Source organism: Terriglobia bacterium (genome assembly GCA_020072815.1).
Taxonomy (GTDB): Bacteria; Acidobacteriota; Terriglobia; order Terriglobales; family Acidobacteriaceae; genus Angelobacter.
In genome coordinates this window covers 1-114,894 of record JAIQGE010000012.1, presented here as the reverse complement: position 1 = coordinate 114,894, position 114,894 = coordinate 1, and the positions used below count along the sequence as shown (strand labels likewise).

Genomic DNA, 114,894 nt, shown 5'->3' with positions numbered 1-114,894 from the left:
GTACTTTACCCACATCTTTGCCGATCCCAAGTCGCCCGACACGGTATACGCCCTGAACACGGGACTGTTTCGTTCCACTGACGGCGGCAAGACGTTCACCCTGTTGCCCGCGCCGCACGGTGATCATCACGGCCTGTGGATTGATCCTGACAATCCGCAGCGCTTGATCAACGGTAACGACGGCGGAGCAACGGTCTCCACCGACGGCGGCGCCACCTGGAGCACGCAATACAACCAGCCCACCGCGCAGTTTTACCACGTGATTACCGACAAGCGCTGGCCGTATTACATCTATGGCGCGCAGCAGGACAACTCCACCATCGCCATCAAGAGTTATGACGATGACGGCGTCATCGGGCGGCAAGACTGGTTCGCCGTCGGCGGCGGTGAAAGCGGATACATCGCGCCCTACCCGCCGGATCCCAGCATCACTTTCGCCGGAGCTGAGGCTTTCATCTCGCGCTTTGACAAGCGCACCGAGCAACTGGTGGACATTTCCGTGATGCCGCTCGACGTTTCCGGCAACGGCGCTGAAAGCCTGCCGCTGCGCTTCAACTGGACTTCACCGCTGCTGATTTCGCCGCACGATCCCAACACCCTTTACTGGGCGGGCGAGAAACTTTTCAAGTCCACCAATGCAGGGCAAAGCTGGGACGCCATCAGTCCGGACCTGACACGCAATGACAAATCCAAGCAGAAGCCGTCCGGAGGGCCCATCACGCTGGACATTACGAGCGTGGAGTATTTTGACACCATCTTTGCCGTGGCCGAATCGCCGGTAAAGAAAGACACCATCTGGGCGGGCACCGACGATGGCCTGGTCCAATTGAGCGCGGACGGCGGCCAGCACTGGAGCAACGTTACGCCCAAAGACATGCCGGAATGGAGCTTGATCAGCATCATTGAGGCATCGCATTACGATGCGGGCACGGCCTACGTCGCCGTGGACCGCCATAAGCTGGACGACTTCCGCCCGCTGATCTTCCGCACTCGCGATTCCGGCAAAACGTGGATCCTCACCGCTGGCGGCATTCCAGAAGGTTCGTACGTGCGTTCCGTGCGGGAAGATCCCAAGCGCAAAGGCCTGCTCTTTGCCGGCACGGAGACCGGCGTCTATTTCTCCACCGACGACGGCGGCCACTGGCAGGCCCTGAAGCTCAACTTGCCCGTAGTCCCCATTCACGACCTGGAAATCCATGATGACGATCTGATTGCCGCCACCCACGGCCGCTCGTTCTGGGTGCTGGATGACATCACCCCTCTGCGTCAGGTGGAACCAGGCATGGCTGTCGCCGAGATGACGCTCTATAAGCCGCAGATCGCACTGCGCCTGCACTTGCCCACGGACATTGAGCGCCGTGGTCCGGTAGGCGACAACCCGCCGCCCGGCGCCATCATTAATTACTACTTCAAGACCGCGCCCAAGGACGAGGCGACGCTGGAGATCTTTGACAGCGGCGGCAAGCTGGTGCGCCGGCTTTCCAGCAAAGAGAAGAAAGAATTTGAGCAGCCGCAGGAATGGCCCGACCAGGTGAAAGAAGTCACCACCATTCCCGCCGCGGCCGGCATGAATCGATATGCCTGGAACCTGCGCTGGGAGCAGCCGGTAAAAATTCCCGGAGCCTTTTACAGCGGACAAGGCCCCCAGGGGCCTATCGCCATGCCAGGGCAATACACGGTGAAGCTCACCGCGGGCGGCCAAAGCCAGACACAAACGCTGGAACTGGCGCTTGATCCGCGCACGAAAGACATGAAGCTGGACGACCTGCAGAAACAATTTGACCTGGCCATGCAGGTGCGCGACGCCAACACCGATCTGCACCGCGGCGTAAACCAGATTCGCGCCCTGCGTGCTGAACTCAAAGCCCTGCATCAGCGGCTGGAGAGCGATGCCGCCATGAAGCCGCTGCTCTCCCAGGCGGACGCCCTCGACAAAAAGATGACTCCGGTGGAAGAACGGCTGATTCAGGTGAACATGAAGGGATCGGAGGGCAACCTGGCGTTCCCCAACATGTTCAACGAGCAGTTGGACACCTTCAGCACCATCGTCCAGTTCGGCGACGGCGCACCAACCAGACAGCAGTATGAAGTCTTCAAAATGCTGCGCGGCCAGGTGGACGAACAACTGGCAGCATGGAAGCAGATCATGTTCACCGACGTCCCGGCATTCAACGAACTGGTGAAGACCAGCAACGTGCCGGCGTTGTACCTGCGGCCGGGAGAGTAGCGCTGGAAGCGCTTTACCACAGAGGGCACAGAGGGCACGGAGGCAAAGCTCAACTTGGCCCTTTCGCCCCTTCTAGCGGTGCGAAGCGAAAATAGCGATCTTTCTTCTGTGTGCGGTGAGCTACTCACATGACTCGTACGGTCGCGGTGTGAGGTCGCGGTTCACTTTGCCCACTCCGTGTTCCTCTGTGCCCTCTGTGGTAAATCGCCTTTTGTTAGACTTCACCAGTGCGCCGCCTGATCATCAACGCTGACGATTTTGGCCTGACCCAGGGCGTAAACCGCGCCATTAGGGAGGCCAGCCGTTCCGGCGTGGTGACCTCGGCCACCATCATGGCCAACTCGCGAGCGTTTGATGAAGCAGTAGCGTCGGCGAAGGCTTTGCCCGGACTCAAAACCGGTTGCCACGTCGTGCTGATTGACGGTGAGCCTGTTTCTTCCGGCTTGGCGTCTCTTACCAACGGTGGAACGCGATTTCGCTCCAGCCTGAAGCAATTTGCGCTGGCGGCAGTACGCAAGAAGATCTCCGCCGACGAAATCGAGCGTGAAGCCGCGGCGCAGATTCGCAAGATCCAAGCCGCCGGCATCGCGCTCACCCACGTAGACACCCACAAACACACGCACATGTTCCCGCATGTGTTGCGTCCGGTGTTGCGCGCGGCGAGAGCTTGCGGGCTGCGCGCGGTGCGCAATCCCTTTGAGCCGCGGCGCAGTTGGCCCGTAGGAAAAGTTCTGGGCGCGCCGGCGCTGTGGGTGCGAGCTGCCGAAGTTTTCATGCTGCGTACGTTTGTAGCCGAATTTCACAAGGCTGTTCGCGAAGCCAACATGCTCACCACCGACGGCACGGTGGGCATTGCCGCCACCGGGGTGCTTGATCAGAAAATGCTGGCGGCGATTCTCAAAGGGTTGCCGGAAGGCATCTGGGAACTGGTTTGCCATCCCGGATACGCGGACGCCGATCTGCAGTCAGCGGGCACGAGGTTGCTGGGGTCACGCGAAGCCGAGTTGCAGGCGCTTACGTCGGCGGAGACCAAGAGTCTAATCTCACGCTGCGGGATTGAGTTGATTTCGTATGCGGACCTGTCGTGAGACAGCCCAACAATTGTGAATCCGCGCGCACTTCCCGGAATCAAACCATGGCGCACGTCATGTGTCTGAGGAGTTAGACCAAGGCCCAATCGAATCTGCCCGCAGGGCCGGCTTGCGCGCCGAGCGGGCTGTCGGAAGTGCGGAAGAAGCCAGGGGCTTCACTCGTCACTATAGCGGTGTGGAGCGGAGCGACATAGACAATGAAAATCGGTATTACCTGCTATCCCACCTACGGCGGCAGCGGCGTGGTCGGCACCGAGCTGGGCATTGAGCTGGCGGCGCGCGGCCATGAAGTTCACTTCATCGCCTACCAGCAGCCTATTCGTCTGACTAACGCGCACCCCCAGATTTTCTTTCACGAAGTTACGGTGTCGCAATACCCGCTGTTTGAGTATCCTCCGTATGATCTGGCGCTGGCCACGCGCATGGCGGAAGTGGCGGAGATCTACGAGCTGGATATTCTCCACGTGCATTACGCCATTCCGCATTCGGTGAGCGCGCTGCTGGCGCGGCAAATGCTCGCGGCGCAGGAAGGTAGCAAGGCGCGCAAACTGCCGTTTGTGACCACGCTGCACGGCACGGACATTACGATCGTTGGCGCGGACCGCTCCTATCTTCCGGTGACGCGCTATGCCATCGAACAGAGCGACGGTGTTACCGCCATTTCCAATTACCTGAAGAAGGTCACGCTGCAAGAGTTTGCGATCCGGCGTCCCATTGAAGTGATTTACAACTTCGTCAACTGTGATACCTACATGCGTGATCCCAAGGCGGCCGAAAAGCGCGCGGAATTTGCCGACAAAGACGAGCGGATCCTGGTACACGTTTCCAATTTCCGTCCCGTCAAGCGCATCTGTGACGTGATTGAAATCTTTGACCGCGTGCACAAGAAAATGCCTTCGCGGCTGCTGCTGATGGGCGATGGCCCGGATCGCTCGCGCGCCGAATGGCTGGTGAGCCAAAAGGGGCTGCGCGACAAGGTGGAATTTCTGGGCAAAGTGGACCGCGTGAATGAAAAGCTGGCATTCGCGGATCTGATGCTGGTGCCCAGCGAGATGGAATCATTCGGCCTGGCGGCCCTGGAAGCCATGGCGAGCGAGGTGCCGACGGTAGGAACCTCGGTCGGCGGCGTGCCGGAAGTGATTGAGCACGAACGCACCGGCTTTCTCGCCCCGGTGGGCGACGTGGAAACCATGGCCGGTTACGCGATTGATATTTTGTCCGACGAGAAGCGCCTGCGCGAAATGGGCAAGCTGGCGCGATGGGAAGCGCAATCGCGCTTCTGCACCACGAGGATCATTCCGGAATACGAGGAGTTTTACAAGCGCGTGCTGGAGCGCGCGGCGTAGATCGCGGCGGACGCGCTTTCCCCCAGCATCTCCTGCTGGAGCACCGGCACTTCCAGCATCACCAGCGTGCCTTGGCCGTCGCGGCTTTGGACCGTCATCTTGCCGGCGTCGCCAAAGAGCACGTGCAGGCGCTCCGCTACATTCATCATGCCAATGCCGCGTCCTGAGCCTTTGGTCTGTGCGGCCACAGCCGGCGGAGAACTCATGCCCACGCCGTCGTCCTCCACCTGAATCATCAGCTTGCCGTCCTGCAACCGGCTGCGGATGGTGATGCTGCCGCCATCCACTTTGGGCGCCAGACCGTGCTTGATGCTGTTTTCCACCAGCGGCTGCAGAATGATGGCGGGCACCACAATGTCCAGCGTGTCAGGGTCCAGATGTTTGTACACGCGCAGCTTGTCGCGGCCAAAGCGGACCACTTCAATGTCCAGGTAGTCGTCCACGAATTCTATTTCTTCGCGGAGTTGCACGAACTCATCGTGCCGGCCCAGCAGCCGGCGGAGAATCTTGGAAAGCTTGACGATCAGTTCGCGCGCGCGGTCGGGATCAAAGCGCACCAGCGACGAAATAGAGTTTAGCGTGTTGAACAAAAAATGCGGATTGATCTGGCTTTGCAGCGCGTCCAGGCGCGCTTCCAGCAGAAGCTTTTCCTGCTCTTCCAGCTTCATTTCAATGCGCGTGAGGTTCCATATCTTGATCGGCGTGGCGATGGTGGCCACAGTAAAGGCGAACACCGCCAGCAAGGCCCACGGCGATTGCAAGGACAAAACCCAAAGCGCATGCGGAGCTACGTAATGAAGCTCCAGCCGCGCAGCCTGTAGGGCAATAATGATGAGAAAAAACGCCGTCTGCCAGTCAATGCGCGGATGGCGCAGATTACGCTTGAACCAGCGATAGATACTGAGATCCACAAATGGCGAAAACGTCCATATTTCTTCTTCGTTGCGGCAGAAGTGGCGCAGCGATCCGGCCAGCATTCCGGCCAGCACGTTGACCGGAAGCGTGAGGTACTCGCCGTAAAATACCGCGGGCAGCGCGGTGATGGCCCCGGCCAGCGTTCCGGCCACGCGGCCGCCCATCACGCCGATCAGGATAGAGGCCTCAAATCCCATGTCCGCGGCCATGAACGTCTTGACCCGGCAACGGATGTAAACGCCCAGCGCGAAGGGAATGGAAGTGAACAGGACGAAAAGGATGTTCTTCTGCCGCGAACGGCGCTCGGTGAAGAGCAGCTTCTTGAATTCGCGTGCGCGTCCCAGTGTACTGGAAACGGCCGTAGCCGCAGCCAGCTTGACCAAAAGCTGGATCATCAGTAATTCAAGATTCACACCGCTATTTTTTCACGGATTCGCGGCAGGGAGGAGTTTTGTTTTGAGAGCATTCTCCGCCTTATTGGTCTTTGCCCGCGAAGCGCAGCGGCGAAAACGCTGAGATGTCCGTCCCCGGAGGCTTGCCCATCACCAGATTGGCCATGATTTGCGCGGTCAAAGGCGCCAGCAGGATGCCGTTGCGGAAGTGTCCGCTGGCCACAAAGACGCCCGGTGTCTCGGTTTCGCCCATAAGCGGCAGATCGTCGGGCGAACCGGGGCGTAGCCCGGTCCAGGTGGCGGTCACCGGGGCCGAGGCCAGTTCAGGAAAGTAGCGCGCAGCGGCCGCGTGGAGCTTCTGGATGGTGGCAGGCACTACGCTCTTGTCGAACCCGGCATCTTCCACCGTGGTGCCGAGAAGAACCTTGCCGTTGCTGCGCGGGACCATGTAGGAATCCGGTGCGCGCACCACGTGTTGCATCAATCCGGCGCGCTGCGGCTGCACGTAAAGCATCTGGCCCTTGCGTGGTGCGACCGGCGCACCCGACCACGATCCGCAACAGTTCACCGTTGCCTTGGCGACGAGCGGCCCAGCGTTGGTAACCACTTCGATCAGACCTCCCGTACTTCGCCCCGGAACCGCGCGCATCTCCCGCATGGCGACGCCTCTTCTGATTTCTATTCCCCTCAACTCGGCGGTTCGCACAAGGGCCTGCATCAGCAAATCAGGATCAACGCAGTCTTCCTGGACAAAAAACGCCTTCAGATTACGCGACTGGAGAGCAGGTTCCAGATCGCTCAACTCGGCGAGAGACAGCGCGCGGAATTCTTCAGGCAGCGCAGCATCACCGTCTTCCGGATCCAGCGCAATCGTTCCCTGGCGGCGATGGTCCACGCGAATTCCCGAAGCGCCCTCCACCTTCGCCACAAAGCCCGGATAAACCCGCGCGCATTCGCGGGCCATGTCCCTCAAGCGCAAGGGCGTCTCCGGATCAACCCCGCACAGCATGCCGGCCGCGGCGGACGAAGCTTCGCGGCCCGGCTCACCGCGGTCCAGCAGCAGCACTTCAGCGCCGCGCTCGCGCAGCTCCAGCGCCGTGGCCACGCCAATGATGCCCGCGCCGGCGATAATCGCGTCCCAGCATTTCACGTGGATATTCTAACAACGCGTCACCGCGCTCCCTTCATCACCAGCTCCCCTCGTCACATTGACACAAAGCAAATTCTCTTGAACAATGTCTCAAGTCCTCCCCAAAACCTGTTTTCGAATGGAGAATCTATGTCCGATATGCCTCAGGGCGACGGCGGCAGTCCTATGGTCCGCAACATTTTGATGGTAGTAGCAGGCATCTTTATGGTGGGGACTGTCATTTTTATGGTCCAGGCCCACAACCGTCTCAACGATATAGAGGAAAACCAGAAAAAGACCCTGAAAGAGATCGCCAAGAGGCTGGAGGACACCACCGGCCGGACGCAGGCCCAGGTGAACGTGCTGGCCGACAAAGTCGGCATGACCCACAAAGAGTTGAGCAAGAAGGCCACCGACCTGCAGGCACAGGAACAGGCCACGCAGGCGCGGCTCAAGGCCGACGAAGAATCCACCAAGCAGCAATTCGGGCAGGTGGCGGGCGAAGTCAGCGGCGTGAAGGGCGAAGTCAGCAAGGTGAGCGCCGACGTCACCGACACCAAGGCTGACCTGGCCACCACCAAGGGCAAGCTGGAACACGCCATCGGCGACTTGAACAAGCACAGCGAACTGATCGCCACTTCGCATGACGAACTGGAGTTCCTCAAGCATCGCGGCGACCGCGACTACTTTGAATTCACGCTGCACAAAGGCAAAGCGCCCACGCACGTCTCCATCATCAGCCTGGAATTGAAGAAGACTGATCCCAAGAAGAGCAAGTTCACGCTGAACGTGCTGGCCGAGGACAAGAAGATCGAAAAGAAAGACCGCAACATCAACGAGCCTTTGCAGTTCTATACCGGACGCGAGCGCGCGCTATTTGAAGTGGTGATCAACACCGTGACCAAGGACCAGGTCATCGGGTATCTCTCCACCCCCAAGAACGTGGCCACCACGCAGCTGCCCAGCCACCCGGCGACTCCGCAGTAGGGAAGCGGGCGTCACGGATAAAGACCGCACTCTTGCCAGAAGACGTGGCACTGCCACGTCTCCGATGCGACGCCCTTGGCGGTGTTCTTCCCGATTACGGCGATCACGTGCGATCTCGGCGATTGCCTACCCCAGCCCCCTCTGCCTTCAACTAGGATTCTAAAGGGCTTACACGACTTGACCCCAGGTGATCCCGGTTTACTAGAACGTTAATTACCGCTTGGACAATCCACCGCCCACCCCTCCCCATAGCCCTCTGCTGCAAACAAAGGGGTTGCGCTATTCGACCCAACGGTCACCCAACTGTTTACCACAGAGCAGGATTATTCACTTGACCAAGGGGACAACTGTGCCTATTATCCAAGGAGACGGCAAGAAAGACCGCTGCCTTGGAGGACTCCCGTGACGATAGCCGCAGGGTTCATTTTTAAAGATGGAATTCTGTTATGTGCCGACAAAAAGCATTCAGCGCAGATGAAACTATCAGCCTCCAAGATATTCCATGAAACTTATAGCGATGGTTCCAAGTCTGTAATCGTTATTGCTGGCGATGTGATGTATGCACGAATGGGTATGCAGGCGATTGAATCTGGCATTAAGGCTATTCCAGCGGCAAAACGTACTACGCTGGGGATGGCCAAGATTGTAAGAGATACTGTGAGAACTTTGCATCATGGATATCTCTTTCCCCATCCCGACAAGCCGGAAGTCCAATACCTAATTGGCCTCTGGTCTCCATCAGGCGGCTTAAAATTACTTACTACTCAAGACACTGCCGTTAATGAATTACGCGGTTACGATTGTGTAGGGGCTGGTGCATATTTAGCACACTATCTCATTCGCTCCCTTTACCAAGAGTCAGACAAAGATTTTGATGAAGTTTTGACGATTGCCATAAACGCTCTCCAAAGAATCAAGAGTTATGACGATGCTTGTGGTGGAGATAGTGAGTTTGTAAAACTGATGGCAACCGGCGAAATGAGCAGCGTAGAAACCTATCAAATCACTATTGCCGAGCAGCAATCCGCAGACATTGATGAAGCTGTATCGGATTTATTATTGGCTATATCTCGGCCTAGTGCTACATCTGAATCCGCCGAATCTGCACTAAAAACATTTGATTCCTCAATGCAAATTCTAATTCAACGCATGAAGGTATCTGAGACTATCCAATCATTTTCAAAGAAGCTGGAATCGCCCGGTCCAGCGTTCACAGATCAAGTCAATAAAGTGTTTAAGAAAATGCAACAACGGCGGGAACGTAAAAAACTCTCTGAAACAAAAACCCGAGATGCGAAACGAGGTCTCCCCTAAATGAACTTACAGATTATACGTTGGCTGAATCCTAGAAGACGGACTATTGAACAGGCCCTTTGTAGGCTCGCAGAAATGATTCAAAGTCTGCCTCCTCCTTGGAGCTACGCAGCTTCTCCAAAGTTTCTCGAAGCTTCTGAAAATCGGGAAGAGCCTCAAGTCGGCCCTTCTCCGCCAGAAAAGCCCGCTCTGTGAATGCATGGTGATCTATGCACATGTTGAACATGGCAGCAAAGCCTACCTGCAAGTCGTAGAGTTTGTCGCCGAACATCTGAAATATGGCTCGAAGAGTTTCATTATCCATGCACAGGTTCCTCTTTAGACGCAGCAGTTAAATTTTCAAAAGTTAACGGATTGGCTGTAATCATATGACGCAAGGTATCAACAAACAAATCGGAGCGCTTCCGGCGGTTAAATCGGAATTCCATTTCCTCAAGGTATGCGGCGAGATGCTTCGCGCTGATTTTATGCCACGTACCAATAATGCCGCGCTTCAAGAGAGAGAATGCGGATTCCACCGTGTTCGTGTGAATGTCTCCGCGAACATATTCCTTGGCTGTGTGATTGACGGTTTCATGTTTGGCTTTTCCAACGGCTTTCTGATATGCAGGGAGATCGTCAGTCACGATCACGTCCACATCTGTGCTGATATTTTCTTTGATGTACTTGGCCAGGGTTCCGGTTTTGGCGTCTTCTGCATGGAAAAATCGCACGTCTCCGCTGCGCTGTCTGATTCCAATGACTACTTGCTTTGTTTTGCGTGTGCGCCATCCGTGCCCAAGGCCGCGTTGCTTTCCACCCACATAGGTTTCGTCCATTTCAATCGTTCCGTCCAGCATGGGCTTGTGCGCTCCGGCCATAGCTTTCCGGATGCGGTGACACAGATACCACGCGGTTTTGTAGCCCATGCCAATTGTGCGTTGCAACTGTTTCGCGCTGATTCCCTTACGGGCTTCAACCAGAAGCAGGACGGCAAGAAACCACTTTGTAAGGGGCAAGTGAGAGTCATGGAAAATAGTTCCGCTGGTAACCGTGAACTGGTACTCACATCCAACACACTCAAACCGGCCATAGTCCTGAAGCACAGAAACTCGCGTGTCTTTGCAGCGCGGACACATAACACCTTCCGGCCAGCGCAGACGTTGAAGCAACGCACGGCAACGTGCATCTGTAGGAAAAAGAATATTGATTTCAGGGATGGTCATTATGCAGCCTCGTAAGCAGAAGAAACCCAAGTCGCCTTTGGAGCGAGTACCGACCCGTAAACTGGTCGCAGGGATAAAGCGCGACCTTCGCAGAATGCTACGCGAGTCAGAAACCGATAAGCCAAAGAAAGGAAATGGGTAACGTCCATGATTAAAAACGTTACCAAAGACGGCACCCTTTGTCAAGTGAATAATCATCCCACAGAGTAAATTTAATCGCTTAACCATTTGGTTCTTTGCGTAGTTAGCGTCTTTTGCGGTAAACCAGCGGGTTTGCAGTTTTCCAACTCCTAAGTGCTTTCCTATTCAGTTGTCAAAGATCGCTCCAGCCAGTCCGCTGGTGGCCGATTTGGCCTTTGCCCATATTAACGTGTTTTGTTCGCCATGTCAAGCGCGAAATGGTTCATCGCCCGGATTCGTGCGCGCCCGCAGCCCGCCCTCGCCGTCCATTACACTGTTACTTCATGACCCGCGCTGACCAGCCATCGTTTCCCCGCAGCCACTTGGTGGGCTATGTTGCGCTTTGCCTGATCTGGGGAAGCACCTGGCTGGCCATCCGCATCGCGGTGCAGGACATTCCTCCACTGGAAGCCGCGGCCATCCGCTTTTTTGCCGCAGCTGCTCTGCTCACGGCGCTGGCCGCAGCGCAAAGGAAACGCTGGCCGCGTGATCCCGGCCAATGGATCGCGTTGCTGGTCTTGAGCGTGACCATGATTGCCATCCCCTACGGGCTGCTGTTTTGGGCCGAACAGTACGTCACGTCTTCGATGACCGCCGTCCTCTATTCGGCCATGCCCCTGGCTGTGGCCCTGTTCACGCCGATGATGACCCATCGCACCGTCCCGCGACGCGCGGTGTTCGCCATGGTGGTTGCCTTTGGCGGTCTGCTCACCGTTTTCATTGACGGTCTGAGCTACAGCGGGCGGGCCATGATGGGCGGAGCCGCGGTGCTGCTGGCCATGCTGATGAGTTCCTGGTCCGCGATATACGCCAAAGCTCGCTTGCACGACGTGGACTCCGTGGTGGCCACGGCGCTGCAACTGTTGTTCGGCGGCGTGATGCTGGCGTGGGCCACCTGGGCGCTGGAAGCCCATCGCCACGCGGTGTGGACCCATCCGGCGCTGTGGGCCATGGTCTTCCTCACCTTGTTTGGCTCGTGCGCCGCCTTCGTCATTTATTATTGGTTGCTGAAAAAAATGCAGCCCTATCAACTCTCCACCATCAGCCTGATCGTCCCCGTGATTGCCGTCCTGGAAGGCGCGTTGATCCGGCAGGAGCCGGTACCGCTCTTGGTTGCGCTGGCAATCATCGTAATTCTGGGCGCGGTGGGCGCCGTGCTTTTGGCGCGCAATCAAAACGAACAACCGAAAGACGCAAGCGGCAGGGTCTTGATAAGCCAGGAAGAAGCGGCAGCAAGCCAAGAACCAGCAGTTCAAAGGCCAGCCGTTCAAAGGAACTCCGAATGAGTCTGGGAATCTTGCTGGCCCTGGTGGCCATCGGCTTCTTTGCCGGCGGTTTTGGCGCCGTTGCCGGCGTCGGCGGAGGCGTGATCATCACGCCGCTCCTGGCCATCTATTTTGGATTGCCGTTGCAGCAAGCCATCGGTGTGACGCTGGTGGCGGTGATCGCCACGTCCACCGCGACCTCGTCTCTTTTTGTGGAGCGCCATGTAACCGACATTCGCCTGGGCATGACCTTGGAGATTGCCACCACCGTCGGTGCGATGATCGCCGCCCTGCTGGCGCCCAGCATCAATCGCCGGACCCTGGCGCTGTTGTTTGCCAGCTTCCTGACGTACACGGCGCTGTCCCTGGTGAAGAAGGCCTGGGGCACGCGCAAAGAGAAGGTTCCGGAGACGCCCGGCGACTACACCGTCCACAACTATCCGCTGGGATTGGGCGCGTCGTTTGTTGCCGGAGGACTTTCCGGGCTGCTGGGCATTGGCGGCGGGCCAATCAAAGTCCCGGTGATGTACCTGTTTATGAAAGTTCCGCTGCGCGTGGCCGCGGCCACCAGCAACTTCATGATCGGCGTTACCGCCGCCACCAGCGCGCTGATCTACTGGGGACGCGGCGACGTGAACACCGCCGTGGCCACGCCGCTGGTGGCGGGCGTCTTCGCGGGATCGCTGCTGGGCGCGCGCTTGGCGCCCAAAGTCCGTCCGGCGTACGTCCTGATGCTGCTGGTGGTCCTGCTGGGCTGGCTGGGCGTGCAGATGTTCTACCGCATCATGACCGGAGGCGTGCATTGAACTCGACGCCCCAGTCGCCGCAAACGCCGCCGCCAATACTGCCGCCGCACCGCACCGATCCCGCCGCTGATCGCGTGGTAGCGTTGACCCTGAAGATTGGGGCCTACACCGCGTTTGTGCTGATTGTCACCGGGTTGGTTTTATTGCCATTTGTTCCCGGCTCAGCAAAAATTGCCGCGGCCGGATTACTGGTGCTGCTGGCGACGCCGGTGGTGCGCATTGTGGTTGCGGGCGCGCAATTCGTCCATGAGCGCGATTGGAAATACGCGCTGGTCTCCCTGGTGGTGCTGGGAATCATGGTGCTGGCCTACGCCCTGGGCATCAAAGTGTGACAAACTAGTTGCCCCAAGATGCTCCAGCGCCGTAGGCGCGAAATGAGTTAGCCCAGGCCGGGAGGCCTGAGTAGACTTTACCACGTGCCGGCGGACTCTGACGACGATGCATGCAACACGATGCTCCAGCGCCGTAGGCGCGAAATGAGTTAGCCCAGGCCGGGAGGCCTGGGTAGACGAGAAAAGAGATTGAGCCCCGTAGGGGCGGCACCAAGAAACTAGACCCAGCGCGAAATAGGAAACACCAACATGAAAACTCGTTTTGTCATTCTCTTTTGCTTATTGAGCGTTTCAACTTTCGCTTTCCCTCAAACTCTCCCCACGGTCTCCACCTTCTCCATCGTGGCCATTGACCCGCAAAACGGAGACCTGGGAATCGCCGTGGCGTCGCGCTATTTCTCCGTGGGCTCGGTGGTGCCGTGGGCCATGGCGGACGTGGGCGCGGTCGCCACGCAGGCCAACGTCAACGTCGGCTACGGGCAGCAGGCGATTGACCTTCTTCGCAACGGAATGTCCGCCCCGGAAGTCCTCAAGAAGATTCTGGCTGACGACAAATTCGAAGGCAAAGACGGACGCCAGGTAGCAATCGTGGACGCCAAAGGTAACGTGGCCGCTTACACCGGGCCAAACGCGCCCAAGTGGGCAGGCGACCGCCAGGGCAAAACCTGGTCGGCGCAGGGAAATATATTGGTCGGGCCGCAGGTGCCGGAGGCCATGGGCAAAGCGTTTGAATCCACGTCCGGCGAGCTGGCGGAAAAACTCTTCGCCGCGCTCAAAGCCGGAGACGCCGCCGGTGGCGACGCACGCGGCCGCCAGTCGGCTTCCATTTTGGTCGTCCGCAAGCGCGGCGGGCGCAACATCAACAATGACCGCTACGTTTACATCAACGTGGACGACAGCACGGACCCCTTCGCCGAACTGCGCCGCTTGCTCGACCTGAACCTTGCTTACATTTGCGTTGATCAAATGTACAAAGCGCTGCCGGAGTCGGGCGCGATGGATGCCAAGAAAGCCCAGGCCGCCGGGGTGAAAGCCGCGTCGTACGCGCCGAACAATTACGGCATTCACATGAACGTTGCGTTTGTTCATTACCTGGCGGGCGACAAGCAGGCGGCGCTGGATGAGTTCGCCAAGGCCCGCGCGCTGAATCCGACGGCCTTCAACAAAGATTGGAAGGAAGAAGCCGACTACGCTCCCTTCAAGCCGATGGTCGCCGACAAAGAGTTTTTGCAGAAGCTGTTCCCCAACGGAGTGCCTGAATAACGTCGCTGAGTCAGAGAGTGATGAACGCATCCATCAACGTTCCGCAAAACGCAAGGTCGCTCGCCGCAGAAGCCCCGCCGCCTCCACCGAGCCTGCGTGCGCGCATCCTCACGGCGATCGTCCGGCGCGTGCTGAAGGGCTGGCCGCGCCGCGGCCCGCAGGACGCCCTGCGCTGGGCGCGACGGTTTTTCAATAGTCCCGGGTTCATGAGTTTTCTCCATTTGCACGGCCTTGAAGTCACCAGCGTGAGCGAGGGCGGAGTTCGCGGCGAGTGGCTCGTCCCCAAATCAGGCGCGCCACAAAGAAAAGTTCTTCTCTATTTGCACGGCGGCGGTTACGTGAGTTGTTCTCCGCGCTCGCACCGGCCTATCACGGCGAACCTGGCGCGCCTGCTGGGGCAGCGCGTCTTTTCTCTGGAATATCGTCTGGCGCCGGAGCATCCGTTCCCTGCCGCCGTGGACGACGCGTCGGCGGCCTATCGCTGGCTTTTAAGCCAGGGCTTTGCGCCGCGCAACATCGCCATTGCGGGCGACTCCGCCGGCGGCGGCCTGACTGTCGCCACGTTGCTTCGGCTGCGCCGGGAAAAGCAGCCTCTGCCGGCGTGTGCGGCGTGTCTTTCTCCCTGGGTGGATTTGACCGGAAAGTTTGCGTATCGCAACGCCGAGTCATGCGCCATGTTCCGGCCCAGCGACATCGCCAACTTTGCGTCGCTCTACCTGAACGGCGCGCCCGCGGAGGCGGAAGAAGCTTCGCCCTTGTTTGCCGACCTTGGCGGCCTGCCTCCTTTATTCATTCTGGCGAGCGCCAGCGAGATGCTTCTCGACGATGCCGCTCGTCTGCACGAAAAGGCCCTGAGCTGCGGCGTCCCGAGCAAGCTGCGTGCTTATCCCGGCCTGCCGCATGATTGGCCCCTGGCCGTGGGGCTGATTCCGGAGGCCATGCTGGCCCTGCGGGAAGTGGCGGGCTTTGTGGCCGCCGGGCTAAAAGAAGGATGAAAATCGGGCGAAAGTGGGTTTGTGGGTCAGTTTCGACTGAGCCACTACCCGTATCAGCGTCTAGCGATTCGCTTGCGAATTGCGGGCCTTTAGGCAGACGTCATCGCGATAGCGATGAAGGCCAGAGGAAAGTGGTGAAAAACCTAGACTAACCCGCCACCCGAAAGTGTGGTATGATGTAATTGCGTTAGAAATTGAATGGTTGATCTTCTGCAATCGCGACAACCCTCGCTCTGCCGAACACTTCGATATTTAATTCCAGCGTCAAATCAAACAATAGGATAAAAAGAAACAAATGGAACAAGGAACAGTAAAGTGGTTCAACGCCGCAAAAGGTTTTGGTTTTATTTCACGCCAGAGCGGAGAAGATGTCTTCGTGCATTTTTCCGCCATCCAGAGCGGCGGATACCGCAGCCTGGAAGAAGGACAGGCTGTTGAATTCACTGTAACCAAAGGTCAAAAGGGCTGGCAGGCAGAGAACGTTCGCGTCCTCTAACTCTCGCGCAACCGCGCTGCAGACGGAAGCAATGAAGATCGGCTCCGTCAGTTCGTTCAGCTCGCAATGAAACACCGCCGCCTGGTTCTTCAGCCAGGCGGCAATCTAAAAAGCGGCCATGTGCCGCTTTTTGTCGTTCAGGACGATTTTCCGCCGTCGTCGCAAGGCAAGTTCGCTGCAGGATCTCTTCTGGTTGATGGATACTCGGCGTCAGGCAGCTTTGGCCGGCGCTCCATCCAGCAACGCGCGGATTGGCTTGGCGTACTCGGCGCTTTCTTTGTCGCCGGTGACCAACTCAATCTGCTTGGGGCTGCCCACGCCAATGCCCAGCTGCACGGCGCGCGCAATCTGCTCCTGATCAAAGATGGCGCCCTGGCTCACTTCCGGCGTGGTGCCAAAGTAGCGCAGCAAGGCCACGCCCACGGCGTCAATGGCCACGCGGTCTGTCCCTGCCAGGATTACGTTGGCGCTCACCAGCTTGCCCTGGTCCGGACCGCCGTTCACGAATGCCTGCACGCCATCCAGGACGATCAGGTCTGGCTTGTACCCGGCGTTGATCTCGGCGATCATCCGCCGCTGGTTCGATGACGAGTGCAGTTCGCGCATAAAATTGTAGCTGTCGCCTGGAACCAGCTTGGCCGCCAGTCCCACGGAATTCTTCAGCGACAAAGTAAAATGCCCGCCGTAGCGATGCGTCTTCAGGCAGCAGGTTTGCACCACGCCGCCGGCTTTGCGCACCACGCGCGGCAGGGCGAAGCCTTGTTGCCAGTGGCTGTCAGGATGCTTCAGCAGCTCCCAGTCGCCGGCGCCGAGTTCGTCGAACACCACCACTTTGGCGTCCAGCTCTTTGCCCATCACGAAGGCGTGTTTCTTCTCCATGACCTCGCGCGTGTTGCCCATGCCGCTGCGGTCGCCGATGGTCAGCGGCCCGGCGCCCAGGGCTTTCAACTTGCGCACCACCGCGGCCAAGGTGTCTTCATGTGTGGAGCCGGGGGTCACGTCCGCGCTGTTGAAGTTGGGCTTGATGAAAAGGTCTTTGCCGTGAAACTTGTCCTTGGCCAGCAGGTCAATGGCCCGGCTCACGCCCGCCGCGCGATCCGTAGTTTTCACAAAAGCCACGCGTGCTACCGTGCCCGGCGCGGGAGCGAATTCCAACGCCTTCAGGAGCGAGGGCGCCAGCAACGCCGCGCCTCCCAGGGTTGTTGCGTCTTGGAGAAATCGTCTGCGATTCATGGAGCCACCTCAAGCCAACTGTTGACCGGCGCGTTTTGCAGAAACCCACTCAATATTGACGTCCGCACGCTCCATCCGTTATCCGAACGCGAGCCGGATGCAAACGTCAAACTACTGCTATTGTGCTCCCATTTTGCGTTGCTTGCCAGCGCCGAAATGCCAAGAGCGAAGATGCGGATTGGGCAACGCCGGTGAGCTTGCCGTATCCTAAATACACATGTGCGGACGCTACCGACTCACGGCCAAAGAGCGCTACCTGCGCGACCACTTCGGCATTGAAGACGAGCTGGAGTGGGCGCCGCGTTACAACATTGCACCCAGCCAGCCGGTGCTCGCGGTCCGCCAGAATCCGTCCGAACCCAAGCGCAGCTTCAGCCTGCTGCGCTGGGGCTTGATTCCGTATTGGGCCAAGGACCCCGCGATTGGTTTCAAGACCGTCAACGCCATGTCGGAAACTGCCGCGGAAAAACCTGCGTTTCGTGAAGCCATGCGCAAGAGCCGGTGCCTGCTTCCCGCGGACGGCTTCTATGAATGGCAGAAGCTGGCCAAGAGCAAGCAGCCCTACAACATCGGCATGGCGGATGGCTCCGTCTTCGCCTTTGCCGGACTGTGGGACCGCTGGCGCAGCCCCGCGGGCGACCTGCTGGAAACCTGTACCGTTCTCACCACTGACAGCAACGCGCTGGTGCGCGAAATCCACGATCGCATGCCGGTCATCCTGCGCCCCGGCGACTACGACCTATGGCTCGACCCCGGAGTGACTGATCCAGCGCGCGTCGCCCGCCTGCTCCAGCCGTTCGATGCCCGCTTGATGAAAAAGTATCCGGTCAGCACGCGCGTGAACAACGTGAAGTATGATGATCCGGAGTGCGCGGCGGAGATTGTCTTGGCGCCTGCGCAACGAATGACCCTCTTCGACTAACGCGAAAGGCAACCACGGCATGAGCGACAAAGCCACTGAGCAATCCTTGCAGCGCATCCGCAAGTTCGTTGAAAAATACTGCGAGAAATCCGGCACCACCACCCACCCTGACCCGGAAGTATTGGAATGCGTGGTCGTCGGGCTGGCCAAGCATCTTGACACGCTGGGCAAGCCGCTCTGTCCCTGCCGTTTCTATCCCGACAAGAAAGAAGAGATCACCCATCGCACATGGATTTGCGCCTGCGATGACATGCAGATCTACAAGTACTGCCACTGTCTGTTGTTCGTGAACAAAGATGGCCTGCCCATCACCGAATACCTCCCTGAAGACCACGACGGACGCAAAGCCTACGGCCTGGTGCCTGATCCCACTCCGGACAAAGGCCGCGCCCTGCGCGATAAAGCCGCCGAACGCGAGAAGGAGCGGAAAGAAAGGCCTTCGTGACTCTCTCTCGACATGGGTACCAACAACTGCCCGTGAACGGCACCCCTATCGGGGACGCTCGATGAGCGACAAAGCCGATGCCGCGAAGCATCAGCCACAGGCAAGCAGAGTAAAGGATGGCAGGAACCCACAGAATAACGCACTGACCGATGAGTGCTTCCAACCATCGCGGGTGAACGCTTCCGAACCAGCTGCGGTCTAGAAGCCAAGCCCAAGGTGCGCCAAATAGAAAGCCATATCCGGCGATGTGTTCATGTCGCCAGTGAAATCGGTCAGCTACATTTATGAGTATGGTTAAAACAGCAGCAACCATAAAAGGCGATGCTACGATAAGTCTTTTAATCCAAATCACAGTTGCTCCTCCAGAACCTGCTGCGAGAGGCTAACATTTACAGACACGCAAGTGCGCCTATCTCTTATCGGGCAGACTGCTAGAGCCATCCTCATTATGACAGATACACCTACGCAGCGAAGTGTCCACTTGATTCGATCGCGCTCACTGTATGCGCCCATGCTCTCTTTGATCGCCCTGGCGCTGCTGGTCTGTTGTACCAAGAACGCGTCGTCGCCGCCGGATCATCCCCGCCTCACTCCCGGCGTGATAATGCGCGATGTCACGTTCCACAACGCCGCTCTCAATCGCGACATGCCATACCGCGTCATATTGCCTGCCAAGATTTCCTCGGGCCAGAAGCTGCCTGTGGTTTATTTGCTCCATGGTGGGGGCGAAGGTTTTCGCAGTTGGTCGAACGACTCCGACGTTGCGCGTTTCGCCGAGCCTCACTTTGCCGAACGGGGCTTGATCCTGGTGATGCCGGAAGGCCATTCTTCTTACTACACCAATTCCGCCGATCATCAGCAGGAACGATACGAAGACTACATTGTTCATGATCTGATCGCTGATGTTGAGAGCAAATTTCCCGCGGCTCCCGGCCGCGCCAGCCGCGCCATCATCGGTGTCTCGATGGGCGGATTCGGCGCAGTGAACATGGCGTTGAAACATCCTGACTTGTTCTTCTTTGCTGCTGGCGTCAGCCCGGCCATTGACGTTCCCAGCCGTCCGTTTTCCATCAAGCGCGTTGACCAGTGGCGCCATCACAGTTCCATCTTTGGCCCGTGGGGAAGCCAGACGCGACGGGACAACGATCCCTTCGTCCTGGCCCGGTCCGCCGAGCCAGCCAAGGTCCCATACCTGTATCTCTCATGCGGCGACAAAGAAGGTCTGTTGCCGGCAAACCGCAAGTTCGCGCTGCTGCTGGATCCGCGCCATTTGCGCTACGAGTTTCACGTCAATCCCGGCGGGCACGACTGGAACCAGTGGAACGCCCATTTAGATCGCATCTTCGCAAGCCTGGTTGAGCATATGGCCAAAGCGAACTGAAGCCTCTTCGGCCATCTCTTGGAACAGCGAACGGGCTTTTGCTGCAAGCGGGCTTTTCATTTCCACGCCGCCCCGGCCTTCTGATAAAGTGAGTCTGGCAAACAAGACTCTTTCTTCATGTGGCTGAAACGACATTTTGGAGCGCGCTCCGCCGCCGTGGACCAACTGGGAAAGCTGGAGTCGGAGGTCATGGAGCGCATCTGGGCGCGCGGCGAGATCAGCGTCCGCGATCTCCATCAGGAATTCTCTGGCCGCCTGGCCTACACCACGGTGATGACCACCTTGGATCGTCTCTACAAGAAGGGCCTGTTGCAGCGGCGCAAAGTGGGCAAAGCCTATTTCTATGTCCCCGCGTTCACGGAGAAGGAATACCAGGAGCGCGTGGCGCAGCATCTGTTCGGGATGGTGTTGCATGAAGGCGTTAACAGCCAGGCGGTCCTTTCCAGTTTTGTGGACGCCGTGAGTGAGCGCGACCAGCGGATGCTCGACCGTCTGGAGCAACTGGTGAAAGCCAAGCGGCGCGCGCTGCGCCGTCCGGAGTAGCCCCATGTTTTACGCGCTGGCGATTGCGCTCTGCCTGGCGGTCCTGTTCATCGTGCTGGCCGCCGCCTCTATACTTTGCCTGCCTGCGGTGAAACTTTTCCGCCAGCGGGCAGGGGCCATCGCGCCGGCGCACAGCGCCAATCTGCTGTTTGCCATCCGCATGCTGCCCTTGGCCTTGGCCTCACTGGTGACGGTGGGATTTGTCTTGCCGGCCTTTGTGGAGTTTGAACCGGCATCCACCGGTGAAGGCATGAGTCTGCGGCTGGCGGCCCTGGCGACGGCTGGCGCTCTGGTGCTGATCGTCATGCTGGTCCGCGGCTTGCGTATTCTTCGCGCCACGCGCCTGGCGCAGGATCAGTGGCTGGCGAACAGCGAGCCTCTGCACCTCCCCGGCATGACATTTCCCATCTACCGGGTTGCAGGCTGCGCTTCACTCCTGGCGGTTACAGGGTTTCTGCGTCCCCGGGTATTTATTGCTAAAGAAATCTTGGAAACGCTCTCCGCCGAGGAGTTGTCTGCGGCGCTGGCCCATGAGATGGCCCACGTAAAATCTTTTGATAACCTGCGCCGGCTGCTGCTGGGAATCACCCGGCTGCCGGAGCAAATCACAATGGTCCGCGCCGTGGACACCGCGTGGACCCAAGCGTCAGAAGTCGCCGCCGATCAAGCTGCTTTGACCGCGGGCGCTTCGGCGCTGGACCTGTCATCGGCCCTGGTCAAGGTTGGGCGACTCAGCCGGCCTCCGTTGCCCATGGGTCCTCTGGCAGCTTCCCATCTGCTTCCATGCGGAAGCTCACTGGAAGCCCGCGTCATGCACTTGCAGGAACTCCTGGAAGAAGGCGGCGGCAATCTGGCCAGGCCCGCGCAACGTGGACCCCTGAGCGCCCGGCTTCTTCTTTTCGCTACCCTGGCTGTGCTCGGCTATGCCATCGCTGTTCCGGTTGTTCTGCCGGCGATCCACGACATTCTGGAATTTCTCGTTCGCTGAGCTCCTCCGCTCGGCTAGCTGACCTGTTGCGTGTGCAATATACTTGCCCTGACCGTGCCTAGACTTCTTGCATTCCTGATATTGGCCTCAGTGATCTGGTCCGCAGGACTGCCAGCCCCTGCGGCGCAGGATGCTTCGTCCGATATCAAAGCCCAGATCGAAAAGGCCAAGTCTTTGCGCGTCGCAAACTCCCCGGACGAAGCGCAGAAAGTGTTCCAGTCCCTTCTGCCGCAGCTTCGTTCCCGCGGGCCCAGCCAGGACCTTGCTACCGTTCTGAACAATCTGAGTGACATCGCTAATTCCGCCGGCGATTACGACCAGGCGGTGGCCCTGGCGCGCGAGAGCACGAGAGTTTGCCAGAAATTGCAGGACAAGAATTGCGAAGCCGAAGCCCGCAATGATGCCGGTTTCGCCTTCTTGAACGCCGGAAAATATCCTGAGGCCGCTGAAGAGCTGGAACTGGCCTTGAAGCTGGCCGGCGAGGGCAGCGACCCGCAAACCGCTGTGCTCATCCTCAACAATCTGGGCAACGTGCAGTATTACGAAGCCAAATACTCTGAGGCGCTGCGCACGTATGAATCGGCCATGCAGTATGTGGAGAAAGGCGCGGGCCAGCCGTGGACCGCGTTCTGGCGCCAGATCACGCAGGCCAATCTGGCTACGTTGTATCAGCGCATCGGAAATAACCGCCGGGCCATCGCCATTTACCAGGACATCCTCGAATCCGGGAAGGCCCAGGGGCTTTCGCCGCGCGACGTGGCGCAAATGCACATCAACCTGGGTGTGGCGTTTCGACGCTTGGAAGACATCCACAGCACGCTGGTCAATTACCAGCAGGCGGAACTTGCTTACGCTCGCGAAAAAGATGCTGACGGCGAAATCGGCGTTCTTAAGAACCGAGGCATTGTCGAGGTCATGGACCTGCGCAAGCCGCAGGAGGCCCTCAAGACGTTTGATCGCGCGCGGGCGCGGGCGGAGAAGACGGGGAACCGGCGTGAAGTCATGCAAACCACGCTCTATCGCGGAGAAGCGCTGCGCCAGTTGCAACGGTTCCCGGAGGCGTCCAAGGAGTTGGAAGCTGCGCTGGCTGCTGCTGAGCAACTGAACACGGTGGAAGAACAATGGAAGGCCCTCTACGCCCTGGGACAGATCGCGCAAAGCCAGGGCCGCGCGGACGTGGCCGAGCAGAAGTTTCGTGACGCCATCAAGCGCATTGAAAGTTTGCGTTTCAAACTGCAGTTATCGCGTTTGCGGACTGATTTTCTCGCCGACAAGCGCGAGGTTTATGACGCGCTCATCCAGTTGCTGCTGGACCGCAATGACTCTGGCGCTGCGTTTGAGTTCATGGAACGCAGCCGCGCGCGCGTCTTTCAGGACCGCTTCTTCACCGGCACGGTAGCGCCATCTTTGCTCACGGTGGCGTCAATCCAGGGCCGCTTGCCGGCTGGCACGGCGCTGGTTGAATTCTGGCAAGGCAAAGATGCGGTGGCGGCTGTCTGGGTGACTCGCGACTCCACCGGGATCGCGCTGAAAAAGTTCGCGCCAGGCGAAGTTGACCAGCTCGCCCAGTTGGTTTCCAGCATGCCGGAAAATCTTGGATCGGACTGGAAGAATGATTTTCAGAAGATCAGCGCGCTGCTGCCCAGCGGAATCGCCCCGCTGTCTGACGTCCGCTACCCCCATCTCCTGATCGTGCCGGACGGCTTCCTCAGCATGGTTCCGTTCGAACTCCTGCCGATCTCGCAAGGGAGCGCCGTGCTGGAGAGTCACGACGTAACGTATTTGCCCAGCGCGATCTTGCTTTTGCGCGGAGCCTTGCAGAAGTCGGCAGGCCTGGGATATCCATGGCAGAGACAACTGGTGGCCTTCGGTGATCCCTCGGTAGTCGGCAGCGGAGAGAGCTCGCTGGTGGGCGCCTCGCGCGGCGAGCTTGGCCGCCTTCCCAGTTCGGCAGATGAGATTCGCGCCATTGCCGGTATGAGCGCCGGTCGCGCCAAGCTGTTCCTTGGTCCGGAGGACGTTAAGCCGAGTTTTTTTGATTCCACCCGTTCGCGCGCCGCACTGCTGCACGTGAGCACGCACGCCGTGGCTGACATGGACAACCCGGAGCGCTCGCGACTGCTTTTTTCGCCCGACCAGCCGGGTGAGCCCAACAACTATCTCTTCCTGAAAGAACTGTATGACCTGGACCTGCGCGGCGTGGACCTGGCAACGCTCTCGGCGTGCGATACGGAACGCGGGCGTCTGGTGCCGGGCGAAGGCGTGCAGGCTTTCAGCCGCGCGCTGCTGGCCGCGGGATCACGCTCCGCGCTGACCACGCTGTGGCGCGTGCCGGACGGCCCCACTGCCGAGTTCATGAAGCAGTTTTATTATTTCCTGCTGAAGAAGCATAAATCCAAGGCGGAAGCCTTGCGCCTCACCAAGCTGGAGTTCCTGCGATCGGGGACGGAATTGAGCCATCCCAAATACTGGGCGGCGTTCGTCCTGAATGGCGACGGCATGGATCCCGTGCCCAGATTCATTCCCTGGCAAATGCTGTTGCTTCCCCTGCTGGTTGTGCTGGCCGCTGTGCTTGTGTTGTTTCAGGTTCGCGCCAAGCGCAGATCAGCAGAGACCGTCCAGGGGACTGTGAACAGGTCCTAGAAGGAGTTGCGGCATTTGCTGTTCTGCGCTCAGCTCGCTTTACTACTTCGCTGTGACTTCAAATCTCTGCGCGCCCGACGCGGCAATCTCTTTGCCTGCGGCGTCGTATGCCGTCACTTTCCACTCCAGGGGCTTGTGGGGAATCGCGGCCAGGGTCTTCACTTCAGATGCGGCGGCCAGAGAAGTCTGAGACGTTTGTCCAGTCCAATCTACGTGGCCATCCACTTCCATGACTTCCACGGTGTAGCTGGCGGCGCCGGCAACGGCTTCCCATTGCAACTGCTGCGGAACTTGAGGCACGTTGCCAATCGGACCGACCAGATGAATGCTTCCCGATCTCATGTTTCCCGTGCCCACCTGTCCATTGATCGGCCCCGGGCCGGAACGGTCATACAGCGATACTCCCAGAGTGATGGCGATGATCAATGCTGCCGCGGCCGCCATGTAAGGGACTTTGAATAAACTGCGCCACGCCAGCACCCTCCCTTTGGGTTGAACAGCAGGATTCTGGTTGCGCTGCAACTGGGCGGTGATCCAGGCCACGGCGGCGCCTTCGTCGGCAGAAGGAGTCGCTGCTTCAAAGCTTCTCAGCATGGCCAATTCGGTCTGGCAGTGCGCACAGCCGGCCACATGCTGGGCCTTGGGATCGGCGGAGCCCAGCTCCACGTTCTCCAGCATTTCAATTGGAGGACAATCTTTGGTGGCGGATACTGCTTCCTGCCAGATTTTCGTGTTGTTCGCGTTGTCGGCCATGTTACTTCTCCTGAGGACCCGGGTTACTGACTTGCCTTCCATCTCTTTGTGGCTCGTTCCAGCTTTCTCTTGGCGCTTACCAGGTAAGCCTTGGCTCCGCTGGCGTTGTCCAATTTCAACATGCGGGTAATCACATCCAGGGGGACCTCTTCTGCATAATGAAGCGTGAAGACCGTCTTTTCGGTTTCTTCCAGCGTTTCATTGATCAGTTGGCGCGCAAGTCCCGCCAGTTGGTTGCGTTCCACTGTTTTCAGGGGATTGTCGCTGACCAGGTCGGGCAGGGTTTCCATGACCGTCTCGTCAGTTTCCATCACCGGAGCGTTGGCTCGCGACCGCACACTATTAAGACAGTGGTTCCGGGCCACGGAGAACAACCAAGTTGAAAATTTTGAATCTCCTTTGAACAAGGAGAGTTTTTGGTAGGCTTTGGCGCAGATTTCCTGGGCCAGGTCGGCCGCCGATTCTCGGTCCGGCGCGAATGACAAGCACCAGCGGGCCACCTTCACGTGGTGGCGTCGAAACAGTTCGTTTACATACTGTTCCGCGGTCTGCTTGTCGGCTTCCTCGCGGTATTTTGCGATTAGGGCCTCGTCTGCAAGCTCTTCCCAGGCCATCGCCGGGATTATAGCAACCCCGCCCCTTCTGCGGGCCTCCAGTGAAGCGGCGTTGCCACGTGCCGGTGACAACGCCAGTTCACCAGTGTGGTGACTAGCCGTAGCGCCTCCCGCCCGCTCCAGCGAGCAGTCCTGGCAAGGTTCTGCCCGCAAGGAGCCGATTGAAGGTGCCATGGTAGTCTGCGCAGCCACGCCGTAAATTCCTCCCAACATGATTAAGACCCATCACCAATCCGTGCGGAACAGCTTTTTGGTGCTTTTGGGCCTCTTTGTTGAGGATGGTTCAGGGGCTGTTTGTGGCGACCATAAGCAGCCTCTCAATCCCTCCAAATCATTGATTTAACAAAGGATCGTGCCTAGTGGTAATGTATTGGGGTCTATTGGAGCCATTGCCATGCCGCCCAGTTCTCTTACGGCGCAAGACCGCGAAATGCTGATCGCCGCCGCCCGCAAGGCGCTGGAACGCGCTTACGCCCGTTATTCCAACTTCCGCGTGGGAGCCGCTGTGCTCACCGACCAAGGTGAAGTCTTCACCGGAGTCAACGTGGAAAATGCCTCTTACGGGCTTACCAATTGTGCTGAACGTTCAGCCATCTTCACCGCCGTCCAGCTGACCAAAGCGGCCAAGCTCTCCATCCGCGCCGTGGCAGTCGTCACCGGCGACGACGTTCCATGTTCGCCCTGCGGTGCCTGCCGCCAGGTGATTTTTGAGTTCGGCGACCATGCCGTGGTCATCTTCAAGGGGCAGCAGGGGTATCTAGAGATGTCCATTGAGGATTTACTGCCGCACAGCTTCCGTTTATCCTGACCTTCAGATGCACGTCACTGACCTGATCCGGCGCAAGCGCGATGGCGGCGAACTCCAGCGCGAAGAAATCGAATTCCTGATCAACGGCTACACCCGCGACGCCATCCCTGACTACCAGATGTCCGCGTGGCTGATGGCGGTTGTCATTCGCGGGATGACCCGCGCCGAGCTGGCCGCGCTCACCGAATCCATGCTGAACTCCGGCCAGGTGCTGGACCTCTCCGACCTTCCCGCGCCCAAAGTGGACAAGCACTCCACCGGCGGCGTGGGCGATAAGACTTCACTCGTCCTGGCCCCTGTGGCTGCCGCCGGAGGTCTGTACGTGCCCATGATCAGCGGACGAGGCCTGGGCCACACCGGAGGCACGCTCGACAAACTGGAGTCCATCCCCGGCTTCAACGTGAATCTCTCCGTCACCGAATTTCGCCGCGTCTTGGCGCAGTGCGGCGCGGGGATGATCGGCCAGACGGCGGAGATTGCTCCCGCGGACAAGCGCATTTACGCGCTGCGCGATGTGACCGGCACGGTAGAAAGCCCATACCTGATCTGCGCGTCCATCATGAGCAAGAAACTGGCGGAAGGCATTGACGCGCTGGTGCTCGATGTGAAGACCGGCAGCGGAGCGTTCATGAAGTCAGAGAAAGACGCCGCGTTCCTCGCAGAGTTGATGGTCGAAACCGGCCAGCGACTGGGCAAGCGCATCGTGGCCCTGATTACCGACATGGACCAGCCGCTGGGCCGGGCCGTGGGCAACGCCAATGAAGTCGCCGAGTGCATTGACGTCCTCAACGGCAAAGGCCCTGACGATCTGCGCGAACTTTGCCTGGCGCTCAGCGCCTGGATGTTCCTGCTGGGCAAACGCGTGGCCACGGTGGACGAAGGTAGAAAGCTGGCAGAAGAGCTTATCGCCGGCGGAAAAGCGCGCGAGAAATTCCGCGAGATGATCCGCCTCCAGGGCGGCAACCCGGCGGTGATGGACAATCCCGCTCTGCTGCCGCAAGCCAAGCAGCAAGCTGACATCGCCAGCCCGGGACCAGGCTACGTTACCAGCATCATGTGCGAGCAAATCGGCACGGCCTGCGTGCTTCTCGGCGGCGGAAGAGAAAAGAAGGAAGATTCTGTGGACCCCGCAGTCGGAATCATCGTGCATAAAAAGCTCGGCGACAAGGTGTCCGCCGGAGAGCCGCTATGCACCGTCTACTACAATTCGCAGGAACGGCTTGAGCAAGCGCGGCCACTTATTCTGCAAAGCTACAAGATTGACGCGACGCCGCCTACGCAGACCAGGCAACTGGTGAAACGCATTATTGGGGACCAGAGCAGCTAAGCATTCGATACATCCTGCGCAATCCGCGGCACCACTTCGCGCAATAAGGCCTTGAACTGCCCGGATATCTTTTGCCCGGTCTCCAGCACTTCCTGGTGACTGATCTGCTGGTCCAGGATTCCCGCGGCCATGTTGGTCACGCAGGAAATGGCCAGGACTTTGATGCCCAACTGACGCGCGGCAATCACTTCCGCCACCGTGGACATCCCGACCAGATCGGCGCCGATGGCGCGCAAGAAACGAATCTCCGCCGGAGTCTCATAGCTGGGGCCGAGCATCCCGGCATACACGCCCTGGCCCAGTTCAATGGCCAGTCGCTTGCCGGCTTCCAGCGCGATCTGGCGATAGCTCTTTGAATAAGCTTCCGTCATATCAATGAACCGCGCGCCAAGCCGTGGATCTTCCGCGCCAACCAACGGGTTCTGGCCCTGCAGATTGATGTGGTCGGTGACCACCACCAGCCGTCCTTGTCCGTACTCGAGCTTGATGCCGCCGGCGGCGTTGGTAAGCACGGCGGCGCGGACGCCCATGCGCGCAAAGACTCGCATAGGGAAGACGACGGTTTCAGCCGGATAGCCTTCATACAGATGGAACCGGCCTTGCATCACCACCGCCGGGCTGCCGGCAATGTTGCCGATCACCAACTGGCCGGCGTGGCCGATCGCAGTGGAACGCGCGAAGTGAGGTATCTCCTGATAAGGGACGCGGACCGCGTCTGCCATCTCGTCGGCGAATCCTCCCAGCCCCGATCCCAGCACCACCGCCACGCTGGGACGCAACGGCGTGCGTGACAAAACGAATTTGGCTGCTTCTTCCGCTTGACTGAATTGGTCGCTCACTCTGCTCGCTGACCTGCCTATGGCTGCCCCGGCCTGTAAAGGCCGCGGCTGTATTTTAGAAATCAAATTGTAAATGCTATAGTTCCGTCCATGTCAGAACTTCGTTCCGTATGCCGCCGTGTTGTCGTCCTGCTGCTATTGCTTTCCGCCATCCCGGCCTGGCCGCAGGCCATCAAAATCCAGAAAACACCTGCCGGTCCTGAACAAAAAACAGCACGCTATTTTGAGTCGGTGCGCAATCAGCCGTCACTGCTGATGGATTTCCTCAAACAAATGCCCAAGGGCGCGGACCTGCACAATCATTTGTCGGGCGCCGTGTATGCGGAAAGCTTTGTGAAGTGGGCCGTACAGGACGGCCTGTGCATTGACCGCCCCACGTCTTCCATTTCGCCGCCACCTTGCGATGCCACCAAAGACCGTCCTCCGGCCGGCGCCGCATATCAAGACCAGGGGCTTTACAACCAGCTTTTGGACGCATTCTCCATGCGCGGCTGGCTCCCGGCGCGAGAGTCCGGGCATGACCACTTCTTTGCCACCTTCGGCAAGTTTGGCGCCGCCGGCAATGGCCACACCGCGGACATGCTGGCGGAAGTGCGCTCCCGCGCGGCCGCTGAGCACCTGCAATACATGGAGCTGATGTTTACGCCGGACGGCGGAGCAGCATCCGGACTCGGGCGCCAACTGGGCTGGAATGACGATTTCGTCAAGATGCGCGATGGGCTGCTCGCCGGCGGGCTCGACAAAGTATTCGCCGACACCAGCAAGAACCTGGACCAGATTGAAGCGGCCGAAAAGCAAATCATGCATTGCGATCAGCCGCAAGCTGACGCCGGTTGTGCCGTGCAGGCCCGCTATCTCTACCAGGTGGCGCGCGGTATCCCGAAGGAAATGGTCTTTGCCCAGTTGCTCACCGGATTTGAGATGGCAACGCGCGATCCGCGCGTCGTCGGCCTGAATATGGTGATGGCCGAAGACTGGTACGTCCCCGTCCATGACTTCAACCTGCACATGGACATGCTGGACTTCCTCCACAAGCTCTACCCCAAGGTGCACATCACGCTCCATGCCGGCGAGCTGACGCCGGAGATCGCCGCGCCGGAGGAACTGTTCCACATTCGCGCTTCCATCGAGAAAGGCCAGGCTGAGCGCATCGGACACGGCGTGGACGTGATGCGCGAACCCAATCCCACTGAACTGCTCAAGAAGATGGCGCGCGAGCGAATCCTGGTGGAAGTCTGCCTGACCAGCAACGATGTGATTCTGGGCGTGACGGGCGCACGGCACCCGCTGCCGGTGTATCTCAAGTTTGGTGTCCCCGTGGCGCTGGCCACTGACGATGAAGGCGTTGCCCGCTCGAACATGACCCAGGAATACCAGCGCGCCGCGGAAACCTATCATCTCAGTTACGCCGACTTGAAGAAGATGGCGCGAGCCAGCCTCGCGTTCAGTTTTCTTCCCGATCAAGAGAAGACCAAAGCCAAGGAAACGCTGGAAAAGGCTTTCGCCGAGTTTGAGCGCAAATTCTAGGTCTTTCGACTTCGCGCTTGGCGGCGCTACGCGCTCAGATTTCGGCAGCGGGCTCCCGCTACCCACCCCAACACGCCAAAACCGGGCGCGCCGGGGTCCCCGGTTAACGCTCACGTTCGCTAGCGCCTCAGCTTGACACTCCGGCTACAATGATCGGGAATTTCTGAGCCAGGAATGAAATCCGCTGGCGTGCGCCGGCCCGAAAAGGATTGCCATGTCACGATTCGCAGGCCTGCTGGGCATCATTGTTCTGTTGTCGTTTGCCTATCTGTTTTCCACCAACCGGCGCTCCATCCGCCTGAAAACCATTCTGTGGGGGCTGGGCCTGCAGTTCCTGTTTGCGTTTGCGGTGCTCCACTTCAGTTGGGGCCAGCGCGCGCTGGGTGTGGCCGGCCAAGCGGTGAACAAACTGCTTTCCTACGCCTTTGCCGGATCGTCGTTTGTCTTCGGCAACCTGGGCTTCCCAGCCAATCCCAATGCCGCGTTGCCGTTCCTCCCCCCGGGTTTCTCGAAGACGGGTTTTATCTTTGCGTTTCAGGTGCTCCCCACCATCATTTTTATTTCAGCGTTTTTTGCCGTGCTTTATCACCTGGGCGTGATGCAGATGATCATCAAAGCCATGGCCTGGGTGATGAACCGGTTCATGGGCGTGAGCGGGGCTGAATCTCTGGACGTTGCCGCGTCCATCTTCATGGGCCAGACGGAAGCTCCGCTGAGCATTCGCCCGCTGCTGCCGGACTGCACCAAGTCCGAGCTGATGACCATCATGACCGCGGGTATGGCACACGTTTCTGGCGGGATCATGGCGGCTTACATCCAATATGGAATCAAGGCCGAAAACCTGCTGGCCGCGGTGATTATGACCGCGCCCGGCACCATCCTGATGGCCAAAATGCTGGTGCCGGAGACCGAGCAGCCCAAAACTGCCGGGACTGTGGAAATCGCCGAAGAGGAAATGCACCGCGACTCCAACCTGCTGGCGGCCATTGCCCGCGGCACCATTGACGGCGGCAAGCTGGCGTTTAACGTGGGGATCATGTTGATCTCTTTTATCGCGCTGATCGCTTTGCTCAACGGCATCATGGGCGGCATTCACAGCCACTTCAGCTTTTTTCCGGAGAGCATTGAGCATGTGCTGGGCGTGATCTTCGCGCCGGTCGCCTGGGTGATCGGAGTGCCCTGGAAAGACTGCACGGCCATCGGTAACCTGCTGGGCTCGCGCATGGTGATCAACGAACTCTACGCCTATACGCTTCTGGGCGGACAACAAGCGTCATTGGATCCGCGTTCATTCACCATAGCGACTTACGCCCTGTGTGGTTTTGCCAACTTCAGTTCGATTGGCATTCAGATCGGCGGAATCGGCGCGCTGGCGCCGAACAAACGGGAGCAACTGGCCAAGCTGGGGTTCCGTGCCATGCTGGCCGGCACGATGGCCAATCTGATGTCGGCGGCGATCGTCGGCCTTTTGATGAAGAGCTGATTTCCGCGCTGCGCGCCGGCGTGATACGGCGGGTTAGTGGCCTGACCCGCGAAAAACTTCCGGAACCGTCTTCAAAAGAATCTTCAAATCCAGGAAGAGGTTCCAATTGTTGATGTATTCCAGGTCAAGCATCACGTTGGTCTCGAAGGAGGGATCGCGGCGGGCGCTGACTTGCCACAAGCCGGTGACGCCGGGTAAAACGTCCAGGCGGCGAAGGTCTTCCAGCCGGTACTGGTCGTAGTCGTCAACCGGGTGCGGGCGCGGCCCCACCATGCTCATGTCGCCCTTCATCACATTGAGCAGTTGCGGCAGTTCGTCAATGCTGAATTTGCGAAGAGCGCGGCCCACTCGGGTAATGCGCGGGTCGTTGGTGATCTTAAAGGTCGCGCCGTTGCGCTCGTTGAGGTGGCGAAGCTCGTCTTTGCGGTCATCGGCGTCGGCAATCATGGTGCGGAACTTGTAGCAACGGAACCTGCGTCCTTTGCGTCCCACGCGCCAGGCGGAATAGAAGACCGGGCCGGGCGAATCCAGCTTGATGGCCAGAGCGGCCAGCAGCATCACCGGGGCGGAGATCAGTGCCAGCACGCTGGCGACCATGAAGTCAATGACTCGCTTGATGAGCAACCCGCCGGCCGGAATGGGCTGGCGGTTCAGTTCCAGCACGGGAATATCGCCGATGCAGGTCAAACGCGCGCCCAAAGCCAGTCCGCCATAGAGGTCGGGGACAACTTTCACGCTGATGCGTTCCTCGCGCGCCTGCATGGCCACGTTGATGACCACATCGCGGCTGGCGCCGGGCGTGAAATAGATTTCGTCAATGAAGTGCTCTTTTACCAGACGAGGCAAATCGGCGGTGGTGCCCAGCCACAAGGACGAAGTCCGCGGCGTGTCATCCACGAAACCGCAGACTTTCTTGCCCAGGTAGCGATGGGTCCGCAGGTAGCGGTGGAAGGCGCGCCCGATAGTGCCGGCGCCCACAATGAGCACGTGGCGCGTACCTTCACCGCGCGCGATGCGCTTGACGTTGCGGATCTGCACCCCATAACGCAGCACCACCAGGCCAGCCAGACTGAAAGTGGCGGTGGTGACAAAGATCAGGCGCGGGACTGCTTTTTCTCCGGCGACAAACATCACCATGACCGCCAGCAGGGAAGAGAGCAAAAAAGCTTTGGCGAGTTTGCGCGCGGCGTCCGCCGAGTGGATCACGCCTTCCGAGTAGAGGTCTTGCGCCATATTGCAGACAATGGTGAGACAGGCGTAAATGACCAGCAAAACCAGCAAGCGGACGTGATGCGCGTCACCGGCGCCCAGCGGCGCGGTCCCCAGCCAGCCTCCAACGGATTGGCTAAGGCCGAACGCGAGCAACCCGGACCCGATCACCACCAGGCCGTCCGCCGCGGCAAAAAGTCCGCCCCGCCCGGTCTTGGTGCTGGGAATAGCACCGGTCAGGGTTTCGCTTTCTGCAAAGCCGGCGAGTCCAGCGAGCCGTTCTTGCTCTCTCGCTATGCCTGTCGCACTCGACACGTTAGGGCCTCCTATCTGAATATGTTGGCAGTTCGTTCAAATCTTCCAGGCGATCGAGCAAGACAGCGCCATCCGGGACGGGGGATGAATGCAGTTTCTCGCGAAAGCTTTTCGAAACGGCAAGGAGCGCGATGGCGTAATGAAAATTCATGCAACCGAAATGTCTGCCCGATTCAACTCGGTGTGCTCTGGCAAGCGGCGGGTTGTTCAAAATACTCTCCAATGAAAAATTGCAATTTCCCCTTCCCAAACACGCAAGCACAAAAAGAGTTGCTTGCCGTTACAACCGGGTCCCGCTAAGAAACCGGCGGCAATCGTCGCCGCATACGAAGCCGCAACTCAGGAACCTAAGACCAGGGATTCCGTCGCGGCCGCGCAGCAAAACGCATGGCGTTCCGATTATAAACCTCCCCAGTAACCAGCACCATGGCAGGTTTATTCCCTATAAATATCGTTAATCTCCCGTAGTCAGCGGACAACCAGGACTGAAAACGGAAACCATCGCCCAGAAACCGGTGCATTCAGGCGAACGCCTTAGGATCATGGAAGCTTGAGCCGGACAACGGCTCTGGACTTGGTTGGTTGAACGCTGGGCGCACAACTTGGGTGCAAGTCAAGGCCTGCGTTCACTCTGTTTCCCACGGCCCGCAAGTTGTTTCTTGTTGCTATACGCAGCATAAGAAAGAATTGACGCATTGTCACGCGTCCATTTTCAAAATCACTGAACTTTGGTGACTGCACTTCAGCGGCTATCCGGGACTTGGCGTGGCAAGCCGGAGTGGGAGTCGCAGAGCTTAGGGCGACGGCGAGAAATCAATCTGTCCGAACCAAAGTCCGGCTGCTGCTGGCTGCGCGTCACACCCAATGGTTCATGTCCTCAACGTTCTAGTTTTCAAAGATGGAAACTTCGCAGGTGGATCTTGGTGTGCAGCTCTGAGATTGCGGCAGCGAACTTGTTGGAGAATGCACGCGCGCGTTGCATTCAAGAGTGCATGTACTTCAAGAGTTCAATCTAGCTGTTTTCGCCGGACGAAAATGCATTCTCCGCTGCAATTGAAGTGAGAATTTTGCGCTGCTGCCGATCAAAGTTGCCTCCAGGACCGCGCCTTCCTCGGCGCCACCATTGCGCATCGCTTCGTTTCGCGAGACGCTGTTTGCCCTTCAAAACACAGGAGATCCGGGTTTCGCGGCTGCCGTCACGCTCAGCCGTGTGAGAGACTTTTTGCTCCGCGCAAGAGCTGGGCATCGCATGGCGCGGACGCAAGCATCAAACGCTTTTGTCCGCGTTTCTTTCGCATTCTGCTCCGGCTGATTTGCTGTTGTCGAAGAAGGTTTCCCACAGAGTCCACTCGCAAAGATTGGTTGACGCCGTTATGCGAGGTGTAGATACTGGCAACTATAAACTCTAGTTGTGCAGAACTTGGCTTTGATTAGGTGACAAATTCATGCGACTGACTGTCGTTGGTTCGGGTTATGTAGGTCTGGTAGCTGCGACCTGTCTGGCAGAGTTAGGGCATCACGTAATTTGCGTTGATAACGACGTTGAAAAGATCGCCACCCTGGAAGCGGGTGGCACGCTCATCCATGAGCTTTACCTGCAAGAACTGCTCTCGCGCCACCGGGGAGCCCGGCTCAAATTCTCCACTTCGATTGAAGCAGCGGTCAGAGATTCGCTGGTCATCTTTATTGCCGTCGGCACGCCCTCGGCCGTCAATGGCGCGGCGGACCTCTCGTTTGTGGAGTCGGTTACGCGGGCCATTGCCCAGTGCGCGCAGGGGCACAAAGTAATCGTCGAGAAGAGCACCGTGCCGGTCTATACCAGTGAATGGATCCAGCGCGCCATGCTGCTGGACGGCCGCGACCGCAACGAATTCGATGTGGTATCGAACCCTGAATTCCTGCGCGAAGGCTCCGCGGTCACTGATTTCCTTTATCCCGACCGGATCATTGTGGGCGCCAAGACCGACCGGGCCGCCCGGGTGATGCGTGATGTTTACGCGCCCATCCTGGATGGCTCGTACGCGCAGCAGTCAGGCGCCGTGCCCAAACCGGAGAAGGCGCGCCCTGAGCCCATCTATCTGGAAACATCGCCGCAAAGCGCTGAACTGATCAAACATGCTTCGAACGCCTTCCTGGCGATGAAGATCTCTTTCATCAATGAAGTGGCCAATGTTTGCGAAGCCGCCGGAGCTGATATCGAAGAGGTCCGCAAGGGAATTGGCAGCGACCGCCGCATCGGCAGCGATTTCCTGCACGCAGGCCTGGGCTACGGCGGGTCGTGCTTCCCCAAAGACGTTGCCGCGTTTCGTTGCGTCGCCCGCGAATTGGGCGTTGAATTCGGATTGCTGGATGAAGTCCGCAGGATCAACGATGAGCAGCGAGTCCGTTTTGTGCGCAAGGTCCGCGCCGCGCTTTGGACCCTGAAGGGGAAACGTCTGGCCGTGCTGGGACTGGCGTACAAATGCGGAACCGACGACGTCCGCGATTCAGCAGCCATTGAAGTCATCAAGAGTCTTCTGGAAGAAGGCGCCCATATCACTGCTTACGATCCCGCTGCCGCAGAACGGGCCAAGCTGATCCTGGGTGACTCCATCCACTACGCGCCGGACGCGTATTCCGCCGCGGAAGGCGCTGATGCGCTCCTGATCCTGACCGAATGGCGGGAGTTTCTGCACCTTGACTTGAAACGGATGAAGAAACTCTTGCGCTATCCAATCGTCCTGGACGGCCGCAACCTCTATACCGCGAAGCAAATGGGCAGCGCCGGCCTCTCCTATTACAGCGTAGGACGTCAGCCGGCGGAAGTGGCAAATGGCCTCTCCCGAGTTTCGCCGCGCACCAGGTAAAAGATCGGGACACTTTTCGCCGGCAGCTACCCATCTCGCGGGAATTCCGCGCGCCATCAATGTGCGCCTACCAAACTGGTGCGCGCCAGATCCGCGCGACATCTTGCTTGGTTCTTTGAGCGAATGGCATGTTCATCAAGCTCCGCAAATTTGACCGTGCGTAATTGCACTGTTAGTATCAAGTTGCGGGGTGGAGCAGCCTGGTAGCTCGTTGGGCTCATAACCCAAAGGTCGGTGGTTCAAATCCACCCCCCGCAACCAACCTTTTCAATCACTTACATCGAATGGTCAGATTTGCGAGGGAACGGATTTCGTTCCCCTGTTCTATTTCCCGTTGTAATCTGCCTCTGCGCGCTGCAGATCAAGCGTGACCCGTTCTCCGTTGATCAGGACGATGCTGCGGTTGATGAGTTCCTGTCCCGTGCAATCGTACTTTTCGTAACACACCAGCGCCGCAAACGGGACCACATACTCAACCGACAAACTCGCCGGCTGCGCCGCTTGATGGACCGTGGTGCTGAAGTTAATTCCATCAAAGCGCGCGCCTTCGTGAAAATACTTGGAAACCGCGCGCAGCAGATGGGCAATGTGATTATCAAACGCCAGCGCGGCGATGCGATATTGCGACGAGCCGGCCGGCTGCTCCAGGTCCGTGTTCATGCTGAGCTGCAGATACGCGCCGTCATGGAACGCGACGAACGCCGGAGGAGCATAGTCCACAAAATGCGCCTGGGCATTGAGGTCGGCAACCAGTTTGCGTACGCTGGCCTCATGCATGGTCTGCAATTTCTCCAACTCCACAGATGAAACATCGTGCGGCGCGTTCTTGCTGTCACGGACTTTGCTCAACAGGTCTGACTGAGGAAGCAGGTGGGGGCTGACCAGCGTTCCCGGTTCGGCAGGCTCAGCCGCAGCCAGCGTTGCAGGCTTTTTGTCGCGGCTGTGACGAGCCAGGTAGCGGTCGCGGACGTCAGCGGGCGCGTCGTCGCCGGTAAGCCAAAGCGTGAGAGGTTCGCCGTTGACGTACGCCTCACCGTCGAGAAGCGCCGCCTGTTGCCCTTCTACGTCCTTCGCCTGGGCCAGGCGGTCCGCCACCGGACGGGGAAGGAACAACATCAGGTTTTCCGGACCTTCAGTCCCCACCTTGAGGACTTTCGAGCGCACATGGTGGGAAACTTCAAAAGCATAAGACTCGAAAGGCATGGCGCGTCCCGACCGGGCGACCGCGGCTTTCAGGATGGGCAGGACCACGTCCTGGAACGTCCGGTGTGCCCGCGCGTTCTTGGTGAGCGCCTCAGCAGAATACGAAATGTAATAGTTGCCGGTGATGGCCAGGGCGATTTGTCCGTTCACGCGCTCAAAGTGGATGGACCCTTGCGGCAATTGCTTCTGCCGGACTTCGTCAATATCCAGCGTCTGGCTGAAATAGAAGGGAAACGGAAAGTGGATGGCGGAGGCGTCCCCGGCGATTTGCTGCAACTGGTCAGCATACTGCTGTTGCAGGTTGCGGCACTCAGGATCAGTGACCTTGCCCAAAGAAAGGATTTGCGCCGAACAAGAGATTCCGGTGAGGAGAACAACCGCCAGCACGCGGAACACGGGCTTACTTGGCATATTTCGCTCCGGGGGATGGGTAAGGCGGATCGGCGACCGCGCGAATGTACGCCACAACTGCTTTCAGTTCTGCCGGCGTCAACGTGGAACTGTACGCGGGCATTTGCGGCGATTTCCCCATCGCTGCTCCGCCGCGGGAAGTGATGCTGATCAAGTCCGCGTCTGACATGCGGTTCAGAGTGGCGCCGTCAGTAAAGAAGTGCGGCGCAGGAGAAAGATTGTCAAAGTTGGAAACGCGCTCCGGCGTGGATTCATTGTTGTGGCAGCGAATGCAGTATTTGTCATTCACGGCCTGGCCCAGCGTTTGTTCGTAGCCCAGAGCCGTCTCGTGCAAAGTGAGCGTATCACTGCCGCCGCCGGGTTTGGGTGTCTCCGCAACGATCTGGTAGTCGCCGGCGCTGAAGCCCAACTGCACTGCCGCCGTAACCTGGCCGCTGGGATCGCTGAGCGCTTGTGACGGAGTGAACTGCACGCCTTCACCGTGAAAGGTGACCAGAGCGCCGGCCACGGGATTGCCGTCCGCTCCGTTCACCTGGACGACGACCGGCTGCGGCAGTGCTGACCCGACTTGCGCCAACTGTTTGCTGCCGCTGACTTCCGTGATTTTCACGCCGTATTTCGCAGGCTGCAACACGGGTGATGTTGACCGCTTGCATCCTGCCAGGAAGATTGCCATGGCAGCTACTGTAATGCCCAGGACCTTCATTTGCCACCTCCCTGCGTGGCCTTCAATGTCATGAGAAACGCCGTGAGATCGCGGGCCTCGTTGTCCTGCAAAGCAAAGTTAGGCATCAGCGTTCCGGGACGGAGGCCGCCAGGGTCTTTCAACCATTTATATGTCCAAATCGGCGTCAGGCGTTTGCCAACGCTGACCAGCGCCGGTCCAACGTAGCCTTTGTCATTCTTGTAGTCGGCGATGTGGCAGGAGTTGCATCCGTATTTGGAATAAAACAACTGTTTGCCGCGCGCGGCTGCGTCGGCGTTCAAAGTGCGTTGGTCCAGGGCTGATGAATCGAAGCCTGGGGGCTGATACGCGACCTGGATGTAGTCCGAAAGCGTTTTGATCTCCGCCGGCGTGAGATTGAACTTAGGCATGCGACGGATGAGTGCCGGACGCAACGTGTTGGGGTTCTTGAGGAATTCTTCCAGCCAGGCGCGCTGTACGGCCCCGCCTTCGCGCGTAAGGTCCGGCGCCATGTCGCCACCGTTGCCGTTGATGGCATGGCAGCTCAGGCAGCGCAGGTCTTCCATCAGGCGGCCCGCTTCGCCGCCGGCGTGATAGTTGGTCCCGCGCTCAGCGGAGGTGATCAACTCGCGCGGTAGTCCGGCAGCGCGGTCGGTTTGCGCGAGAAGCGCTGTGGTGAGAGCGTCCATTTGTTCGCCGGTGAGGGTGAACTTGGGCATTTTCAGGGCAGCGCCGAAGGAACGAGGATCTCGAATCTTGGCAGCGATGTAGTCCGGCAGTGTATGCTTCATGCCCTTCGCAAAGACCACTTGCGCGAGCGCGCGGCTGCCCACGCGTTCCAGCGACGGCGCAAAGTTCTGCGGCGGGTTTACCCCGTTGATCTGATGGCACGCCGCGCATCCGCTTTCCGTGACCAGCTTCTTGCCGCGGGCGATGCTGTTGGCGTCGGCCGGCGGTAAGGCCGTCTTGGAAATGAAGTCGTCGTCTTTCTTGGCCAGCAGGAAGCTGGAGAGCAGCGCAATTTGCTTGTCGTCAAAGCGGTAGTGCGGCATGAGCGTGCCCGGATCGTAGTCATGCGGGTTGTTGAGCCAGCGGCGGAGCCACTCAGCGTTTACTTTGCTGCCGACGCGCGTCAGCTCCGGCCCCAGGGTCCCGCCAACCAGATTGCCCGCGGCGTTCTGTACGGCATGGCACGAAGAACAGAAGGAAGCGCCGTAAAGCGACGCGGCCTCGGTAGCAGCTTCCGGACTCACGCTCGGCAGAGCCTTCTGCGCGCCGGCTCCGGGCAAGGGCTTGCTCTGCGCGATCAGGAAAGCAGAAATGTCAGTCGCGTCTGAGTCGCTGAGCTGGAAGTTAGGCATGGTGGCCTGGGCTGCGTAGGCTTGCGGGTTCTTGATCCAGGCGTAAATCCATTCGCGGCTCGTCTTGTCAGCCACGTTCGCCAGCGATGGAGGATCGTCATCCGCTTTCAGGATATTGCCGTCCGGCTGGGTTACGTTGTGGCAGTGCACGCAACCCATGGTGGAAAGCAGCTTGCGTCCTTCGTTCAGGCGAGGCGTCCCTTCCAGATTGCCCAGGTGACATTGTCCGCATCCAGATTCCAGGTAGCGAGCGGGAAGTAAAGGCTGCTCCCAGGCCTCCGTCGCATAGTGGGCCTCTTCTACCGAAGTTGCCGCGCCCTGTCCACGATGACAAAGAGTGCAGCCAAATTCGGTGAGATCGTGCGGCACGGCGGGATGCTTGTGGAACGGCTGCCCCAAAGGCCCAACCAGCGCGCCGTTCAGGTTTACATGGCAGGTTTCACAGCGGTCCACCACGCCCAGTTTGGCGATCCACGTCTGGCGGATTCCGCTCTGGAAGCTGCGCACCAGCGTGCCGCTTTGTTTTTCCCCGGCGATCTTCAAGTAGGAATGCTGATAACCGCGCCAGTCACTGAAATAATTCTTGCTGGGCGCAATGGCCAGCGAGATCAGCAGCAGCGCGCTGACCACGCCAAAGGCCATGAGTTCACGCAGTAGAGGCCGGCTGCGCAGCGGAGCGGGCTTGTTGTCATCGTTCACAGGGGCTTCTCCATCCTCTTTCTTGGTACGCCTTCATGCTGCATCGCAAATTTCCTCTTCATAATTGCCAGGGCCATACCCAGGACCATCCCGGACCACGGAAAAACGTTCCCACGGCGGTGAGCACGATCAACTCCACTAGGAACCAGGTCATGATCCAGAAGTAGAGCGGGCGGCCAAACAACCAGCGTTGCAACGGTTTGGGCGATTCCGCGGAGTACGTTGACGAAAGCAGCAGCGCGCCTCCGACCAACACGGTGGGGACCATGGGGACGATCATGTCCAGCAGGCGGTCCACCATGGGTACGGCTTCTGAGGGGTAAAGGATCTGCTTCAGGTCAAACAATAGGAAGATGAGCGCGGCAAATCCCAGCACGCCGCCGATGATGCGTGCGCGCTGGCTGCGATTGGTCCAGATGCTCTGGCCTTCAATGTTGATGTTGAAATACGGGATCACGATCAGCGCGCCCACCACCATGCCGGGAATCAACACGCCGGCGACAAAAGGCGGAAAGTAATGCAGCAACTCCTGCAACCCCAGAAAATACCATGGCGCTTTCGCTGGGTTCGGCGTGTGCATGGGGTCGGCGATGCCTTCGAGCGGTGCGTTCCAGACCAGTGACACCCATACCAGCGCCAGAAATGCAACTTCCAGCGCCACCAGGAAACGGACCAGCGCCGTGGGGTGGGTCATCACGCGGTCATCGTCCTGCGCGCGGACGTGCGGTGAGGTACGCCGCAGAATGAAGGCCACGCGGCGCGGGTTTTTGCGCACGTCAGACTGAACTTCAGCTTGCAGCTTGGGCGTGTCGCTCATGATTTTGTCTCCGGAACGTACAGTCCGCCGTCCTTGCGGATGCGCCAGAAGTGCACAGCCACCAGCAGAAGCGCCGCCAGCGGCAGGATCACGCAGTGCAACACGTAAAAGCGCAGCAGCGCGTTGGCGTTGACTTCATTGCCGCCCAGCATCAGGAACCGAATGTGTTTTCCCATCACCGGCACGGCCTTGGCGATGTTCGATCCCACGGTGACCGCCCAGTATGCCAACTGGTCCCAGGGCAGCAGGTAACCGGTGTAGCTGAGAAGCAACGTGGCCAACAGCAGGAAGATGCCGATCACCCAGTTGAACTGCCGCGGCGGACGGTACGCTCCGCGGTAGAAAACTTTGAACATGTGGGCGAAGACCAGAAAGACCATGGCGTGCGCGGCCCAGCGATGCAGGTTGCGCAGAAAAACGCCGGAAGCCACCACGAACTGCAGGTCCTTCATGTCGTTGTAAGCCTGCGGAACTGAAGGGTGGTAGTAAAACATCAGCAGTATGCCAGTGGCGATCAGCACCAGGAATGTGCTCAGCGTCAGCGCGCCCAGGTACCAGGTGGGGCTGAACTCCAGCGCGCGCGAGCGGATCTTGACCGAGAAGAGATGCAGGAACACGTTCTGCTGAACGGCCTGCGAGCGGTGCAGGTTGCTGGAGCCGGCGCCACTGCGGAAAATGGTGCGCCAGACTTCAGAGTTCCTGATGCGTTCAAATTCATCTTTGATCAATGTGGCCATGGCTATGCTTTTACGAACTCCTCGGCTTTCAGGGTGGTGGAGCGGTCAACCATGAGGTAGCCGTCTTCGGCCAGCCAGACTTTCAGGCGGGGCAGCGGCTGCGGCGCGGGTCCGGCGACCTTGATGCCGTCACGATTGAAGCGGCTGCCGTGGCAAGGACACGCGATCAATCCGTCCGTGCCGAGCTCCGGCTTCCACGCGGTGAGGCAACCCAGGTGCGTGCAGACGGCGCCCAGAGCGTAAAAGCCCTTGGCGCTGTTGATGAGATAAATGCCGCTGGCCGGATCGAGCGTAACGCTGCCAGCAGGGAACTGGTCAGGTTTGCCGGCCTTGACGATGGGCGGTGCTTCAAACAGCACGTTGGGCGAGAAGTATTCGTAGGTGAACAAGCCGGTGCCGGCTCCGGCGACCAGCAGGGATCCAACACCCAGCTTGGTGAGGAAGTCGCGGCGGCTGGCGTCTTTCGCGTCTTCAGCCGCTGGGGCGCCGTGGGGCGCGACGCCAGGAGTTTGGTCTTTGGGGTCGCTCATGATTTGCTCCTCAAATCGAAAGACTGAATGGGAATCAGGCCAGTGCTTTCGGCGGACTTGAAATGGAAAGCTTCCATGGTGATTTCCTTTACCGGACAGCGCATGGCGCACAAGCCGCAGCGGATGCAGCGCGTCTCGTCTTTCACCATCACGGCGCCGACCATCGGCCCTTCGGATAATTCCTGCGGCGTAACGCCGCGCAGTTCAACTCCGTAGGCTGCTTCGTTTTGGCCCAAGTAGGCTAAAACGGGCTCGGGAATTTCCAATTGCTCCAGCGGGACGAGCTGGAGGCACTGTTCCGGGCAAACGTCCACGCAGCCGCCGCAGAGAATGCACTCCGAGCCGTCAACCTCCGTGCCCTCAAAGACGGTATTGATCCAGCAGCGCAGGCAGCGCTGGGCTTCTTCGACGGCGGTGGCTTCATCAAATCCGACTTCCACTTCCGTGACGCCGGTGCGCCGCTCCAGCGGCACCATGGGGACCGAGTGCCGCGCAATCTCCATGTAGTTGGTGATCATCTGGTGCATGTCCAGGACTTCAACTTCCAGCACCGGGTCAGCGTGTTTTTGTCCGCGAAGAAACTCGTCAATGCCTACGGCGGCACGCTTGCCGTCGGCAACGCTGTCAATGATCAGGCGCGGGCCAAAGACGCAGTCGCCGCCGGCGAAGATGCCGGGGACAGAAGTCATCAGGTTCTCGCGGTCCACAGAAATCAAACCGCGAGGAGAGATGGCGACTTTGGAGTCCGTACCGAGGAAGTCCAGGTTGGGAGACTGGCCGATGGCCAGAATGACCGTGTCGCATTCCACCAGGGACTCGCTGCCGGGTTCAAACTGAGGATTGAATCGGCCGTTTTCGTCGAACACGCGCGCCGTGCGGACGGTTTCAAGCGCTGTCACGCGGCCGTTTTGGCCGATCACTCGGCTGGGGCCTTGCCCGGCATGAATGATGACGCCTTCGGTTTCAGCTTCCTCAATTTCTTCCAGAGCTGCCGGCATCTCGTTGCGACGCTCAATGCAAACGATGTTGACTTCACTGGCGCCCAAGCGCAGCGCGGAAAGCGAGATATCCACCATTTCGTTGGTGGCTACCGTGGTGACGTTTTTCTCCCAGTCTTCACTGGGTGTCTCAGGGCCTACGTTCCGGGCGCCGGGACTCTGCGCTTCATGCTGGCGGACAACTTCACGCGCCGCCGAGCGTGCCACGTCCATGGCCACGTTGCCGCCGCCGATCACCACAACTTTCTTGCCGATGGTGAACTTGTAGCCCAGGTTCACGTTGAGCAGAAAATCAATGCCTTTGTAGACGCCGTCGAGGTCAACGCCGGGGATGGAAAGATCGCGGCTGCGGTGCGCGCCCACCGCGATGAGCACGGCGTCGAAGCCCTGCGACCGAAGTTCTTCGATGGAAAAATCTTTGCCGGCGCGCTGATTCAGCTTCAGAGTGACGTCACCGGTCTCAAGAATCTCGCGGACTTGCGCTTCCACCACGTCGCGCGGCAGGCGATATTCCGGGATTCCGAGATACAACATGCCACCGGGGACCGCGGCCGCTTCAAAGATGGTGACCGAGTAGCCCATCAGCGCCAGGTCGTGGGCGGCAGAAAGCCCGACGGGACCTGCCCCAATGACTGCGACCTTTAATCCAAGCTTGGGAAGCGGTTCAACGGAAGACGCTTTGAAGTTTCTGGATTCCGGCCCATGGCGTTCGGTAAGAAAGCGCTTGAGTGCGCGAATCTGGATGGGCCGGTCAATTTCACCGCGGCGGCAAGCCGTCTCGCAAGGGTGCGCGCACACGCGGCCGCAAATGCTGGCCAGGGGATTGGGATCGCGCGCGAAGCGATAAGCTTCTTCAAAGCGGCCTTCGGCAATCAGGGCGACGTAGCGCCCGGCGTTGGTGTGCGCCGGACATGCCATCATGCAGGGGAAATTGGTATTCAGCCAATCCCGGTCCACCGCCTTGTTTTCAAATCTTTTGCTCATGAGATCGGGCTCTCAATTCTAGGGCAAGGGGTTGGAGCAGGAAAGCGCAGGCCTTCCTGCTCCATGCAGCTATTGCAGAGTGAAATCGGCGGTGGCGGCGCCGCTGACGGTGACTGGCTTGGATTGGACTTTTTTGCCTTCATGCCATGCGGTCACATTGTATTGGCCGTCTGGAATATTGGCGATCGTGTAGGTGCCGTCCGCCGCGGTTTCAGCGAAGTACGGTGTGGGAGAAACAATAATGTAGCCGGACATTTCAGGATGCACGTTGCACAGCAGCGTAACCACGCCCGGGTCCGTAAACTTGAATGGACGCTTCTGTCCCTGCGGCCAGGTGCCCATGTTGTGGGTCTTCTTCTTGTCGCCGGAGATGTGCGGCCAGAAAACGTTGTGCTGCACCTTGTCGCTGTTCAGGAACTCCACCGTGGTTCCCACCTGGATCACTGCAACGTGGGGCTGGAACAGTAGTCCCTTTTGGTCAATAACAACGGTTTTGTCCACCATCACCGGCGTGCCTTCAACATAGACGACTGATTTGCCCGGTGTTACTTTGCCTTTGATGGAGCCCGCCATGCATATCTGGGAACCTACAAGAACGATTGCCATCAGTACGAACACGAATTGCTTTTTCATGATTCCTCTCTAATTTGACAACACTCGTTAGAACACCCATTCCAGCGCGGTTACTGCAGTATTTGTGCGGAATTGATTGACCGCCGTCGGCAATCCGGTGATGGGATTGGTCACCACGGTCACAAACTGCTGCGGCCGGAACTGGTATTCGAATGACGCTTTGATGTTAGCGTGGATCAGGAACTGGACGCCAGGTGTGATCCGGTTGCGGGTCTGGCGGAAGGGCAGCACAAACGGCGAATCGGTGCTCCCAGCCAGACCGTTGAGTTTGTCCGGCCCGGAGTTGACCGCGTCCCACCGCATAATGGCGATCAGCCAGGGATGGATGAGATAGTCGGCTTGCACAAACCCGCCGGCAAAGGTCGCTGGCGTCCCGCGGATGAATCCCACGGTCGGAGAAGGCGCACCCGCGATCGGCAACGGAACCAGCGCGCCTACGCCATCCACAGGCAGCAGGTTGTGGTCGTGCCCGTACATGAACAAGCCGTAGACGTTGAGATTGCGGTAGTTGACGCTGAAGTCGCCGCCTGTGCGGTAGAACGGCTCGCGTGCCGTGAGCACCACCGGATCGCCAAGCAGGTTCTCGCCGCTGAAGCGCTGCACCGAGCGTCCGTAGAACCAGAAGGTACCCAAGTTGACGTAAGTGTGATCGCGCGGTCCGCTTGCACCCGCAGCCTGGACTGCGTTTCTGCTGGCAGGATCGCGTTCCAGATTGAAGCGGTAGGAGAATCGCGCGTAGATGTCCTTGAAGTTGGAATCCGAAGCAAAGCCCGCCGGCGAAGGAACAAATGCGCTGTCGTTGCCTGCCTGGCTTAGTCCGCTGGTGTTCTGGTCAATGAAGGCGATGGAATAATGATAGCCGCCGTACTGGTGGCCGCCGCTGAACTCTATGCCATTCATCGCGTCCGCCATGGTGAGTTGGTTGTTTACATTGTGCTGCGCTGTAAATGCCGGGTTCACGGCGCCAAGATTGTTCTGATCAAAGATGTCCCAGCCGCTGATGTTATGGCTGCGCGCCGGGCTGAAAGGCAGATCGAGTTCGAAGCGGCCCACGCGGAAGCTGAGCGAGTCCTTGGGCAGCTTCATGATGCGGCCGATGTTCACAAACTTCAGGTAGCCGTCGCCCAGGCCGCCGGACGCGTTGTCGCCGGCCACGCTGATGTCTTCATCCACCCAGAAGGCGATATCGCTGCCAAAGTTGCCGGCCATGAAGATGCTGAACAGGCCGGTGCTGAAATCGGTCTTGGGGATGAAAGGCGCAGGCGTTCCGGCCGGGACGAGCGAATCAAAGTTGCCGCGATTCCCGCTGGTCTTCTGGAAGAAGGTGTTCATCCGCAGACCGATGGGCGGCAAACCAGGAATGGTTCCCGGCCACACAGCTTTGGGAAAGAGGTCTTTCTGCGCAGGCGCGCCCAACATGACCGGTGGGACCTTCAGGAAAGTCTCATCGTCAGCGGGAAACTTGAAGCCGGCATCCTTAAAGGCTTTGCCAAAATCGTTGAGCTTGGGAAAATCTGAGTGGCAAGTGGTGCATGATGTCTGATACTGCCGCGCAAATGCCGGGATGGCCTGGCTCGCGGTGGGGATTAAGACAAATACCAAACAGCCAATGCTCCACATCGCGATTTGCGGCAAGATGGACTGCTTCTTCATAAGTGCTCCTTTTTGCTAGATTTGGAACACCGGCTCAGCTTGGTACCGGCATTCAGCTTCTTACAGCCAAATCACTTGTAAATTGTGATTAATGAAAGTTCTCAGAGCGAGATGTTAGGCAATCCCATCAAGCTAGGATGTGACGAATGTCACAGGTGATTGAATCTAAAGAAACTGAGGATGCCCGGCCGAACCCGGGGACTGAGAGATGCAAGAGTCGTGCAACCTGCCGGGTCGAAGGGGAGTCGAAGGGTCTCAAGCAGTCGCCGCGCTAGTCTGCTTGCCCGATTAGCGGGGAGCAGCGCAGTCACGGACGCTGACAGAATGGCCTGCGACGACAATTCACAAGCGGTTTTGGAGCGAATCGACAGGAACTTTGGCTCCGAGTTGGGGCCTCGACCCGTTTGCCCGCGCGCAAGAGCCCAACGTAATTCCCTTAGGGATTCTCAGCGGAAAGCCACCTTTCGATGGGGAATCACATGTTCGGCGCGTCAATCTTTATGGGCTGGTTCCAGTCAGAGTAAGTGGTAATCGAGCCACCACTGCCCATGGTCACTGACACCGGCAGGTGCTGCCGGGGATCAATGCATAACGTATAGCGCAGGCCGTTGTTGCCGTGGCCGTGCGCAGTGCCGCCCGGCATCTGCAGGCTCACCAGCCATTGCTGGCATGCGCCGTCCCTGGTAGAGATAAAGTTCCCGCGGGAGATGTCCGCGTTGCTTGAGATTTTCGCCAGGACCGCCGTTGGGTCGCGGCCTTCATTCATCACGGCCCAGGGCGCAGGCTCTCCCGGATTGTCACCGCAGGGCGACCAGCCCACAGGCTGCGTTTCCTGCGTTGTCCACGAGCCATCTTGCTGTTCGACGTACGCTTTGCTGCCGATGCGCACGGCGTGGAACGCACGGTCCCCAATCGTGGTGGTGAAGCGCTCGCGGTCCGGGCAAGAGACTTCAATCACGGTTTCCAGGGGATGGCCGGGGTGCAACTGCAATACGGTCTTCATGCGGAAACTCTTGATTTCTTTCTTGGCGTCAAAGGAGCGCTGGAGTTCCGCCTTGCCGTTGGTGAAGCGGGCTTTCAACCCGGCTTCCAGGCGGGCGGTAAACGCGGGCTGTGGCGCGCCGGCAACCACTGTGGCGGGCGCAGCAATACCGATCAGGCCTACGGCCACGGCGGCCAGCAGGACTATGACGACGGCGACGAGTATGACCTTTTTCATGATTGCCTCTTTATTTCTCAAAACCGTTTCAAGATTCCGTTCTTCAGCAAAACCTTCCTCAATAAGCCCGATTGTTGTGATTCGCGTTGTGGCAGCGCAGCGCACAGCTGCCGTGTCCCGGGCTGGTGCGGGTGAACTGCAACCCACCCTGGTTGCTGGCGGCGACCACGCTGCGGTCAAAATTGACCAGCATGGGCGACGACGAGGAATGTGGATCATGGCACGTGGAGCAAGCCGCGCCCTGCCCGCTAACGTGCAGGTTGTGGTAGCGGAAGCTCTTGTCCGCCATCACGCTGTTGGCCACGTCATGGCACTTATCGCACAGCGCATAGTTGGACAACGCGAAAGCGGTCCCGCTGCCGCGTCCCGGCGTGGCGGGCGCAGGTTCCAGTACGTTCGCGCGCTCCAGCAGGTGCGGCAGGTTCGATCCATGCGGGCCGCTGGGTCCGATACTGGAAACACCAAGATTGCGTCCACTGTCATTGTTGTGGCAGTCCGTGCAATAAATCATGCTGCCGCTGGAAAGCGGCCTGCTGGTAACGGCGGCGCCGCTGGAACTGAGCACGTTGGACCGCAAACTGGGTACTTCCACCGTGGAAAGATTTCGCGGCTGGGTGACCGGGTGATACGACATCCCTTGGGTGAACTCTACGCGCGTGTTAAAAGCGTTGAGGCTCCCGGCGTTGTACTGGCGCTGTGGATTGCGTCCGTACCCGATGCCCACCGTGCTCGCGTCCAGAGACTGCGGTTTGTTGGCGCTGTCCGCATGGCACTTGAAGCAGACTTCGTATTCGTTGGCAACGGAAGGCAGGAAGCCGTTGGAGGACGATTGTCCTTTCGCGCCGGCCAGAGCGCCGCTGGCCAGGGGCGGCAGCGCGGATGCGGCGGTGGACTGGTGCGAATTGTGGCAATCCATGCATTCGGCGTGGCGCGGAGCGCCGCTGGCGGTCTCCGGCAGGGGATGGGCCGCGGAATTGGGGTTTTCCGCGGCATCATGCGAAGAAGGCGTGAGCAGCACCGGATGCTTGTACGTCTTGCTCATGAATTCGGACTTGATATTGCGGTTGGTTACAGTGCCGTCATGGCACTGGAAGCAGACGTTTTCTTCCGTGCTCTTCACCAGGCGCTGTGCCACCTGCGGTGCGTGCGGACGATGACAGCTCTCACAACCGTTGTTCCTGACGCCGGTGTATCCCGTGTGCGCGCCCTGGTTCTGCGTGTAACGCAGGTCTTCGGCTGAATCCGGCGGAAGGCTGTGCGCGGACCCGTCCCAGCCAATTTTCTGGTGGCACGTCAGGCACAGACCTGACGCCTGATTGCTCTTCACCAGAAACTTGCGTGTCGTCGCGTCAGCATCTTCTTTATGCGGGTCATGGCAAGTGGTGCACTGCAATTTGCCGGCCCTGTCCAGGCGGACCGGATCAAGCGCAGGAGGATTCATCGTCTCCGGGCCCACGCGCGGCACGAACCCAAAGGGATGATCGTTGGCGAACGTCTGGTCGCCCGCAAGATTGGACGCGGAATCCGCCGGCAAGGTGTAATTGTTGCCTTGGACAAAGGCAATGGCGCCGTCATTCACCGTGTCGCCCAGCGCGATGGTCCCGTCATGGCAGCTCAAGCACAGTTTGGAAACGTCTTGCGGTTGGATGGCGGTCACCGTCGCCTGCATCGTGCTGCTGCTGTAGGCGGGAAAGTCACGCGACGAAAGCGTGTGGTTCCACAGATAGCTTCCGGGTGAGGAGTTGTGCGGCGTGTGGCAGAAGACACATGCATCGTTGCCGGCAGACGAACGCAGTTGCGTCGAGGAAGCCGCGCGAAAGTCATGCTTGCTGTTGATGATGGAAGACTTGTTGTTGACCTGAGGGAAGGTGAGCGTGGCGGCGCCGGCGGCCAGCAACAGCAGCGTGATGGCGGCGGCGCGGCGCACTCAGCGGCCTCCTTCAAGGCCGGCATTTAAGCGAAAGATTTCCACACGTCCGTTTTGCCCATCAGCCACATAGATCTTGCCGTCGGTGTCCAGGGCGATTCCGGTGGGAAGAAAGAATTGTCCTGGCCCATTTCCGGTAACGCCGAAGGAGAAGGCCATTTGCCCGTCGCCGTTATAGGCTTGGACGCGGTCAAATCTTCCTTCCACCACGAGCACGCGCCCCTGGCCGTCCACCACGATGCCTTTGGGCTTATCGAATTCGCCGGGGCGGTCTCCTTGTCCGCCGAAGGCCGATAGGAATTTGCCGGAAGCATCCAGGTGCTGAACGCGGAAGTTGAGCGAGTCAACCACCCACAGAGTGCCGTCCGCAGCCAGTGCGATGTGCGTGGGATAGTTGAACTCGGCTGGTCCGTCACCGCGTTTGCCGAAGCGATCTAGCACTTTGCCGTCCGTGGTGAGTACCACGATGCGGTGGGCGATGGTATCCACCACGTAGAGCACGTCACGCTTGCGGTCAATGGCCAGGCCGGTGCACCGCTTGAAAATGCTTTCATTCTTTCCCAGCGCGCCGAGCGTATGAAGAAACTTGCCGTCGGGACGAAAGACGAAAATGCGCGAGCGTCCGGAATCAGTCACGTAGATGCGCCCCTGGCTGTCCAACGCGATGGCGATAGGGGAGAGGAAGGGATCGGAGTCGGGCGGATGCAGCTGCTTGTACTTGCGTCCCGCCGCGTCAAACATGTGGACCACCTGGCCCTTGGTGTCCGCCACCAGAACGCGCCCGCTGCCATCCACGGCCACTCCGTGCGGCAGTGCCATGCCACGATGGTCCGCGTCCAATCCGAGAATCTTGTTGACCACGCGCTTAAAACCGGAGGGCTTGCCTTTCACGTCGGCGGGAGTACGCAGAGCACCCAGGTAGTCCACAACGCCGGCGGAAACCGGCGTGGTGGGCGCGGGTGGAGTCGTCCGCGAATAGGCGCTCACAGCCAGCCCCAGCAGAAGCACGGCGGCAACGATGATCGTCAGCGTCAGTCGGGACTGAAGCTTCATGGGAGTGCCTCGTTCCATGGCCCTTTCAAAAGACCCTGAAATCCCGCCCAATGCGGAAGTACCAGAGTGCCAAACGAGTGCCGGAAGGGCCTGTGACAACTGTCACGTCATTTATGTTGCGGGAGTAGCCGCCTTCCAGCGAAAACTTGCCCAGACGGTAACGGGCGTCCGCCTGCAAGATGTTGAAAGTCTGCTCCGAATTGACCAAGCGCGTGTCTTCCTTGCGCCACGCCACGGCCACATCCAGCCGGCGGCGCGGCCGGCCGATCAGACTCACGGTCTGCGTGTGGGTGGTGCGGTTGAGCAAAGGAGTGGCCAGCAGGGCGTTGATGGGCAGCGGAACCACCAGGAACGTGCGGTCAATCAGGCCGTCAGGGAAGAGTGCACCAGCGCCGTCCATGAAGGATTTGTTGAAGGCCACGGTGAAGCGCCGCTGGTCCGCTTGCAGGGAGAATGACGTCATCTTGGTGCGCGTATTGCCGCTGATGTTCAGCAGCTCCACGTTGGAATATTCCGCGCTGCTGCGCAGCCGGAAGAACTTGATGCGATGGGTTTCCACTTCCATGCCAAGGCGTTTTTCGTCGGTAAATCCGCCGATCTGTTCCACCAGATTGAGATGCGTGTCCTGGGCGGCCGCGGTCAAACGGACATAGCGGGCGTCGCCCCAGCCCACGCGTCCGTTGAAACTGTTGGACCATGAATCGGGCGCATGGTCCAACGTGGTGCCGGAAAGCTGAAAGCGGCCGGTATAGGCGCCGCTCAGTTCCAGGCTGCGCCAGCGATGGTTGGCAGCGATGGAGGACGCCATCTCGGTAAAGGACGTCCGGCTTTCCGCCACGCCTGCTGCCGGCGTGAAAAGCGCGGTACGAACTTCTTCCGTGAAGCGCAGCCAGTCCAGAGGATGGTAGTCCACGCGTCCGTTGACAGAGTTGGAGGTGCTGGACGCGAAAGAAACCACCTGCACCGTCCCGCCGCCGGGAACCAGCACGTTGCCGAAGCCGTCACCCTGAAAATCCAGTTGCGAAAAACCATAACCGGCGTCCACGGATACATGCTGGGTGACCTGCAGGTTAAAGTTCGCGTTGTTGGTGAGTTCACTGCTCTTGCTGGTGCCGTCGCCTCCCAGATGGTCGCGGCGCCATACCTCGCGGTTTTCAAAAGACAGGCGCGCTTTGTTGTCCCAGAAACCGCGGCTCAGGTGAAAAGCGCCGGCGCGGGTGGAATTATCGAACGGGCTGTTCAGGCTGATTTGCGAGACGCCTGTGGAGTTCCCACTGCCTATGGAAAAGTTTCCCGCCCAGCGCCACTCCTTCCAGGAATCGGACAGCCCGGTGTTGAAGGCCATGTCGTTACTGCTGCGGTCGGCGAAGGACGAAGGCACGTGAACCGTGTTGCTGTACTTCTGAAAGGACACATTGAGCTGCGGCAGCCTGGGGAAGAGCATGCTCCACTGCAGGTCCAGCCGGGAATTGTCGTCATTCTGGTCCAGTCCCAGCCCGGTCACGCCGTGGTTGGTCTTGGTGTAGCTGGCGCGAAACGGCACGTGGCTCCTGGGCAGAAAGATGCTGCTGACCGCAATGTTGGTGCCGCCTGTTCCCAGGTCCCCCCGCTCTGAAGTGTTGGCGCCCTTCTGGTAGTCGAACGCCGCGTTGAGATGCAGAAACTTGGGATCAAGAAGAAAGCCGTCGCTGTTCAGCCGCAGGTCTCCGAGAGGAAAGAGCTGGCTGGTTTCGGTAGCGGAGGGCGTGGTGCTTTGCGTGGTGTGGGTAATATCGAAACCGCCAAATCCGTTGAGGTGCCAGCGCGGGGCCTCATAGCCTGGATATTGGTATTGCGCGCCGGCCACAGTGCCGCAGACAAACACCAGCGCGGTGGTAAGCAGCCAATGCCGAATTTGAAGGTCGTTCCTCATCAGCCCAAGCCAAAAAAAATACGGAGGGGGCTTTTGGTTTGCGAGGCCCGTTGGCCCCCTCCGTGTGTGCTTCTTACAGGTGGCAATATACGCAGAATGACCCCGTCAGGGTCTGCGCTGGTGTGCTGGGGAACGTCCGGAAGAACAAGCTGACTCCGGCGCTGGGGCCTGCATGAGGATCATGGCAGGTGGCACACTGCATTCTTCCCTGGAAGAGAGGCACATTGCCGTTGCCGTCAATCGAGAACTGGTCGGCGGCGGGCTGAATGCCGATGGCGGCAGCCGTGGTGGCATCCGGATACGGGAAATTGATCGGGTGCTGCTTGGTCAAATCCCTTACCGTCATGTCATCGGGCATGAAGAGCGTGCCCTGCGGCAGCGGTTGGAAGTTCTTGGCAAGTTGGCCTTCATACCAGGAGTTAATGGCCACGGTGCCGTCATGGCAGCTCAGGCACAGATTGCTTACCACCATCTGGCCGCCAAGGTCAGAGGGAGTGGAGCGCATGCTGTCACTGGTGTAAACGCCATAGCTGGCCGTGCTGGACAGGGTGTGGTTCCACAGCAAATAGCCGGGACCGGTTGGCGCGCTGCCGAATTTATGGGCAACGTGGCAGAAGTTGCAAAGCGTGTAGCTGGCGCCTCCCAATTGCGTCTTGAAATCATGGGCGGAACCGAAGACAGCCGATTTGGGGGCCCGGGCGGCATTCGCCGTGAGGCTGATGCACACCACTAAAGCCAGCAGACCGACCCTAGCTCTCAATTTCATAATGACCTCCTAAAGATCAATTACTGCGTACCCCTTGTTCTAGATCTGTCGCAACCGAGCCCGGCTGCCACAGTTCCGTCGACGGACAGTTCGAACAGAAACTTATTAGCTCCCTCCGAGGAACTGGAAAATCTGCACGCGATGGTTCAACTGGTCACTCACGTAGACTTTCTGGCTCTTGTCTATGTAGATCCCCATTGGAAGATTGAAGGCCCCAGGCACGTTGCCGAACTGGCCGACCCACATCAGCAAGTCGCCTTTGGGACTGAAAATTTGAAAATTATTGAAGGCCGCGTCCACCACCCAGTAGTTGCCTTCGCTATCAATGGCCACGCCTTTGGGCCGGATGAACTCGCCGGGACGGTCGCCCTGCTTGCCAAAGCGCCGCACAAATTTGAATTCGGGAGTGAAGATCTGGACGGAACAGCTTCCAGTGTCGGTCACAGCGAAGCTGCCGTTGGCCGCCACAGCAATGCCCACGGGAAAGTTGAACTCGCCGTTCTTCTCGCCGCGCTTGCCTACCGTGTGTTTCAGTTTCAAAGTGTCCAGATCGAACACCAGCACCTGGTGCAGGTGGGAATCCACCACATACAGGCGGCGACGACCTTCATCAATCGCCATGAAAGTTGGGTTCTTCACGCCTTCCTGGCCGGCGATGGTCGCGACCAGATGTCCGTTGGGATCAAACTTGAGGACCATGTGCTGGAAGGGGTCGGAAACGAACAGGTTGTCCTGCGCGTCAATGGCCACGCCGAGCGGCGTCTGCAGCATGATGCCCCGGTCCCCTTGCAGCCGGGTGATTTTCTTTTGCGCTTGGTCAATGATAAAAACCGTGGAACGCTGCGTGGAGGCAAAGATAACGCGCCCATGCGAGTCCGTGACAATACCCGCCGGCTTTTCAAAGTACTCGCTAACGTTGGGGTCGCCGTTGCCGACCACCTTGTCCACCCAGGACTTCTTCTTTCTTGTCTCGATATCGAAGTTGTTGCTCAGCTCCTGGAGAAATTTCACGCGCGGCTTTTCCGGAGGCAGGGGCCAGATGAGCTGGGCGGGGGCAGGGGGCGCGGCCTGCGGCTTAGGTTTGTCGGCCGCGGCCAGCAAACCGGCCAGCGCGAGAACCACAACGGTCAACTGCACGAGTCGGGCGGATTTTGTTCTTAGTTTCATAGGCTCATCTCAAGGTTTCTTGCTCCCCGGCTGAATGGATTTTTGCGGCATGGCAATGGGCTGCTTGGAAAGCGACTTTTGTTCTTTCTGGCGTTGCGCCTCCTGCTCGTCGGTTCGCTTCTGGGCTACCGCCATGCTCGCCTCATCGTTGGCTGAGTGACAGGCGTCGCAAACGTCCATCTTCTTGCCTTTGAATTCGGTGGTACGGACCAGCTTCTCCCGGTCCGAAGCATGGTTCTCATGGCAGGTGAGGCAGGAGATCTTCGCGCCGGGGTGAAGCGGATCAGGGGCGTCGGCGACTTTGTGCGTTCCCATGGGGTGACCGAACTTCAAAGTCGGATCCAGGCCGATCTTAGGAATCTCCTGAAATTCGCTTTCCGGTAATTCATGCGCGGTCTTGAACAAGGCGAGCGTGCCGGTGATGCGACGGTCCTGGTGACACTCGAGACAAAGCTTGTTACCCTCGGCGCGCAGCTGTTTGTCAAAGTCGCTCACGTGGGGATCATGACAGTACACGCAGCCACCTTTTTCATAGGGCCCGTGGAGGGTGGGGTTCTTGGCTTTTTCGTGGCAGGTGAAGCAGAGTTCTTCTTTGGGCGCGATCAGATCAACGTTGGTGGTGTCTTTGTCCACCACTTTGACTTCGTGACAGGTGGTACAGCCGGTGGAGATGGCGCTGTGAACGTGCGGTCCTTTGGTCTTGTCTTCGTGACATTCCAGACACTTGGCGGCATCTACGTTCTTCTCGAGGGGCACGGGATGTTCGCCCGCCTGGGCACGGACCGCGCCGGCCAGCATCAGAACCAGCGTAAGCAGCAACGGCCTGTAGGACCGCATCACAGCTTTTCCCCCAAGGCAGCGGGTCAACAATCCAAGCGGGAAAAACTCAGCCCTAGTAAGGAGGACATTTATAAGAATTGCGTTCAATAAATCATTGCTTAACTGGTTTTCCCCAAACCATCATTGTCTTCAGCACTCGCTGCCACCGCCGTCAATCTGGCACGGCAATTAACTTGTGATTGTTAACCTTTCTTTACCAACGTAACTGTGACTCCGGTCACGGTTGGCTGTGATGCCAGTCAACCATTCAGGGCGGCAGTCGGTGCGTGTTCTGGCGGTTGGAAGATGCAGATTTCCTCCCCGGGGTGTAACGTACAAGTGTCAATGACAACGTCGGACGAAGGAGTACTCCAATGGCCACTTCAAACCTTCAACCAATACGTGAGATTCCCGGAGATGCAACGAAACAACCACGCCCGGGAATGGCTCTTTGTCTCTCAGGTGGCGGATACAGAGCCATGGTCTTCCATTTGGGATCGCTATGGCGGCTGAATGAAGCAGGTTTGCTGAAAAAACTGAGCCGCATTTCCAGCGTCTCCGGCGGATCCATCACGGCCGGCATGCTGGGACTGCAATGGAAAAAACTCAGCTTCGATGGCCAAGCCACAGCGACGAACCTGCTCGACCTGGTGATCAACCCGGTGTTGGACCTGGCCGGCCAGACACTGGACGTGGCTTCCGTTCTGGGAGGCATTCTTAATCCCTTCAAGAGCATTTCTGACGAAATTGCCGACGCGTATCGCAGCCACTTGTATGGGCACGCCACGCTGCAGGACCTGCCTTCGGACAATGAAGGTCCTCGATTTGTCATCAACGCCACCAACGTGCAAACCAAAGTATTGTGGCGCTTCAGCAAGCCGTATATGGGCGACTACCGCGTGGGTCTCATCAAGAATCCCACAGTGCAACTGGCGGTGGCTGTGGGCGCGTCGTCCGCCTTTCCGCCCGTGCTGTCTCCGGTGGAACTGAAAGTTCATCCTCAGGACTTTGACCCTGCAACGGCCGGCGATCTGCAGAAGCCGCCCTTCAATACTGACGTGATCCTGAGCGATGGCGGGGTGTATGACAACCTTGGCCTGGAAACGGCCTGGAAGGAGTACCAAACCATTCTGGTGTCTGACGGCGGCGGAGCAACAGCGGACGACGCGAACCCGCATAAAGACTGGGTGCAACATGCGGTCCGAATTCTGGAACTGCTGGACAACCAGGTGGGCAGCCTTCGCAAACGGTGGGTTGTCGGGTCGTTCGAAAGCAAACAGCGTGATGGCACTTACTGGGGCATCAGGACGGACATTGCGGACTACGAGTTAGCTGACGCGATGAACTGCCCGCTCGACCGCACGACGGAACTGGCCAACACTCCCACACGTTTGAAGGCCATCGGTCAAATCCTGAAACAGCGTCTGGTGAACTGGGGCTATGCAGTTTGCGATGCAGCATTGCGGAAGCACCTGGACTCGAAGATACCTGCGCCGAAAGGCTTCCCCTACCCAGCAGCAGGCATTTAGAACGAGCCGGGGCATGGAGGGACAAGCTATGGTCAAGAGAAACACCCCGAGAACACAACCTGGAGTCCTGCCACAGGCGGTATTGCTTAGGTGACAGCGGAATCATTCACCCTCCGCAACCAAATTGGGAGCGGACTTCATCGCACGCTGATGCCGATTCCAATGAGAGCGTCAATGGCCACCGGCTGGCCGGCATTGAGCGCGGGATGGAAGCGCCAGGTGCGAACGGCTTCGAGCACGGTTTGGCTGTACGGGGAGACACCTTCCACCACGCGCGCGTTCTGAACATGTCCGGTGGCGTCGAGCAGACAAGAAAGCACAATGCCTGGGCCGCGTGTGGCCGTAGGAACGTCCGTGCTCAGCGGATCAGGCGGGGTGAGCTCGCCCCTGTACCTGGCTGAAGAATCGTGTTCGGCAAATTGGAAAGTCGCCATGCCTGCCGCTGTCTGGAAGTAGATGGTGTAGACCATCTGGTTTTTGAAGGTTCCATAGGAGTTCAGGCCGCCGCCGGAACGCCCGGTAGCAACCACTACGATCGGTGCGGGTTTTCGTGGCGGATCAGCCGGGTTGCGCCGTTCAGCGGGCGGCGGAAGCTTGGGGCCGAAGCTGTCGAGGGAAACCACGCCTGCTTGCGGAGAAGGTGTCTCTCCGCCAAACCTGTCCAGCGAGACCACGCCGCCGTGCACGGTCACTCCAGGGCTGAGATTGGGAGCGCCGGTGGCGGCGCCTCCTGGGCTGCCTGCGCCGGACGTTGCGTCTGATCCGGGTTCCCCATGGGGTTTGGCCGCGCCATGGCTGCTGCCAGCTGCGCCAGGACTAGGAGCAGCGCTGCGCGTCGTGACGCCATTGTCTCCCGCCAGTCCCGGATGTTGACGGCCCTGGGGAGACATGGCCAGCGAACCCGGAGTTCCATCGGCGGGCACGGCGATAACGTTGCCAGGCTGCGTTGAGATAACCACAGTCGGAAGCCCACTTGTACCGGCTGTGTTTCTCAGTTGTGATAGATCAGCTGCCGGCTGTGCTTCAGTCGCCTTCGCCGGCCGGGCGATTTTCGACTGCACCTTTTGTAACTCAACGGGCTGCGCCTGCAACTGAGGCAGGGAAGGATAAGCTGCGGGAATACGGGGCAACGAGTTGGATGTATTTCCCAACTGCGACAGTTCAGCCCCCGATTGTCGTTCAACCCTTTTCGCTGGTAGCGCAATCTTCGACTGCACGTTTTGCAGCTCAACGGGCTGCGCCTGCAACTGAGGCAGGGAAGATGACTGAGCTGTGGGAATGCGGGGCAAAGAGTTGGCTGCATTTCCCAACTGCGACAGTTCAGCCACCGGTTGTGGCTCAGCCCGCTTCGCCGGCCGCGCAATCTTCGACTGCACGTTTTGCAACTCCACGGGCTGGGGCTGCGCCTGTAGTTGGGGCATACCAGACAACGGCGCCTGAATGATTGAGAGAAGATTGGCCGTAGGTCCCTTTACGCGCGCCAGGGCGGGGTCGGGCGCGTCAACCACCTTGTTTTTGATTACTGACCCGCGAGAAATCCGGATGGTCTGCGTGGGATGAAAAAACTCTTGGCTGTTCGACGACGCGGTCGAAGGCGCGCTTCCGCGGCTGTCTTCCATCTGCGGCAGTGAAGGCGCTTGATAGTAAATTGCAGTGTAGTTGCTGGGGTGTTCGTCCAATACCACGGGCCAATCCAGCGGGAGCCGGGGGAGGGCCCACACCAAGATCGCAATAATAAGGACATGAACAGAAGCGGAGGCCGAGAGCCAGCGCGGCGATATCTGGCCAATCTTGCGCTCAATCTTCAGCGGAGCGCGTCGCGGTTGCAACGCCGCGCGCAAGTTGCCGGGAAATTCCTTCCACCGGGAAGGCAGGCACACGAGCAAGGTGACTGCCGGTATCGGCGTCGCTCGCTTAGCGGCTCTAGGCGGAACGAAGGCGGGGCTCGCCATGGGCGTCCTTTGCGGTGGACTTGATCTCGATCACGTCTCCAACTTTGGTTCCCGTGTTCCATGCGGTATGTGCCGGCAACTCAAGCACGGTTGCGGATTCTATGATGACGGGCGCTACCCGCCAGGGACGCACGTTGTCCTCCACGCGAATCACCCGGCTCTCCCGATCCAGGTACAAAACGTCAATCGGAAAACGCATAAACATGGTATGGACGCCGTGGCATGGTCTGATCCAAAGCCCGAGTCCACTGTGGAAAGTTGAGCCGGCGGTTCCCATGAGCCCAAGCAATCGCTGAAAGTGCGTGTCGGCAACGCGCAAGTCGGTAGCCAGGAACGCCTGGCGCGTCACATTGAATGCGTAACCTGTTTTGTCAGTGGCCAAGGAATCTCCTCTCAGGTTCTTTCTCGCAGGCCGTACGCAGCGATGACAATCGCGATGATCACGAGCAAAATAACGAGTTGGGTCAGGTTGATCATTACTTGTTCAGCTCCGGCAGCACGGTTCGGATCAGTTGAATGACGGCTGGTCCGAGGGTGACGAAGAATATCGGTGGAAACACAAAGAACACCAGGATGGGCACCATTTTGATGGTGGTCTTGGCGGCGGCCTCTTCGGCGCGCTGACGGCGCTCCACGCGTAAAGCGTCAGAATGCACGCGCAACGCCTGTGCGATGCTGGTGCCGAAACGGTCGGTCTGCAGCAGGACGGCCACCAGAGCGCGCACGTCGTCAATGTTCACGCGCGCGGCGAAGTTCCGAAGCGCCTCGGCCCGCGTTTTCCCGGCCTGGACCTCCAGAGTGATGTACTGGAACTCATCGCTAAGCTCGGGATGCACGAGTCTTAATTCCTCACCAATTCTTTGCAGCGAATGGTCCAGGCTGAGCCCCGCTTCAACGCAGATCACCGCCAGGTCAAGAGCATCCGGCAGGCCCAGTTCAATGGCCCGCTGGCGCGCCCGGATTCGGCGTTTGAGCAGGAAACGGGGCAGGAAGTAGCCGAAGATGCCCGCACACAGCACCAGCAGCAACCGGTCAGAGCGGAATCGAGTCAGGCCTCCCGCAATGGCGATGCCGCCAAGTAGCCCGAGGAAGCGCAACCCGTAATACATGGTGAGGTAGCGAGGATCACGCATTCCCGCTTGGATGAGCCAGCTACGGGTCCGCGATGTGTCCGCTGCGGAGCGCGGTAGCATCCGGCTCAGAGGCTCCAGGGCCTGTTCTGCCCGCTGTTGAACGTCCGCTCGCGGAGAGCGCCGGAGGTGCCGGCCCAGCAGGACCTGCAACCGCTCCCGTACGCCGTTGGCTGGGACCACGGCCGCCGATGCCAGAGTAAAGATGGCCACGGTCAGCGACAAGAAGAACGCGATGAGAAGCACAGAGGTAATCATGATTACACCTTGATCTCGATGATCCGGCGGATGAACAGAAAGCCGATCACCTGCAAGCTGATCCCGAGAGCGATCAGGATGTGTCCTAGTGGGTCATAGAGCAGGGGCTTCATGAACCCTGGGTTCACCAGCGCCATGAGGGTCACGATTCCTGGCGGAAGGATCATCAGCACAATCATTGTCATCCTTCCCTGAGCGGTAAATACCCGCACCTGGCGCAGGATGCGGAAGCGCTCGCGTATCACGTAAGACAGCTTGTCCAGGATTTCCGCCAGGTTGCCGCCGGTTTCGCGCTGCAGCAACAGCGCGGTGACCAGAAACTTCACGTCAATCAGGGGCATGCGTTCCGAAAGGTTGAACAACGCGTCCCGCAGCGGCAAACCGAACTTCTGCTCGTCGAATATCCTGCGGAACTCGCCGGCAACCGGCTCGGGCAACTCGGTCCCGATCATCTCCAGCGCCGTGGTAAAAGGATGGCCGGCGCGCGATGACCTGACCAACAACTCGATGGCCTGAGGGAACATCACTTCGAACTTTCTGAAGCGCCGGTGGCGAAGGAACAGGACCCACACGAAGGGAATGGTGACTCCCGCGATGAGGCCGCCCGCGGCAAAGAGCACCGAATCGGTGGCAAAATGGGTGACGCTGAAACCGAAGCCGCCGGCGCAAGCGCACACCAGCAGGAACTTTCCCGCCCGCAGCTTCAGGTCGGCCTGCTCCAGCAGCAACTGCAGCCGCGTGCTGAAAGACCAGTTGCTCAGCATTTTGTTGAGCGCGGGAATGCCGCTCAGCAGTTCGTCGCGCAAGATCTCCAGTTCAGCTGTAGGGGTCCGGCGGGATGCGGCCTCGACGGCTTTGAGCCGGTCCCGCAGGACCTGGACCTGACTGCTGCCGCGGTCCATGGCTGCGCCAATCGCCAGCACGGCGATCATCACGGCGAAAAATAAAATGGCGAGCAGTGCAAACATAACGCCTCCTAGACTGCGATCTCCGAATCGAATAGGACCGGGGGCAGTCGCAACCCTGCGGCTATCAGGCGCTCGGAAAATCTCGGACGAATGCCCGTGGTCTTGAACACGCCTTTTACTTTTCCCGTTTCCGTTACGCCGCGGCGCTCAAACAGGAAGATGTCCTGCATGCAAACCACGTCGCCTTCCATGCCGGTGATTTCGGAAATGTTGGTGATCTTCCGGGTGCCGTCGGCCAGGCGAGACATCTGCACCACGGCTTGAATGGCGGAAGCAATCTGCTGGCGGACCGCGCGCTCGGGAATGTTGAGGTTGGCCATGGAAACCATGGTCTCAACGCGGCTGAGCGCGTCCCGCGGCGAGTTGGCATGGACGGTGGTGAGAGAGCCGTCATGACCGGTATTCATGGCTTGCAGCATGTCCAGGGCTTCATCGCCGCGGACCTCGCCGATGATGATCCGGTCCGGCCTCATGCGCAGGCTGTTGATGAGCAATTGCCGCTGCCGCACCGCGCCCTTTCCTTCGATGTTAGGAGGACGCGTCTCCATGCGCACCACGTGCTCCTGCTTCAATTGCAGTTCCGCCGCGTCTTCAATGGTGATGACGCGCTCAGTCACTGGAATGTAGCTGGAAAGGATGTTGAGCAGAGTCGTCTTTCCTGTGCCAGTGCCGCCGGAAATGATGATGTTAAGCCGTCCTTTCACCATGTTCTTCAACAGTTCGAGCATGGGCAGGGTCAGCGAGAGGTTATCAAGCAGGTTCTGGCCGGTAAGCCGTTCACGGCCAAAACGCCGTATGGACAAGACCGGTCCATCGAGCGCCAGGGGCGGAATAATGGCGTTGACACGGGAACCGTCAGGAAGGCGAGCGTCTACCATGGGCGATGATTCATCCACGCGGCGGCCGACCTGCGAGACAATCCGGTCAATGATCTGCATCAGGTGCTGGTCGTCCTTGAACTTCAATTGTGTTTTCTCCAGCTTTCCCGCGCGCTCTATATACACCTGGTCATGGCGGTTCACCAGAATGTCAGAGATGCTGGGGTCTTTCATCAGCCCCTCGAGCGGGCCATAGCCAAAAATCTCGTCCAAAATCTCGCGCGACAGGCGCTCGCGTTCGTTGAAGCTCAAGGGAACGGCTTCCGCGGCGATGGCATTGCGGATGACCACCATCACTTCGGCGCGGACAGCCTCATTCGCGTTTTTCCCCAGTTTGGCCAGGTCCAGCCGGTCGAGGATCTTTCTGTGCAGGTCAGACTTGACCTGATGGAAATCGGTTGTTTCGAGCATGATTGTCTCAGCCATTGGATTCGTTCCTCATAATGATGAAGCTGTCCGAAGCAGCCAGCCCCTGACTTGCGGCTCCTGTCCGTCCGCGGCAAGCAGGCCGCCCAGTTCGAAGTAGCATCGGGCAAGATCGTTGCGTTTTTGCAGTACCACGGGAACACCGTGTTCGATGGAGCCGGCAACCAGGGCGTACTGGTTGGGGATTTTCAGCAGAATCTTGGTTTGCGTGGTTTCCTCAATGTCAGAATCGCTGAAGGGCTTCTTCTTATAACGATTCAGCACCAGCTTGGTCTTTTGTTCCGCAGGACTGCCGGCAAGAAACTCATGTATTCGGGCCGCGCTCCACAGGCAGGCCAGATCGGGATTGGCCACCAGCAGCACGCTGTCAGAGAGGTCGCACAAGGCGCGGACGGCCGGATCCAGGCGCGTGGAAGCATCAATCACCACATAGCGATATTGGTTGACCACCACGTCAAAGAGGCGGGCAAAGTCGGTTGGTCCGCATTCCGTGGCATTGACCCCAGGATGCCCGGCCAGGAGGTGGAGGCCGCTAGCATGGCGGGTCATGAAGCCGTCCAGCAGCGCCCCATCCAGGCGGTGCAGATTCTGCAGCGCGTCCAGCATGGTGAACGCTGGTTTTACGTTGAGGTGGAGTGACACGTTGCCCAGCGGCGCCATGTCCAGCAGGGCGGTGCTGGCGTGTTTTGCTGCCAGGGCCAGCGCCAGGTTCACGGCCACGGTGGTGGCTCCGCTGCCGCCTTTGGCGCTCAACACCACAAAGACGCGGCCCCGCACTCCGGGAAACCGGACCTTGCGTTGCGAAGAAACCAGGCGGTGAAACGCATCCAACAGATGCTCAATGGTGGTGGGACGCGGCAGGAATTCTTGCGCGCCCGCGCGCATGGCATTGACGATGAGCTGCGATTGGCTCATCTCGCCCACGGCGAAAATCGCAGACTTGGGGCAGGTCGCGTGAAGCATTTCGATGGTGCGCAGCGCCGCGGGCGTATCGTGAGGCACCAGATCCACGATCACCACGTCAGACCCCAATTCCTGGATACGGCGCGCCACGGGATCTTCGCTGCTTTGCGGATAGGCGCCGAATGAATGACTCATCCTCGCGATTGCGGTGCCATCCGCAAGCACCTGCAGGAGGGCTTTTTGGTCTTCATCCGTAGTAAGTACGACAACCGAAAGTTCTGGCATGACTATCCTCAGTGTTTGATCAATTGCACAGGCACGGCAGACGGACCCGTGCCGGTTCCACCCGAACCGCCGCCGGAACCTCCTCCACCGCCGCCCGATCCCGACCCGCAGGGTGTGGCGTTCACCACGTGGACCTCAACAAAGTCTTTTTTACCGCCACCCTTGCCCCCGGTGCAGACATTGGCGTTGCCCATGCCGTCCACGAACATTTCCACGTACCCGATCACTCTCGCGGTTTGTCCGGCGGTTCCCGAGCCGATCGGGTGGTTGCAGTTGTCCCAAACCGGCACGGTTGACAATGCCCGGCTGGTGTCAACGATGGTCCCTGCAGGTGTTTCATACTGGCCGACATCAACCCAGGTATCCGGGGGATCGCCGATCAAATCGCCCACACCCTGGTTGGTAGGGCCAACCATGTCACCGGTTTTTACCGGGTAGTCATGCCCGCAAGCGATGACGCTTTGGTCCGCTCCGCACGAGACGTCATTCAGGCATGAAGACCACACGCAACGGTAGGTGCTGCCGCCGCTGCCGAAATCCAGGGAGAAGAACTGGCCGGGAGAAAAATCGCCCTTCTTTACGTCAGCAGGGTTGGTGGGCCGTATGGTGGCACACGTGCCGCTGTACTTGAAATTGCCCAAGGTGTCCTGCGCCCAAGAGGAGAAGTGGCCGGGGTTGGCGGGATCAAAGAGGATTTCGCCGGCGGCGCAGGCAGCCGCAGTGGTCGCCTGCGTACTCAGCACGGTATTGGGGATGTAGATCGGCTTGACGCAGCGGCTGCCGCCGGCCGTCTTGGAGGCTTGCGCGGTGGCCTGCGTTTGCACCGATACGTTTGCCACCCCGAAGCCCCGGGCAAAGAAAGTGCCAATGCCGTTGTCACCCAGCCGCGAAACCGTGACCGTGACCCGGCGATTCGCAGTGTCCACCACCACGTCACTGGGGGCGATGGTCACGCTTTGGTTCAGGATTTTGTTCGTCGCCGCGATGGCGATGGCCGCTTGCTGGGCCGCGGCCGGCTGGGCCGCGGTAGGGGAGTTCACAAAAGTGTACGCTCCCGCCAGCGCAGCTGCGTCAGCCGCATGCTGTGCGCTGGTCCGGGCGGTAAAGAACACCCCCAGATCAATGCACAGCGCGGCGACCACCAGCAGGCCGATCAGCAACAGGGCCACCACCACCAGCGTCATGCCGCGTTGCGCCCGTCGCTTGGCATACGTCATGGCTTTCCGCCTCCTCCATGCGGGGCATCGAACTTCGGTTGGTCAAGGAAAGGTTTCGGCATGGGCGGACCTGGAGGCATCTGGGTTGAAGGCGCGACCCGGTGCGCGGTCACCATCACCATGAGTTCGGTCTTATTCTTGGTGATTTCCTTGCTGCGGAACAGGTAGCCCAGAATGGGAATGTCCCCGATTCCTGGCATCTTCGATAGGTTGGTAGTCAGGCGATTGTCCAGCAGTCCGGCAATCACAAAGCTCTGCCCGTCCTGGAGTTCCAGTTCCGTGGAAGCTCGGCGCGTGGTGAGAGCAGGGATGCGGAAGCCCCCCGAGATGATTCCATTGGCAAAGTCCAGCGAGCTGACTTCGGGCTTCACCGTCAGGTGAATGTTGCCGTTAGGCATGATGACCGGCGTAAAGTTCAGCCGCACACCAAACTCTTTGTACTGCACGGTAATGGCCCCAACCGTAGCGCCGGCCTGGGGGACGGGGACCGGAAACTCGCCGCCGGCCAGAAAGCTGGCCTCTTTGCCGTTGACGGCGATCAGATTGGGCTCAGCCAGGATCTGCAGCAGGTTTTTCTGTTGCAGCAGTTTCAACGTGACTCCCAGGTTCAGATCGGGCCGGAAGAGGAACATGTTCAGCGGATCAAGCCCGGTAATCTTTGACACAAACCCGGACAACGGACACCCGATACAATTCGTGATGTCCGTGGAGCTGCCTACGTTTCCAAATTGCCCGGTGGTGGTGCTGCCGATGTTCCCGCTGGCGCCTGTAGAAAGGATGTTGGCGCCCAATTGGAAGACGGCCGCGCGATCAACCTCTGCAAAGCGGACTTCCAGAAGCACTTCTTGTGCGCCCACGGGGCCAAAGGTCAGCACGTTGATCACGCTTTTCGAATAGGCGCCGGCAATCGCGCCGGCCCGGTCCGCCGTTTCCTTATCTACCACGCTGCCGGAAAGAATCAGCGCGTTGCGCGAAGCCGACACGTTGATTTTCTCGCCTGGCATCAGCACCCGAATCTGGTCCGCGGCGGCCGTGATATCCACGTCAACCCGAAGATCGAAGCTGCGGGAACGTTCTTGATCGTCCCAGACCACCAGTGTCACTTCTCCCGGAGCGCGGCCATGAATCATCAGTTGCGATGGCGTGACCACCACCGCGTCCGCCACCAAAGGGTCGGTGATGGAAACGCGTTTGAGGCGGTCGGTGGTGTTGATGATGATTGACTTGCCCACCATGACACGCAGTGGGGCCGGGGATTCCACGACCGACTGCTGTGTCGGGCCTCCGGAGACCGCCACCGGCTCTTGCGACGCCTGCGGGCCAGCCGACTGGCCTGCAAGCCGCAAACCTGGAGCGGCGATCAGAAGGGAGAGAATGAATGCAATATTTCTGTTCTTCAATTTCATGAGCGTGCCTCGCTTACTGTTCGAATTTCGTAATTTCGCGCTTGTCGCCGCGGATGACCTCAACCGTATGAGCGGCAGCCGTAGGTTCCTTCAGCTTGACCACCTTGACGCCCTTGCCCACCTTTGCCGACGGAGCGGGAGCAACCGCCCCGTAAAGCGCCTGTTTGTGCGACGTTGCGGTGACCTTTCTGTCAAGGTCGGTAGGGTTGCGCAGTGCCAGTTGAATTTTTCCCTCAGCGCTTGCCAGGGTCAGCAGCTGGGCGTCCGCCGGCGAAACCAGCAGCGTCATCACGGGGACGTCCTGTGGTTTGCCATCCGCGTCCCGCTGCAGCTTCTTGCCCGCCGCCAGCACGGGAACGTCTTGCAGCACGGTAGTGGTCGCTGGTTCTGATCCGTTGGCCGGAGTGCTGGTGACAATCACATCAACGTGAGTGCCCGGACCGACAAACCCGGCAACCGATACCACTTCATTGACCTTGACGGACACCGCGCGCATGCCCGCCGGAATCATCGAGGGCAGACCGGCGCCCGCGTCATCTCCCGCCACTTTGTTGCCAAGCACGAGTTCATTGGCCTCTATGGGAACAATCACTCCATGGCCGACCACGCTGCTTATGTCATGGAACGCGCCGTTCGGGAGAGCAGCTGTGCCCGGTATCGCCACTAGGCGGAGATCGGGAGCGGTGATTTTCTGCCCCACGTTGAGGTCATGAGCGGCAACTACCACCTGGGTAGTAGCTACCGCAGCCGAAGCTGTGGAGTGCCGCACCATGTCCAGAATTTTCCAACTGACCAGGCCTGCGACCAGTAGCGCGACAAGGCCGACCAACAGAAACTTTTTGCGATTCATACCTTCCCTCCACATCTTCAAGAATTGAAATTTCTGAATTGTGCCGAACCCTGCAGCGTGTACGTACTGGGCACTCCCAGCCACGTAAAAACCGCCAGGTAATTCAGCGTGTATGTGCAATTGACCGTTACCTGCGAGGCGGTCATTGCGGCATAGCCTGCCGGCATGGCGACCGTGACCGACTGGTTGATGACAACGTTGGTGTCCGGATTACTGATGGTGACATTGTTCTGGGCGGCGTAAGCAACCACTGCGGCCCTGATGTCCGCTATCTTTGAGCTTCCCTGGTTCTCCGGCATCACCGAAAGCCTTGCGCCCTCGCGCGCGGCATTGTTCAGCACCACGTGGGTCCGCACCAGTTGCGAGCCTTCCAGGACCAGCATGAGAATCAGAATAAGGAAGGGGAGCAGTAGCGCCAGTTCCAACATCATGGTCCCGCGCTGCTTCGCCGCGCTGCTAGTTAGTTTCATTGCGCATCTCCGAATAAGCGGTGATGTTCACGGGGCTGAACGGAACGAAGTAGAAGGTATAAGGCGACACCACAGTTACCTGGGTGTAGGTGACGGTCACGTTATTGACCACCTGGGTAGCAACGGGGTTGACTTGCACACAGGGAAGCGTTTTATCCCGTCCGCTGTCGGCACAATCGGACGCGGGTCCCTTGAGGCTGGCGGCATCCAGGAAGACTGTGACGTGCGCCAGCACTTCGGCGCTCGAAGGCAGCGTGCCGGTCGTCGGGTCGGGGGCAACGGCGTAGCGGGCGCCTTCGCGCGCCGCATTGGTAACGCTCTGGTAAATACTGAAGATGCGGCCAAACTCCACGGTGCCCAAGAGCAGCGTAAACAAGGCCACTGCGGTAATGGCCGCTTCCGCGATCGTGGCGCCGCGCTGACCTTGTTTTTTCACCGCAGCACCACCACGCAGATGATTCCCAGCGCCGCTGCCACGCCGAAGGGAATGCCCAGCAGGGCCTTGTTGTTGATTTGGATGTCCGGATGAGGACGAAGGCCGTTGCTGGCGAAGTGCTTGAGCAAGTGCCCGATGTTGCGAAAGGTTTGCAGGAACATGCGCCGCCGGATGATGCCCACCAGCGCCATGATCCCGGCTACCGTGATGGCAACCTCAACCGCCAGGACCCAGTTTGCAAACCCCAGTATGGCGCCCATGGCCGCGATCAGCTTTACGTCACCCCCGCCGATGGCCCGCAATTCGTAAAGTCCCAGACCCAGCCCGAAGCCCAGAGCAGCCGTGGCCAGCGCTGACCAGAACCCGCCGTAAAATCCGTGGTAGACCAACCCGGCCGCCAGGCCAGACATGGTGAGAACGCGCGGAATTTTCCGCCATATCACATCATCCACTGCGGCCGTAATCGCGAATGCCAATACAAATGCCTGCCACATACCAACCTTCCCAGAACCTAAGACCCCAACACACTGGTTGCTCTGCTGAACGCGGCCACGATCTGGTCTTTGAAGAGACCGATCCCGGTGACGATGGCGATGCTGACGAGAAGCAGCAGGAGCCCGTATTCGGCCAGGTCTTCCCCGTCGTCGTCCGACCACAGCAAGCGAATCTCTTTGTTCATACATTCCTCGCGGAAACACCCAGATGCATTTCACTAACCCAGAGGTATCTGCAATCTGAGTGCCGAACTGCATCCGTCACGTTCTTTGTGTAACACGAGAGTCAGGAGGAGACAGCAGTCTTATGAGGTTCAAATGGAATTGGTTTTTGCGGGGAAATTCAGGAGGAAAGCCGGACAGAAGAAACCGGGTGCGTTCAGCCAAAAGCCAAGCGCGCCCGGAATTTGTGGAAAACTCAGGAGGCCAGTGCGCTGGTCGCTGCGCTAAAGGCCGCTATGATCTGATCTTTGAACAGGCCGATGCCAATCACCAGGGCGACCGCAATTAATGCCAAGAGAAGGCCATATTCAGCCAGATCCTGGCCGTCATCTTGGTGCCACAGTTTACGAAGGGTCTTCATCTTCAATTCTCCAATCTGCGCTGAAGCGCTTCTCGGATCAACCGCAATTCGTGGGCCACTGCTTTAGTGCTTAAGACGTCATCCGTGGATCTCAGTGGCATACCACGATCTGGGCGGCTTCGGGCCGCCCAGACTTGGTGGATCTTAGGAAGCCAGTGCGCTGGTCGCTCTGCTGAACGCCGCTACGATCTGATCTTTGAACAGGCCGATTCCAATCACCAGAGCGACTGCAATCAATGCCAAAAGAAGTCCATATTCAGCCAGGTCTTGGCCGTCATCTTCCTGCCACAGTTTGCGAAGCATTTTCATCTCAATTCTCCATGTGCGCTGAAGCGCCGCTTTGAAGAACTGCAATTAACAGGCCATATGAAATTGCCCTTGAACTCAAGAGTGCATGACCTGTATCACTTGCGATGTGTCTCGAAAATCGGACACCTATGCTGTTTCCATTTCCAAATCTAGGACACCACGGTTCCACGTTCCCGAGAACTCCGAGAACGTGCAATGGGGTATTTTGGCACTCAGAGTGCAGTTGTCCACTGCTATGCAACTTGAGAGAATTACCGAATCTCACCGTGATCGCCGCAGCGACTGGGCTGGCTTTGCGTTTTTTGCCGGCTGGACGGCCGTCAACTTCATTCTGGCCGCTGGCGTGTTTCGCCGCACGCCGGCAGTGGCCATCCTGCTGGTGCCAACGTTCGTGCATGACGCGGTCATCGCACTGGCGTTCCTGTTTCGCAAACCGTTGCGGAAACAAGCAGAAGGATGGGCGCCCCGCGCGGCCGCCTACGGGGCCACGCTGCTGGTGCCGGTTTTCTGCTTCGTCGGCGGACGCTGGTTCCCGGCATGGATGGCGCCTTCATCGCCATCACTTTTCACCACGGGGATCGTCCTTTGGATGCTGGGCGCGTACCTGGGGCTTTGGAGTGTGATTCGTCTGCGCCAGGCTTTCAGCATTGTTCCCCAGGCGCGCACCCTGGTGACGACTGGACCGTACCGCCTGGCCCGTCATCCGGTGTATGCCAGCTACCTGCTGCAGTATGCCGGCGTGGTGCTGTCACATCTGACACCGGCGCTGGTGCTGGTGTACGTCGCATGGCTGGGAGTGGTGACAGTGCGCATGTCCTATGAGGAGTCCGTGCTCTCGGCCGTTTTTCCCGAGTACGAAGATTATCGGCGGCGCGTGGGGCGGTTCATGCCGCGACTGACTTGGGCACGCAAGTCCAAGCCGAAGGGAGCGCCCGCGCAGGTTGTTGAACTTGCTCCAGCCGCCAAGCGGTCGGCATGAATGTGAGTTCCAACGCGGCCGCGGTTACACCGAAAGGGACCTCGGCCGGCGCCAGCATGGTTTCTGCTGCTTCGCGTCCTCTGCCGCTCTGGGCCCGGCTGTTCATGCCGTCCATCGCCGATATTGTTTTTGTGGCGCTGCTGTGCGCGATCTTCGGCTTCCTGGGAACGCAACTCCTGGGCGACGCGGACATTGGCTGGCACATCCGCAATGGCCAGCACATCCTGTCAACCCACTCAGTCCCCATGACCGATTACTTCTCTTACACCATGGCGGGACAGCCGTGGTACGCGTGGGAGTGGCTGTATGACGTGCTCGTCGCCGGTATTCACTCGGTTGCCGGACTCAGCGGCGTGGTGCTTCTCAGCGCCTTGATCGGCGCCATGACCTTTGCGCTGCTGTTCCGCGACGCGATGCGCTCCAGCGGCAATCTGCTGGTGGCCGGCGGCCTTACCGCGCTGGCCGCGGTGGCGGCGTCCATTCACTTGCTGGCGCGGCCGCACATGGTCACCTGGCTGTTTACCCTGATCTGGTTTCAACAGTTGGACTCTTTTCAACGCGGCGAACGCAAGAGCCTGTTTCTTCTGCCCGCGCTCATGCTGCTGTGGGTGAACCTGCACGGCGGGTTCCTGATGGGAATTGCTGTCACGGCGCTGTTTCTGGCCGGCAACGCGATGACGTGGATCATCACTTCCAACTCGGAGAGCCGCAGCCAGGCTCAGGGACGCATGCGCCATCTCGGCCTGACACTGCTTCTCACGCTCGGCGTCACATTCATCACTCCTTATGGATTCCGCTTGCATGCCCACCTCTATGAGTACCTGGGCAGCAAATTCATGATGAACAACATCCAGGAATTCCTGTCACCGGACTTCCACCTGTTCCAGGTGAAGGCTTTCGCTCTGTTGCTGATCCTGGCAATGCTGGCCTTGGTCTTGCAAAGCAGAAAAGTGAGCGTGATTGATTTCCTGGTGATTGCCTTCAGCGCCTGGATCGGCCTATACGCGGTGCGGAATATTCCCATTGCGGCCATGCTGCTCACTCTCACCGTGGCGCCGATGCTGGGAGAAGCGTTCCGCAACGGCGGGCAGAACATCGGCATCGCGCCCTGGCTGCGCAACCTGGCGACGAAGATTGACCGCTTTTCCGCGCGCATGCAGGTGATGGACCAGCGCTTCAGAGGACATGTGCTCTCCGTTGTCGTGGCATTGCTGCTGGTCGCCGGCGCGGCGACGCGCGGGGCGTCCGCGCTGAATGCCCAAGCGCTGCATTTCGATGACAAGCACATGCCGGTGCAGGCCGCTGAATTCATGGCTGCCCACAATATCCGCGACCACTTCTTCGCCCCCGACAACTGGAGCGGCTACTTGATTTACCGCCTGTATCCGGACGTGCGCGTAATGATGGACGACCGGCACGACTTCTACGGCGAGAAGTTCGTCCGCGAGTACCTGAAGGTGGCGCAAGCCGCTTATGGCTGGCGCGACGTGCTGAACTCCCACCAGGTGAACTGGGTGCTGGTCCCGCCGGATTCTCCGCTGGCCAGCACGCTGAAGGAAACTACGGATTGGAAGGTTGTCCACGATGATGGGACGGCCATACTTTTCGAACGGACAGCGCCGCCCGCGGTTCCAGGAACTGTCCAGCGGCAACGGTGAACGGCGCATGGTAATGCTGCGGCGAGTGCTCTGTTAGTTGCTGTTGGGCATGGATTGCAATTAGGTCTCAAGATGCTCCGGAAAATTCTCGTACGGTTGGCGCTGGTGGGCATGACAGCAGTCTTGTTCATGCAGGGGCGGCAACTGGCCTTGCGCGTTGAACCGGTGGATTTTACCGCCTTCTGGACGGCTGCGCGGCTGGCTACCGAAAACCCATACTCACATGAAAAAGTGCTCAGCCTTGATCGCACCATCGGGTTCCAGCGCCCAACACCTTTTCTGATGTGCAACCCGCCGTGGACTTTGCCGCTGGTGCTGCCCTTGCGGTATTTTAGTTATTCCAACGCATTCGCCCTGTGGATGCTCACCAGCATTATCGTGGTAGCTGCCGGCACGCTCCTTCTTTGGCGCTTCTATGTTGGAAAGCTTTCGCCCGCTGCTCTGTTGCTGGCCATGACGTTTGCGCCGGTGCTTGCCATGTTGCGCGTTGGCCAACTCACCGCGTGGCCGTTCCTGGGCATTTGTCTTTTCCTTATCAACGTTGAACGTCGCCGCGATTGGATTGCAGGCGCATCGCTCTTGTTCGTCTTCTTCAAGCCACACTTGTTCCTGCCCTTCCTTGCGTGTCTTGGGTGCTGGATTTTGTGGAGCCGGCGTTATCGGGTCCTGGGCGGGATAGCGGCGGCACTCGCGGTGGCGTCAGGGCTCGCGATCGCGGTGAACCGCGACGTCTTTAGCTTCTATACTGAAGCGATGGCCGATTTCACCAAGGCGGGGCAGGCGCCGACGCTGAGCGTGCTTCTGCATGCTTTCAGCGGCAGCGTGCTTCTGGCAATGGTGCCCGTGGTTGGAGCCATCGCGTGGGCGACTTATCACTGGTGGAACCGGAGAGAGCGGTGGGAGTGGAGAACGCAGCTTCCAGTCCTGCTTCTGGTTTCATTGGTCAGCAGTTACTACATGCTTATTTACGATGAAGCGGTGCTGCTGGCAGCGTTGGTTCCCGTGGCCGTGATGGGTGGCCGGCGCTTCTGGATCCTGTTTGCCACCGCCAATGCCGCTTGCCTGACCTTTCTGCTGGGATCGCCGGAGTGGCTGCCCAGGGCGGCCATCTGGTCGTTGAGCTTCTGGAGCGCCAGCGGATGGTGCGCGGTCTATCTGCTGACGCGTCTTGCAATGCGCACCAGGCCGGCCAGTGGCTTGCAACCAGCGGTTGCGCCAGAATATCTCCGCCAACCGCCGGCGCCCGCAAGGAAGACTTGATGACAACGGACCGCAGCCAGATTGCCGTCATTACAGTATTGCTGCTGCTGGCGTCATTCACTAGTTGCTATTACTTTCTGGGAATCCTGGTCCCGGAGGGCCGGCGTGTCTCGTCATTCCAGATCACCGGCTACGGATCAGATCTGCAACGCTCATGGATTGCCAGCCGTGAGGCGCTGCTGCACCACGGCGACCCGTATTCGGACAAAGTCACGCGGGAAATTCAAGATGCAATGTACGGCCCGACTTTGACCAGCGCCGCGCGGGCCCAACAATACGATGAGCAGCGCTTCGCTTACCCGTTATTCACCAGCATCCTGCTCCTTCCGGTACTGGCGATTCCGTTTGCGGTGCTTCAACCGCTGGCGTCTGTTGTGCTGGCGGCCCTGATGGTTTGGAGCGTATTGCTCTGGTCGGACGCTCTGGGGATTTCGCTGAATTCTGGCAGTGATTTGCTGTGGGCCGGCCTGCTGATGGTCGGGATCCCCGTGGTGCAAGGCGTGTCCCTGCAGCAACTGGGCTTATTGGTTTGTTTTCTGCTGGCGGCCAGCATGTATCTGGTGGCGCGACACAGGCTGCTTCCAGCGGGTGTGTTGCTGGCGTTTGCCATGATGAAGCCGCATCTGGCGCTCCCCGTGGCGCTTTGGATGGCGATCTGGGTGATTGGAGACTGGCGGCGCCGCTACAAGTTTGCGATCGCGGGCGCGACCGCGATGGCCGTCCTGATGATTGCCGCTCAGGTGTTGCAGCCGGGATGGATCACCGAATGGCTGGGCGTGCTGCAACAGTATCGCCGGTACACCCAGGGCCGCTCGCCAATCGAGATGCTGGCCGGAAACCGTATTGGGGCGGTCATGATCACCCTGGGCATGTGGGCGGTGGTGGCATGGGTCTGTTTCACTCTCCGGAAGAGCTTGCCGCGCACGCCGGCCTTTGCCGCCGGGCTTTGTCTGGCGCTTGCCGCCGGCGTGGTCAGCGGTCCCAACTGGCTGTTTCACAACCAGGTGATCCTATTGCCGGTGGGCATGTGGCTGTTGGTATGGGGCAAGAAGTTCTTGTCCGGCGCGCAGCGGCTCTTGCCGTTCGCCTGCCAGTTCATTCTGATCTGGTATGCAGCTTCAGCCGCGGTGATTGTTTACGCTTACTTTGCCGGGCTCCGCAGTGAGAACCAGCTTCTGCTCGGCTTGCCATTTCTTTCCATCTTCCTGGCGCCGCCGTTTTTCTTTGGGGCCGCACTGCGGTCGGCCGTGTATATCAGCCGGCGCCAGAAATGATACCTAGAGGGAATTGAAAGCAGGACTTGGGGTTAAGCGGCATGCGGGCCACGGCCGGAAGTAATCGAAGCCACCTTTTCCAAGCGGTCTTCGCGATTGTCGCGCGCTGAGTCATCCGCCGGCTCTTCTTCGCACGGGATTTGTAATTCATCGATCAAACGGTGCAGAGAAGAGCGAGCGATTCCCAGCGTTCGGGCGGTCTGGACCTTATTGTGGCCAGCCTGGGCCAATGCCCGCTGAATCCACCGGCGCTTGAACTCGCGCACGGCATCGTCGAGCGAAGCCGGCACATCGGACACGGCAAAGTCGGCAAACTCGGGCGGAAGGTCGCGAACCTGGATTTCCGAACCGTCGCAAACCACCACCGCCCGCTCAATCACATTTTGCAGTTCTCGGATATTACCCGGCCAGGCATGCTCTTGCAGTGTTGCCAGCACTCCCGGGGAGAAACGCAGCGCTGGACGCTTGTGCCGGGCAGAGAACTTCTGCAGCAGACTATGCGCCAGCAGAAGAATGTCTTCGCGCCTCTGGCGCAGCGGCGGCAGCTCGACTTCCACGGTGCTGATGCGGTAATAGAGATCAGCCCGGAACGCGCCAGCCTTCACCAGGGCTTTGAGCGGGCGGTGCGTGGCGCAGATGACCCGGGCTTCCATGGTGCGCGACTCGTTGCTGCCCAGCCGCTCAAAGGTCCTCTCCTGCAGAACGCGCAGAAGCTTGACTTGCATGCTGGGGGGAAGGTCGCCGACCTCATCCAGAAAAATAGTGCCTTTGCCGGCGGCTTCAAAACGTCCATGGCGCGCAGCCACAGCGCCGGTGAAGGCGCCCTTTTCGTGGCCAAACAGCTCAGCTTCAATCAGGTGTTCCGGCAAGGACGCGCACGAGAGTGCGACGAAGGGCCTTCCGCTTTGCGGGCTGGCTTCATGGATGGCATTGGCCATCATGCCTTTTCCGGTGCCGCTCTCACCCGTGAGCAGGACCGTGGCCGACGTGGCCGCTACTTTGGACAGAAGCCGGCACACGGTTTCCATCTTGGCGTTGGACGTAAGAATGTGTTCGAAGCCGGCCGCGCGTCCTGCAACGTCGCGCAGGTGCTCGACTTCCCGCATCAGCTCATGGAAATGGATGGCGCGGCGCAGAATGATCCGGAGTTCTTCCAGGGAATCTGTCTCAACAAAGCAGTCATAGCCGCCTTCCGACAAAACACGCACAGCAAGGTCATGATCAGGGGCCGCCAACAGACCTATCACCGGTACTCCAGCGTGGTTCCTGGCTGCGCCGGCAACCGTGGCGAGCTGCGCGGCGAAGTCCGCATGCGCGGGCGGAGGCACTGCTACCATGATCACATCGCAGCAGTCCTTCCCGTTAGGGCAAACGCGCCCGGTGGAAAGCTCAAAATCGCTTCCTAGTTTTTCGGCCAGTATCGGGCCAAATTCAGCCCGGTAGTCGCTAAACAAGCATTTCATGAGGGTCTATGTCCTGCTAGTCCGTGCTGAATTCGGATGATTTTGTAAGTGGCACAAATTCTATCGTGCTTAACATTGCCCTCCACCATAACCCCGATGGCACTCTAATGTGCGTGATGAGCATCACTCTTTGCGGTGATGTTTTGATGAAAAACTTTGCGAACATTAAAGGAAATGAACACTTGATCTGACGCATCTCCCCAAAAAGTAGACTTCCGCCGACGAATCCGTGATTGTAGGGTTCACGGACAAAAGGGGCGGGCAGGTTAGACGAAGATTGCCGAGATTAAAGATCGCCGATACCGGGGTGATGAGAAGAATCTTAAACACACAGGACACAAAGGAACGAAGGCGATGGCAGCAAGCACATATTGGCTGAATCTTTTCTCCACCGCACTGCCGAGTGGCGTTGGCTTTTATCTGTGGCTGCTGCAAGTTAACGGGGTTTCTATTCCCATTATGGGAATAGATTTCTCATTTTGGGAATAGGTTAAGGTGAGCTTCCTCCAGTTTGTCTAGATAGTTTGCCGCAGAAAGTCGTTGATTCCAAACCAGGATAAGAGCAAAATAGCTCGGATTATCTTGGCTAGTTCTTATCTAAGCAGAATATATCAAGGCTTCCGAAGACAACGGCCTGCAGAATGTCCCTTGGAGCCGCATGAATTCACGCGGCGCTGAACAAGATGATGCGCTCCAGCCTGTAGAGAGTCAGGCACCGAATGAAGATCACTTTCATCCATCCCCCGCTTGATGACCCAACTATTCCGTATCACTCTACCGCCTACCTACGAGGGCATCTACTTCAAAATGGGTTTGAGAATATATCCACCCGTGACCTGAACGTAGAGTTCGTTAACTATTGTCTTGAAGATGACGTCATCCACGATTTGTCGGATGAGGTGGAGCACCGGCTGGACGCATTGTCATTGCAGGGCGGGTTGAGCTTTTCTGAACAGGAGGAGTTTTATTCCCTGTGGTCGGCGGAAAAGGGTGATCCGGGCGCGATACAGCAGGCGGCGGCCACCATGCGCAGCCGCGAAGCATTTACCAACTATGACGTCTATCGAGACTCCGTCAAGCATCTGCGCCGTCATTTCCGCACGGTAGGGGCCTTGTGCTATCCCTCAGAGATTCAAGACTTCAAGATGAAGAGCCGCGGCAGGTACTCCATTTACCACCTGAATGATCTTTTCAACCCTGATCTCTGCAGCAAAATATGTTACCCGATAGAGAAATTCTTCTTTGACAGATGTGCGAGCGACAAAGATTTGCTGTCTTCAGACTGCATCGGCATGAGCATCGTGTATGACCACCAGTTGCTGCCCGGGCTTCATCTATTGCGGCTGATGAAGAAACGCTGGCCGGAGAAGCTGTTTTTGCTCGGTGGCACTGCTACCAGCCAGGCCTATAAATATCTGAAAGATAAGTCGCTATTGAAGCGCTTCTTTGACGTCTGCGACGGAATCGTAGTGGGCGAAGGCGAAACTGCCATATGCGAAATCGCTGACGCCGGCGGCGATATCCAGGGGAATGAAAAGATCCCGAACCTGATTACTTACGATTCAAAGTCAGACACCCTTCGGCTTCCCAAGTCCATTCACTATGAGAATGTCGCCGCGTTGGGCTGTCCCGTGTACCAGCATTCATGGGACCTGTATCTCTCGCCTGAAAGGGGCATTAATTATTCGCCCACCCGCGGTTGTTACTGGAACCGCTGTACGTTCTGTGATTACGGCCTGAACACTGACAAGCCTACGTCGCCGTGGCGGGAGAAAACCGCCGACGCAGTAGTCGCGGACCTGAAGAAGATCTCCAAAGAAGAAAATGTCACGTACGTGTATTTTGCCGTGGATGTAATGGCCCCCGGATATCTCGAGCGACTGTCAGATGCCATCAGGGAATCGGACCTCAATATCCGCTGGGGCGCCGAGCTCCGCATGGAAAAGATATTTTCCAAGGACCGCTGCCGGAAAATGGCGGAGAGCGGCTGTGTTTCGGTTTCCTTCGGCATGGAGTCAGGGAACCAGCGGGTGCTCGACCTGATTGATAAGGGCACCAAGGTGCAGTATATGGGCGAGACCATGAATAACTTTGCCGATGCAGGCATTGCGGTGCAAATCATGGCCTTCAGCCATTTTCCCACCGAGACGGAAACGGAGAGAAAGGAGACCATGGGATTCGTCCAACTGCACAAAGACAGTTGGTCAACGGGAGGCATCGGTAAGTTCGTCCTGACCGGGACCGCGCTGGTGGCGAAAAACCCGGAGAAGTTTGGGATCAGCCTGACGGAAGCCCGGGACGCCGATATCGTCAGGTCACTGGGCTATCAATCAACTGTCGCAGGCGAACGGCAAATGCTCTCCGCCGAAGAGGGCGACGAATCGTTTGACGAAACCGGTGGCTTGTTCCCCCAGGTCCTTCCTCGTCCCTGGGCCGGAGGTACGGATTCCCTTCATTCCATGATCTACTACCAGAAATTCGGACGACAATTCTTCAAAGAACACCCGGTGGCGATGCCGGCGAGAAGCCGAAAGCCGCAAACCAGCGATGAAGTCCTTGATTGTGCCGTGACGGTAGAAGGAAGGCTGGCCACATCAGCCTTTGAGATCAGCAAGATATTCAAGGCCCGGGACCAGCTCCGGGAGCACGTCAAGAACATGAAAGACTCGGCGATTGAAGCCACCTACAAAGCCTACCTGGAGTGGCAGCAAGGTGTGGCGGCGATAGAGCGTGACGAGAAGAAGTCATTCTGGATTATCCAGAACGCAAAGCGTTTCAAGATCGCAGAACTGGTCTATTTGGTCCTGGTACATGCAACAGACCGAAGGGTAACGCTCAGGGAGCTTCTGGACGCCGTCAATCCCGTCCACAAGGAACCTCTGCGTGAAACGCTGATGTCATTGCACGGCAAGGGATATGTCAGTTTCTCTCCGGAACGGGTTGCTCATCAGGAGTACGAGACAGTGCTCTCTTAAGCGCCGAATAGCCAGGGCGCCGCGAGATGCGCCATAGCTATGCCGCTGCGCTCGTTTTGTCTGCCTGACTCTGCCCTTGCCTTGTCTGTGCCCTATTGCGCCCTGAAGACGTTCAGCGGATCCAGCTTTGACGCTTGACGTGCCGGCAGATACGACGCGATCAACGCCACAACGATGAAGATGACCGCCGCGCCGCCAAAGGTCAACGGATCAAGCGCGCTAATGCCGAAAACCAAGCTGGCGAGAGTGCGCGTAAGAGCGAAGGACCCGAGCAGGCCGATGGCCAGCCCGATATTGGTGATCAGCATCCCCCGGCCAATGATCATGTTCATGATCTGCCTGCGTTGCGCTCCCAGCGCCATGCGAATTCCAATCTCCTCGCGCTTGGTCGCCACCGTATAGCTCATCAGCCCGTAAATGCCGACCGAGGCCACCACGACAGCGAGTACGGCCAGGACCAGCATCATGGTCCGCACGTAAGAGAGGCCAATCATGGACTGGGAAATTACCTCGTCCCACGATTGCACTTCCGAGAGCGCCTGCTCCTGGTCAATTCCTCCAACGCGCTGGTTCAAGACGCGCACAAAGTTCTGGGGATCGCTTTGCGTCCGCAGCAACAGATACGCGCTGCGCTGCTGCGCTTGGGGAACCGGCCGGTAGACCACGTAGCCGGCGTCCGTGTCCAGCCAGTTGTAGCGAATATCATCAGCAACGCCGACTACTCGCAACCAAGGTGTCGGCGCCGTGATGCCACCGAGTTGAAGCTGCCGTCCGATGGGGTCCTGATGGGGCCAATAGCGCTGTGCCATTTGCTTGCTGACAATGACCACGGGAGCGGCATTCTCGTCGTCCGATGCCTGAAAGGTCCTGCCGGTCCGCACCGGGAGCGCCATGGTATGAAAGAAATCGGCACTCACGATCTGGACCATGACGGAGTTGCGCTCTCCCGCCTTGGTGGGAGGAGCGCCCTGCACCGTGACCGGCGCCGTACTGGCGTGTCCACCATAAGGGATGTTGGTGGCCACTGACGATGAAGACACACCAGGAATGGTGGCCAGCTGTTCCAGCAAACGCTGATAAAACTTCAGGGAGGCCGCGGGCTGGACATACTGCGGTCCAAGATGGAACCGCGCCGTAAGCACTTGCTCAGGCCGCATCTCCGCGAAGTTCTGCCGGATGGAAGTCGAGCCGCGCACCATCAGGCCGGTGCCAACCAGCAGCATCAAAGTGACGGCCACTTCGCTTACCAGCAGAATCGAACTCAGGCGCTGATGCGACCGGTCCGTGGTGGAACCCTTGCCTCCTTCTTTCAATTCCTTGTTGATGTCAGTGCGCGACGAATAGAGCGCGGGCAGCAGGCCCGAAGCAATTCCGCTGAAAACCGCGATTCCTACCGTAAAAAGCATGGCATGCTGGTTGAGGGCGATTTGATCAAAACCGGGAATGAACCTGGCAATGGAGGCCGGCATGTTGACGCGAATCAGACGCAGGCTGATGGTCGCCACCCAGATTGCCAGTCCGGCGCTGACCAAGGCCAGCGCAATGCTCTCCATGAGAAGGATCCGGATCACATGCCAGCGGTTCGCTCCCAACGCATACCGCAAGGACCATTCACGTTTTCTTACGATTCCGCGCACCAGTTGGAGGTTGGCGATATTCGAGCAGACAATCAGCAGCACAAACAACACAGCGCCCATCATCAACAGGGTGTAGCGCGCGGTAAGTCCGCCGCTGAAGAAATCGCCCAGAGGAAACACGTGCGCCCCCCAACCCTGGTTCGTGTCGGGGTAGGCTTTTCCGAGTTGGGCCGTGACTTCCTTCATTTCAGCCTGGGCCCTGGGGATGGCAGTTCCAGGCTTGAGCCGCCCGATTATTTGAAACCGATGCGTGCTGCGGTCCTGGACTTCGCGCGGCCCCAGGACCAGAGGCTTCCACAGGTCCGCGTTCACGGGGAAGCCGCTCCCTTTTTTCAGAATGCCGATGACCGTGTATTTGACCGAATCAATCGTCAATTCCTTGCCCAGAACGTCCGGCTTGGCGCCGAACTTGCGCTCCCAGAAGCCATAGCTCAAGACAACGCCGTTCTCCTGGTCTCCGGTCACCTCGCCGCCGGAGAAGAACCTTCCCTTAAGGGGCACGATGCCCAGGGTGGAGAAAAAGTTATTGGTGACGCTGGCTGCGGTGATTGCTTCCGGAACGCCGGAGTCGGTCAACCCGCTTTCCTCGGGAGAAAAAGCCGCCAGGGATTCAAAGGACGTGCTTTGCGCCTTCCAGTCGAGATAGTTGGCCGGCGTGACCCCAAAATTTCCGTCGGGGCGCAGAGGCGAGCTTTCCGTCATCAGCACCAGTCGGTCCATGTTTGCGAATGGCAAAGGCTGGCGTAGCAAGGCATCTGCCACGCTGAAGATCGCCGTATTCGCGCCAATGCCCAGGGCCAGCGGCAGCACAACCGCCAAGATAAAGAGCGGCTCATGGATCAACGCTCTCCACGCATATTGCAAGTCCTTCTTGTTGGGTAAAATCATAGGGTTCGTGGTTCCGGACCTTTAACGCAGGTCATTCGTTGGTTTTTGTCGTGGTTAATGTTTGGCGGAAATTGTTAATCCGCATCTGCCGTGACAATTCAAGCCGCTGGTTCTTGTCTCCAGAGGTGCAGCAAAACGCAAATTCTTCTCTGGCCCGTTGTAACGTTCCCGCATATTCCGGGACCAAAGCCGACTGGATCAGGCGCTTCAAACTTTGTGTTGCCGGCTGCGAGTTGGCGGAGAGCTCATCGGCCCGCCGGCGGGATTCTTCCATAAGTTGGTTCCGGGGAACAGCAAAATCCACCAGTCCGATCTCCAAGCCTCGGGAGACAGTTACCAGCCGGCCGCTATAAAGAATGTCCAAAGCACGGGAACGTCCGATGGTGGCCACCAGAGTGGAAGCGCCTCCCAGGGCCGGCACCAGTCCCAGTTTTACCTCGGGGAAGCCCATGAACGCGAGTTCATCTCCGGCGGAGTCTTTTAGATCATTGGCCGCGATTCGAATATCACATGCCAGGGCAACTTCCAGGCCGCCGCCCAGGCAGTAGCCGTTGATCGCCGCGATGGTGATCTTGTTCATGTTGTAGATCCTGGCCATCAACTGGTGCGGGAGGCGAAGAAAATCAGTGACGTCGGCCTCACTGTTCAAGTTGCTGACCTCGCGCACATCAGCGCCGGACATGAAAACATTCTTGCTGCCGGCAAAAATCACAGCTTTGATGTCCGGTTTGGTGTCCAGCCAATCCAGCGCTCCTGCCAGCGCGGCGACGAAACTGCGATGAAGCGACCCAGCGATAAAGGTCACCTCCGCAATCGAATCGCGGCTCGAGTATTCCAGAGGATCCAACGTATTCGCCTTTCCAATGCTACTTGCTGTCAAAGGGTGTGACGGAAGAGTGCTCATGAACAATGACCCATTTGGACCCGCGGCGCTGAAAAATGAACGTGCCGCGTCCGGTCCCGAACGCAGGGTCTGCGGGATGCTTCCATACCCAGCTTGTGGTTAGAACTGCCGTATCGCCGTAAAGATCAATGATGCGGTCATTGAAATCCAAATCCATTCCGTAGGGTGAGATTTCATGGAGGCGTTCAAAAATGTCTTTGAGGTTCTTGGAAATCTTGGGCCATCCCTCCAGAAGCCCGGGACGGGAGGGATCCGGCCAGTAGGCGGAGACCCTGGCGTCATTCGCATAAATCTTCGATAGCATTTCGACGTTGCCGGTTCTCCAGCCGGTTACGTAGTCATCGAAGGTCTTGTTGATTTCTTGTTTTGTGGACTCGTCTTTGTTGCCGGCAGATTTGTTGCCGGCAGATTTGTTACGCGTAGATGCGGTGGCAACCATGGCCACGGCGCAAATCAACAAGGTAAAGACTGCCACGACAGCTCGCATTTTGGGCTTTGATTGGGTCATGCAATCTCCTTTTACTGTGCAACGCGTCCTTTCGGCGCGCCTAGATGCCGAGGCCGCCATCCACGCTCAGCACCTGCCCGGTAATATAGCTGGCGGCGTCTGAAGCCAGGAAGCTAACGACCTTGGCGACTTCTTCCGGACAACCGAACCTCCGCATGGGCGTCTGCTGGGTCATTTTCGTCCGGTAAGCGGGTGTGAGCGGGTTCAGCATTTCCGTCTCAATAAATCCCGGTGCCACCGCGTTTACGGTGATGTTGAAAGGCGCGAACTCGCGCGCCAGAGATTTCGTCATCCCGATCATGCCCGCCTTGGCCGCCGAGTAGTTGCTCTGGCCGGCCACCCCCCGCGTTCCACTGATAGACGTCACATTAATGATGCGTCCGTACATCTGGCGCATGAACAACGGCGCTACCGCCTTGGTGGAGAGGAAAGCGCCGCGCAGGTTGGTGTCCATTACGTCGTCCCAATCCTGCTCTGTCATGGTCCGGATGGCCGTATCGCGAGTAATGCCTGCATTGTTGATCAGGATCTGCACGCCGCCGAACTTGTTGTGTGCAGCTTCCATCACCTGGGAGACAGAAGCGCTCTCCCGCACATCAGCCTGGATGGCCAGCACGCTATCCGCGTGCCCGTTCCGCGCCAGTTCTTCCTGGTTGTCGCGGGGACGCAGATACGTGAACACCACGCGCGCATCCAGCGCGAGCAGGCAGTCCACGATCGCCCGGCCGATCCCCCGGCTTCCACCGGTGACAATGGCCGTCTTGCCTTGCAGGGTCAGAATGGGTTGGCTGGTCATTTCTCCCGGTCATTTCTCCCGGTCTGGGGCCTTGGTCCCAAGCATCAGTTCCGCGGAACACGCGATGTTTCCGTCCACGCGAACGTGGCTCTTGGCAATCACGGCGTAGCTGATTTGCTTCAGCAAAACCACCTCGATTTCCATGACGTCCCCCGGCACGATCATGCGCTGAAACTGCGCCTCCACGCGGCCCAGATACCTGGCCGCTTCGGGATGCACATCGTCACGGCTGAGGGTATCGAGCAAGGAAGCCGCCTGGGCCATGGCTTCAATCATGAGAACGCCGGGCATGATCGCCTGCTTGGGGAAATGCCCGAGAAACCAGATTTCGTTGCCGGTGATGTTCTTGATCGCAACCAGCCGCGAGCCCTTTTCCAGGACAGTCACGCGGTCCAGCATGAGAAACGGAAAGCGGTGGACCATGATGTCCCGGATCTGTTCGAAACCCAGCACCGGGGCAGTTGACGCCGGGGACGGGGAAGATTGCACTTGTTTCATCCGCCGTTATGCCCGAACCGCGATCTTGGGATGCTTGGATATACGGGCCACAATGGAATCAATGGAGGTAAAGTTTTTCAACTCTTCTTCGCTGATCTCAATGTGGTAGGTCCGCTCCAGCAAGACCAGAAGCTGCACTGCCTGTAATGAATCAACACCTACGTCAGCCAGTTCAGCGGAGCAATCAATGGACTCTTCCGGCTGCTCAAGAAACTCAGAGACGGCCTTGGTCAACGTGCTGCGAATCTGTTCCTCCATGGAATTAACGCCTCGATTCTGTGGGATTTGGACCTTTAGGAGCATTGGCCGAAAGATTGCCGATCTCACGCAAGATGGGTTGCACTTCGTCCCCAGTCCCCTTGCCATAGGCTGTGGCGCGAAGAATCCCTTTTGCATCCACAAGATATACGTTGGTCACGTCATCGTGGAAGCCAAAGGTCTTGGCGAACGTACCGTCCCAATCGAGAAGGATGGCTCCATTCTGCTTTCCATCCGTCGTCTTCTGGTACTTGCGTTTGATGTTGTCCTGCAAGAACCCGGGTGCTCCCTTGAAATTGGCCAGGAACACAAATGTAACCACCCGGTTGGGCCCGCCCGGATAAACCTTGCGTACCGCGTTCATCCAGTTCGACAAGTAGTCATTTCCCACGCGGTCCCAGGCAATGATCAGGATCATCTGGTCTTTGTACTGAGAGATCAGTTTTGTTTCCTTTTCAAACTGGTCTTTGAACGTGAGGTCGGGGGCCGCTGACCCCGGTGAAACCGTTTGCGGCGCGCCTGCGGACGCGGACAGAGCCGCCGCGAAGAGCACCGCAATGGAGGCAACTCGAGAGCAGATTTTCACAAACGTTTTAGTTTTCATAGCTTTTTAGTATGAGACTCGCAAAGTTTCCTGTGCTTCCGAAGGTGTTGACCATGACGGAAGACATGGTTTTGGGTTGTGTGGTTTGTACGACTGAGGCAACCGGACATAACGGGTCCGGCTGGCTAAAGTGAATGGTGCCAGGGACGGTTTGATGATAGAGCGACAGGGCCGCCACGGCACTTTGAATGGCCCCGGCGGCGCTATAAGTTTCTCCCAGCATGGATTTCACCGCGGTGAGGCTGGGAACGCTGCCTTGGAACAGCTCAGCCAGGGCGCGGGCTTCAACAAAGTCGCCAATGTGGCTGCCATTGCCGCCGGCAAAAACAGCGTCAATCTGGCTCGGCTGCATGCCCGCCTGCTGCAAGGCCTTTCCCATGGATTGCACAGCAGCATTGATCTCACTGGCTTCTTCCGGTTTTGGCGTCAGATAGGCGCCGTAGCCTGCAATCTCAGCATAGATCGGGACCTGGCGTTGCTTGGCGGAATCCAGGTCTTCCAGCACCAAGACGGCGCTGCCTTCGCCCAGGAGCATGCCGGTGCGCGCGGAATCGAACGGTCTGGCCGCTGAATCGGCAAGCAGTTGCTGGGTGTGGTAACCAAAGAAACGCTCGAAGCACAGGTCTTCCACGCCTCCGGCCAAGACTGTGGTGGCGCGGCCCAGTTCAATGAATTGCATTCCGTACTGAATGGCATCCAAGCTGGCTGTCTGGCCATTCGACAATGTGGTGTTGAATGCGTCTACTCCCAGCACGATGGACACCTGGCAGGCGGGTGCGCTCGATCCTGTGCTGGGGAACATCAGCGGATCGGCAATACGAGGCCCGTTGCGCAACGCTTCCTGATCAAATTTCGCCAAGGGAGCTAAACCTGTGAATGTTGACCCGTAAACCACGCCAATGTTGTCCTTATTTTCCGGAGTGACGGTGATTTGCGAATCTTCCAGAGCAAGCTTGGCGGCGGCGAACCCCATGATCATTCCGCGGCTCACGGCCCAAACGCTCTTGCGTCCGCGCAATTGGCTTACATCTTTGATCTCCGCGGCCTTCACCGTTCCCAGCCCGGCAGTGTCAAAGGTTGAGACATCAGAGGCGCCGTCCTGCCCGGCGCACAAGGCCTGCCACGCCTGCTCTTTCCCCGTTCCCAGGGGCAGCACCAGACCGATTCCGGTTACAACGATTCTCCGCATGATGGCTCTCTAGTGACCGTTGGTCGAATATTCGCGCAATACCAGCGCCGCACAATTACCTCCGAAGGCGAAGGAATTGCTCAGCACAGTACGGACCTTCTTATCCCGCGCGTGGTTGGGTACGTAATCCAGATCACATTCAGGATCAGGCTCACAATAGTTAATGGTCGGCGGCAGCACGTTATTTTGAATCGCCAAAATGCTGGCCACCGCTTCAATCGCTCCCGCTGCTCCCATGGTGTGGCCCAGCATGGATTTAATGGAACTCATGGGAATGGAATAAGCAGCGTCGCCAAAGACACGCTTCATGGCCATGGTTTCAATCTTGTCGTTCGCGGGCGTCCCGGTACCGTGGGCGCTGATGTAGTCAATGCTGTCGGCCGCCACCTGCCCTTCCCGGAATGCCTGCTGTACGGCCCGCACTGCTCCCCTGGCCTGAGGATGGGGCGCGGTCATGTGGTAGGCATCATTGCTCGTACCGTAGGAAACCACTTCAGCGTAAATCGGTGCGCCGCGCCGGCGAGCATGGCTGGCGCGTTCCAGGACCAGCATGGCTGATCCTTCGCTCACGCACATGCCTTTGCGATGAAGGTCGAAGGGCTGGCAGCGTTCCGGCGCGACCGCCAACATGGAATTGAAGCCCGTAAACACCACGCGCGAGAGCGGGTCTGATCCGCCGGCAACCATCAGGTCAACCACGCCCATGCGCAAGAGATCAGCAGCATAGCCGATGGCGTAATTGCTGGCGGCGCAAGCGGTAGACATGATGCTGGCCGGACCGCTCCAGTCGAATTCACGCGCCACCGCAATGGGCACCATTTCTGAAGGGAACTGGAACATGTCCACGGCGCTGGCTGCTTGCATGTCTCCGGATGCGATACAGGTATCGAGTTTTTCCGCGGTGGGGCTTTCACCCATGGTGGTGCCGCATACCACGCCTGCGCGCGCAGGCTGAACACTGTTGAGGTCAATGCCGCTGTCTTCCAAAGCCAGGCGGCTTGCGGCCACGGCCAGATGGGCGCAGCGTCCAACATTTTGCGGGCTGGTATTCTTGAAATACGGTTCAGGGGAAAAGTCCTGGACTTCTCCTCCGCGGTGCGTGCGGTACAAAGAAGTGTCAAGAGTGCGGATGGGGCGAATCCCGTTCTCGCCCCGCAAGAGCGCTGCCCAGAACTCTTTCTTGCCAGTCCCGATGGGGGTAACAAGCCCCAGTCCTGTAACTACGATTGGATCCGCGCTCATGATTTGCTCCCCTGCGCTGCTTCCATCGCCGACTTGCGCGCGGAGACAAGCATTATCTGGCGGACAATCAAGAGAATCGTGACTGCCGCGATCACCACATAGCCCAACACAGAATGAGAGAAGAAGTGCAGAATTCTGGAGACATTCCTTTGCCACAAAATGGCCAGCAGCCCCACGCTCAGAATCCCGAAGATGATCAGTACCATCGAAGGCCTGCGTCGCAGGCGAAACACGTCCGCGATCGCGCTCCAGGCATGGAAACGGAGGTTATGAGAACGAACCAGAGTACACAGGATGAAATAGCCATCGGTCGGCACCAGAGGGCAAAGATTCCAGATCGCGACCAAGAGATTGACTTGCGCGAGCGTAGACAGGCATAGGTGAGGGAATCCGGTTGGGCCCACCAAAGCGGCGCCGATTTGCGCCACCGAAGCAGCCATCAGGCTGCCCAGAGGCCCTGCCCCCCAGATCTTCAGCCGCGCCTTGGGAGGCACAGTGTACAGACCGGGTATCGAAAGCACCAGATAGGGAATGAATCCAAGATAGCCAAGCAAACGAATGCGCGAAGGCACCAGGCCATACCTGGTCGCCGTGACAGCGTGGGCGCCTTCGTGCAACAAGATGGAGAGCAGAATGCCCGCGAATACCGCGATCCATTGTTCCGCTCCGATAGGCCGCCAGACTTTGGGTAGTGCCAGATGAAGGAAATTGACTCCAGAGTAAAACAATGTGGTGATCGCGCCGGTGATGGCCAGGAACGGCAGGCACGCCAACTGCGGATAGAGCCTGCGAATCCAAACGGCGTTGCGGAAGAAGCGCTCGATGTTCAGTTCCAGCAGCCGCAAGGAGACCCGACTCATATCGCCCACGAAGGGAATACCTTCGATCAGACCTGCGCCGGCTGCTTTGCGGTAAAGACCTTGCATGTCCATCGCCCAGCCTGCGGAACGCAGCGAGTCCGCAATCTCCTCCAGAGTATGTTGGCCGTCCATGGCGGAGAGGGCGTGCTGAATCGCTTCGCACTTCTCACTAGGCGCCTGAATGTAGCGGTCCAGTGCGCGTATACCCAGCACATGCGTTCCGGGAAACAACTCCCATGCGCCCAGTGGCCCAGCCAACGCCGGCTTAATGGCTTGCGAATTGTGTTGTTGTTGCAAACTAGAACCTTGGGACTTTTGTTTCGCCGGAGACCCCCGGCGGTTTGTAAGCGCGTTCTTAAAGCACAACGGGAAAGCGCAGCCACAAGCGCAAGGCCCGTGGCCGCGGCTCCCAGTTGCGAAACGGTTAGTTAAGCAGCAACGACGTTGTTGGTGTCAGAAGAAGCCGCGAAGCTTTCTTCCATCAATTCGACATCTTCCAGTTCTACTGTCTCAACTGACATTGAGACTGCGTCAACGACTAGATTGTCTTTCACGAGTTATCTCCTTTCCTTCGTAGTGGGGCCGCTTGCAGAAGGACCCAGATCAGCTTCCCTCGCTGGTTCCTTCCCCGTTGATTCACCTGCTGGTGAGTCACCAGAAATCAAGAACTGATGAAGAATTCGCCAATAAGACCATGCCGCTGGATCGGTACATACCTCCCGCTCAAGCGCCCGGTACAGCTCTGCGGCAATGGCTTCGACAGAAGCCTGGCGGTCTAATTTGAGTTCGGGGCCAATGGACAAATGGAAACGGCTGTTGGAGAGGCGAACCAGCTTCAATGGGATCAGCGGCGCTTGCGATTGCTTGTAAATCCAGGGTACGCCCTTGTTGGCTTCCGCTCTTTGGCCCAGGAAAGGCACCATGGTCCGTGCCGGCCGGTATTGGGCGGCGCCGTGTCCGAAATATTTGGCCACCTGCTTGGCAGGGCGGGTCCAGATGCTGTCGGGATAAACCAGGACCATGCCGCCAGTTTCCAGCGCCTTGCACATGGCCAGAACGCTGTCAAAATTGAAGTGGCTGAACCATTTCACCTTCCCACATCCACCCAGTTGCGCTTGAAGCTCGGGATTGTCAAAGGGCAGAACTCGAGTGTTCGCGGCCCGCGTGATGCCGCCTGCGCCGGTGAAGGAGTATCCGTGCAACCAGAGCACCAGAATGATGAGATGGGCGGAACTGAAGTGAAAGCTCGACAACAACACACCTTGCTTCCGGGACAACGCTTCATTCAGGTATTCCAGGCCGGAGATGGTGCACGACCGCCGTATCCATCTGGCTACCTTCAGATCGGAGAAGGCATTCAGTATCTCGATGTCCAGATCGCGCCGTATCTGCTCAGAAATGAAGTCTTGGGCGATTCTGTCCACCTGGCGCGGCAAAAGAGAGCTGCCGAAAACGCCTTGGAGGTTCTGCCGGGTCAGGTGCAATGCCCCAAGACGCTTGGCCCGCGGCCATCGGGGACGGGCATGAAACAGAATCGAATAGGACATGGGCAGCGGCAGGTACTTCAGAAGAGCGCCAACCGTAGCGCGCCGCGCCGCAAAGCCCGCCCATTCGCATTTCTGGGTGAAAACTTTCCAGGCACTGGGCGCTTCGTCGCAGATGAGGACTCCACCGGCGCGACGGATGATTCGCGCCTTATGTAGCGCGGTGATGAGGGGAGAAAGGTCGGTCGCCGAGCTGTCGTGTTTTTCCCCCAGCGCAGCCTTCACCGCGCCAACCGAGTGGCCGCTTTGAAAGAGACGCACCGCCTCAAGCCCGATGGAAGAAGTTGAGATCGCGGTAAGGACCGGAGCGCCTACGCGCACAATGTTGCACTCGGCGTCATTGATAGTTCGTACTACGACAGGGAACAACTCAAAAACCGTTGAGTCTTCAAGAAGAATGGCGGGAACCGCTTCGTTGGCGGCGGGCTTTGCTTGAGATTGTCTTGCGGCGACGGGAAACGCGCCGTTCTGCGCATTGACATTGACTACCGCAGTTGAAGAAGCAACAAGTTGCGACTGATCTGCCATAGTGAAAGTCTCTCGACTTGAAGGGGGAGCGGCGGCCCCACAATAGCAGACTTGTGGTTTGTTACCTCGATTTAGTTTTCATTTTGATCCATTAATTCAGATTCTAGTTCCAAAATGGGAATATGTGGTCTGCTGAATCAAGGTTCAGTCTCTAGGTCTGGGTCTCTCCGAAACTAGTCTTAGAGAAAATTAACCCACACGCTCTCGCTGGAGTGGGGTAATAGCCGATCAATGTTTTGCCATAAAAACCAATAACTTAGCTCGCAAGAAGCGGCCCTGGCTACCCGCAATGGCACCCTGGGGCGACGCCTTCAGAAACCTATACGCTAGCTATGAACCGGATCATGGGCTTGCTTAGAGATTGTACTTAGCAGAAAACGAAGAGAGCTATCTGACCTTAGCTTACCCGGATAAGAATGACGGCAACAGCGGAGAGAGCCGGATACCCTCGTGCGTTCGGGGGTGGAATAGCCGATGGTGAGCACTCCGTATTTCACAGGTTGCGGTGCTTCCGTCAGCTTGGGCTGGCGGTCCTCGGCGCCATATGCACGACTTTGCTGGCGCGCGTTGTGAAGACGGCCTCCCCAGCCGGCATGGGCGGCCCATCGCGCTCTAGTGTGTCTCGTCAAGAGCGAGTCACGCATACGCATAAAACCATTTGACAATGACGAACAAAGGCGTATTAAATCGTTAACTAACATGCGTTCTGCAATAGAGCGCCTGTTGTTGTTGGAAAACAGCGATGAAGCATGTGCAAAAGAGTCTGACCAGAAGACAACTTTTGGAGCGCGGCTGCTGGCTGGCTTTGGGAGTGGCCTTTGCCGGACTCCCTGCCAATCTATGGGCGGCTGAGTTGGCGCCGCTGGACGTGGCCTATGCCGGTTCCATGGGCTCCATGATGGAAGGCCCCATCAAAACTGCCGCGGCACAGAGCTTGCAACTGGAGTTTCGTGGACGGGCGCAGGGTTCCAACGCTCTGGCGCAGTTAATTATTGGAGGCAGTATCCGTCCGGATGTCTTCATCCCGATTACACCGGGACCTGCGCTCACCGTTCTGCGCGCAGGCAAAGCTGATTCAGCGCAGGCTATCGCCTACACGGAAATGGTGATCGCGTACAGCCCCAAGAGCCGCTTTGCTTCGCGCTTTGAAGCTGCCGCCAATGGCAAAGAAGACTTGTGGAAGATCCTGCGGGAGCCAGGACTGCGGTTCGGGCGCACGGATCCAGTCACCGATCCGCAGGGGCGCAATATCATCTTTACTATGATGCTGGCCGCCAAGGCTTACAACCAATCGGACCTGGTGGAGAAAGTCCTGGGCTCAACCCTCAACGAGAAACAGATCTTCACGGAGCCGACGGTGATGGCGCGCCTGCAAAGCGGCGAACTAGATGCCGCGTCGGCTTATAAGATCCAGCCCGGCCCTTTCCATCTGCCCTACATCGCGCTGCCTAAGGACGTCAACCTGAGCAGGCAAAATGTTCAAGCTGACCATCCGGACGTGAGTTTGTCTGTCGGCGGTAAGTCGTATAGTCCCGAGCCGCTCATTTATTATGCTGCGGTCCTCAAGGACGCCGCCAATCCCCAAGGCGCGGCCGCTTTCGTGCAATGGCTCAAAGGCAATGAAGGTCAAGCCATATTCCGCCGGTATAGTTACGATCCGCTGGAGAACGCCGCAGAGTTGCGCGCATGAAAATCGAGCGCCGCTGGATGGCACGGGCCGGCGCTACGCTCTTCGCGCTGGCGCTTCTGTATCCGTTCACAGCATTGTTCGCGCGCATCGGCGCGTGGCAATGGGGGCCAGACGTTCGCGGACCCGCGTTGTCTTCCGTCCGCGTATCGCTTTTGCTGACGGCGTTTGCCATGGCGATCATCGTGGCCATCGGCACGCCGGTGGCCGCATATGTTGCGCTCTGCCGAACGCGCGAACGGCTGGTGTGGCAAGCAATCCTGCTGGTACCGATTCTGGCGCCTCCGCTGGCCCTGGGGATCCTGCTTACCCTGGCGTTTGGTCCTTATGGAACGGTGGGACAGTGGATGGAACGCTTTGGAATCCTGATGACCAACAGCGCCACGGCGTTTGTCTACACGCAGGTTTATGTGGGCATGGGCTACTACGTACTGGGTGCGGTGGCCGCCTTTGATGCCGTTCCAACCATGCTGCAGAAGCAAGCTGCCTTGCTGGGCGTGACGCCATGGAAAGTATTTCTGCGCGTGACATTGCCGCTCTCGCGACTGGGGCTGGCGGTGGCGCTGAGCATCGCCTGGGTGCGGGCCATCGGCGAATTCGGCGCGGTCGTGGTCACGGCTTACTATCCTTCCGGCATGCCGGTACAGGTGTGGGTGAACCTGCAAAGCTTCGGCTTGCCCGCGGTGATGCCGCTGCTGGTGGTTTTTCTGGCGGTGGCTTTGCCGCTTCCCTGGCTGGTCCACGTGCTGGCGCAACGGCGGCGCCATGCTTAAGGCCCACATCATCAAGAAGCGCCGCGAACTGACGGTGGACGTCTCACTGGAGCTGAAACGCGGACAGTCGGTGGGGCTGTTCGGCGCGTCCGGCGCGGGCAAGAGCACGGTGCTGGCATGCATCGCGGGCATCGAAGAGCCGGACGGCGGCTCCGTGACGCTCGACAATCTGCAACTGTTTCCGCCATCGCGACCGCTGCACCAGCGTCCGCTGGGATATCTGACGCAGGAACCGGGGCTGTTTCCCCATTTGACTGTAAGCGAAAACGTCATGTTCGGCATTTCCAAAGAACGTGCCGCTAACGGTGAACAGAAACAGTGGATTGAAACCTTGCGTGACCGTTTGCAATTGGGCCACCTGTGGCCGGCGCCGGCGTCGTTGATCTCCGGCGGCCAGGCACGCCGCGTGAGTCTGGCTCGGATGCTGGCGCGCAAGCCGCCCTTGGTCCTGCTGGATGAGCCGTTTGCCGGCTTGGACCGACAATTGGTTCGTGAACTGATTGATGATCTGGTCTTCTGGAGCCAGACCATGGGTTTCAGCATGATTGCTGTTGATCATCAAGCTGAAGTCCTGCAACGTTTGTGTCCGCAGCAGGTGATCGTACTGGAACAGGCAAGAATTGTGCAGCAAGGCACATGGGATGAACTTTACCGGTCTCCAGCGACTCCGTTGCTGCGTTCGCTGTTGGCGCCGATTTGACAGGGGCAGATTTACAAGCATGGGTGCAAAGTTGCGAATGTTGCTGAAGCAAGGGGATTGGAGTAGAACCTGAACATGAAGGCCGAATCAGAACCCAAGTTTTATCCTGTTCGCCAGGCCTGTAAGGTCCTGGGCGTGAGCTATCCGGCCCTGAAGCAGTGGATCTACAAAGGAAAGATCAAGACCACGAAGACGCCGGGCGGGCACCACCGGATACCGGCAACGGAGATTGACCGTTTGCTGCCGGCCGTGCCGCAGCGCGGTCCGATCCAAAACCGCCGGGAGAACTACAGGAAGATCAGCGGGCGCAACCAGCTCGTCGGCCGGATTGTTGAACTGAAAGTCGAGGGCCTGATGGCCCAGGTCACCCTCTCCATCGCGGGCCAACATCTCACGTCGATCATTACCGCGGACGCAGCGCGGGAGATGCGTCTGGAAAAAGGCCAGCTCGCCGCGGCACTGATCAAATCTACAGAAGTCATGCTGATGCGGGTGAAGTAAAGCATTTTGCCGAAAGACCCACGTGGTCGCGTACCATAGCGAGCTTTGCGTGACGCTTAGCGCGGAGTCCACTGCGGATGTCCGCTGAAGAGTCCTCCGGCGAATCCAATCTGATACACCAGCAACAGACCAAAAGCCAGGCTGAGCAGCCCGGACGCCAGTCCCAGACGGACGCTGAAGGCCGCGTGCCGTCGTCCGAAGAAGGTGAAAACCGACGCGATGCTCATGGTGATCAGCATCATGCCGGCAACGGTGCCCAGACCAAAGACCAGCAGGTAAGCGATGGCCCAGCGAGGATCGCGAATCGTGGTCAGCACCAGCAGAGCAACCGCGGCCGAACCGGCGAGTCCGTGCACAATCCCGATCAACAGCGGCCGGAACTGGCGATAGAGGCCGGCGCCGCCGAAAAGACGGTCCATGCGCGCCAGCGGCGTTTTCTCAGGCGCGTGGGGATGCGCTTCCGGCAAGTGGCCATGCGGATGCGTGTGGATGTAATCGCCGTGGCTGTGGTGGTGCGTGTGCACCGTGGACGCCTGCTGAACTTTGGCGATGGACCGCGCCGAACGCACAAACGCCGCCACGTTCATCACGCCCAGAATCACCAGCATCAGCGCGACGGAAAACTCCATGCTGAGGCCGATCCGCGCCGGAATAACCACGCCAAAAAGAATGATGGCCGTTCCCACCACAAAAATCGTCAAAGTATGTCCCACGCCCCAGAAGATTCCCGTCAGGGCGGCGCGGCTGATCTTGTTCTGCCGGCTTACGATGGTGGTGACCGCAATCACGTGGTCGGGGTCGGTGGCGTGCCGCATGCCCAGGAAGAAGCCGATGGCGATGATGGAGAAGAAGGCGGTCATCTGTTGACGAATCAGTTTTGACTCTTAAATGAAGATAACAGGGGTCGTTGGATGATGCCAGAAAGCTGCATGGCGAATTTGCGCTGAGAGATGCCCGAATTGCTCCATTCGGCGGTAGCGAAAGGAAGCTGTGCTGACGTGCCGCCCAAAAAGTCAGACCCGGCTTGGCGCCGGGTCTGCGCTTCGTCATTCGTGATCAGGCCACGGCAAGAGGGACAGCGCGCTTGGCGCTTGGCCGGGAAATTTCAGCCACCATTTCCAGGAAGCTCTCAGCTTTGTCCACGCGCGCAAGGTCGGCCTGCACAACCATGCCCACGCACTCGTTCTTCTTGTCAACCACGGGGATTCTCCGGACCCTGTGCTGCTTCATCTTTTGCTCGCAGAGTTCCAGGGAATCGTCCGGAGTGCAGGTGACCACGGTCTTGGTGAAGTAATCCACAATGGGAGTGGTACGGGGGTCTCTGCCATCGGCCATGGCGGTGATGCACAAGTCGCGGTCCGTGATGATGCCCACCAGGTCTTTGGAGACCAGGTCAGACACCACGGGCATTGCCCCAATGTCATTCTGCCGCATCATCTGAGCGACGTGTTGCACGGTATCAGAAGGACCGCAGCAGACGGGCTGCTTGGTCATAATATTTTCGACGTTCATATGGCACCTCGTGCGAAACGATCTCGGCAAATGTTCGGTAGGTTTCTTGTTTACTTCCAGCCGACGGCTTTCGGCGGCGCAGGGAGCGCGAAGTCTTTCATGTTTTTAACGAACCATCCGGCGGCGACGGTTGCTACCTCCTCAAGCGTGCCAGGTTCTTCGAAGAGATGGGTTGCTCCGGGGACCACGTGCAGCTTGGTGGGGCAGTGCATCCGCGCCATCGCTATCTTGTTGAGGTCAAGTACGACCTCGTCTTCTCCGCCTACGATCAGCAGGCTGGGCGCTTTTACTTTGTCGAGCGCATCCGCTGCCATGTCCGCGCGCCCGCCGCGAGAGACCACAGCCGCAATTTCACCCCTTAGATTTGCGGCCGCGATCAGCGCTGCCGCGGCGCCGGTGCTGGCCCCAAAGAGCCCAATGGGCAGCCGGCCCATCTCTGGCTGGCGCTGCGCCCAGGACGCAACCAGCGTGGCCCGTCGCGCGAGCATGGGAATGTCAAACCGGTACTCCATGGTTTGCTCATCAATCCTGTGTTCCTCCTCCGTCAGAAGGTCCAGTAACAAGGTCGCGAGCCCGTGTTTGTTCAGCTCTTCCGCGACGTAGCGGTTTCTGGGACTGAAACGGCTGCTTCCGCTGCCGTGGACGAAAATCACCAAGCCCCGCGCGTCGCTCACCATGCGAAAATCGCCGTGAAGGACGATATCGTCCACTGCAATGCTGACCGGTTTGACCGGCCCATGTTGATCGAACCGCTTGGTTGTCATGCGACACCTCGTTTCTCCGGCTTGCGCAAGGCGCGCGACTCTTCCGCGGAGCGGGCCAGAAGAGCGCTGACCTCGGCGTCTTCAATCTGCGGGAAGCTCCCATAGAATTCGCTGATCCCAAAGAAGCCTTCCGGCGTGAGCGCGCAGACAACGTCATCTGCAACTCGCTTGATCTGGTGATAGGTATGCAGCGGCGCAACCGGAACAGCTACGACGATCTTCTTCGGCTGAAGCGTGCGCAGCGCGCTGATGGCGGCGAACATGCTTGAACCTGTGGCAATGCCGTCGTCCACCAGGATTACGGTTTTGCCATGCACGGAAATGCCGGGACGAACGCCGCGATACAGTTGCTCGCGCCGCTGCAGTTCGGCCTCTTGTTCGGCGACGGCGGCTGCAATCTGCTCTTCACTGACGGCCAAATCGCGGACAACCTCTTCGTTCATAATGCGGACTCCGCCGCTGGCGATCGCGCCCATGGCAAGTTCTCGTTGCCCAGGAGCGCCCAGTTTACGGACCAGCAGGATATCGAGCGGCGCGTGCAGCGCTTGCGCAATCTCAAACGCTACGGGCACGCCTCCGCGAGGAACGCCCAATACAATCACGTCAGGGCGGCCTGCATATTCGGTCAGGCGCTGCGCGAGTTGTTGGCCTGCATCCACTCTGTCCTCGAACATAAGGCACCTCGCACACTTCTGAGGACATCGTGGGCTTCCGGGCGGCACAAAGCAGTGAGCAGGGTCACGCCATGCTGTGATTCATCGGCGAGTTGCTGGTCAATCGGCAAAGGCAGAATCGACCGCGGATTCGTCCTCGAAGAAGAAGGGCAGCCTGTGTGACAAGCTTTACGCCAGTTCCAGTTCAATCTTCTTGAGCGCAGGATCGAGCTTGGAGATTTTGAAGCTGCGAATCTGTCCGGCGGTGGCAGCTTCTTTTTTGGGGCTGGCGGCTTCGTCGGCGCCCTTCCAGCGCGCTTTCAGCATCGAGCTGAGCGAAGACAGGTCAGCTTTGGCTTCTGCTTTTTCTGCCGCGGGCTTCGCGGCTTCATGCTTCGGCGAACTCGTCGCGGCCATGCGGCACACGCCATGCACGCCTTCGCCGAGTTCCACGCGCGCGTAGCCGCCGGAAACGTCACTCATGCGGCCGGTAACCACGTCGCCTTCTTTGTGCTCGGCAATGTATTCGTCCAGACTGCTGGGGACCATCTGCTTGATGCCCAACCGCAAGCGCCGCTTTTCGCGGTCCACTTCCAGCACCTGAGCCTTCACCGTCTGGCCGACTTTGAGAACTTCGCTGGGATGATTGATTCTTTTCTCCGCCGTCAAGTCGCCGATGTGAATCATCCCTTCCACGCCCTCGGCAATCTGCACAAACGCGCCGAACTTTTGGAGGCTGATCACCGTGCCTTCCACCACGGAGCCTTCAGGATATTTCTGCGGCACGTCAGCCCAGGGATCGCCCAGCGCCTGTTTCAGTCCCAGAGCAATGCGGCGGTCGGCGGTGTTCACGCTCAGGATCACGGCTTCCACCGTCTCGCCCGGTTTCACCGCGTCGCCCGCCACGCGCACGCGCTTGGCCCATGACATCTCTGACACGTGGATCATCCCTTCAATGCCCGGCTCAATCTCCACGAACGCGCCAAAGTCCATCACGCGGGTCACCGTGCCGCGCACGCGCTCGCCGGCTTTGAACTTGTCCGCCGCCAGGTCCCAGGGATGCGCCAGCAGTTGCTTCATGCTGAGCGCGATGCGGCGCTTGTCGGGTTCTATCTTGATGATCTTGGCTTCAATTTCCTGGCCCACGGTGAGCACGTCGGCCGGGCTGTTGATGCGGCTCCAGGAAATTTCGCCCACGTGGAGCAGGGCGTCCACGCCGCCCAGGTCCACAAACGCGCCGTAGTCGGTCAGGCTGCGGACGGTCCCGCCCACGGTCTCGCCTTCCTGCATTTCCGCGTAGCGGCGTTCTTTGGTTGCGCGCTGCTCTTCTTCGCTCACCGAGCGGCGGTCCACGACCACGTCTTCATCGGTCACGTCCAGTTTGGTGATGCGGCAGCGGATCTCCTGGCCAACGAGTTTCTCCATCTCGGCGGCGTCACGCGCTCCGCTGCGCGATGCCGGCATGAACGCGCGGACGCCCACGTCCACGCTGAGGCCGCCTTTGATCACGGCGGTCACCGTGCCCAGGATGGGCGACTTCTCGGCAAACGCCTTCTCCAGCGACGCCCAGTCGGTGGCGCGCTCCACCTTGCCCAGCGAGAGCTCGTAATATCCCTCCGGCCCGCGGCCCTTCACCGAGACGCGCATCTTGTCGCCCGGCTTGACGGTCTCGCCGCGGCTCTCAAAGACAGATAAAGGAAGGATGCCTTCCGACTTGAATCCAATGTCCAGCAGGACGGAGTCGGCGGTCACGGCGACTACGACGGCCTGAATCCCTTTGCCGCCTTCGGGTTTCGACGAATGAGTCTTCTCGAATTGCTTGAGAAGCTGATCGAAAGATTCTTCTGGCTGGGCCGGCGGCAGAGTGTTTTCGACGGGCGCGGAAACGTTGGGTTCAGAAACGGCGGCGTTGGCGCTGGGTGCTGAATTGGGGTCAGGAATGTTTGGGTTGGACATGAATTGGTTACAGTCTCGCTGTGAAAGTAGGGTGCGATAAGGATAACACCAACTGCGGGTAGGGCGGGGAAACGATGGTAGCAACAAAAGAGCAAGCGCAATCTTTAGCTACCTACCTGTTGCGGAATGCTTAAGAGAACTGACCAGTGTGACTGCGATCACAGACGGTTTCAACAATGTGTGCCACCGTTTCTAAGCCTGAGTGAATCTGGCATCCAACCGGTCATAATTCAGACAGAGATCGTTCGCGAAGCACCAAGAAAGATTTCCCGCGGCACGTTTGGCGCGGTTCAACCGGTCAGACGCGAAAATCATACGTTTATCGACTGTTGGCGTCCAAGAGCTTCAGACTAGTTGCTGTATTCCACAAACCGCTTTCTCCATCGATTAACAACGGGTATAGCCATCAAAACCGTAGCACATCGGAGGAAGGGACATGAGGAAAACAGTAAACTGGAGCTTAGTTATTGTGTCCGCAGTCGGGCTGCTATCCAGCGCAGTGTTTGGGCAAGATACGATTCGTGATCTTGAACAGTACTCGATCAACGTGGACGCTCATACTCAATTCATATCATTTAATTCAGTTGTGCCTTGTCAAATAGGAGTACGTTGCGTTTATCCGGACCTGCTCCCCGCCAGCCATTTCGTCGTACGAAATGCGACAACCGGAACTGTCGTGACACTACAGAATAAGCCCTGCCCTGCCCCAACAAGCAGTGGGAGGCCGACGTGCCTAGCTCTGAGCTCCCCTGTATTCACTGCGAAATTCAGTGGGCTCTATCCAAGCACAACCTACATGTACACTGTGACAGCGTACCGAGGCGGAGTACCATATGGGCCCCTAAAGACTCTCTCGTTGACGACTCCCGACTTGGCGCCTCCTGTTTTGCGCGTGAACACCTCAGTGCAATCCGATCGGCAGACCGCTATCGATTGGGACAGGCCGCTCTATTTCTATGCCAGTGCGCAGTATTTGAACCGATTTGCCCTCTATCGATCCAGGCTCGGCGGTCGAACCGAGATTTGGACCCCTGGCAATCTGACTCCGACCCAACTGGAATTGGATGGACAGAGTGCCTGCTATTACGCTTTCAGTCAACCCGGCAGCGAGTGGGAGTGTATTGCCAATGGAGCGGGACTTTGCAGCCAGAAAATCTTGCCGAATATCCCTGTGACCTGTGCCGAGTACGACCCCCCTGAGTTGCTCGGCTACACGCAGTGGGTGAATGGAAACACAACACTAAAATGGGTAAGCACCAAGACAGGTGCGGAGGCGACACGAGCCTGCGATCCCAACATCTGGAGGTATTGCGTACTTGACCCGCCCGCCGACAGAAAGGCCACCAACTATAAGTACAGTGTCACCGCTAGCTACTACCACTTCACACCCAACGCGCATAGCGACGTGTCGCTTCCGTCGCGACTGCCTCGCGCCCCAGCGGTTCTTGGTTATGCCGACGCTCACGTGCACCAGTTCGCCAACCTCGCGTTCGGCGGTTCCATGCTCCACGGCCGTCCGGGAGATCAGGACGATGGTTCACCAACCTGGTCCGGCACACAGTCGTCCGTTGGCGGCTTTTACGGAGGGGCGATCAGCGCTGCACTCAGCGAGTGTGGCATCAGTCATTCCAGTTTTGCGGGTGGGTGCATGGACCTTGAGGGAGAATCTGGTGGAGCCTCTCACGGTGATGTTGTTCCCGTTCCCTGGGTGAACCCCACAGCTCCCTGGGTGAACCCCACAGCTCCCTGGGTGAACCCCACAGCGTCGTGCCTGCCCGTACACTTCGGGGGGGGCCATGGCTACCCCGACTTTGTGGATTGGCCTTCACGGAAGTCACGTACGCACCAACAAGTTTACAAGACCTGGTTAAAGCGTGCCTGGAAAGGCGGCCTGCGTCTCATGGTGATGCTGGCTGTCAACAACGAGGGTATATGCAAACTCGGTGTCAACACGAGGCTCAGTTGCAAAGACGAAACAACCATTGACCTGCAGATCGAGGCGGCGAAGCGCTTGGAGCGCGAGCTGCTCGAGGACGGAGGCTGGTTCAAAATCGTTTACACCCCAGGAGAAACCAGGCAAGCAGTGCAGGAGGGAAAGCTTGCAGTAGTTCTGGGCATCGAAGTGGACACGCCCCTGGGCTGCGGTACCGGAACCATAGGGCAACTGGGCGGCTTTGGCGAGGACAGCCCCCCCACGGACAATTCGGCTGCATTTATCTGCGGCGTCGCTAAATACAGATGCTCGACCACGATCAATGTTCGCGATTGCAGTCGCCTGTCCTGCGGGCGGCGCGCCTCGTGCGGGGCAGCCTGGGGAATGGCGGAACAAGCCAAGCTCGATGCCCTCTACGCCAAGGGCGTTCGCCATTTCTTTCCGGTCCATTTTATTGAAAACGGCTTCGGCGGTCCTTCCCTCTTCGACGAGAATTTCGCGCTTTCGCAGTACTACATCAACGGCGAACTTTTTGAGGAGATGTCCTGCCGTGAAATTGACCCGAACGCCATGGAGATATTCCGGTTTAAGGACGAGTTGGGGAAGAACTGGTTCGGGCAAGTTGCACTTGCCGCGTTAGCATTGCCTTATCCGACATACGACGCTGCGAAGTCGTCTTGGCCAGCCGGTGGCGGTAGTTGTCAGGCTAAAGGCCTTACACCTCTCGGACGGCAATTCATTGGCAACTTGATGCGTAAAGGCGCGATGATTGACATCGATCACTTGGGGAAGAAGTCGACAATTGATGCACTGTCCATCGCTGGCAGATTTAGTTACCCGCTGGTCTCAGGGCACACCTCGCTCATGACCAGCTACAGCCCGTCGGACGACCGTGGGCGCCATGAGGGCCAACTCGACCCGGGGGAGTTGAGGGCAATCCGCAATCTCGGCGGTTATGTTTCTTTGAACTCCGTCCAGCCACCGAGTATAAGCAGCTATGCACGCACAGTCTCTGGCTTGTCTTCCACGTATCCGAATCGTGGCACGGTAAGTAACGACTGTGGCGGTTCGGACAAATCGTGGGCGCAGGCTTACTTGAACGCCGTTGACCAATCGCGGGACACGCCGGGCGCCCGCGACGAGACTGCTCCGGGAGCAGTGATCGGCGTCGGCTTTGGCAGCGATTTCAACAGTTTTTTGAGGACTGGCGAGCCGCGGTTTTACCACAAACAAACCGGGGCTTGTGGCATGAACGCGGACGCTATTCACGGTAGTGCCCTATTACCGTCGCTTCTACAAGCGGAAGCACAGGGTAACCCCTCGAATTTGTATTCTGGCGGTGACTTGAACGTGGGCGGCAACTGGGGTGGCGTTGACACGAAGCAGTTCCCGTTCGGTTTCCCAGGAGCAAACAGCTCGGCAGGAGCCAACGGGGTCCTGGAACGCAGCCGTTTGAACGAGAATAGTGGTTTGTTTGTCGCGTTCAACGATAATGATATGCCGATGTGCCTTGACACCACGGGCGTGGAGAAAAATGGCACCCCGCCGTACATTTGGGATTGCGGGAACAACGCCGACCCCAATCAGCAATGGAGTTTCGCCGACGGAACCATCCGGCCGTATGTTAAGAATTCGAGCAAATGTCTGGATGCACCCGCTTTGGGTCTTACGGGACAGCCGGTTCTTTGGGACTGTAACGGTTCCCCGAGTCAAACATGGGTGCTCAGTACCGAGGGCGCACTCCATCCTGAGGGGGACAATCAACGATGCTTGGAACCGGAAGGGGTTTCGGTCGACAACGGTGTAAAGATCATGGTCAACTGGTGCCAATACCCGATACCAGAAAAGCAGTCTTGGACTCGCGGACGTACTGAAAATTTCAACTACACCGGTCTCAGCCATATCGGCCTGTATCCAGACTTCATTCGCGATCTGCAGTTTATAGGAGTCAGCAATTCCGACTTGGAACCGCTCTTCCAGTCAGCCGAGGCATACCTGCAGGCCTGGGAACGTGCCAACTGGTACAAGCCGTTGGACTACTCGACGCTGTCCTCGAACACATCGTGGAGGTGGTCTATCAACGCACCTCAGGGCTGGCAAAACCCGTACTTTGACGATCGTGGCTGGGACGAAGCGGTAGATGAAGGCGGGGTAGGGACCGCGCCATGGGGGGCCATCGGCAACTGGCCCAGTTCATCACCAGCGCGGTGGATCTGGAGTTACCACTCCAACGACGATTGGTCCGCTGGGACTTCTACGTTGTACTTCAGGAAGGAGTTCGTCTTCGACGGCAAGGGCGATAGTGCAACCGCAATCACGGTTACCGCTGACAATTCCTTTGAGCTTTATCTCAATGGGACGTTGGCCGGGTCGGGCAATGATTGGCAGGTTGCCAACGGGCCCTTCCAAATCACGATACCGTCCAAGGGACGGTACGTGATTGCTATCAAAGTGACAAATGCCGGCGGTCCCTCTGGCCTGCTAGTTGACGTCCGCTCCACGCCTCTTGAGACATGGTGAATGAAACTAGCGCCGAGAGGAATACACCTTAACGCCAGGGCTTAACCACTTGAGACATGGTGAATGAAACTAGCGCCGAGAGGAATACACCTTAACGCCAGGGCTTAACCACAGTCTTAGCTTGTTAAGGCGAAGAAAATAAGTTAATATGATTGTTTTTTCGCTTGCGCGCAAAAACAAGCACTCAGCAGTCAGCACTCAGCAGTCGGCCAAGGCGAAACCAACAAAACCTCTGATTCGCCGCAAAGGACGCTCAGTGCGTAAAGAATCAGGTGGTTAGAGTGAAAATGTACTACCCAGTAAACAGTTGGGTGACCGTTGGGTCGAATGGAATAAACCCTGTGTTTGCAACACGCACTTTAGGGGAGGGGTGGGGGTGGGAGTAACAGATTGGTAATTGCTGAATTGGTAATCGGGTAATTGAAAAGCGGAGCCCGGAATTTCACCGCGGAGGACGCAGAGGTCGCAGAGGAAAGCAAAGTCTTACCGCTGATCAACGCTGATGACACGGATCGGAAAACAAAGAATCGCCGGAATCGCGCGTGATCGCAATGTGATCGCCCGTGATCGGAAGACCGTGAACAGAACACCGGCAGGAGATCCTCCACCCCGCCACGCGAAGCGCGTTGCGGGGACCCCGGTGCCGGTGCCACACGAGAATCGTAGTCGCCGGCACCGCTGGATATCCCCAGGGAAAGTATCAGCCAGTGCGGCCCCGGATCCGTCGCGCTTCGTGCGAGGTACCGATAGGCACCACGCAGCTACGGGGAATCGTGCACAGGTCGTTTTCAAACTGGATGGTGGCGTGATGGATATGGAATTCGACGGCGAGCAGGTCGGTCACTTCGCGCAGGATGACGTCGCTTTGCGAGAGCCGCATATCGTCAATGCGCAAGTGGCAGGAGAGCGCGTGGGAATTCGAGCCGAGGCTCCAGACATGAACGTCATGCACGTCATTGACGCCCTGGACGGCGCCCACGCCGGAGACCACCAGTTCCACCGAGACGCCGCGCGGGGTGCCTTCCAGAAGAATGTTGAGTGTCTCCCGGATGATGCCGAGCGAGGACCACAGAATCAGAACGCCGATGCCGATGGAAAGCGCAGGATCAACCCAGGTGCGTCCGGAGACCAGAATGACCCAGCCGCCCACGATTACTGCGGCGGTGGAGAGAGTGTCGCCCAGCTGATGGACGAAGACGCTACGTATGTTCACGTCGCGGGCGCCGCGGAACAGGAACCAGGAGATGGTCCCGTTCATCAGCACGCCGGCCATCGCGACCCAGATCATGATCTGGGCCTGCACTTCCACCGGATGGCCCAGGCGCAGGATGGCCTCATAGAAGATGTAGAAGGCGACGCAGACCAGCGTGAGCGCGTTGATAAACGCCGCCAGCACGCCGGCGCGGTGGTAGCCGTAAGTCTTGGTCGCGCTGCGAGGGCGAGTTTGGAGGAAGACCGCCACCCAGGAAAGCAGCAGAGCCAGGACGTCAGTAAAGTTGTGTCCTGATTCGGAAAGCAGCGCCAGGCTGTGGGCGCGCAGTCCCGCGAACAGCGTAATCAGGACATATAAGAAGGTGGCCAGTAGCGCATACCGCAATGTTTTGGCGCTGGCGGAAGGATGAGAATGGTTGTGGTACGGCATATCTTGCACTTGCTTACCGCCTGGAGCCGGTCTTTCGAAGTACAAACCGTGTCTTCCTGGCGGCCCTTGCACGCTAACTCGACAAGTCGCCGTCGGCTTTGGCGAGGCCGATGCGACGTTTCACTATACTCCGTGGGGTATATGTCCACAAGTCGGAATCAGGTGAGGTAACACTTTCGTGCCGGGAGGCTTAGAAAAGACTTATTTGAGGTACCTGCGTAATACCTGGACTAGGTCATCCGCCGCTTTGGCCTCTGAGGAGTTGGGTTTGGCCGTGCGGCTCAACACGTGTCCCTTGATTTCGCCTTCCATGATCTCGCCCATCAAGCCATTGATCGCGCCGCGACAGGCAGCCACTTGCTGCAGAACGGTAGCGCAGTCGTGATCTTCTTGCAGCGCATACTTGATGGCATCAAGTTGTCCCTGGATGCGGTTGATGCGCGTGGTCAGTTCCTTTTTCGCTTCGCTAACGTGACTCAATGTGGATGGTCCTCCGTAGTCGGTTAACACTGTGATGCTGAGAAAGCCGCGTCCGGAAGCAAACCAAGAGCACTATACTATCTAGAGTATAGTATTTTTCGCGGGCTTCGCTGCACCTCTGAGACCTTCACGAGACCGCCTTTTTGCCAATTTATTGCCAGATTCCTCCGCCAAAACATTAATTCTTTTAATGAGTCTCCAATGATCCCGTAAGAATAGGGGAATAAAACGTCATGTAGATTCAGCGTAGGGCAAACGCGGAAGGGAAGCGAGGCCTCAAAAAAGCTCGCATTCCCGGCTGAGTCATTTTGGAGTCCTATTCCGGAGGAGTCCACTGATGGAACTGACTTATTTGGTAAGCATTAGCGCTCTGAAAGACGTCCTGAAGTCGCAAACCACTTCAGAAGCGCGTTATCGGCTGGTGGCCGGGCAGGACATGGTCACCGTCATTCATTACGGCCCAGCGGGTCTCCTTCACCAGGTAGCGTTTCCTATCGCGTACCGCATCCCAGAAGTGCCGGAAGACGAAGGCACTCTCATCCTGATGGTGGCTACCGAGCGTAGCCGGACATGGGAAAGTTTCTGGGAGCCGGTGGAAAACCGCCTGGCCCACGCTTCGACGAACGCGCCGGCTTAGAGCCCAGGCGAGCCTGCGTCGAAGGCCGGGACATTCCCCCATCCCGGCGCTACTGCCATCGCGGTGCTGCATCGCCGCTTATACTGAATTCTCGCGCGTCACTGAATCGTCGCTGAGAAGATCGTCGGCGTCATCGTCCGCGCTCGTCCCGATGCTATTGCCGATTCTCCTGAGCGACGCTGTCGCGCAGCCAGTGCGGCGATAACGTCGCCTCGGCCATTTCTCGTATAATTTCACCCGTCACGCAACTTGCCTCTGAGGGATCTGATTTGCCTGTCGGGACCGCATTCCATGAACGGACGCTGGCCTTGTGCCACAGCCTGAATTATCGCGAGTGGTCGGGCTATTACACGGTGAGCGTGTATGAAGTGCATCATGAGCACGAATACAACGCCATCCGCAACGCCGCCGCGCTGATTGATATTTCGCCGCTGTACAAGTACATGATTACCGGCAAGGACGCGACGAAGCTGGTGAACCGCGTCATCACCCGCGACATCAACAAGGTGAAGCCCGGCCAGGTGATCTATTGCTGCTGGTGTGACGAACAGGGCATGGTGATTGACGACGGCACCATCACGCGCCTGGAAGAGAACAAGTATCGCTGGACCGCCGCCGACCCCAGCCTGCGTTGGTTCCGCCAAAACGGCCTCAACATGGACGTACAGATTGAGGACATTTCCGAGCAGGTTGCCGCTCTGGCGCTGCAAGGGCCCACTTCCGGCGCGCTGCTCAAGTCAGTAGCCGAGGCCGACGTTGCCAACCTGAAATATTTCCGCGTCACCAGCGGCAAGATTGCCGGGGTTCCGGTGGACATCTCGCGCACTGGGTACACCGGCGACCTCGGCTATGAAGTTTGGATGCCGTGGCAAGATGCGGTGAAGATATGGGACACGCTCATGGACGCCGGCCGCGGCTTTGACATACACGCCGCCGGAATGCTGGCTCTTGACGTGGCCCGCGTGGAAGCCGGGTTGCTCCTGATTGAAGTGGATTACACCAGCAGCAAGAAGGCGCTGATTCCGTCGCAAAAATATTCGCCGTACGAACTCGGCTTCGGCAAGATGGTCCACCTGGACAAAGAAAACTTCGTCGGCAAGGCGGCGCTCGCCAAACACGCGAAAGACGGAGTGGCGCGGCAACTGGTCGGTCTGGAACTTGACTGGACGGAAGTGGAAGCAAGCTACGAGAAATTTGGCTTGACGCCGGCGGCGCCGTCGCAGGCCTCGCGCGTGGCGGTGCCCGTCTATTCCGGAGGCAGGCAGGTGGGCAAAGCGACCACCACCACTTGGTCGCCGGTATTGAAGAAGATGATCGCCCTGGCCAGCGTGGAGACCGGCCATGCGCGGCCCGGTACAAAACTGCAGGTGGAGATCACCATTGAAGCTGAACGCAAGAAAGTCACGGCCACTGTCGCCAAGTTGCCGTTCTTCAATCCGGAGCGGAAGACGAAAACTCCGGTGTGATCGCTCACCACTTCTTGAAAACAAAGAACGCCGCCAGAACCATAAAGAAAAATCCCACCGCGTAATTCCACCGGATGTCCTGTTTCAAGTACCAGATGGAAAATCCTGAGAACACCACCAGCGTGATGATTTCCTGAATGGTCTTCAGTTGCGCGGCGCTGAAAGTATGGCTGCCGATGCGGTTTGCCGGGACTTGAAAACAATACTCGAAGAAGGCGATGCCCCAGCTGACCAGCGTGACTTTCCACAGCGGCACGTTCTGGTACTTGAGGTGGCCGTACCAGGCAAAAGTCATAAAGATGTTGGAACATAAGAGCAGAAGAATGGTGAGCATGCGTGTCCTTTTATCCAATTCCCAGGTCAGCCGACGATTCCAGCGACGTCCCGCACACGCGGCAGATCACCGCCGAGCAGTCGCCGCAGGTCAGCGGGTCGGTGACTTCGCGGGCGCACTGCGGGCAGTAGAGGGCCTCCGCTCTAGGCGCGCGATTTGCAGGTTCTGGCATATTGAGCTCTAGAAACTTTTAAATGTAGCATAGAAGTATGGAGACTAAAGCTGTGCCCGCACCGTCTGAAGCCGACCAAAAGCTGCAACAGGAATTCAACCAGTGGGCCGCCGCCGGTCGCGGCGACGAGATGGAAAGCCACCACTCGGACATCACCGAGCAGACCCTGGCGCTCATGGCCCTGCAGCCCGCCGACCGCGTGCTGGACCTGGGCTGCGGCACCGGCTGGGCCTCGCGACGCATGGCCCAGGTGGCGACGCAAGGCGAAATCGTCCGCCTGGACGTCGCCGACGAGATGCTGCGCCGCGCTGAACAGGCTTCAGCGGACTTCAAAAATATCCGTTACGTTTGGGGATCGGCGGAGAGCATTCCCGCCGAAGACAACACCTTCAGCAAAGTCTTGTCTGTGGAATCGTTCTACTACTATGCCGACCAAGGCAAAGCCCTGGACGAACTGCGCCGGGTGATGGCTCCCGGCGGCAGGTTGTTCATCCTTATTAATTTGTACACAGATAATCACTACTCGCTGCGCTGGGTGAGCGAACTGAAAGTGGCGGTGCAGGCGCTCTCAGAGGCCGAGTACGTCGCGCTGCTGAAGAAACATGGGTTCATTGACGTGCAGACCCGCCGCATTCCGGACCGCAGCCCCACGCCGGAAATCTATTCCGGCAAGTGGTTCAAGAACGCGGACGAGCTGCGCGACTTCAAACGCATTGGCGCCTTGCTGCTAATCGCGGCGAAGGGGTAATTTGGCAAACGGGTAAATTGGCAATTGCGTAAATGCGGCCAATCACGCCGGTTTTCAAATTACGGTAGCGGGCTAATGCTGCGTTGCTTTCGCTAACCCGCCGTTCCGGGAGGAAACTGCTCGATGTCGCAAAAACTTGCAATGGCTCTGTTGATTGTGTGGCTTATTTTTCTCGTGCCCTGGTTCATGGCCGCTCCACTGGCGCCCATGGTCTTCGATGGCGGGGAGACTTGGAGCGCTTACCTATGGCTCTGGTCGATCTGGACCTATCCGTTGACCGTGATCGCCGGGGCGGTTCTGAGGAAGAAGGCCCCAGCGTTCATTCTGCTTCCTTTCCTGAACGTGCTGGGTCTGGTCATCGCGGGCTGACTTCCGATAAAGACGCAGCGACCCAACCCTAAAGAAGTAAGACAAGGCCCTTGTCGCCGATCCCGCTTCAAGGCGCGTGACCGGCGCAAAAGACGCTCGTGTATTATCGAAAATTGAGAAAATAGTCGAGGATCGGGTGTTGCTAGAGCTTCTCGCAAATCGGGCAACGCAGCGTTAGCCCAGTACCCAAATTACCTAACTGCCAAGTCGGGCGGAAATGTTAATCTAATAAAAGACCTGCACGCGTGCGCGCCCGTAGCTCAGCTGGATAGAGCGGTTGCCTCCGAAGCAACAGGCCGGGAGTTCGAATCTCTCCGGGCGCACCATCAAATCAATCATTTACCGCGTTAAAGTTTAGTTACTCTTCTGTTACTGTGCCGCAAAATGTGCCCTAAAGCTCTTACTGCACTCTGGCGTCACTACTCCCTACATTCAACCCCTGCCTGATGAGCTCCAGGTCAGGATGCTGATAATGCATTGCAATCCGGGGATCGGAATGCCCCATGACCCTCATAACTGCGGCGAGGTTCCCTGTCTTCTGCAAGACGCGGGTTCCGAAATCATGCCGGGCAGAATAGAGCACGAGATTCTTCGGAAGGCCGGCTGCTTTCCGCGCCTCTCGAAATTGCTTGTCCAGTGTAGTGAGGTGCCCTGCTGCGGAGTTCGCTGGAAATACCCATCCCTCGCGCCGCTCACCGCAGCGGATCATGAGCAGATCCAGAACGCGATCACTCATGGGAATGTAACGCCTTCCGGTGGGGGTCTTGCTATCTGGAACGAAGATCGTACGGGTGTTCCAGTCCAGGTTCTCTATGCGCATCCGAAACAGCTCTTTCCGGTTACGCATGCCAGTGTCCCGCATCAGAATGATCACGTCGCGCAGCGGCTGGCGAGCATACGCCAGGAGTTTGCGCTCCGCCTCTTCGTCCAAACGTATTGAACGACCGAGCTCTTTCATCAATCTGATTCTTGGCACTCCACCGATCAGCCCCCATTCATGCGCCAGATTCAACATACGTCGCAAGGTCTTGAGCGCACAGTTAACGTTGTATGCTGAACCCGGAAACGTCAGTGCGTCAATGTCCTCCGTCCGTATGTTGCTCATGCGCATTCCGATGATTCTCGTTTGCTCCAGCAGCTTCCATCCGCATCGCAGATACCTCTTGGAATTATCTGCCAATTTAGCATTCATCAGATAAGCCAGGAAGCGATCAGCAAAGTCTGAAAGCACTGGTGCCTTCTTGCCACAATGAAGGTTCCTGCTTTCAGCGATGTCGGTTAATAATCGTGCCGCTTTGGCTTGGGCGGCAGTTTTGTTGGTCTCTTTGGTTGATCCGCGATACCGCTCTCCGCGGACGGCGAAGTCGTACCACCAGCATTTTGAGTTCTTCCTCTTAAAGAGTTCCACGACGCTCCTCCACGAGTGCTCGCACGGAAGGTACGCGGGTGTTCCTCTTGATGAAATCAAGAAGCTCCTCGACATCATACCGCACCGCGGCTCCCAGCTTGACCCATTTGGGGCCAAGTCCTCGGGAGCGCCAGCTCTTCAGCGTTCCAACAGTTGTTCCGAGCATTTCGGCAGCTTGTTTCGTGGGGATAAGTTTTTTCACAATGGTTGTCCTTGTTGCTCCGCAGGCAATCTCGGCGTTCGATGGCTGCCGGAGTTGCTGCGAGCTCTCACCATAAGTCCCCGCGTGCGGGGTATTGCGGGGTATTGCGGGGTACTAAGACATTGATTTCAGGGCAGATAATTTTTCGAGGAGGCTCTGGTGACGTGACCAGAGTGCGGGGTGTTAAGAGGACAGCAGGGTGTAGGTCATTCTTCAGGATTGAGGCGGGCCTTTTTTGCTTTTATTTTATCTTTAACTTTGGACCATTCCATTCTTCGACGGGCCGCAGCGATGTGCTCATCGACCGTCTTGCGACTTATCCCTAATCGGTGGGCAATCGCACTGAACCTCAATCCATACTCGAATTTTAGAGAAAAACACTCGCGCTGCCGGTCCGTCAGTTGCGCCTCATCTAAATACTGGGACAAATCGGCAGTCTTAGCCGGCAGTTTCTCTTTTTTGCGTGGCACGCCGCCGGGCACTCGACTTTCGTCGGCTGCGGGACTCTCCCTGGGAGATATCGCTGGTTCAGAGACCGTTTCCACCGAAGGTGCAACATTGTTTTGCAAAGCCGTCACATCGCTGAAACCTGCATTTGTCATCATCTGGATTGCGTGACGTTCAGTTGTGTCCGTTTCTTTTCGAACGCTCTGTTGGATGCCTCCCGCCAAGTGGCTCAGAGCTGTATTGAGGTTTAGCTGCCAGTCGTCCCTTCGGAATTCAAGGTCCTTTTTGTCCGCATGCAATTTGCGAATTACTTTATCGATATCTCTTGGTTTTATCGTGGAAGTTCCATGCACAATTGCTTCCGTAAGGGACTGCTGAAATGCAGCGATTTTCGTTTCGACGGCGGCAATTTCTGCTTCAAAGTGCCTTACTCGCTCCCTGGCTTGGGCAATTCCCCTCTCCGGTCCTATAGCCGCCCCACTATTAGTTCCGGGATTAATGATCTGTTGCTCGCGATCCTGGGGCCGGGACTCATTATCGACCTCTTGAGCGTCTCCGTAAGAGAGCAAGTTGGAGATATTTTGACCCCTGAGTTCCGCCGAGCGACTTAAAGCAGTGTCTTGGCTTCGCTGCCAGTCATCACGCTTAAGCTCGAATTGCTTTTTGTCAGCCTTAAGGGTTTCAAGGCGCTGCTCCAGGCTCTTAATTCTGTAATTATCTGATTGCCGCAACTGGGTGGCACTTAATGCTCGTTCACACGACGTAATCCGTGCCTCAATACTTGCTAGCCTGGCTTCGACGATTCGGATCTGAGCTCTGGAATGAACAAGCTGTGTAGCTACAATATCGATGTCTGGACTATTCCGTGCGGCTGCCAGCAAATGTTCCAGGCTCTTCGCGTCAATCTCGGCCAGCCTCTCCCACTTGCTATAAAGTCGGTCCAGACTGCGCTGGAATTCTGCCATGGCCGCCTTCAGCCACTCGCTGTTGAAACTATGGGTGCGCATCTGTTCCATGCTGAATTCGGACCTGATGCCGTTAACGCGCGCCGACATAAGTACCCGGAGACGATTTGGGCATATGGCTCGAAGAAGGTCAGGCGTGAGAGGTTTTTGTTGAGATCGCCAAACTTCGCAGTACACCCCGTAGTATCGCGCCGCCAACTCGTCCGTGCGGAGACGATGCATCTCCAAACGCTCCGAAGGCACGGTCATGCGATTCCCGTTACCTATATTCTGATAATGAATTTGCTGGAAGTCCTCGCGCGCGAGTTGCTGGAATTCTTCTGATATTTCGGCCAGCATAAGGGTCGCCAGTGTATGGTCAACTTGGTGCCAGTGGAATGGTCCATCTGCGGACATACGAGCGTCACCTTCGTGATTGCTTTTCAGATAGCGACTGGAGATTGGAAAAAGGAAGCAGATCTCGCCAAACGCCTAAATTGTTCCAACAGCGACGCTTATGAAACAGTTTAACGCGTCGATATCGAAAATTTCTATTACGGGGTAAGTGGACTCCTCAACTGTCCAGTCTAAGAGTCATGGGGAACATCGACATCGTGGGGAAGTACCGCGAATTAATACGCGTGACCAGCAAGTTGGCAAGCACGTATGGTGAGCCCCCTATCGCGACGAGATAATCGCGGCCCTTTAGAAAATTTGCGGGCTGTGCCTCTCCGTCAATCCCAACAAACCAGCTCCACCATTTCAACCGAAGGGCCTGACGCCTCCGTTACGGTCGTTCGAAACTACTTCATTTTTGGCACAAATCGATTTTGGCTCGTGCGGCCCTTGAAATCAGCGGTTTGCAGCCCTACTGGGACGTTCTGGAACATAACCGGGCCAATGGGCAGCACCCACCGGGCGACAGTTTCTCGGCTCTCACTTCTTTTTTGGCTTAGCCTTTGCCCAGCGTGCCTGAATTGCCTTGCGCGCTTTTTCCTTTCGCTCCTCGGGGGTGAGCTTGGCCGCAGAAGCTTTGCCGCCGAGGCTGCCCATCGCTCGCAGCACGCGCTTTTCTGTTGAGGTCAGCCGTTTCACAGGCTGATTATCATACTAATGGGTGAGTATATCAATCGATTTTACTTGCATTATACAGTTGACTTCAGATCTCAGAATGGTAGAGACTAAGAAAGCGCGCCGCCGGGTGTAATCAGCACCCGAACGGCGCTAACCGATTGCACCTACGAGGAGGGGCAATGGCTAAGAGCAAAAATACCACAGCCGTCTTTTCTCAGGACAGGCCCATTCATCGCGTCGCGCTGTATGCGCGCGTATCCACTCTCAATGGCCACCAAGACCCCGAAATGCAGCTCTCCGAGCTGCGCGAATATGCCACTCGCAGAGGCTTGAGCATTCATGAAGAATATGTTGACGAAGGCGTCTCTGGTTCAAAAGAATCCCGTCCCGCCCTGAACCGTTTGATGACAGACGCGCAAAAATGCAGGTTTGACGCTATCTTGGTTTGGAAGATTGACCGGTTTGGGCGGAGCCTGAAGCATCTGGTTAATTCTCTTGCCGATCTGAGCGCTTATGGAGTCACGTTTATCAGTCTGCGGGACAATTTGGATTTGAGTACTCCGTCAGGCCGGCTGATGTTTCAGATTATCGGCGCGATGGCTGAATTCGAGCGGGCGTTGATTCAAGAACGTGTGAGAGCCGGTCTTCGTAACGCCAAGGCCAAAGGCAAGCGAATCGGCCGGCCACGGCAGGTAGTCGAGTCGTCAGAGGTACTGAAGCTTCGGGCTGAGGGCCTTTCTTGGCGTGCCATTTCGGAGCGATTGAGGCTCGGGCTGGGGACGGTGTACCGGGCAATAAGTTCGGACCCGAATAATCACTGAGCGTGTGAAGATTGGTTCAAGCAACACGTAAGAATCCATGCCCGTCGTCCACAGTACCAGTGGGAGCAAGCCGATAAGGAGTCCTTTAGTTGATCCGCGCCAGTTTGAAGAACTGTTCCTCGGTAATGATAGGAATTTGTTCCCGATGTGCGATCTCAAGCTTCTGTGTGCTTTTTCGGCCACCCAATATTTCAGCGTGAACGAGACACTGCACTGAACCCATAGCACCTGCTTTTTCCACAACGCGGCCTCCAAGCCTTTCCACTCGAGGATACAACTTGCGGCGAGGCCAGCCGGCAAGTCTGCCCGTAAAAGCAAAGACGTGGCCCTTGATTCGGTTGGGAGTATTCGCTGGAGGGTGCCCTATCCGGGCAGCCTTTTCCCGCAGCTTTCGTTGATGTTGTTCCGCCTTTTGGCGCTCAGTCCAGAACCGGCGATATTGATCCAGCCAGAGTTGATCTGACGTGCCCCCCAAGAAGTAGCCCAGTCAAAATGAGACTTCTCCGTTAAGATGGCCCGCCAGGGCCAAGGAGGAGAAGTGAGAAAGAGTCGGTTCAACGAAGAACAGATCATCGCCATCCTGAAGGAATCGGAAGCTG

Annotated in this window: 104 protein-coding genes and 2 tRNA genes (1 of these 106 only partly in view); 40 read left to right on the top strand and 66 right to left on the bottom strand. The window is 58.3% G+C overall.

Translation table 11 applies throughout. The features are described 5' to 3' along the window. The 3 genes from LAO20_15770 to bshA form a co-directional block, all read left to right on the top strand. Positions 1-2,227: the 3' portion of a glycosyl hydrolase gene (locus LAO20_15770; GenBank protein MBZ5532887.1), read on the top strand. 956 nt of this gene lie to the left of the window's left edge; the window shows 2,227 of its 3,183 coding nt (coding positions 957-3,183); its start codon lies beyond the left edge, outside the window; its stop codon occupies positions 2,225-2,227. 227 nt (positions 2,228-2,454) lie between these two features. Next, entirely contained in the window at positions 2,455-3,315 is an 861-nt protein-coding gene (locus LAO20_15765) for a ChbG/HpnK family deacetylase (GenBank protein MBZ5532886.1), read from the top strand. A gap of 200 nt (positions 3,316-3,515) precedes the next feature. After that, positions 3,516-4,664, top strand: coding sequence for an N-acetyl-alpha-D-glucosaminyl L-malate synthase BshA (gene bshA / locus LAO20_15760; protein ID MBZ5532885.1), 1,149 nt, complete (start codon positions 3,516-3,518; stop codon positions 4,662-4,664). Here bshA and LAO20_15755 read toward each other — a convergent pair. Together LAO20_15755 and LAO20_15750 are read right to left on the bottom strand one after the other, a co-directional pair. After that, the gene (locus LAO20_15755) at positions 4,634-5,974 is read right to left on the bottom strand and encodes a histidine kinase (GenBank protein ID MBZ5532884.1); all 1,341 of its coding nucleotides are present in this window, start codon (positions 5,972-5,974) and stop codon (positions 4,634-4,636) included. The genes bshA and LAO20_15755 overlap by 31 nt on opposite strands. A 79-nt stretch (positions 5,975-6,053) precedes the next feature. After that, on the bottom strand, positions 6,054-7,121 hold the full coding sequence (locus LAO20_15750) for an FAD-dependent oxidoreductase (protein MBZ5532883.1): 1,068 nt from the start codon (positions 7,119-7,121) through the stop codon (positions 6,054-6,056). Positions 7,122-7,250: 129 nt separating this feature from the next. On the opposite strand from LAO20_15750, the gene LAO20_15745 reads away from it, so the two are divergent. Both LAO20_15745 and LAO20_15740 read left to right on the top strand, forming a co-directional pair. After that, a complete protein-coding gene (locus LAO20_15745) occupies positions 7,251-8,087 on the top strand; it encodes a hypothetical protein (protein ID MBZ5532882.1) in 837 nt (278 codons plus the stop codon). A gap of 402 nt (positions 8,088-8,489) precedes the next feature. Then, on the top strand, positions 8,490-9,401 hold the full coding sequence (locus LAO20_15740) for a hypothetical protein (protein ID MBZ5532881.1): 912 nt from the start codon (positions 8,490-8,492) through the stop codon (positions 9,399-9,401). Positions 9,402-9,444: 43 nt separating this feature from the next. On the opposite strand, the gene LAO20_15735 is transcribed toward LAO20_15740, so the two are convergent. After that, positions 9,445-9,705 carry a hypothetical protein gene (locus LAO20_15735; protein ID MBZ5532880.1) on the bottom strand — a complete coding sequence of 87 codons (261 nt, stop codon included), beginning with the start codon at positions 9,703-9,705 and terminating at the stop codon, positions 9,445-9,447. Then, positions 9,698-10,606, bottom strand: coding sequence for an IS1595 family transposase (locus LAO20_15730; protein MBZ5532879.1), 909 nt, complete (start codon positions 10,604-10,606; stop codon positions 9,698-9,700). The genes LAO20_15735 and LAO20_15730 overlap by 8 nt, the downstream gene beginning before the upstream one ends. A gap of 464 nt (positions 10,607-11,070) precedes the next feature. Here LAO20_15730 and LAO20_15725 point away from each other — a divergent pair, with 464 nt between their 5' ends. The 6 genes from LAO20_15725 (at position 11,071) to LAO20_15700 (ending at position 15,943) form a co-directional block, all read left to right on the top strand. Continuing rightward, the gene (locus LAO20_15725) at positions 11,071-12,072 is read left to right on the top strand and encodes an EamA family transporter (protein ID MBZ5532878.1); all 1,002 of its coding nucleotides are present in this window, start codon (positions 11,071-11,073) and stop codon (positions 12,070-12,072) included. Continuing rightward, positions 12,069-12,857 (top strand): sulfite exporter TauE/SafE family protein, encoded by a 789-nt coding sequence (locus LAO20_15720; protein ID MBZ5532877.1) that lies wholly within the window; start codon positions 12,069-12,071, stop codon positions 12,855-12,857. Before LAO20_15725 ends, LAO20_15720 begins: the two co-directional genes overlap by 4 nt. Beyond that, positions 12,854-13,189, top strand: coding sequence for a DUF1634 domain-containing protein (locus LAO20_15715; GenBank protein ID MBZ5532876.1), 336 nt, complete (start codon positions 12,854-12,856; stop codon positions 13,187-13,189). Before LAO20_15720 ends, LAO20_15715 begins: the two co-directional genes overlap by 4 nt. Positions 13,190-13,438: 249 nt before the next feature. Continuing rightward, positions 13,439-14,452 carry a DUF1028 domain-containing protein gene (locus tag LAO20_15710; GenBank protein MBZ5532875.1) on the top strand — a complete coding sequence of 338 codons (1,014 nt, stop codon included), beginning with the start codon at positions 13,439-13,441 and terminating at the stop codon, positions 14,450-14,452. Positions 14,453-14,472: 20 nt separating this feature from the next. After that, positions 14,473-15,447 carry an alpha/beta hydrolase gene (locus tag LAO20_15705; GenBank protein MBZ5532874.1) on the top strand — a complete coding sequence of 325 codons (975 nt, stop codon included), beginning with the start codon at positions 14,473-14,475 and terminating at the stop codon, positions 15,445-15,447. A 295-nt stretch (positions 15,448-15,742) separates the two neighbouring features. After that, entirely contained in the window at positions 15,743-15,943 is a 201-nt protein-coding gene (locus LAO20_15700) for a cold shock domain-containing protein (protein ID MBZ5532873.1), read from the top strand. A gap of 210 nt (positions 15,944-16,153) precedes the next feature. Here the strand turns inward: LAO20_15700 and LAO20_15695 are convergent, their stop codons facing one another. After that, positions 16,154-17,176 (bottom strand): DUF362 domain-containing protein, encoded by a 1,023-nt coding sequence (locus tag LAO20_15695; GenBank protein ID MBZ5532872.1) that lies wholly within the window; start codon positions 17,174-17,176, stop codon positions 16,154-16,156. 217 nt (positions 17,177-17,393) lie between these two features. Here LAO20_15695 and LAO20_15690 point away from each other — a divergent pair, with 217 nt between their 5' ends. The 6 genes from LAO20_15690 (at position 17,394) to LAO20_15665 (ending at position 24,098) form a co-directional block, all read left to right on the top strand. Beyond that, positions 17,394-18,098, top strand: a complete 705-nt coding sequence (locus LAO20_15690) for an SOS response-associated peptidase (protein ID MBZ5532871.1) — start codon at positions 17,394-17,396, stop codon at positions 18,096-18,098. A 19-nt stretch (positions 18,099-18,117) separates the two neighbouring features. Next, positions 18,118-18,543, top strand: a complete 426-nt coding sequence (locus tag LAO20_15685) for a ferredoxin:thioredoxin reductase (GenBank protein MBZ5532870.1) — start codon at positions 18,118-18,120, stop codon at positions 18,541-18,543. Between the two features lie 511 nt (positions 18,544-19,054). Beyond that, positions 19,055-19,924: an esterase family protein gene (locus LAO20_15680; protein MBZ5532869.1), complete on the top strand. Its 870-nt coding sequence runs from the start codon at positions 19,055-19,057 to the stop codon at positions 19,922-19,924. 117 nt (positions 19,925-20,041) lie between these two features. Beyond that, positions 20,042-20,467, top strand: coding sequence for a BlaI/MecI/CopY family transcriptional regulator (locus tag LAO20_15675; GenBank protein MBZ5532868.1), 426 nt, complete (start codon positions 20,042-20,044; stop codon positions 20,465-20,467). Positions 20,468-20,471: 4 nt separating this feature from the next. Continuing rightward, positions 20,472-21,455, top strand: a complete 984-nt coding sequence (locus tag LAO20_15670) for a M48 family metalloprotease (protein MBZ5532867.1) — start codon at positions 20,472-20,474, stop codon at positions 21,453-21,455. A 90-nt stretch (positions 21,456-21,545) separates the two neighbouring features. Next, complete coding sequence (locus LAO20_15665; protein MBZ5532866.1) at positions 21,546-24,098, top strand: CHAT domain-containing protein; 2,553 nt, start codon at positions 21,546-21,548, stop codon at positions 24,096-24,098. 42 nt (positions 24,099-24,140) lie between these two features. Here LAO20_15665 and LAO20_15660 read toward each other — a convergent pair whose 3' ends face one another. Together LAO20_15660 and LAO20_15655 are read right to left on the bottom strand one after the other, a co-directional pair. Continuing rightward, a complete protein-coding gene (locus LAO20_15660) occupies positions 24,141-24,851 on the bottom strand; it encodes a hypothetical protein (GenBank protein ID MBZ5532865.1) in 711 nt (236 codons plus the stop codon). 23 nt (positions 24,852-24,874) lie between these two features. Beyond that, positions 24,875-25,639, bottom strand: a complete 765-nt coding sequence (locus LAO20_15655; protein ID MBZ5532864.1) for a sigma-70 family RNA polymerase sigma factor — start codon at positions 25,637-25,639, stop codon at positions 24,875-24,877. Between the two features lie 220 nt (positions 25,640-25,859). Here LAO20_15655 and cdd point away from each other — a divergent pair, with 220 nt between their 5' ends. Together cdd and LAO20_15645 are read left to right on the top strand one after the other, a co-directional pair. Beyond that, positions 25,860-26,273 (top strand): cytidine deaminase, encoded by a 414-nt coding sequence (gene cdd / locus LAO20_15650; protein ID MBZ5532863.1) that lies wholly within the window; start codon positions 25,860-25,862, stop codon positions 26,271-26,273. Between the two features lie 7 nt (positions 26,274-26,280). After that, the gene (locus LAO20_15645; protein MBZ5532862.1) at positions 26,281-27,600 is read left to right on the top strand and encodes a thymidine phosphorylase; all 1,320 of its coding nucleotides are present in this window, start codon (positions 26,281-26,283) and stop codon (positions 27,598-27,600) included. On the opposite strand, the gene LAO20_15640 is transcribed toward LAO20_15645, so the two are convergent. After that, the gene (locus LAO20_15640; GenBank protein ID MBZ5532861.1) at positions 27,597-28,439 is read right to left on the bottom strand and encodes a purine-nucleoside phosphorylase; all 843 of its coding nucleotides are present in this window, start codon (positions 28,437-28,439) and stop codon (positions 27,597-27,599) included. The genes LAO20_15645 and LAO20_15640 overlap by 4 nt on opposite strands. Before the next feature lie 90 nt (positions 28,440-28,529). Between LAO20_15640 and LAO20_15635 the strand changes: the two genes are divergently transcribed. Both LAO20_15635 and LAO20_15630 read left to right on the top strand, forming a co-directional pair. Then, on the top strand, positions 28,530-29,966 hold the full coding sequence (locus LAO20_15635) for an adenosine deaminase (protein MBZ5532860.1): 1,437 nt from the start codon (positions 28,530-28,532) through the stop codon (positions 29,964-29,966). A gap of 214 nt (positions 29,967-30,180) precedes the next feature. After that, a complete protein-coding gene (locus LAO20_15630; GenBank protein MBZ5532859.1) occupies positions 30,181-31,449 on the top strand; it encodes a NupC/NupG family nucleoside CNT transporter in 1,269 nt (422 codons plus the stop codon). Positions 31,450-31,482: 33 nt separating this feature from the next. Here the strand turns inward: LAO20_15630 and LAO20_15625 are convergent, their stop codons facing one another. After that, entirely contained in the window at positions 31,483-32,973 is a 1,491-nt protein-coding gene (locus LAO20_15625; protein MBZ5532858.1) for a sugar transferase, read from the bottom strand. Between the two features lie 1,445 nt (positions 32,974-34,418). On the opposite strand from LAO20_15625, the gene LAO20_15620 reads away from it, so the two are divergent. Together LAO20_15620 and LAO20_15615 are read left to right on the top strand one after the other, a co-directional pair. Next, entirely contained in the window at positions 34,419-35,819 is a 1,401-nt protein-coding gene (locus LAO20_15620; protein ID MBZ5532857.1) for a UDP-glucose/GDP-mannose dehydrogenase family protein, read from the top strand. 184 nt (positions 35,820-36,003) lie between these two features. Then, positions 36,004-36,080, top strand: a tRNA-Met gene (locus LAO20_15615). Between the two features lie 63 nt (positions 36,081-36,143). Here LAO20_15615 and LAO20_15610 read toward each other — a convergent pair. The 16 genes from LAO20_15610 to LAO20_15535 all read right to left on the bottom strand — a co-directional run bounded on the left by LAO20_15610 (position 36,144) and on the right by LAO20_15535 (position 55,411). Next, the gene (locus LAO20_15610) at positions 36,144-37,433 is read right to left on the bottom strand and encodes a hypothetical protein (GenBank protein MBZ5532856.1); all 1,290 of its coding nucleotides are present in this window, start codon (positions 37,431-37,433) and stop codon (positions 36,144-36,146) included. Next, entirely contained in the window at positions 37,423-38,139 is a 717-nt protein-coding gene (locus LAO20_15605; protein ID MBZ5532855.1) for a c-type cytochrome, read from the bottom strand. Before LAO20_15605 ends, LAO20_15610 begins: the two co-directional genes overlap by 11 nt. Then, the gene (locus tag LAO20_15600; protein MBZ5532854.1) at positions 38,136-40,178 is read right to left on the bottom strand and encodes a c-type cytochrome; all 2,043 of its coding nucleotides are present in this window, start codon (positions 40,176-40,178) and stop codon (positions 38,136-38,138) included. The genes LAO20_15605 and LAO20_15600 overlap by 4 nt, the downstream gene beginning before the upstream one ends. Before the next feature lie 58 nt (positions 40,179-40,236). Further along, positions 40,237-40,995 (bottom strand): hypothetical protein, encoded by a 759-nt coding sequence (locus LAO20_15595; GenBank protein ID MBZ5532853.1) that lies wholly within the window; start codon positions 40,993-40,995, stop codon positions 40,237-40,239. Then, complete coding sequence (locus LAO20_15590; protein ID MBZ5532852.1) at positions 40,992-41,732, bottom strand: cytochrome b N-terminal domain-containing protein; 741 nt, start codon at positions 41,730-41,732, stop codon at positions 40,992-40,994. Before LAO20_15590 ends, LAO20_15595 begins: the two co-directional genes overlap by 4 nt. A gap of 2 nt (positions 41,733-41,734) precedes the next feature. After that, on the bottom strand, positions 41,735-42,262 hold the full coding sequence (locus LAO20_15585; GenBank protein ID MBZ5532851.1) for a Rieske (2Fe-2S) protein: 528 nt from the start codon (positions 42,260-42,262) through the stop codon (positions 41,735-41,737). After that, entirely contained in the window at positions 42,259-44,244 is a 1,986-nt protein-coding gene (locus tag LAO20_15580; GenBank protein ID MBZ5532850.1) for an FAD-dependent oxidoreductase, read from the bottom strand. Before LAO20_15580 ends, LAO20_15585 begins: the two co-directional genes overlap by 4 nt. 69 nt (positions 44,245-44,313) lie before the next feature. Beyond that, positions 44,314-44,877, bottom strand: a complete 564-nt coding sequence (locus LAO20_15575) for a carboxypeptidase regulatory-like domain-containing protein (protein ID MBZ5532849.1) — start codon at positions 44,875-44,877, stop codon at positions 44,314-44,316. A 27-nt stretch (positions 44,878-44,904) separates the two neighbouring features. Beyond that, entirely contained in the window at positions 44,905-46,530 is a 1,626-nt protein-coding gene (locus LAO20_15570) for a hypothetical protein (protein MBZ5532848.1), read from the bottom strand. Positions 46,531-47,005: 475 nt separating this feature from the next. Then, positions 47,006-47,749, bottom strand: a complete 744-nt coding sequence (locus LAO20_15565) for a hypothetical protein (protein MBZ5532847.1) — start codon at positions 47,747-47,749, stop codon at positions 47,006-47,008. 58 nt (positions 47,750-47,807) lie between these two features. Continuing rightward, positions 47,808-49,676 carry a cytochrome c3 family protein gene (locus tag LAO20_15560; GenBank protein ID MBZ5532846.1) on the bottom strand — a complete coding sequence of 623 codons (1,869 nt, stop codon included), beginning with the start codon at positions 49,674-49,676 and terminating at the stop codon, positions 47,808-47,810. Continuing rightward, positions 49,677-50,729, bottom strand: a complete 1,053-nt coding sequence (locus LAO20_15555) for a 6-bladed beta-propeller (GenBank protein ID MBZ5532845.1) — start codon at positions 50,727-50,729, stop codon at positions 49,677-49,679. A gap of 25 nt (positions 50,730-50,754) precedes the next feature. After that, positions 50,755-52,641: a hypothetical protein gene (locus LAO20_15550; protein ID MBZ5532844.1), complete on the bottom strand. Its 1,887-nt coding sequence runs from the start codon at positions 52,639-52,641 to the stop codon at positions 50,755-50,757. A gap of 73 nt (positions 52,642-52,714) precedes the next feature. After that, the gene (locus tag LAO20_15545) at positions 52,715-53,407 is read right to left on the bottom strand and encodes a hypothetical protein (GenBank protein MBZ5532843.1); all 693 of its coding nucleotides are present in this window, start codon (positions 53,405-53,407) and stop codon (positions 52,715-52,717) included. Positions 53,408-53,512: 105 nt separating this feature from the next. Next, positions 53,513-54,574 (bottom strand): hypothetical protein, encoded by a 1,062-nt coding sequence (locus LAO20_15540; GenBank protein ID MBZ5532842.1) that lies wholly within the window; start codon positions 54,572-54,574, stop codon positions 53,513-53,515. Between the two features lie 9 nt (positions 54,575-54,583). Further along, positions 54,584-55,411: a cytochrome c3 family protein gene (locus tag LAO20_15535; GenBank protein ID MBZ5532841.1), complete on the bottom strand. Its 828-nt coding sequence runs from the start codon at positions 55,409-55,411 to the stop codon at positions 54,584-54,586. Positions 55,412-55,767: 356 nt separating this feature from the next. On the opposite strand from LAO20_15535, the gene LAO20_15530 reads away from it, so the two are divergent. Next, a complete protein-coding gene (locus tag LAO20_15530) occupies positions 55,768-56,922 on the top strand; it encodes a patatin-like phospholipase family protein (protein ID MBZ5532840.1) in 1,155 nt (384 codons plus the stop codon). A gap of 137 nt (positions 56,923-57,059) precedes the next feature. Here LAO20_15530 and LAO20_15525 read toward each other — a convergent pair whose 3' ends face one another. The 15 genes from LAO20_15525 to LAO20_15455 all read right to left on the bottom strand — a co-directional run bounded on the left by LAO20_15525 (position 57,060) and on the right by LAO20_15455 (position 69,487). After that, positions 57,060-58,874 (bottom strand): energy transducer TonB, encoded by a 1,815-nt coding sequence (locus tag LAO20_15525; GenBank protein MBZ5532839.1) that lies wholly within the window; start codon positions 58,872-58,874, stop codon positions 57,060-57,062. After that, positions 58,846-59,256, bottom strand: a complete 411-nt coding sequence (locus LAO20_15520; protein ID MBZ5532838.1) for a DUF192 domain-containing protein — start codon at positions 59,254-59,256, stop codon at positions 58,846-58,848. Before LAO20_15520 ends, LAO20_15525 begins: the two co-directional genes overlap by 29 nt. Before the next feature lie 94 nt (positions 59,257-59,350). Continuing rightward, positions 59,351-60,262, bottom strand: a complete 912-nt coding sequence (locus tag LAO20_15515) for a type II secretion system F family protein (protein ID MBZ5532837.1) — start codon at positions 60,260-60,262, stop codon at positions 59,351-59,353. Between the two features lie 2 nt (positions 60,263-60,264). Continuing rightward, positions 60,265-61,230 carry a type II secretion system F family protein gene (locus tag LAO20_15510; protein ID MBZ5532836.1) on the bottom strand — a complete coding sequence of 322 codons (966 nt, stop codon included), beginning with the start codon at positions 61,228-61,230 and terminating at the stop codon, positions 60,265-60,267. Between the two features lie 8 nt (positions 61,231-61,238). Next, positions 61,239-62,534, bottom strand: coding sequence for a CpaF family protein (locus LAO20_15505; GenBank protein ID MBZ5532835.1), 1,296 nt, complete (start codon positions 62,532-62,534; stop codon positions 61,239-61,241). Positions 62,535-62,546: 12 nt separating this feature from the next. After that, positions 62,547-63,722 (bottom strand): AAA family ATPase, encoded by a 1,176-nt coding sequence (locus LAO20_15500; GenBank protein MBZ5532834.1) that lies wholly within the window; start codon positions 63,720-63,722, stop codon positions 62,547-62,549. Between the two features lie 8 nt (positions 63,723-63,730). Then, on the bottom strand, positions 63,731-64,939 hold the full coding sequence (locus tag LAO20_15495) for a hypothetical protein (GenBank protein MBZ5532833.1): 1,209 nt from the start codon (positions 64,937-64,939) through the stop codon (positions 63,731-63,733). Continuing rightward, entirely contained in the window at positions 64,936-66,345 is a 1,410-nt protein-coding gene (locus LAO20_15490; protein MBZ5532832.1) for a pilus assembly protein N-terminal domain-containing protein, read from the bottom strand. Before LAO20_15490 ends, LAO20_15495 begins: the two co-directional genes overlap by 4 nt. A gap of 13 nt (positions 66,346-66,358) precedes the next feature. Continuing rightward, the gene (gene cpaB, locus LAO20_15485; GenBank protein ID MBZ5532831.1) at positions 66,359-67,195 is read right to left on the bottom strand and encodes a Flp pilus assembly protein CpaB; all 837 of its coding nucleotides are present in this window, start codon (positions 67,193-67,195) and stop codon (positions 66,359-66,361) included. A gap of 17 nt (positions 67,196-67,212) precedes the next feature. Continuing rightward, positions 67,213-67,665, bottom strand: a complete 453-nt coding sequence (locus tag LAO20_15480; protein MBZ5532830.1) for a pilus assembly protein — start codon at positions 67,663-67,665, stop codon at positions 67,213-67,215. Beyond that, positions 67,652-68,101, bottom strand: a complete 450-nt coding sequence (locus LAO20_15475; protein MBZ5532829.1) for a pilus assembly protein — start codon at positions 68,099-68,101, stop codon at positions 67,652-67,654. The genes LAO20_15480 and LAO20_15475 overlap by 14 nt, the downstream gene beginning before the upstream one ends. Beyond that, positions 68,098-68,595, bottom strand: coding sequence for an A24 family peptidase (locus LAO20_15470; protein ID MBZ5532828.1), 498 nt, complete (start codon positions 68,593-68,595; stop codon positions 68,098-68,100). Before LAO20_15470 ends, LAO20_15475 begins: the two co-directional genes overlap by 4 nt. Before the next feature lie 17 nt (positions 68,596-68,612). Beyond that, positions 68,613-68,780 (bottom strand): hypothetical protein, encoded by a 168-nt coding sequence (locus LAO20_15465; protein MBZ5532827.1) that lies wholly within the window; start codon positions 68,778-68,780, stop codon positions 68,613-68,615. Positions 68,781-69,013: 233 nt separating this feature from the next. Next, positions 69,014-69,178, bottom strand: a complete 165-nt coding sequence (locus LAO20_15460; GenBank protein ID MBZ5532826.1) for a Flp family type IVb pilin — start codon at positions 69,176-69,178, stop codon at positions 69,014-69,016. 144 nt (positions 69,179-69,322) lie between these two features. After that, the gene (locus LAO20_15455; GenBank protein ID MBZ5532825.1) at positions 69,323-69,487 is read right to left on the bottom strand and encodes a Flp family type IVb pilin; all 165 of its coding nucleotides are present in this window, start codon (positions 69,485-69,487) and stop codon (positions 69,323-69,325) included. A gap of 235 nt (positions 69,488-69,722) precedes the next feature. On the opposite strand from LAO20_15455, the gene LAO20_15450 reads away from it, so the two are divergent. The 4 genes from LAO20_15450 to LAO20_15435 all read left to right on the top strand — a co-directional run bounded on the left by LAO20_15450 (position 69,723) and on the right by LAO20_15435 (position 74,658). Beyond that, positions 69,723-70,466, top strand: a complete 744-nt coding sequence (locus tag LAO20_15450; GenBank protein MBZ5532824.1) for an isoprenylcysteine carboxylmethyltransferase family protein — start codon at positions 69,723-69,725, stop codon at positions 70,464-70,466. Beyond that, complete coding sequence (locus LAO20_15445) at positions 70,463-72,124, top strand: hypothetical protein (protein MBZ5532823.1); 1,662 nt, start codon at positions 70,463-70,465, stop codon at positions 72,122-72,124. Before LAO20_15450 ends, LAO20_15445 begins: the two co-directional genes overlap by 4 nt. Before the next feature lie 111 nt (positions 72,125-72,235). Beyond that, a complete protein-coding gene (locus LAO20_15440) occupies positions 72,236-73,384 on the top strand; it encodes a DUF2029 domain-containing protein (GenBank protein MBZ5532822.1) in 1,149 nt (382 codons plus the stop codon). Beyond that, entirely contained in the window at positions 73,384-74,658 is a 1,275-nt protein-coding gene (locus tag LAO20_15435; GenBank protein ID MBZ5532821.1) for a DUF2029 domain-containing protein, read from the top strand. Before LAO20_15440 ends, LAO20_15435 begins: the two co-directional genes overlap by 1 nt. A gap of 32 nt (positions 74,659-74,690) precedes the next feature. Here the strand turns inward: LAO20_15435 and LAO20_15430 are convergent, their stop codons facing one another. Next, a complete protein-coding gene (locus LAO20_15430) occupies positions 74,691-76,121 on the bottom strand; it encodes a sigma-54 dependent transcriptional regulator (GenBank protein ID MBZ5532820.1) in 1,431 nt (476 codons plus the stop codon). Between the two features lie 719 nt (positions 76,122-76,840). Between LAO20_15430 and LAO20_15425 the strand changes: the two genes are divergently transcribed. After that, positions 76,841-79,096: a radical SAM protein gene (locus LAO20_15425; protein MBZ5532819.1), complete on the top strand. Its 2,256-nt coding sequence runs from the start codon at positions 76,841-76,843 to the stop codon at positions 79,094-79,096. A gap of 92 nt (positions 79,097-79,188) precedes the next feature. On the opposite strand, the gene LAO20_15420 is transcribed toward LAO20_15425, so the two are convergent. The 11 genes from LAO20_15420 to LAO20_15370 all read right to left on the bottom strand — a co-directional run bounded on the left by LAO20_15420 (position 79,189) and on the right by LAO20_15370 (position 90,552). Continuing rightward, positions 79,189-81,621, bottom strand: a complete 2,433-nt coding sequence (locus LAO20_15420; GenBank protein MBZ5532818.1) for an ABC transporter permease — start codon at positions 81,619-81,621, stop codon at positions 79,189-79,191. A gap of 31 nt (positions 81,622-81,652) precedes the next feature. Next, positions 81,653-82,468, bottom strand: a complete 816-nt coding sequence (locus tag LAO20_15415; GenBank protein ID MBZ5532817.1) for an enoyl-CoA hydratase/isomerase family protein — start codon at positions 82,466-82,468, stop codon at positions 81,653-81,655. A 19-nt stretch (positions 82,469-82,487) separates the two neighbouring features. Beyond that, entirely contained in the window at positions 82,488-83,033 is a 546-nt protein-coding gene (locus LAO20_15410) for a nuclear transport factor 2 family protein (protein ID MBZ5532816.1), read from the bottom strand. Positions 83,034-83,073: 40 nt separating this feature from the next. Next, the gene (locus LAO20_15405) at positions 83,074-83,829 is read right to left on the bottom strand and encodes a beta-ketoacyl-ACP reductase (protein MBZ5532815.1); all 756 of its coding nucleotides are present in this window, start codon (positions 83,827-83,829) and stop codon (positions 83,074-83,076) included. Between the two features lie 9 nt (positions 83,830-83,838). After that, on the bottom strand, positions 83,839-84,327 hold the full coding sequence (gene fabZ, locus LAO20_15400; protein MBZ5532814.1) for a 3-hydroxyacyl-ACP dehydratase FabZ: 489 nt from the start codon (positions 84,325-84,327) through the stop codon (positions 83,839-83,841). Positions 84,328-84,333: 6 nt separating this feature from the next. Beyond that, a complete protein-coding gene (locus LAO20_15395) occupies positions 84,334-84,585 on the bottom strand; it encodes an acyl carrier protein (protein ID MBZ5532813.1) in 252 nt (83 codons plus the stop codon). Between the two features lie 4 nt (positions 84,586-84,589). Next, positions 84,590-85,189 (bottom strand): hypothetical protein, encoded by a 600-nt coding sequence (locus LAO20_15390; GenBank protein MBZ5532812.1) that lies wholly within the window; start codon positions 85,187-85,189, stop codon positions 84,590-84,592. Continuing rightward, the gene (locus LAO20_15385) at positions 85,179-86,378 is read right to left on the bottom strand and encodes a beta-ketoacyl-[acyl-carrier-protein] synthase family protein (protein MBZ5532811.1); all 1,200 of its coding nucleotides are present in this window, start codon (positions 86,376-86,378) and stop codon (positions 85,179-85,181) included. The genes LAO20_15390 and LAO20_15385 overlap by 11 nt, the downstream gene beginning before the upstream one ends. A gap of 9 nt (positions 86,379-86,387) precedes the next feature. Continuing rightward, positions 86,388-87,620, bottom strand: coding sequence for a beta-ketoacyl-[acyl-carrier-protein] synthase family protein (locus tag LAO20_15380; protein MBZ5532810.1), 1,233 nt, complete (start codon positions 87,618-87,620; stop codon positions 86,388-86,390). Beyond that, positions 87,617-88,552 carry a hypothetical protein gene (locus tag LAO20_15375; protein ID MBZ5532809.1) on the bottom strand — a complete coding sequence of 312 codons (936 nt, stop codon included), beginning with the start codon at positions 88,550-88,552 and terminating at the stop codon, positions 87,617-87,619. The genes LAO20_15380 and LAO20_15375 overlap by 4 nt, the downstream gene beginning before the upstream one ends. 485 nt (positions 88,553-89,037) lie before the next feature. Beyond that, positions 89,038-90,552: a hypothetical protein gene (locus LAO20_15370; protein MBZ5532808.1), complete on the bottom strand. Its 1,515-nt coding sequence runs from the start codon at positions 90,550-90,552 to the stop codon at positions 89,038-89,040. 742 nt (positions 90,553-91,294) lie between these two features. Here LAO20_15370 and LAO20_15365 point away from each other — a divergent pair. The 4 genes from LAO20_15365 (at position 91,295) to LAO20_15350 (ending at position 94,213) form a co-directional block, all read left to right on the top strand. Beyond that, positions 91,295-92,242 (top strand): extracellular solute-binding protein, encoded by a 948-nt coding sequence (locus tag LAO20_15365; GenBank protein MBZ5532807.1) that lies wholly within the window; start codon positions 91,295-91,297, stop codon positions 92,240-92,242. Beyond that, positions 92,239-93,012 carry an ABC transporter permease subunit gene (locus tag LAO20_15360; GenBank protein MBZ5532806.1) on the top strand — a complete coding sequence of 258 codons (774 nt, stop codon included), beginning with the start codon at positions 92,239-92,241 and terminating at the stop codon, positions 93,010-93,012. The genes LAO20_15365 and LAO20_15360 overlap by 4 nt, the downstream gene beginning before the upstream one ends. Further along, positions 93,005-93,712 carry an ATP-binding cassette domain-containing protein gene (locus tag LAO20_15355; protein ID MBZ5532805.1) on the top strand — a complete coding sequence of 236 codons (708 nt, stop codon included), beginning with the start codon at positions 93,005-93,007 and terminating at the stop codon, positions 93,710-93,712. Before LAO20_15360 ends, LAO20_15355 begins: the two co-directional genes overlap by 8 nt. Positions 93,713-93,787: 75 nt before the next feature. Next, positions 93,788-94,213, top strand: a complete 426-nt coding sequence (locus tag LAO20_15350; GenBank protein MBZ5532804.1) for a helix-turn-helix transcriptional regulator — start codon at positions 93,788-93,790, stop codon at positions 94,211-94,213. 56 nt (positions 94,214-94,269) lie between these two features. Here LAO20_15350 and LAO20_15345 read toward each other — a convergent pair whose 3' ends face one another. From LAO20_15345 to LAO20_15325, 5 genes are all read right to left on the bottom strand, one after another. After that, a complete protein-coding gene (locus LAO20_15345) occupies positions 94,270-95,073 on the bottom strand; it encodes a high-affinity nickel-transport family protein (protein MBZ5532803.1) in 804 nt (267 codons plus the stop codon). A 196-nt stretch (positions 95,074-95,269) separates the two neighbouring features. Beyond that, positions 95,270-95,725: a CBS domain-containing protein gene (locus tag LAO20_15340; protein MBZ5532802.1), complete on the bottom strand. Its 456-nt coding sequence runs from the start codon at positions 95,723-95,725 to the stop codon at positions 95,270-95,272. A gap of 50 nt (positions 95,726-95,775) precedes the next feature. Further along, entirely contained in the window at positions 95,776-96,489 is a 714-nt protein-coding gene (locus LAO20_15335; GenBank protein ID MBZ5532801.1) for a dienelactone hydrolase family protein, read from the bottom strand. Further along, positions 96,486-97,163, bottom strand: coding sequence for a phosphoribosyltransferase (locus tag LAO20_15330; protein MBZ5532800.1), 678 nt, complete (start codon positions 97,161-97,163; stop codon positions 96,486-96,488). Before LAO20_15330 ends, LAO20_15335 begins: the two co-directional genes overlap by 4 nt. A 168-nt stretch (positions 97,164-97,331) precedes the next feature. Beyond that, positions 97,332-99,098 carry a 30S ribosomal protein S1 gene (locus tag LAO20_15325; protein ID MBZ5532799.1) on the bottom strand — a complete coding sequence of 589 codons (1,767 nt, stop codon included), beginning with the start codon at positions 99,096-99,098 and terminating at the stop codon, positions 97,332-97,334. Positions 99,099-100,998: 1,900 nt separating this feature from the next. On the opposite strand from LAO20_15325, the gene LAO20_15320 reads away from it, so the two are divergent. Continuing rightward, entirely contained in the window at positions 100,999-103,551 is a 2,553-nt protein-coding gene (locus LAO20_15320) for a ricin-type beta-trefoil lectin domain protein (protein ID MBZ5532798.1), read from the top strand. A gap of 700 nt (positions 103,552-104,251) precedes the next feature. Here the strand turns inward: LAO20_15320 and LAO20_15315 are convergent. Next, the gene (locus tag LAO20_15315) at positions 104,252-105,193 is read right to left on the bottom strand and encodes a cation diffusion facilitator family transporter (GenBank protein ID MBZ5532797.1); all 942 of its coding nucleotides are present in this window, start codon (positions 105,191-105,193) and stop codon (positions 104,252-104,254) included. Positions 105,194-105,394: 201 nt separating this feature from the next. Next, positions 105,395-105,673 (bottom strand): metal/formaldehyde-sensitive transcriptional repressor, encoded by a 279-nt coding sequence (locus LAO20_15310; GenBank protein ID MBZ5532796.1) that lies wholly within the window; start codon positions 105,671-105,673, stop codon positions 105,395-105,397. 337 nt (positions 105,674-106,010) lie between these two features. Here LAO20_15310 and LAO20_15305 point away from each other — a divergent pair, with 337 nt between their 5' ends. Both LAO20_15305 and LAO20_15300 read left to right on the top strand, forming a co-directional pair. Then, positions 106,011-106,310, top strand: a complete 300-nt coding sequence (locus tag LAO20_15305; protein MBZ5532795.1) for a hypothetical protein — start codon at positions 106,011-106,013, stop codon at positions 106,308-106,310. Between the two features lie 269 nt (positions 106,311-106,579). After that, a complete protein-coding gene (locus tag LAO20_15300) occupies positions 106,580-107,776 on the top strand; it encodes an aminomethyltransferase family protein (protein ID MBZ5532794.1) in 1,197 nt (398 codons plus the stop codon). A gap of 4 nt (positions 107,777-107,780) precedes the next feature. Here LAO20_15300 and LAO20_15295 read toward each other — a convergent pair whose 3' ends face one another. Both LAO20_15295 and LAO20_15290 read right to left on the bottom strand, forming a co-directional pair. After that, positions 107,781-108,110, bottom strand: coding sequence for a DMT family protein (locus tag LAO20_15295; protein MBZ5532793.1), 330 nt, complete (start codon positions 108,108-108,110; stop codon positions 107,781-107,783). A gap of 10 nt (positions 108,111-108,120) precedes the next feature. Further along, on the bottom strand, positions 108,121-108,282 hold the full coding sequence (locus tag LAO20_15290) for a hypothetical protein (protein MBZ5532792.1): 162 nt from the start codon (positions 108,280-108,282) through the stop codon (positions 108,121-108,123). A gap of 37 nt (positions 108,283-108,319) precedes the next feature. Between LAO20_15290 and LAO20_15285 the strand changes: the two genes are divergently transcribed. From LAO20_15285 to LAO20_15275, 3 genes are all read left to right on the top strand, one after another. Continuing rightward, positions 108,320-109,030, top strand: coding sequence for a methyltransferase domain-containing protein (locus tag LAO20_15285; protein MBZ5532791.1), 711 nt, complete (start codon positions 108,320-108,322; stop codon positions 109,028-109,030). Positions 109,031-109,171: 141 nt separating this feature from the next. Further along, positions 109,172-109,399, top strand: coding sequence for a hypothetical protein (locus LAO20_15280; protein MBZ5532790.1), 228 nt, complete (start codon positions 109,172-109,174; stop codon positions 109,397-109,399). 249 nt (positions 109,400-109,648) lie between these two features. Further along, positions 109,649-109,725: transfer RNA gene (locus tag LAO20_15275), tRNA-Arg, on the top strand. A 74-nt stretch (positions 109,726-109,799) separates the two neighbouring features. Here LAO20_15275 and LAO20_15270 read toward each other — a convergent pair. The 4 genes from LAO20_15270 to LAO20_15255 form a co-directional block, all read right to left on the bottom strand. After that, positions 109,800-110,807 (bottom strand): site-specific integrase, encoded by a 1,008-nt coding sequence (locus LAO20_15270; GenBank protein MBZ5532789.1) that lies wholly within the window; start codon positions 110,805-110,807, stop codon positions 109,800-109,802. Further along, entirely contained in the window at positions 110,794-110,997 is a 204-nt protein-coding gene (locus LAO20_15265; GenBank protein ID MBZ5532788.1) for a helix-turn-helix domain-containing protein, read from the bottom strand. Before LAO20_15265 ends, LAO20_15270 begins: the two co-directional genes overlap by 14 nt. A 218-nt stretch (positions 110,998-111,215) precedes the next feature. Next, positions 111,216-111,611, bottom strand: a complete 396-nt coding sequence (locus tag LAO20_15260; GenBank protein MBZ5532787.1) for a LuxR C-terminal-related transcriptional regulator — start codon at positions 111,609-111,611, stop codon at positions 111,216-111,218. 1,725 nt (positions 111,612-113,336) lie between these two features. Then, positions 113,337-113,495, bottom strand: a complete 159-nt coding sequence (locus LAO20_15255) for a hypothetical protein (protein ID MBZ5532786.1) — start codon at positions 113,493-113,495, stop codon at positions 113,337-113,339. 158 nt (positions 113,496-113,653) lie between these two features. On the opposite strand from LAO20_15255, the gene LAO20_15250 reads away from it, so the two are divergent. Further along, on the top strand, positions 113,654-114,295 hold the full coding sequence (locus LAO20_15250) for a recombinase family protein (protein MBZ5532785.1): 642 nt from the start codon (positions 113,654-113,656) through the stop codon (positions 114,293-114,295). An 85-nt stretch (positions 114,296-114,380) separates the two neighbouring features. On the opposite strand, the gene LAO20_15245 is transcribed toward LAO20_15250, so the two are convergent. Next, positions 114,381-114,770, bottom strand: a complete 390-nt coding sequence (locus tag LAO20_15245; GenBank protein MBZ5532784.1) for a hypothetical protein — start codon at positions 114,768-114,770, stop codon at positions 114,381-114,383. Positions 114,771-114,894 lie beyond the last annotated feature (124 nt).

What these genes read in the sequence shown, in the direction of transcription:
- bshA (MBZ5532885.1), top strand. Translation starts at nt 3,516, where the DNA reads ATGAAAATCGGTATTACCTGCTATCCCACCTACGGCGGCAGCGGCGTG.
- LAO20_15755 (MBZ5532884.1), bottom strand. Translation starts at nt 5,974, where the DNA reads ATGATCCAGCTTTTGGTCAAGCTGGCTGCGGCTACGGCCGTTTCCAGT.
- LAO20_15745 (MBZ5532882.1), top strand. Translation starts at nt 7,251, where the DNA reads ATGTCCGATATGCCTCAGGGCGACGGCGGCAGTCCTATGGTCCGCAAC.
- LAO20_15735 (MBZ5532880.1), bottom strand. Translation starts at nt 9,705, where the DNA reads ATGGATAATGAAACTCTTCGAGCCATATTTCAGATGTTCGGCGACAAA.
- LAO20_15730 (MBZ5532879.1), bottom strand. Translation starts at nt 10,606, where the DNA reads ATGACCATCCCTGAAATCAATATTCTTTTTCCTACAGATGCACGTTGC.
- LAO20_15725 (MBZ5532878.1), top strand. Translation starts at nt 11,071, where the DNA reads ATGACCCGCGCTGACCAGCCATCGTTTCCCCGCAGCCACTTGGTGGGC.
- LAO20_15720 (MBZ5532877.1), top strand. Translation starts at nt 12,069, where the DNA reads ATGAGTCTGGGAATCTTGCTGGCCCTGGTGGCCATCGGCTTCTTTGCC.
- LAO20_15710 (MBZ5532875.1), top strand. Translation starts at nt 13,439, where the DNA reads ATGAAAACTCGTTTTGTCATTCTCTTTTGCTTATTGAGCGTTTCAACT.
- LAO20_15705 (MBZ5532874.1), top strand. Translation starts at nt 14,473, where the DNA reads ATGAACGCATCCATCAACGTTCCGCAAAACGCAAGGTCGCTCGCCGCA.
- LAO20_15700 (MBZ5532873.1), top strand. Translation starts at nt 15,743, where the DNA reads ATGGAACAAGGAACAGTAAAGTGGTTCAACGCCGCAAAAGGTTTTGGT.
- LAO20_15695 (MBZ5532872.1), bottom strand. Translation starts at nt 17,176, where the DNA reads ATGAATCGCAGACGATTTCTCCAAGACGCAACAACCCTGGGAGGCGCG.
- LAO20_15690 (MBZ5532871.1), top strand. Translation starts at nt 17,394, where the DNA reads ATGTGCGGACGCTACCGACTCACGGCCAAAGAGCGCTACCTGCGCGAC.
- LAO20_15685 (MBZ5532870.1), top strand. Translation starts at nt 18,118, where the DNA reads ATGAGCGACAAAGCCACTGAGCAATCCTTGCAGCGCATCCGCAAGTTC.
- LAO20_15680 (MBZ5532869.1), top strand. Translation starts at nt 19,055, where the DNA reads ATGCTCTCTTTGATCGCCCTGGCGCTGCTGGTCTGTTGTACCAAGAAC.
- LAO20_15675 (MBZ5532868.1), top strand. Translation starts at nt 20,042, where the DNA reads ATGTGGCTGAAACGACATTTTGGAGCGCGCTCCGCCGCCGTGGACCAA.
- LAO20_15670 (MBZ5532867.1), top strand. Translation starts at nt 20,472, where the DNA reads ATGTTTTACGCGCTGGCGATTGCGCTCTGCCTGGCGGTCCTGTTCATC.
- LAO20_15660 (MBZ5532865.1), bottom strand. Translation starts at nt 24,851, where the DNA reads ATGGCCGACAACGCGAACAACACGAAAATCTGGCAGGAAGCAGTATCC.
- LAO20_15655 (MBZ5532864.1), bottom strand. Translation starts at nt 25,639, where the DNA reads ATGGCACCTTCAATCGGCTCCTTGCGGGCAGAACCTTGCCAGGACTGC.
- cdd (MBZ5532863.1), top strand. Translation starts at nt 25,860, where the DNA reads ATGCCGCCCAGTTCTCTTACGGCGCAAGACCGCGAAATGCTGATCGCC.
- LAO20_15645 (MBZ5532862.1), top strand. Translation starts at nt 26,281, where the DNA reads ATGCACGTCACTGACCTGATCCGGCGCAAGCGCGATGGCGGCGAACTC.
- LAO20_15635 (MBZ5532860.1), top strand. Translation starts at nt 28,530, where the DNA reads ATGTCAGAACTTCGTTCCGTATGCCGCCGTGTTGTCGTCCTGCTGCTA.
- LAO20_15630 (MBZ5532859.1), top strand. Translation starts at nt 30,181, where the DNA reads ATGTCACGATTCGCAGGCCTGCTGGGCATCATTGTTCTGTTGTCGTTT.
- LAO20_15620 (MBZ5532857.1), top strand. Translation starts at nt 34,419, where the DNA reads ATGCGACTGACTGTCGTTGGTTCGGGTTATGTAGGTCTGGTAGCTGCG.
- LAO20_15610 (MBZ5532856.1), bottom strand. Translation starts at nt 37,433, where the DNA reads ATGCCAAGTAAGCCCGTGTTCCGCGTGCTGGCGGTTGTTCTCCTCACC.
- LAO20_15605 (MBZ5532855.1), bottom strand. Translation starts at nt 38,139, where the DNA reads ATGAAGGTCCTGGGCATTACAGTAGCTGCCATGGCAATCTTCCTGGCA.
- LAO20_15595 (MBZ5532853.1), bottom strand. Translation starts at nt 40,995, where the DNA reads ATGAGCGACACGCCCAAGCTGCAAGCTGAAGTTCAGTCTGACGTGCGC.
- LAO20_15590 (MBZ5532852.1), bottom strand. Translation starts at nt 41,732, where the DNA reads ATGGCCACATTGATCAAAGATGAATTTGAACGCATCAGGAACTCTGAA.
- LAO20_15585 (MBZ5532851.1), bottom strand. Translation starts at nt 42,262, where the DNA reads ATGAGCGACCCCAAAGACCAAACTCCTGGCGTCGCGCCCCACGGCGCC.
- LAO20_15580 (MBZ5532850.1), bottom strand. Translation starts at nt 44,244, where the DNA reads ATGAGCAAAAGATTTGAAAACAAGGCGGTGGACCGGGATTGGCTGAAT.
- LAO20_15575 (MBZ5532849.1), bottom strand. Translation starts at nt 44,877, where the DNA reads ATGAAAAAGCAATTCGTGTTCGTACTGATGGCAATCGTTCTTGTAGGT.
- LAO20_15570 (MBZ5532848.1), bottom strand. Translation starts at nt 46,530, where the DNA reads ATGAAGAAGCAGTCCATCTTGCCGCAAATCGCGATGTGGAGCATTGGC.
- LAO20_15565 (MBZ5532847.1), bottom strand. Translation starts at nt 47,749, where the DNA reads ATGAAAAAGGTCATACTCGTCGCCGTCGTCATAGTCCTGCTGGCCGCC.
- LAO20_15555 (MBZ5532845.1), bottom strand. Translation starts at nt 50,729, where the DNA reads ATGAAGCTTCAGTCCCGACTGACGCTGACGATCATCGTTGCCGCCGTG.
- LAO20_15550 (MBZ5532844.1), bottom strand. Translation starts at nt 52,641, where the DNA reads ATGAGGAACGACCTTCAAATTCGGCATTGGCTGCTTACCACCGCGCTG.
- LAO20_15545 (MBZ5532843.1), bottom strand. Translation starts at nt 53,407, where the DNA reads ATGAAATTGAGAGCTAGGGTCGGTCTGCTGGCTTTAGTGGTGTGCATC.
- LAO20_15540 (MBZ5532842.1), bottom strand. Translation starts at nt 54,574, where the DNA reads ATGAAACTAAGAACAAAATCCGCCCGACTCGTGCAGTTGACCGTTGTG.
- LAO20_15535 (MBZ5532841.1), bottom strand. Translation starts at nt 55,411, where the DNA reads ATGCGGTCCTACAGGCCGTTGCTGCTTACGCTGGTTCTGATGCTGGCC.
- LAO20_15530 (MBZ5532840.1), top strand. Translation starts at nt 55,768, where the DNA reads ATGGCCACTTCAAACCTTCAACCAATACGTGAGATTCCCGGAGATGCA.
- LAO20_15525 (MBZ5532839.1), bottom strand. Translation starts at nt 58,874, where the DNA reads ATGGCGAGCCCCGCCTTCGTTCCGCCTAGAGCCGCTAAGCGAGCGACG.
- LAO20_15515 (MBZ5532837.1), bottom strand. Translation starts at nt 60,262, where the DNA reads ATGATTACCTCTGTGCTTCTCATCGCGTTCTTCTTGTCGCTGACCGTG.
- LAO20_15510 (MBZ5532836.1), bottom strand. Translation starts at nt 61,230, where the DNA reads ATGTTTGCACTGCTCGCCATTTTATTTTTCGCCGTGATGATCGCCGTG.
- LAO20_15505 (MBZ5532835.1), bottom strand. Translation starts at nt 62,534, where the DNA reads ATGGCTGAGACAATCATGCTCGAAACAACCGATTTCCATCAGGTCAAG.
- LAO20_15500 (MBZ5532834.1), bottom strand. Translation starts at nt 63,722, where the DNA reads ATGCCAGAACTTTCGGTTGTCGTACTTACTACGGATGAAGACCAAAAA.
- LAO20_15495 (MBZ5532833.1), bottom strand. Translation starts at nt 64,939, where the DNA reads ATGACGTATGCCAAGCGACGGGCGCAACGCGGCATGACGCTGGTGGTG.
- LAO20_15490 (MBZ5532832.1), bottom strand. Translation starts at nt 66,345, where the DNA reads ATGAAATTGAAGAACAGAAATATTGCATTCATTCTCTCCCTTCTGATC.
- cpaB (MBZ5532831.1), bottom strand. Translation starts at nt 67,195, where the DNA reads ATGAATCGCAAAAAGTTTCTGTTGGTCGGCCTTGTCGCGCTACTGGTC.
- LAO20_15480 (MBZ5532830.1), bottom strand. Translation starts at nt 67,665, where the DNA reads ATGAAACTAACTAGCAGCGCGGCGAAGCAGCGCGGGACCATGATGTTG.
- LAO20_15470 (MBZ5532828.1), bottom strand. Translation starts at nt 68,595, where the DNA reads ATGTGGCAGGCATTTGTATTGGCATTCGCGATTACGGCCGCAGTGGAT.
- LAO20_15465 (MBZ5532827.1), bottom strand. Translation starts at nt 68,780, where the DNA reads ATGAACAAAGAGATTCGCTTGCTGTGGTCGGACGACGACGGGGAAGAC.
- LAO20_15460 (MBZ5532826.1), bottom strand. Translation starts at nt 69,178, where the DNA reads ATGAAGACCCTTCGTAAACTGTGGCACCAAGATGACGGCCAGGATCTG.
- LAO20_15455 (MBZ5532825.1), bottom strand. Translation starts at nt 69,487, where the DNA reads ATGAAAATGCTTCGCAAACTGTGGCAGGAAGATGACGGCCAAGACCTG.
- LAO20_15450 (MBZ5532824.1), top strand. Translation starts at nt 69,723, where the DNA reads ATGCAACTTGAGAGAATTACCGAATCTCACCGTGATCGCCGCAGCGAC.
- LAO20_15445 (MBZ5532823.1), top strand. Translation starts at nt 70,463, where the DNA reads ATGAATGTGAGTTCCAACGCGGCCGCGGTTACACCGAAAGGGACCTCG.
- LAO20_15440 (MBZ5532822.1), top strand. Translation starts at nt 72,236, where the DNA reads ATGACAGCAGTCTTGTTCATGCAGGGGCGGCAACTGGCCTTGCGCGTT.
- LAO20_15435 (MBZ5532821.1), top strand. Translation starts at nt 73,384, where the DNA reads ATGACAACGGACCGCAGCCAGATTGCCGTCATTACAGTATTGCTGCTG.
- LAO20_15430 (MBZ5532820.1), bottom strand. Translation starts at nt 76,121, where the DNA reads ATGAAATGCTTGTTTAGCGACTACCGGGCTGAATTTGGCCCGATACTG.
- LAO20_15425 (MBZ5532819.1), top strand. Translation starts at nt 76,841, where the DNA reads ATGAAGATCACTTTCATCCATCCCCCGCTTGATGACCCAACTATTCCG.
- LAO20_15420 (MBZ5532818.1), bottom strand. Translation starts at nt 81,621, where the DNA reads ATGATTTTACCCAACAAGAAGGACTTGCAATATGCGTGGAGAGCGTTG.
- LAO20_15410 (MBZ5532816.1), bottom strand. Translation starts at nt 83,033, where the DNA reads ATGACCCAATCAAAGCCCAAAATGCGAGCTGTCGTGGCAGTCTTTACC.
- LAO20_15405 (MBZ5532815.1), bottom strand. Translation starts at nt 83,829, where the DNA reads ATGACCAGCCAACCCATTCTGACCCTGCAAGGCAAGACGGCCATTGTC.
- fabZ (MBZ5532814.1), bottom strand. Translation starts at nt 84,327, where the DNA reads ATGAAACAAGTGCAATCTTCCCCGTCCCCGGCGTCAACTGCCCCGGTG.
- LAO20_15395 (MBZ5532813.1), bottom strand. Translation starts at nt 84,585, where the DNA reads ATGGAGGAACAGATTCGCAGCACGTTGACCAAGGCCGTCTCTGAGTTT.
- LAO20_15390 (MBZ5532812.1), bottom strand. Translation starts at nt 85,189, where the DNA reads ATGAAAACTAAAACGTTTGTGAAAATCTGCTCTCGAGTTGCCTCCATT.
- LAO20_15385 (MBZ5532811.1), bottom strand. Translation starts at nt 86,378, where the DNA reads ATGCGGAGAATCGTTGTAACCGGAATCGGTCTGGTGCTGCCCCTGGGA.
- LAO20_15380 (MBZ5532810.1), bottom strand. Translation starts at nt 87,620, where the DNA reads ATGAGCGCGGATCCAATCGTAGTTACAGGACTGGGGCTTGTTACCCCC.
- LAO20_15375 (MBZ5532809.1), bottom strand. Translation starts at nt 88,552, where the DNA reads ATGGACATGCAAGGTCTTTACCGCAAAGCAGCCGGCGCAGGTCTGATC.
- LAO20_15370 (MBZ5532808.1), bottom strand. Translation starts at nt 90,552, where the DNA reads ATGGCAGATCAGTCGCAACTTGTTGCTTCTTCAACTGCGGTAGTCAAT.
- LAO20_15365 (MBZ5532807.1), top strand. Translation starts at nt 91,295, where the DNA reads ATGAAGCATGTGCAAAAGAGTCTGACCAGAAGACAACTTTTGGAGCGC.
- LAO20_15360 (MBZ5532806.1), top strand. Translation starts at nt 92,239, where the DNA reads ATGAAAATCGAGCGCCGCTGGATGGCACGGGCCGGCGCTACGCTCTTC.
- LAO20_15355 (MBZ5532805.1), top strand. Translation starts at nt 93,005, where the DNA reads ATGCTTAAGGCCCACATCATCAAGAAGCGCCGCGAACTGACGGTGGAC.
- LAO20_15350 (MBZ5532804.1), top strand. Translation starts at nt 93,788, where the DNA reads ATGAAGGCCGAATCAGAACCCAAGTTTTATCCTGTTCGCCAGGCCTGT.
- LAO20_15345 (MBZ5532803.1), bottom strand. Translation starts at nt 95,073, where the DNA reads ATGACCGCCTTCTTCTCCATCATCGCCATCGGCTTCTTCCTGGGCATG.
- LAO20_15340 (MBZ5532802.1), bottom strand. Translation starts at nt 95,725, where the DNA reads ATGAACGTCGAAAATATTATGACCAAGCAGCCCGTCTGCTGCGGTCCT.
- LAO20_15335 (MBZ5532801.1), bottom strand. Translation starts at nt 96,489, where the DNA reads ATGACAACCAAGCGGTTCGATCAACATGGGCCGGTCAAACCGGTCAGC.
- LAO20_15330 (MBZ5532800.1), bottom strand. Translation starts at nt 97,163, where the DNA reads ATGTTCGAGGACAGAGTGGATGCAGGCCAACAACTCGCGCAGCGCCTG.
- LAO20_15325 (MBZ5532799.1), bottom strand. Translation starts at nt 99,098, where the DNA reads ATGTCCAACCCAAACATTCCTGACCCCAATTCAGCACCCAGCGCCAAC.
- LAO20_15320 (MBZ5532798.1), top strand. Translation starts at nt 100,999, where the DNA reads ATGGTGATGCTGGCTGTCAACAACGAGGGTATATGCAAACTCGGTGTC.
- LAO20_15315 (MBZ5532797.1), bottom strand. Translation starts at nt 105,193, where the DNA reads ATGCCGTACCACAACCATTCTCATCCTTCCGCCAGCGCCAAAACATTG.
- LAO20_15305 (MBZ5532795.1), top strand. Translation starts at nt 106,011, where the DNA reads ATGGAACTGACTTATTTGGTAAGCATTAGCGCTCTGAAAGACGTCCTG.
- LAO20_15295 (MBZ5532793.1), bottom strand. Translation starts at nt 108,110, where the DNA reads ATGCTCACCATTCTTCTGCTCTTATGTTCCAACATCTTTATGACTTTT.
- LAO20_15290 (MBZ5532792.1), bottom strand. Translation starts at nt 108,282, where the DNA reads ATGCCAGAACCTGCAAATCGCGCGCCTAGAGCGGAGGCCCTCTACTGC.
- LAO20_15285 (MBZ5532791.1), top strand. Translation starts at nt 108,320, where the DNA reads ATGGAGACTAAAGCTGTGCCCGCACCGTCTGAAGCCGACCAAAAGCTG.
- LAO20_15280 (MBZ5532790.1), top strand. Translation starts at nt 109,172, where the DNA reads ATGGCTCTGTTGATTGTGTGGCTTATTTTTCTCGTGCCCTGGTTCATG.
- LAO20_15260 (MBZ5532787.1), bottom strand. Translation starts at nt 111,611, where the DNA reads ATGACAAATGCAGGTTTCAGCGATGTGACGGCTTTGCAAAACAATGTT.
- LAO20_15250 (MBZ5532785.1), top strand. Translation starts at nt 113,654, where the DNA reads ATGGCTAAGAGCAAAAATACCACAGCCGTCTTTTCTCAGGACAGGCCC.